Annotated in this window: 101 protein-coding genes (1 of these 101 running past the window's edge); 24 read left to right on the plus strand and 77 right to left on the minus strand. The window is 42.8% G+C overall.

The window, feature by feature from the left end:
- Positions 1–612 precede the first annotated feature (612 nt).
- Both P9989_RS16245 and P9989_RS16250 read left to right on the plus strand, forming a co-directional pair.
- Positions 613–975, plus strand: coding sequence for a DUF2642 domain-containing protein (locus P9989_RS16245; protein WP_283075912.1), 363 nt, complete (start codon positions 613–615; stop codon positions 973–975).
- A gap of 13 nt (positions 976–988) precedes the next feature.
- Positions 989–1201 carry a hypothetical protein gene (locus P9989_RS16250; RefSeq protein ID WP_163527002.1) on the plus strand — a complete coding sequence of 71 codons (213 nt, stop codon included), beginning with the start codon at positions 989–991 and terminating at the stop codon, positions 1199–1201.
- Positions 1202–1405: 204 nt separating this feature from the next.
- Here P9989_RS16250 and P9989_RS16255 read toward each other — a convergent pair whose 3' ends face one another.
- Positions 1406–2347, minus strand: coding sequence for a Gfo/Idh/MocA family protein (locus P9989_RS16255; protein ID WP_283075913.1), 942 nt, complete (start codon positions 2345–2347; stop codon positions 1406–1408).
- A gap of 146 nt (positions 2348–2493) precedes the next feature.
- On the opposite strand from P9989_RS16255, the gene P9989_RS16260 reads away from it, so the two are divergent.
- The 5 genes from P9989_RS16260 (at position 2494) to P9989_RS16280 (ending at position 7629) form a co-directional block, all read left to right on the plus strand.
- Positions 2494–3420 (plus strand): glycosyltransferase, encoded by a 927-nt coding sequence (locus P9989_RS16260; protein WP_283075914.1) that lies wholly within the window; start codon positions 2494–2496, stop codon positions 3418–3420.
- An 18-nt stretch (positions 3421–3438) separates the two neighbouring features.
- Complete coding sequence (locus tag P9989_RS16265) at positions 3439–4119, plus strand: N-acetyltransferase (RefSeq protein ID WP_283075915.1); 681 nt, start codon at positions 3439–3441, stop codon at positions 4117–4119.
- Between the two features lie 55 nt (positions 4120–4174).
- A complete protein-coding gene (locus P9989_RS16270; protein WP_283075916.1) occupies positions 4175–5197 on the plus strand; it encodes a D-glucuronyl C5-epimerase family protein in 1023 nt (340 codons plus the stop codon).
- A gap of 184 nt (positions 5198–5381) precedes the next feature.
- Positions 5382–6578 (plus strand): glycosyltransferase, encoded by a 1197-nt coding sequence (locus P9989_RS16275; RefSeq protein WP_283075917.1) that lies wholly within the window; start codon positions 5382–5384, stop codon positions 6576–6578.
- 304 nt (positions 6579–6882) lie between these two features.
- Positions 6883–7629, plus strand: a complete 747-nt coding sequence (locus tag P9989_RS16280) for a glycosyltransferase family 4 protein (RefSeq protein ID WP_283075918.1) — start codon at positions 6883–6885, stop codon at positions 7627–7629.
- Positions 7630–7691: 62 nt separating this feature from the next.
- Here the strand turns inward: P9989_RS16280 and wecB are convergent, their stop codons facing one another.
- The 3 genes from wecB to P9989_RS16295 form a co-directional block, all read right to left on the minus strand.
- On the minus strand, positions 7692–8765 hold the full coding sequence (wecB, locus tag P9989_RS16285; RefSeq protein WP_283075919.1) for a non-hydrolyzing UDP-N-acetylglucosamine 2-epimerase: 1074 nt from the start codon (positions 8763–8765) through the stop codon (positions 7692–7694).
- A gap of 123 nt (positions 8766–8888) precedes the next feature.
- Entirely contained in the window at positions 8889–9857 is a 969-nt protein-coding gene (locus P9989_RS16290) for a dTDP-glucose 4,6-dehydratase (RefSeq protein WP_283075920.1), read from the minus strand.
- Between the two features lie 46 nt (positions 9858–9903).
- Positions 9904–10659 carry an SDR family NAD(P)-dependent oxidoreductase gene (locus tag P9989_RS16295; protein WP_283075921.1) on the minus strand — a complete coding sequence of 252 codons (756 nt, stop codon included), beginning with the start codon at positions 10657–10659 and terminating at the stop codon, positions 9904–9906.
- 155 nt (positions 10660–10814) lie between these two features.
- On the opposite strand from P9989_RS16295, the gene P9989_RS16300 reads away from it, so the two are divergent.
- The 3 genes from P9989_RS16300 to P9989_RS16310 all read left to right on the plus strand — a co-directional run bounded on the left by P9989_RS16300 (position 10815) and on the right by P9989_RS16310 (position 14694).
- Positions 10815–12035: a glycosyltransferase gene (locus P9989_RS16300; protein ID WP_283075922.1), complete on the plus strand. Its 1221-nt coding sequence runs from the start codon at positions 10815–10817 to the stop codon at positions 12033–12035.
- Between the two features lie 206 nt (positions 12036–12241).
- The gene (locus P9989_RS16305; protein WP_283075923.1) at positions 12242–13543 is read left to right on the plus strand and encodes a nucleotide sugar dehydrogenase; all 1302 of its coding nucleotides are present in this window, start codon (positions 12242–12244) and stop codon (positions 13541–13543) included.
- Positions 13544–13599: 56 nt separating this feature from the next.
- Entirely contained in the window at positions 13600–14694 is a 1095-nt protein-coding gene (locus tag P9989_RS16310) for a DegT/DnrJ/EryC1/StrS family aminotransferase (protein ID WP_283078953.1), read from the plus strand.
- Between the two features lie 19 nt (positions 14695–14713).
- Here P9989_RS16310 and P9989_RS16315 read toward each other — a convergent pair whose 3' ends face one another.
- The 14 genes from P9989_RS16315 to P9989_RS16380 all read right to left on the minus strand — a co-directional run bounded on the left by P9989_RS16315 (position 14714) and on the right by P9989_RS16380 (position 30937).
- Positions 14714–15970, minus strand: coding sequence for a glycosyltransferase family 2 protein (locus P9989_RS16315; RefSeq protein ID WP_283075924.1), 1257 nt, complete (start codon positions 15968–15970; stop codon positions 14714–14716).
- Positions 15971–16414: 444 nt separating this feature from the next.
- Entirely contained in the window at positions 16415–16867 is a 453-nt protein-coding gene (locus tag P9989_RS16320) for a hypothetical protein (protein WP_283075925.1), read from the minus strand.
- 2 nt (positions 16868–16869) lie between these two features.
- Entirely contained in the window at positions 16870–17688 is an 819-nt protein-coding gene (locus P9989_RS16325) for a DUF3100 domain-containing protein (protein ID WP_283075926.1), read from the minus strand.
- Between the two features lie 69 nt (positions 17689–17757).
- Positions 17758–19056 (minus strand): M20 family metallo-hydrolase, encoded by a 1299-nt coding sequence (locus tag P9989_RS16330; RefSeq protein WP_283075927.1) that lies wholly within the window; start codon positions 19054–19056, stop codon positions 17758–17760.
- Positions 19049–20308 (minus strand): metal-dependent hydrolase family protein, encoded by a 1260-nt coding sequence (locus P9989_RS16335; RefSeq protein ID WP_283075928.1) that lies wholly within the window; start codon positions 20306–20308, stop codon positions 19049–19051. Before P9989_RS16335 ends, P9989_RS16330 begins: the two co-directional genes overlap by 8 nt.
- Positions 20309–20327: 19 nt before the next feature.
- Entirely contained in the window at positions 20328–21500 is a 1173-nt protein-coding gene (locus tag P9989_RS16340; RefSeq protein WP_283075929.1) for a hypothetical protein, read from the minus strand.
- 126 nt (positions 21501–21626) lie between these two features.
- The gene (locus P9989_RS16345; protein ID WP_283075930.1) at positions 21627–23408 is read right to left on the minus strand and encodes a helix-turn-helix domain-containing protein; all 1782 of its coding nucleotides are present in this window, start codon (positions 23406–23408) and stop codon (positions 21627–21629) included.
- Positions 23409–23582: 174 nt separating this feature from the next.
- A complete protein-coding gene (locus tag P9989_RS16350) occupies positions 23583–24224 on the minus strand; it encodes a YczE/YyaS/YitT family protein (protein ID WP_283075931.1) in 642 nt (213 codons plus the stop codon).
- 226 nt (positions 24225–24450) lie between these two features.
- Complete coding sequence (dsdA, locus tag P9989_RS16355) at positions 24451–25794, minus strand: D-serine ammonia-lyase (protein WP_283075932.1); 1344 nt, start codon at positions 25792–25794, stop codon at positions 24451–24453.
- A 185-nt stretch (positions 25795–25979) separates the two neighbouring features.
- A complete protein-coding gene (locus P9989_RS16360; RefSeq protein ID WP_283075933.1) occupies positions 25980–27338 on the minus strand; it encodes a GntP family permease in 1359 nt (452 codons plus the stop codon).
- A gap of 82 nt (positions 27339–27420) precedes the next feature.
- Entirely contained in the window at positions 27421–28569 is a 1149-nt protein-coding gene (gene dgoD / locus P9989_RS16365) for a galactonate dehydratase (RefSeq protein ID WP_283075934.1), read from the minus strand.
- A gap of 2 nt (positions 28570–28571) precedes the next feature.
- Positions 28572–29210, minus strand: a complete 639-nt coding sequence (locus tag P9989_RS16370; RefSeq protein WP_283075935.1) for a bifunctional 4-hydroxy-2-oxoglutarate aldolase/2-dehydro-3-deoxy-phosphogluconate aldolase — start codon at positions 29208–29210, stop codon at positions 28572–28574.
- Positions 29211–29224: 14 nt separating this feature from the next.
- Entirely contained in the window at positions 29225–30178 is a 954-nt protein-coding gene (locus P9989_RS16375) for a sugar kinase (RefSeq protein ID WP_283075936.1), read from the minus strand.
- A 15-nt stretch (positions 30179–30193) separates the two neighbouring features.
- Positions 30194–30937, minus strand: coding sequence for an IclR family transcriptional regulator (locus P9989_RS16380; RefSeq protein ID WP_283075937.1), 744 nt, complete (start codon positions 30935–30937; stop codon positions 30194–30196).
- Between the two features lie 525 nt (positions 30938–31462).
- Between P9989_RS16380 and P9989_RS16385 the strand changes: the two genes are divergently transcribed.
- On the plus strand, positions 31463–32476 hold the full coding sequence (locus tag P9989_RS16385) for a TAXI family TRAP transporter solute-binding subunit (protein WP_283075938.1): 1014 nt from the start codon (positions 31463–31465) through the stop codon (positions 32474–32476).
- 81 nt (positions 32477–32557) lie between these two features.
- Positions 32558–34516 (plus strand): TRAP transporter permease, encoded by a 1959-nt coding sequence (locus P9989_RS16390; protein WP_283075939.1) that lies wholly within the window; start codon positions 32558–32560, stop codon positions 34514–34516.
- A gap of 71 nt (positions 34517–34587) precedes the next feature.
- Here the strand turns inward: P9989_RS16390 and essA are convergent, their stop codons facing one another.
- The 7 genes from essA to P9989_RS16425 form a co-directional block, all read right to left on the minus strand.
- Positions 34588–35070: a type VII secretion protein EssA gene (gene essA / locus P9989_RS16395; protein WP_283075940.1), complete on the minus strand. Its 483-nt coding sequence runs from the start codon at positions 35068–35070 to the stop codon at positions 34588–34590.
- Positions 35051–37948: a type VII secretion protein EsaA gene (gene esaA / locus P9989_RS16400; protein ID WP_283075941.1), complete on the minus strand. Its 2898-nt coding sequence runs from the start codon at positions 37946–37948 to the stop codon at positions 35051–35053. The genes essA and esaA overlap by 20 nt, the downstream gene beginning before the upstream one ends.
- Positions 37945–42420, minus strand: a complete 4476-nt coding sequence (gene essC / locus P9989_RS16405) for a type VII secretion protein EssC (protein WP_283075942.1) — start codon at positions 42418–42420, stop codon at positions 37945–37947. Before essC ends, esaA begins: the two co-directional genes overlap by 4 nt.
- Before the next feature lie 21 nt (positions 42421–42441).
- Positions 42442–43674, minus strand: a complete 1233-nt coding sequence (gene essB, locus P9989_RS16410; protein ID WP_283075943.1) for a type VII secretion protein EssB — start codon at positions 43672–43674, stop codon at positions 42442–42444.
- 23 nt (positions 43675–43697) lie between these two features.
- Positions 43698–43937, minus strand: a complete 240-nt coding sequence (yukD, locus tag P9989_RS16415; protein ID WP_283075944.1) for an ESX secretion system protein YukD — start codon at positions 43935–43937, stop codon at positions 43698–43700.
- Positions 43938–44098: 161 nt separating this feature from the next.
- Entirely contained in the window at positions 44099–44371 is a 273-nt protein-coding gene (locus tag P9989_RS16420; protein ID WP_283075945.1) for a YwqI/YxiC family protein, read from the minus strand.
- Between the two features lie 150 nt (positions 44372–44521).
- On the minus strand, positions 44522–44815 hold the full coding sequence (locus P9989_RS16425) for a WXG100 family type VII secretion target (RefSeq protein ID WP_079527526.1): 294 nt from the start codon (positions 44813–44815) through the stop codon (positions 44522–44524).
- Positions 44816–45151: 336 nt separating this feature from the next.
- Between P9989_RS16425 and P9989_RS16430 the strand changes: the two genes are divergently transcribed.
- Positions 45152–45973: a hypothetical protein gene (locus tag P9989_RS16430; protein WP_283075946.1), complete on the plus strand. Its 822-nt coding sequence runs from the start codon at positions 45152–45154 to the stop codon at positions 45971–45973.
- 63 nt (positions 45974–46036) lie between these two features.
- On the opposite strand, the gene P9989_RS16435 is transcribed toward P9989_RS16430, so the two are convergent.
- The 6 genes from P9989_RS16435 to P9989_RS16460 form a co-directional block, all read right to left on the minus strand.
- Positions 46037–46345: a hypothetical protein gene (locus P9989_RS16435; RefSeq protein WP_283075947.1), complete on the minus strand. Its 309-nt coding sequence runs from the start codon at positions 46343–46345 to the stop codon at positions 46037–46039.
- Between the two features lie 145 nt (positions 46346–46490).
- On the minus strand, positions 46491–47240 hold the full coding sequence (locus tag P9989_RS16440) for a hypothetical protein (protein WP_283075948.1): 750 nt from the start codon (positions 47238–47240) through the stop codon (positions 46491–46493).
- 82 nt (positions 47241–47322) lie between these two features.
- On the minus strand, positions 47323–48006 hold the full coding sequence (locus tag P9989_RS16445; protein ID WP_283075949.1) for a hypothetical protein: 684 nt from the start codon (positions 48004–48006) through the stop codon (positions 47323–47325).
- Between the two features lie 24 nt (positions 48007–48030).
- Entirely contained in the window at positions 48031–49569 is a 1539-nt protein-coding gene (locus P9989_RS16450) for an LXG domain-containing protein (RefSeq protein ID WP_283075950.1), read from the minus strand.
- Complete coding sequence (locus P9989_RS16455; protein WP_283075951.1) at positions 49566–49850, minus strand: DUF5344 family protein; 285 nt, start codon at positions 49848–49850, stop codon at positions 49566–49568. Before P9989_RS16455 ends, P9989_RS16450 begins: the two co-directional genes overlap by 4 nt.
- 16 nt (positions 49851–49866) lie before the next feature.
- Positions 49867–50250 (minus strand): YwqH-like family protein, encoded by a 384-nt coding sequence (locus P9989_RS16460; protein ID WP_283075952.1) that lies wholly within the window; start codon positions 50248–50250, stop codon positions 49867–49869.
- Positions 50251–50623: 373 nt separating this feature from the next.
- Between P9989_RS16460 and pxpB the strand changes: the two genes are divergently transcribed.
- The 4 genes from pxpB to P9989_RS16480 are packed head-to-tail and all read left to right on the plus strand — an operon-like array spanning position 50624 to position 54317.
- Positions 50624–51340, plus strand: a complete 717-nt coding sequence (gene pxpB / locus P9989_RS16465) for a 5-oxoprolinase subunit PxpB (protein WP_283075953.1) — start codon at positions 50624–50626, stop codon at positions 51338–51340.
- Positions 51324–52334, plus strand: a complete 1011-nt coding sequence (locus P9989_RS16470; RefSeq protein WP_283075954.1) for a 5-oxoprolinase subunit C family protein — start codon at positions 51324–51326, stop codon at positions 52332–52334. The genes pxpB and P9989_RS16470 overlap by 17 nt, the downstream gene beginning before the upstream one ends.
- Positions 52335–53105: a LamB/YcsF family protein gene (locus P9989_RS16475; RefSeq protein WP_283075955.1), complete on the plus strand. Its 771-nt coding sequence runs from the start codon at positions 52335–52337 to the stop codon at positions 53103–53105.
- Positions 53106–53129: 24 nt separating this feature from the next.
- Positions 53130–54317 carry an NRAMP family divalent metal transporter gene (locus P9989_RS16480; RefSeq protein WP_283075956.1) on the plus strand — a complete coding sequence of 396 codons (1188 nt, stop codon included), beginning with the start codon at positions 53130–53132 and terminating at the stop codon, positions 54315–54317.
- 55 nt (positions 54318–54372) lie between these two features.
- Here the strand turns inward: P9989_RS16480 and P9989_RS16485 are convergent, their stop codons facing one another.
- Positions 54373–55131: a putative hydro-lyase gene (locus tag P9989_RS16485; protein WP_283075957.1), complete on the minus strand. Its 759-nt coding sequence runs from the start codon at positions 55129–55131 to the stop codon at positions 54373–54375.
- A gap of 252 nt (positions 55132–55383) precedes the next feature.
- On the opposite strand from P9989_RS16485, the gene P9989_RS16490 reads away from it, so the two are divergent.
- On the plus strand, positions 55384–56736 hold the full coding sequence (locus P9989_RS16490) for a glucoamylase family protein (RefSeq protein ID WP_283075958.1): 1353 nt from the start codon (positions 55384–55386) through the stop codon (positions 56734–56736).
- A gap of 89 nt (positions 56737–56825) precedes the next feature.
- On the opposite strand, the gene P9989_RS16495 is transcribed toward P9989_RS16490, so the two are convergent.
- From P9989_RS16495 to P9989_RS16510, 4 genes are all read right to left on the minus strand, one after another.
- Positions 56826–57833, minus strand: a complete 1008-nt coding sequence (locus P9989_RS16495; protein WP_283075959.1) for a LacI family DNA-binding transcriptional regulator — start codon at positions 57831–57833, stop codon at positions 56826–56828.
- Positions 57834–57898: 65 nt separating this feature from the next.
- Positions 57899–58675 carry a carbohydrate ABC transporter permease gene (locus tag P9989_RS16500; RefSeq protein ID WP_390305000.1) on the minus strand — a complete coding sequence of 259 codons (777 nt, stop codon included), beginning with the start codon at positions 58673–58675 and terminating at the stop codon, positions 57899–57901.
- Between the two features lie 72 nt (positions 58676–58747).
- Positions 58748–59638 carry a carbohydrate ABC transporter permease gene (locus P9989_RS16505; RefSeq protein WP_283075961.1) on the minus strand — a complete coding sequence of 297 codons (891 nt, stop codon included), beginning with the start codon at positions 59636–59638 and terminating at the stop codon, positions 58748–58750.
- A 99-nt stretch (positions 59639–59737) separates the two neighbouring features.
- The gene (locus P9989_RS16510; protein WP_283075962.1) at positions 59738–60976 is read right to left on the minus strand and encodes a sugar ABC transporter substrate-binding protein; all 1239 of its coding nucleotides are present in this window, start codon (positions 60974–60976) and stop codon (positions 59738–59740) included.
- Positions 60977–61193: 217 nt separating this feature from the next.
- Here P9989_RS16510 and bglX point away from each other — a divergent pair, with 217 nt between their 5' ends.
- Entirely contained in the window at positions 61194–63359 is a 2166-nt protein-coding gene (gene bglX, locus P9989_RS16515) for a beta-glucosidase BglX (RefSeq protein WP_283078954.1), read from the plus strand.
- Positions 63360–63467: 108 nt separating this feature from the next.
- On the opposite strand, the gene P9989_RS16520 is transcribed toward bglX, so the two are convergent.
- From P9989_RS16520 to P9989_RS16535, 4 genes are all read right to left on the minus strand, one after another.
- Positions 63468–63590 (minus strand): hypothetical protein, encoded by a 123-nt coding sequence (locus P9989_RS16520; protein ID WP_283075963.1) that lies wholly within the window; start codon positions 63588–63590, stop codon positions 63468–63470.
- Positions 63591–63648: 58 nt separating this feature from the next.
- Entirely contained in the window at positions 63649–66264 is a 2616-nt protein-coding gene (mngB, locus tag P9989_RS16525) for a mannosylglycerate hydrolase (protein WP_283075964.1), read from the minus strand.
- Between the two features lie 24 nt (positions 66265–66288).
- Positions 66289–68244, minus strand: a complete 1956-nt coding sequence (gene mngA, locus P9989_RS16530; protein WP_283075965.1) for a PTS 2-O-a-mannosyl-D-glycerate transporter subunit IIABC — start codon at positions 68242–68244, stop codon at positions 66289–66291.
- 131 nt (positions 68245–68375) lie between these two features.
- The gene (locus tag P9989_RS16535; protein ID WP_283075966.1) at positions 68376–69104 is read right to left on the minus strand and encodes a MurR/RpiR family transcriptional regulator; all 729 of its coding nucleotides are present in this window, start codon (positions 69102–69104) and stop codon (positions 68376–68378) included.
- A 177-nt stretch (positions 69105–69281) separates the two neighbouring features.
- Here P9989_RS16535 and manA point away from each other — a divergent pair, with 177 nt between their 5' ends.
- A complete protein-coding gene (gene manA / locus P9989_RS16540; RefSeq protein WP_283075967.1) occupies positions 69282–70238 on the plus strand; it encodes a mannose-6-phosphate isomerase, class I in 957 nt (318 codons plus the stop codon).
- A 51-nt stretch (positions 70239–70289) separates the two neighbouring features.
- Here manA and P9989_RS16545 read toward each other — a convergent pair whose 3' ends face one another.
- The 10 genes from P9989_RS16545 to P9989_RS16590 form a co-directional block, all read right to left on the minus strand.
- Positions 70290–71159, minus strand: a complete 870-nt coding sequence (locus P9989_RS16545; RefSeq protein WP_283075968.1) for an ROK family protein — start codon at positions 71157–71159, stop codon at positions 70290–70292.
- Positions 71160–71177: 18 nt separating this feature from the next.
- Positions 71178–72608 carry a sucrose-6-phosphate hydrolase gene (locus tag P9989_RS16550; protein ID WP_283075969.1) on the minus strand — a complete coding sequence of 477 codons (1431 nt, stop codon included), beginning with the start codon at positions 72606–72608 and terminating at the stop codon, positions 71178–71180.
- A gap of 70 nt (positions 72609–72678) precedes the next feature.
- A complete protein-coding gene (locus tag P9989_RS16555) occupies positions 72679–74082 on the minus strand; it encodes a sucrose-specific PTS transporter subunit IIBC (RefSeq protein WP_283075970.1) in 1404 nt (467 codons plus the stop codon).
- A 181-nt stretch (positions 74083–74263) separates the two neighbouring features.
- Positions 74264–75253: a LacI family DNA-binding transcriptional regulator gene (locus tag P9989_RS16560; RefSeq protein ID WP_283075971.1), complete on the minus strand. Its 990-nt coding sequence runs from the start codon at positions 75251–75253 to the stop codon at positions 74264–74266.
- A 113-nt stretch (positions 75254–75366) separates the two neighbouring features.
- On the minus strand, positions 75367–77292 hold the full coding sequence (locus P9989_RS16565; protein WP_283075972.1) for a BglG family transcription antiterminator: 1926 nt from the start codon (positions 77290–77292) through the stop codon (positions 75367–75369).
- A gap of 125 nt (positions 77293–77417) precedes the next feature.
- Positions 77418–78749 carry a 6-phospho-beta-glucosidase gene (locus P9989_RS16570; RefSeq protein WP_283075973.1) on the minus strand — a complete coding sequence of 444 codons (1332 nt, stop codon included), beginning with the start codon at positions 78747–78749 and terminating at the stop codon, positions 77418–77420.
- A gap of 29 nt (positions 78750–78778) precedes the next feature.
- Positions 78779–80167: a glycoside hydrolase family 1 protein gene (locus P9989_RS16575; protein WP_283075974.1), complete on the minus strand. Its 1389-nt coding sequence runs from the start codon at positions 80165–80167 to the stop codon at positions 78779–78781.
- A gap of 15 nt (positions 80168–80182) precedes the next feature.
- Complete coding sequence (locus P9989_RS16580) at positions 80183–80506, minus strand: PTS sugar transporter subunit IIA (protein ID WP_079527591.1); 324 nt, start codon at positions 80504–80506, stop codon at positions 80183–80185.
- 31 nt (positions 80507–80537) lie between these two features.
- On the minus strand, positions 80538–81845 hold the full coding sequence (celB, locus tag P9989_RS16585) for a PTS cellobiose transporter subunit IIC (protein ID WP_428841941.1): 1308 nt from the start codon (positions 81843–81845) through the stop codon (positions 80538–80540).
- Positions 81846–81857: 12 nt separating this feature from the next.
- On the minus strand, positions 81858–82166 hold the full coding sequence (locus tag P9989_RS16590) for a PTS sugar transporter subunit IIB (RefSeq protein ID WP_283075976.1): 309 nt from the start codon (positions 82164–82166) through the stop codon (positions 81858–81860).
- Positions 82167–82421: 255 nt separating this feature from the next.
- Between P9989_RS16590 and P9989_RS16595 the strand changes: the two genes are divergently transcribed.
- Positions 82422–82736, plus strand: a complete 315-nt coding sequence (locus P9989_RS16595) for a DUF3870 domain-containing protein (protein WP_283075977.1) — start codon at positions 82422–82424, stop codon at positions 82734–82736.
- 99 nt (positions 82737–82835) lie between these two features.
- On the opposite strand, the gene P9989_RS16600 is transcribed toward P9989_RS16595, so the two are convergent.
- The 15 genes from P9989_RS16600 to P9989_RS16670 form a co-directional block, all read right to left on the minus strand.
- Positions 82836–84176 (minus strand): MFS transporter, encoded by a 1341-nt coding sequence (locus tag P9989_RS16600; RefSeq protein ID WP_283075978.1) that lies wholly within the window; start codon positions 84174–84176, stop codon positions 82836–82838.
- Positions 84177–84398: 222 nt separating this feature from the next.
- The gene (locus tag P9989_RS16605) at positions 84399–84797 is read right to left on the minus strand and encodes a PaaI family thioesterase (RefSeq protein ID WP_283075979.1); all 399 of its coding nucleotides are present in this window, start codon (positions 84795–84797) and stop codon (positions 84399–84401) included.
- Positions 84798–84813: 16 nt separating this feature from the next.
- The gene (locus P9989_RS16610; protein ID WP_283075980.1) at positions 84814–85593 is read right to left on the minus strand and encodes an enoyl-CoA hydratase/isomerase family protein; all 780 of its coding nucleotides are present in this window, start codon (positions 85591–85593) and stop codon (positions 84814–84816) included.
- An 81-nt stretch (positions 85594–85674) separates the two neighbouring features.
- Positions 85675–86859: a thiolase family protein gene (locus P9989_RS16615; RefSeq protein WP_283075981.1), complete on the minus strand. Its 1185-nt coding sequence runs from the start codon at positions 86857–86859 to the stop codon at positions 85675–85677.
- Between the two features lie 12 nt (positions 86860–86871).
- Entirely contained in the window at positions 86872–88020 is a 1149-nt protein-coding gene (locus P9989_RS16620) for an acyl-CoA dehydrogenase family protein (protein ID WP_283075982.1), read from the minus strand.
- Positions 88021–88037: 17 nt separating this feature from the next.
- Positions 88038–88883 (minus strand): 3-hydroxyacyl-CoA dehydrogenase family protein, encoded by an 846-nt coding sequence (locus P9989_RS16625; RefSeq protein WP_283078955.1) that lies wholly within the window; start codon positions 88881–88883, stop codon positions 88038–88040.
- A 6-nt stretch (positions 88884–88889) separates the two neighbouring features.
- Positions 88890–89867 (minus strand): electron transfer flavoprotein subunit alpha/FixB family protein, encoded by a 978-nt coding sequence (locus P9989_RS16630; protein ID WP_283075983.1) that lies wholly within the window; start codon positions 89865–89867, stop codon positions 88890–88892.
- 18 nt (positions 89868–89885) lie between these two features.
- The gene (locus P9989_RS16635) at positions 89886–90659 is read right to left on the minus strand and encodes an electron transfer flavoprotein subunit beta/FixA family protein (protein ID WP_283075984.1); all 774 of its coding nucleotides are present in this window, start codon (positions 90657–90659) and stop codon (positions 89886–89888) included.
- A gap of 18 nt (positions 90660–90677) precedes the next feature.
- The gene (locus P9989_RS16640) at positions 90678–91535 is read right to left on the minus strand and encodes a 3-hydroxyacyl-CoA dehydrogenase family protein (RefSeq protein ID WP_283075985.1); all 858 of its coding nucleotides are present in this window, start codon (positions 91533–91535) and stop codon (positions 90678–90680) included.
- A complete protein-coding gene (locus tag P9989_RS16645) occupies positions 91528–93159 on the minus strand; it encodes a long-chain-fatty-acid--CoA ligase (protein WP_283075986.1) in 1632 nt (543 codons plus the stop codon). The genes P9989_RS16640 and P9989_RS16645 overlap by 8 nt, the downstream gene beginning before the upstream one ends.
- A 33-nt stretch (positions 93160–93192) precedes the next feature.
- Positions 93193–94458 (minus strand): MFS transporter, encoded by a 1266-nt coding sequence (locus P9989_RS16650; RefSeq protein ID WP_283075987.1) that lies wholly within the window; start codon positions 94456–94458, stop codon positions 93193–93195.
- Between the two features lie 37 nt (positions 94459–94495).
- Positions 94496–95644 carry an acyl-CoA dehydrogenase family protein gene (locus P9989_RS16655; RefSeq protein ID WP_283075988.1) on the minus strand — a complete coding sequence of 383 codons (1149 nt, stop codon included), beginning with the start codon at positions 95642–95644 and terminating at the stop codon, positions 94496–94498.
- Between the two features lie 296 nt (positions 95645–95940).
- Entirely contained in the window at positions 95941–96861 is a 921-nt protein-coding gene (locus tag P9989_RS16660) for a ketopantoate reductase family protein (protein ID WP_283075989.1), read from the minus strand.
- Entirely contained in the window at positions 96858–98552 is a 1695-nt protein-coding gene (locus P9989_RS16665; RefSeq protein ID WP_283075990.1) for a sigma-54 interaction domain-containing protein, read from the minus strand. Before P9989_RS16665 ends, P9989_RS16660 begins: the two co-directional genes overlap by 4 nt.
- Before the next feature lie 149 nt (positions 98553–98701).
- A complete protein-coding gene (locus tag P9989_RS16670; protein ID WP_283075991.1) occupies positions 98702–99910 on the minus strand; it encodes an acyl-CoA dehydrogenase family protein in 1209 nt (402 codons plus the stop codon).
- A gap of 409 nt (positions 99911–100319) precedes the next feature.
- On the opposite strand from P9989_RS16670, the gene rpoN reads away from it, so the two are divergent.
- Positions 100320–101633, plus strand: a complete 1314-nt coding sequence (gene rpoN, locus P9989_RS16675) for an RNA polymerase factor sigma-54 (protein ID WP_283075992.1) — start codon at positions 100320–100322, stop codon at positions 101631–101633.
- 778 nt (positions 101634–102411) lie between these two features.
- On the opposite strand, the gene P9989_RS16680 is transcribed toward rpoN, so the two are convergent.
- Positions 102412–103086 carry a LuxR C-terminal-related transcriptional regulator gene (locus tag P9989_RS16680; RefSeq protein WP_283075993.1) on the minus strand — a complete coding sequence of 225 codons (675 nt, stop codon included), beginning with the start codon at positions 103084–103086 and terminating at the stop codon, positions 102412–102414.
- A 122-nt stretch (positions 103087–103208) separates the two neighbouring features.
- On the opposite strand from P9989_RS16680, the gene P9989_RS16685 reads away from it, so the two are divergent.
- Both P9989_RS16685 and P9989_RS16690 read left to right on the plus strand, forming a co-directional pair.
- Positions 103209–104078, plus strand: a complete 870-nt coding sequence (locus tag P9989_RS16685; protein ID WP_283075994.1) for a R2-like ligand-binding oxidase — start codon at positions 103209–103211, stop codon at positions 104076–104078.
- A 34-nt stretch (positions 104079–104112) separates the two neighbouring features.
- A complete protein-coding gene (locus tag P9989_RS16690; RefSeq protein ID WP_283075995.1) occupies positions 104113–105315 on the plus strand; it encodes an iron-containing alcohol dehydrogenase in 1203 nt (400 codons plus the stop codon).
- A 74-nt stretch (positions 105316–105389) separates the two neighbouring features.
- Here P9989_RS16690 and P9989_RS16695 read toward each other — a convergent pair whose 3' ends face one another.
- The 11 genes from P9989_RS16695 to P9989_RS16745 all read right to left on the minus strand — a co-directional run.
- Positions 105390–106604, minus strand: a complete 1215-nt coding sequence (locus P9989_RS16695; RefSeq protein ID WP_283075996.1) for an ABC transporter substrate-binding protein — start codon at positions 106602–106604, stop codon at positions 105390–105392.
- Positions 106605–106696: 92 nt separating this feature from the next.
- The gene (locus tag P9989_RS16700) at positions 106697–107410 is read right to left on the minus strand and encodes an ABC transporter ATP-binding protein (protein ID WP_390304778.1); all 714 of its coding nucleotides are present in this window, start codon (positions 107408–107410) and stop codon (positions 106697–106699) included.
- Positions 107397–108161 carry an ABC transporter ATP-binding protein gene (locus tag P9989_RS16705; RefSeq protein ID WP_283075998.1) on the minus strand — a complete coding sequence of 255 codons (765 nt, stop codon included), beginning with the start codon at positions 108159–108161 and terminating at the stop codon, positions 107397–107399. Before P9989_RS16705 ends, P9989_RS16700 begins: the two co-directional genes overlap by 14 nt.
- A 2-nt stretch (positions 108162–108163) precedes the next feature.
- Complete coding sequence (locus P9989_RS16710; protein WP_283075999.1) at positions 108164–109201, minus strand: branched-chain amino acid ABC transporter permease; 1038 nt, start codon at positions 109199–109201, stop codon at positions 108164–108166.
- Positions 109201–110064, minus strand: coding sequence for a branched-chain amino acid ABC transporter permease (locus tag P9989_RS16715; RefSeq protein WP_283076000.1), 864 nt, complete (start codon positions 110062–110064; stop codon positions 109201–109203). The genes P9989_RS16710 and P9989_RS16715 overlap by 1 nt, the downstream gene beginning before the upstream one ends.
- Before the next feature lie 103 nt (positions 110065–110167).
- Positions 110168–111841 (minus strand): long-chain fatty acid--CoA ligase, encoded by a 1674-nt coding sequence (locus tag P9989_RS16720; RefSeq protein WP_283076001.1) that lies wholly within the window; start codon positions 111839–111841, stop codon positions 110168–110170.
- 100 nt (positions 111842–111941) lie between these two features.
- A complete protein-coding gene (locus tag P9989_RS16725; protein ID WP_283076002.1) occupies positions 111942–112730 on the minus strand; it encodes an SDR family NAD(P)-dependent oxidoreductase in 789 nt (262 codons plus the stop codon).
- A 31-nt stretch (positions 112731–112761) separates the two neighbouring features.
- The gene (locus tag P9989_RS16730) at positions 112762–113166 is read right to left on the minus strand and encodes an acyl-CoA thioesterase (RefSeq protein ID WP_283076003.1); all 405 of its coding nucleotides are present in this window, start codon (positions 113164–113166) and stop codon (positions 112762–112764) included.
- Positions 113167–113246: 80 nt separating this feature from the next.
- Positions 113247–113816, minus strand: a complete 570-nt coding sequence (locus P9989_RS16735; RefSeq protein ID WP_283076004.1) for a TetR/AcrR family transcriptional regulator — start codon at positions 113814–113816, stop codon at positions 113247–113249.
- A 90-nt stretch (positions 113817–113906) separates the two neighbouring features.
- Positions 113907–115076: a thiolase family protein gene (locus P9989_RS16740; protein ID WP_283076005.1), complete on the minus strand. Its 1170-nt coding sequence runs from the start codon at positions 115074–115076 to the stop codon at positions 113907–113909.
- 52 nt (positions 115077–115128) lie between these two features.
- Positions 115129–115343, minus strand: partial view of an SDR family oxidoreductase gene (locus P9989_RS16745; RefSeq protein WP_283076006.1) — the end only. It continues 559 nt past the right edge of the window; 215 of the gene's 774 nt are visible here — the last part of the coding sequence; the start codon falls outside the window, past its right edge; its stop codon occupies positions 115129–115131.

Consider the following 115343-nt stretch of genomic DNA (forward strand, 5'->3'; position numbering starts at 1 on the left):
ATAAACCTCCGGGTGGTAATGTCTCCAATACTATGGTAATTGGCAACTGTTTCATTCGAGACGATATCGGAACCAATTATTACGGATTGAAATCCTTTGGGCGCTGCCGTCACATTATAAGATCAAGGGACTAAATTAGACTACTTCCATATAGGTAACTGTATAATTTACCCAGGCGCACACCCATAAACTGTAATATCCATTCTTATTTGTAGTTACGGATGCAATTAAGTGATGACAACTAATGGTTAATGGGACTATCGCTGTCTAAATGGGCTTTCCATTTTAGAGAAAAGCCTGAGACTGATTATCACTCGGAAATGGCATGGTTCTCACTCCATTAGATTAAAGTATTCTGCATTATGTCTATTCATATTAATCAAATATGAATGGACCCCTGTCATCATAAGAATTAGTTTTTTCATCGCTTTTCTATAAAGGTCGAAATATCCATGGCGAAAGCAATTAAATCAAGCCTGCATAAGGAATAAGTATTCAATATATCCTTATAGGTTATGTGCGGAATTATCTACCAAGTTATGTGTACGCCCGTACGATTGAATATAAAAATCATATGGTAAATAGAAACTATCATAGAAAGGATGAATATAATTGGGAAATCTAACAGAAAGTCAGGCAAACCTATTGAGATTGGCGAACCAATTGTCACAAGGTATCATGACAAGTGGCGTGGATTCGAATGTTTCACTTGATTTACCAGGATTAGATGTCGATGTAGATGTTGATTTAGGAGGAGACACTCCTCCAGATACTCCTACACCTCCAGCAACACCTGACACACTAATTGAAGTATTGCTACGTTTACGGAACGAACAAGTGGAAATCACTACTCCATTTGGTACCGTTACCGGCACACTGTTGGTCGTAAGAAGCGACTATGTCGTAGTGGTGGAAGCTTCAGGAGCTCAAGTACTTGTCCGTATTGAAAAAATTGAACTAGTTAGTGAACTATAAAGGAGGGATATAGATGTTTGAAGCGACATTTACTGCCGAACTCGCCACACACGTTGGGGCAAGAGTTGAAGTAGCTACCGATAACAATTTAATTGAAGGTCTTCTCTCAACAGTTACTGAAGATTTGGTTTTAGTCATTGAGGTAGATAGCGGATATGGCGACAATAACAAACTTTATATTTCTGTTGATGCAATCAACTTCGTTCGTTTACTTGTAACGGTATAAAGGGTCACAACCCAACAGGAATGTAATGGAGTTAAGCACCCTGGTTTCAATTAACCAGGGTGTTTTTCATTTAAACTAAAAACAAAAAGTGCAGTCCCATTCCTCGTACATTAACAATTTCAATAAATAATAATCCTGCTCCCAGCATATATGTGAAATGAATGAACAAAAAAAGAGTACACCGTAACCGTGTACTCTTTAGATTTAAGATTTATCTCTGCTGATGGCATCACTAATTTGATTAGTGACCACCAAGGTTTTCATTCCATCTTCTCCTGAAACAGTCGGCTCTGTATCAGACTGAATACAGGTTATAAAATCCAATAATTCAACACTTAGTGGCTGAATCGTATCGTCGACCTGTATAAGTTCAGTAATGGTTACAGAACACTCACTCGTATTCTCTTTCATCATACGAGTGATTTTGATTTCCCTATTCAAAATGTCTGCTTCAATAAGTGCATCCTCGGTAAGAATTTGAATCGTTCTTGCTTTGCGTTTGGATTTAAAACTTGCTGTAAGCTGGGCTGTCACCCCTCGTGAAGACTTGGTGATCACCACAGCATGTTTTGGTGTGTCTTCCATGACTTTGCCTAAAGCATGGAATTCCACTACTTTATCGTCCAGAAACTCCCTTAGGATATACAGATCGTGAATCATTAAATCTTTTACAACATCCACATTTCTAACCCTTTGATTGTATGGACTCATTCTATGAAAATCGATCGCAATGATCTCCTGACTTTCTACTTCTTTTTTAAGAACTTGAATGAGTGGGTTAAACAGCTCAATATGCCCTACTTGAAGTTTAATCCCTGCTTCCCTGGCTTTCTTAACCAAATCTTTTGCCTGATGAACCGTACTCGTAATCGGTTTTTCCATGAGCATGTGCACCTTGTGCTGAATACAAGTTAATCCAATTCCATAATGAAATTTAGTCGGCACAGCAATGCTGACGGCATCTACTGAATTTAATAGGTCATTCATAGATTGAAATGGTGTGACCTGGTATTTTTCAGCCATTTGATGACAACGTTCATGATCGTTGTCGTATATACCGACAAGCTGGCAATGTTCATGCATCGACAAATACGTTCGCACATGATTCTCTCCCATATTCCCTGTTCCAATTACACCGACCTTCATAATAAATCTCCTCACTCTAATAAATACTAATGTATTCTATGTTCCAGCTATTGTGCGAAATAGACTGTCATAACGGTTAATCATAAATTTGGCGTTTGTCCATCTGGTCAACTGCTAGATTATTTAGAAGAGAGGAGATAACGTACGTGATAAATGTCTTGTTTATCGCAGAAGACACCTCACAAATGATACACAAGAACTTTTACTATTTAGAACAGGAACTTGCTAAGTCAGTAAACTTAACGGTGTGGAGAAAACCTGGCCATATCGACTACATTTTGAAACAGCTGCCTAATCAGCCGGATTTTATCTTGCTGTTAAATGATATCGACCGACAAATGGCCCCAACCATTAAAGGACTTTCTACTGTACGTATTCCAACAGGACTGTTTGTAAATGACGTTCACCGGCTTACAAATCTCAGGCGGAACTTTATAGCAAAACATAAGATTGATTATCTCTTTACGATCGTGCGAGACAAATGTGCGGAGACCTACCCAGAATTCAAAAATAAAATGGAATGGTTTCCTCATTTCGTTAATACAGAATTATGTAAGGACTATGGGTTAGAAAAAGAGATCGACCTATTAATGATGGGGGCAGTAAATGACGATTATTATCCCTTAAGGAGAAAAATAGTCGAGTCGTATGAAGGAAACGAGGAGTTCGTCTATCACAACCATCCAGGTTATCGACGTTTCGATGCAGGGGAGGAAAGCCGCCATTTTATTGACGAATTGTATGCACGGGAAATCAACCGGGCAAAAATTTTCTTCACAAGTCCCTCTATTCTTAATTATCCGGTCATAAAATATTTCGAGGTGCTGGCCTGTAGAACTTTGTTACTGGCACCGACCTTTAAAGAGTTAGAGGACCTTGGCTTTATTCCAGGGGTCCATTTTGTACCAATCAATGAAAACAACTTTAAGGAAAAGGCGGCCTATTATTTAAAGAATGAAACAGAACGGGAATCTATAGCTGACCAGGGATATGAATTTATCCGGCAAAGGCATTCCCTAACAGTACGTACTCAACAGCTCGTTACCCGGTTAGAAGAAATTCTTCATCACTAAGAAGGGGGTTTTATTAAGATGTCTAACATTCCTAACAGTGCGCAGCTTGGGAACAACGTAGTCATTGAAGAAGACGTCATAATCGGTGAACATGTAGTGATCGGTCATAATACTATTCTGCTTAAAGGTACCCAAATTGGAGACCATGTCACAGTCGGCAGTAATTGCGTGCTTGGCATACAGCCCAGCATCAATCAGAGAATGCGTAAAATTGCAAAAATGGATAAACAGCTTACGATCGAATCCGGTGCTCGGATCGGCCATGTGGTTTCCATCTATTCAGGTACCCAAATTGGAAGAAACGTGTTTATTGGGGATCATGCAAGTATCAGGGAAAATGTTTCGGTTGGTGAGGAATCAGTGGTGGGAAGAGCTGCGATTGTTGAATTAAACACTAGTATTGGAAAGTCCTGTACCATTCAAACACTGGCCTATGTTACAGGTGATACAACGCTTGAGGATCATGTGTTTATTGGTCCATGTGTATCAATGTCCAATGATAAATACATGGGGGCTCAAGATTATTCCCTGAAAGGTCCGCATATTAAAAAAGGAGCTAAGATTGGAAACAATGCCTCTCTCCTACCAGGGATTACAGTGGGCAGCAATACTATAATCGGTGCGGGAGCTGTGGTCACGAAGGATGCGGAAGATAACATCGTGGCTGCAGGGGTTCCGGCTAAAAAAATAAATTCCTAAAAGTTTTCCAACTACATCTGAAATACCTTTCAATAGTTAAAAGGGGTGGAATGTAATGGCATCAGAACCGATTGAGGATATTAAAGTGGTAAAACAGGATCAGTTAGAAGCCAGTGGTAAGAAAATAGGTAATGAATTTTATGTCCCTATGACATTTCTCGAGAAAGGATTCAGCCTAGAAAAAGTATGGGTGGAGAGGCAGAATATGTTGAAAGTCAATGTCACCAAAGCAAGATCTTTAGACATTAATCATTATGACTGGAATGGTAATTACCTCCACTATGATTTGAATAAGGTTGAGAATTGGAATGTATCGTTCGACCACGAAGGGATTCCTAAAACCATCTACTCTCATGGTACTTACTATAACCCTTCTACAATTGCCCAATATGGGTTGGAGCATTACAGTCTTTATTTAAAGAATAAGGAAGAATCAAGTAAAAACAAATTTTTCAAGACTGCTGAATGGTTTATGAAGACACAGGACCATCGAGGAGGCTGGGCCTATCAGTTTGATCATCATTATTATCCAGAAAGGTTTCCTCCCTTAAAAGCTCCATGGTATTCAGCCATTGGTTTAGGAATGGCTATGTCGGTGTTAGCACGCGCCTCCCATCTTTCAGGAAATAAAAAATATAAGAAAAGTGCCTTGAGTGCTACGGCCATTTTTAAAATTCCTTCCCGTCAAAACGGGGTTCTTGCTAAATTTGAAAGCAAGTATCTCTTTTATGAAGAAAGCCCGACCCATCCTCCTAGCTATATATTAAATGGTTTCATGTTTTCCTTAATCGGGTTGTACGATCTATGGAAGGCTACCAGCGATAAGGGGACTAGAAAGCTCTATGATGAAGGAATTGCTTCATTAAAACGTATGCTCCCTCTATACGATTTAGGAAATCGAACTGCCTATGACCTCACACATTATACTACAGATGGCGGCTACCCTAACGTTGCAACATGGGGATATCATGTCGGCCACATTCATTTACTGGATGCCCTGCATTCAATCGAAAAGGATCCGAAAATGAATGAAACATTATCAAGATGGAAGGGCTATTTAAAAGGTGTAACCAAATAATGTTATTAAAAAAGGGGCTAGGAAACAATGCCTTCTCTTACCGGAGCGCCCGTTGGCCGTCACAGTAATCTGTGCGAGAACAGTGATAACGAGCGGGTGTTCCGGCAAAGAAGATTAACGAAAAGACTTAACGTGATATGTAGCTGTTCAAGAAAGGGTGGGAATGGTGTCAAAAAGAGTCTGCATGGTTGTTGCCTATCATCCATTTCTAGATGCGAGAATTTTCAAGAAGGAAGCTAAAAGCTTACAGAAGAAGGGGTACCATGTCACAATGATTGTTCCGAGAAAGGGTGGACATCTATTCGACATCGATGGTACCCCTTTTACAAATCGGTTCAGGAATAAGGTATTTACCCATGATGGAATAAGAATAGTCACATACAACTGGGAAACTTGCAGAGATCAATTAAGCAAAGTATTAAGTGATGAAAGTGTTTGGGAGAGACAGGGGTTTACCAATCAATTAACACAGCTCGCTATTCAACAAAACGCAGATATTTATCATACACATGAGTATCTTTCGCTTTTTGCTGGTGTAGGTATAAAACGATTAATGAGGAAAAGGAAAGGCAAAGATGTAAAGTTAATTTATGATAGCCATGAATTGACTCCCGACCCATTGAGTCCGAGATATACAGAACAACATAGAAACGAGTTGAAACAGAAACTTCTTATCATGCTTGATGAGGTTGATTATGTGATTACTGTTTCAGATTCCATTAAATCTTGGTATCTGTCTCACAAACCCGGACTGCCAGTGGAAGTGATCTATAACTCACCTCCTCTCGCTAACAATTATCTGCCTAAAGAATATAACTCTACTGGATTAACGATGGGCTATGAAGGAAACATCGATGATAAAAAAGGCATGAAAGAAAAGATGATAGGGATCGTAGAGTTATGCTCGAAGAAGATAGACTTTCAATTTAAGATTATGGGAGGAAGCCGGTTTGATAATCCCTTTGATATCCCCAAGCATCTTCAAAAGAACCTCTCGTTAACCGGATGGGTGGATTACCTTGATATTCCTAAGTATATGAAAGATGTTGATATTGGCTGGGTTGATTTGGAGAATGTAGAAAACTCGCTTAATTTCAACTATGCCATGCCGAATAAGTTCTTTAGTTATTTAAACAATGGCATTCCAGTATTAGTGAATAAATGCCATGATATGGAGGCTTTTATAAAGAAACATCAATGTGGGTATGTCGTTGATAAAACGAATGTCACCCCACAAGATTATGCAAACGCAGTGCTGGAACTTAATAAAAACAAAAACGCTTTGAAGCAGATGAGCCAGAATGGGCGCAAGGTAATGGAAAACTTGTACTCATGGGAAAAGATGGAGGAACGGCTATGTAACATTTATCAGCAACTTTAAGCTAAGTATTTAATTCTCACCCTGTAAACAGAAAGGAAAGATAAAAGTGAGAGTTCTGCATATCTCTTATGGATCCCCCATGGTCGAATTGTGTAAGGCATTACAGTCAAAGGGTATTGAGGCTTCTTCGTGTCACTTCGATGAACATCCTTTTAAATTTCAGCCTGATATATGTTTACAACTGAATCAACATCCAAAACAGGAAAGAGAAACTAGAATAGAACAGTTTTTTCAAGACTCTATACCTAAGTATGACATCTTCCATTTCCATTTTGGAGAAACATTTTTCCTCGATAAAAGAGACATGGAAATTCTGCAGCGTGCAGGAAAGAAAATGGTCGTACACCACCACGGTTCAGATATCCGCTTGCTTACGGCAGCCCAAAAGAATAATCCTTACGTTCAAGTGAAGCCTGAATGGACAGAAGAAAAAATATATAATAATATAGCTTCCTTATCAAAATATATTGATCACGCGATAGTCCAGGACCCTGAACTAGAAGGATATATTTCAAACTTATATAGTCATACCCATGTGATCCCACATACCATCGACGTACATCAATTTAAGCCACAATATCCGAATGTCAATCAAACTTCTCCCCTTATCGTTCATGCTCCTACCTCACGACATATTAAAGGTACTGAATTCATAGTAAATGCAGTTCAGGAGCTGCAACGTTCAGGATTATCATTTCGATTTAAACTAATTGAAGGATTATCCAATGAGGAAGCTAAAAATCTGTTTGCTCAATCAGATATTGTGATCGACCAGTTGAGAATTGGTGCATATGGCTACGTTAGTTCTGAAGCAATGGCATTAGGGAAACCAGTTATATGCTATATAAGAGAAGATCTTATCGAGAAGTACCCCGCTGGTTTGCCCATTGTAAATGCAAATCCCGATACGATTACTTCTGTGTTAGGAAGCTTAATTAGAAACCCAAGGCAAAGAAGAAATACAGGGTATAAAGGAAGAATGTATGTCATAGAGAACCATATGGCGGAGAAAGTCGTTAGCAAATATATAGACATTTATAATAAACTATAGGGGTAATGCAAGATTTATTTGCTTTGGGGAGAACTAACTTTTGACACAGTCGCTGCTTCCCTTCAAAAATTCTTGGTCAAAATCTCGATGATTTTTTCTGAAGTTTTTCCATCACCAAAAAGAAGCGGGTGTTCTTTAGGGATTGGGAGAGTGTCTACGATTTCTACTATTTTCTTTGTGGAGGAACCAACTAAATGATTCCAGCCATGCTTCACCGTTTCTTCCCACTCTGTTTCATCCCTAAGGGTGATACAAGGTACTTGAAGCATATAAGCCTCTTTTTGCAGACCTCCAGAGTCGGTTAAAATCGCTCTCGCCTTGGAAGCAATGGCTAACATATCAAGATAATTTAATGGCTCGACTAGCTTAATAGAGGACGATGAGATTATACTGGTTAACTTAAATTGGCCAATTTTGCTTTTTGTTCTGGGATGCAGTGGAAGGACAACTTCCATTTCTAATTGTTGCAAGGCTTCAAATATAGATGTTAAACGAGCAGGATCATCTGTATTTTCAGCGCGGTGAATTGTGGCCAGATAATAGTTGTTTTCTGAAAGCGATAAGTCCTTTAGGATGGAAGATTGCTGCAACGCATAGGGTTTAAATTGTAAAACAGATTCATACATAATATCTCCTACTTGATAAACTCCCTTTTCAATTCCCTCTCGCCTCAGATTTTCAATAGCTATATTGGACGGACAAAACAAATATTCTGAGAGATGATCCGTGATCATTCTATTAATCTCTTCAGGCATTTTTTTGTTAAAACTGCGCAGCCCCGCCTCGATGTGGGCTACCGGAATGTGAAGCTTCGATGCCGCCAAGCTTCCAGCAAGAGTAGAATTGGTATCTCCATAGACGAGTACAACATCTGGGTGAACCGTAGTTATAACCTTTTCAAGTTCACTTAACATGGCGGCTGTTTGTTTCCCATGCGAACCAGAACCGACTCCTAAATAATAATCTGGTTTCGGGAGATTCAATTGCTGAAAAAAAATGGCCGACATATTATCATCATAATGTTGGCCGGTGTGTACCATAATTTCTTCTATGGCTGAATAAGATTGTAAGATTTTAGATACCATACTGGCCTTGATAAATTGAGGCCTTGCTCCCACTACAGTTAAAATCTTCATGACATACTCCTTCCAAATCCTTTACTCTAGTATGTTCGTAAGCCCTTATTTAAGGGGGAAGGCGTCTCGGCCTGGTAAATTCAGATTCAGTCCGGAACAAGATGTGAGAATTTATCAGCGTTTTTACGGATGACTGTTATTTGCTTTAGTCATTCGATCTTTCACCCAATTAACAGTCTTAGCAATACCCTCTTTAAACGGTGTTTTCGGATATTGACCCACCATGGTTTGTAATTTACTTGCGGATCCTCTATGACTATTAACATCAGCTTTTCGAGTAGATTTCCTTAAAACTTTCCCTTTAAATTTCATAGCATCACTTATCGTTTCTACTACCTGCTCAATCGATAGTTGTTGATCAGTGGTGATGTTTACACAGTCGCCAGGCGCAAGCTTCAAGAAGACTTCAGAAACAATATCGACCGTGTCTTCTACATAGATAAAATCTCTTGTTTGCTTTCCTGAACCATGTATTTCAGGAGACTGTCCCTCAATGATTTTCTTAATGGTGAGCGGGATTAATCCGGCAAGGGCTCCTTCGAAGTTTTGTCTGGGCCCGTAATTGTTAAAAGGTCTTACAATAAAGGCATCTAAATCAAACATTTTCACATACGATTGCAGCATTAAATCTGCTGAAGCCTTTCCTGCCGCATAAGTCGTTGTAGGAACAAGCGGATGCTTCTCATCCATAGGTTCGTATTGCGCAGAACCATACGCTTCTGATGAGGAAAAATGGCATAAGGTTTGGAAGACTTTCTTACGTTGGAGTTCTAATAAGTTTTTTAAGACTAGCACATTGGTCAAATATGCATTGGCGGGGTTCATAAACGAGTAATTCAAGGCTTTTGTAGCACAGTTAAATACGATATCAATATCATGAAACTCCATGATGTAATGGAGGGCATCTTGATTCTCAGCATCATCTATATGAAGTACTGCTCCCTTACTCAGGGCATCATCTAAGTTCTCCTTCTTCCCAACGAAGAGGCTGTCGACAATAACTACCTGCGCTGCTCCTTCTTCTAGCATCTGATCTGCCAAATGACTTCCGATAAAGCCAGCTCCCCCAACAATTAATATGTTACTATTCATAAGTGACGGTCGCTTCACTATCTGTCACTCCCCTTCTTTAGAATCATTAATAATTTAAGCGGGACTGCCCGCCATCTACTGAAATGGTGGTCCCTACAATCCATGAAGCTTTATCAGATGCCAGAAAGGCTGCAACATTGCCAATTTCCTCAGGCCTCCCAAGCCTTCCTGCCGGGATCTTTTCATCTCCATATTTTTTCAAAAAATCTGGGTCACGCTCTAACCTGCGCTTCCACTCTTTGTTGGGATGATAAATTGCCCCTGGAGCAATTCCTATAACACGAACATTATCTTTGATAGCTTCAGAACTGAAGGATTTTGTAAAACTAATAAGGGCAGCTTTAGATGCATTATAGGAAGGAACTCCACCTGCTTCTTTTCCATAAATAGAGGCCACGTTGATGATGACTCCCCGCCCATTGTGGAACATTTGCTTACTGGCTAACTGACTTAGATGAACAGCACAGATGAAATTTAACTTCATTGCTTTTCCAAATACTTCAAGAGGCGTGTTCGCTATTTTGTCTCCATGACTTGCCCCTGCATTATTAACTAAGATATCAATGGTGTTAAAATCAGCTATGAATTCTTGGATGAGCTGCTCTCGTTGTTGGTCACTCTCCAGATCCTTCTGGTACGTTTCTACACCTAATTCCTGCTTGACTTGAAGGAGTTCACTTTGATTTCTAGCTGTAACACCAACTTCCGCTCCCTCCTTTTTGAAGGCAGCAGCTATCGCTTTCCCAATCCCTCTTGATCCACCAGTTATCAACACTTTTTTTCCTTTTAAACTCAGCTCCATTTTTGTCTCTCCCAGCCTGTCATGGTTGCCGACGTCAGCATTCTTTCATTACATTGAAAACAACAGATCATTTTAATTGTATGAATAATCCATGTGGGGTGTTAATACGTTATTAAAAGGAATGACATGTGGTTTGTACTAAAGTGGAGGTTATCATGAATAAAAAAGTTTGCTTTTTAGTAACAGAACATCCCTTCTTGGATGCGCGTATTTATAAAAAGGAAGCTAGAAGCTTAGTGAAGCAAGGCTATGAGGTCACGATGATTGTTCCGAGAAAAAACGGCTATCTGTTTGACATTGATGGCCGTTCTTTTCGCGATAAATTTCAATCACAATCCTTTAATTATGATGGGATTCACATCATTACGTACGAACAAATGCATCCTGAAAAAAATATTAAAGGTCTCCTTTATAACCTCCGATCCGGGGGCTCCAAGCGATTTAACGACCCACTTACACAGTTAGGTATCGCACAACAAGCAGATATCTATCATGCTCATGAATTTTTCTCCCTTTATTGCGGAGTTGGAATTAGACGGGCTCTAACCGCAAAAGGGCACCGCTGCAAATTGATTTATGACAGCCATGAATTAGAACCCGATCCTTTGGTGGCTCAACCGAGGAATCTCTTGAAAAGCAAACAGCAAATGCTTGAGTTGATGCTAAAAGATGTAGATTTCGTTGTAACCGTATCGGAATCTATTAAATCCTGGTACCTCGACATCAACCCCCGCCTCCCTGTCGAGGTGATCTATAATTCCCCCCCACTGGCACCTTCCTTCGAATCTAATAAAGAGACAAGATCACATCTGATCATTGCCTATGAAGGCGTCATCAGTAAACAGAGAGGCAGCTTCAATAAGTTCCTAGATATCATAGAACTGTGCAATCAAAAGTTCGATTTAAGAGCAAAGATTATTGGCGGCTGGAAAGACTGTAGTCAGGAATTTTCCCTTCCGCAGTCCTTAAAGGATAAGGTGGAATTTACTGGTTGGATAAACTATGATTCAATCCCCTCATTGATGAGGGGAGTAGATGTAGGCTGGGTAGATTTAGACACTGAACATTCGCTTAATAACCGCTTTGCTATGCCAAATAAATTCTTTAGCTACTTAAATAATGGTGTTCCTGTTTTAACGAATCAGTGCAAAGATATGGAAAGCTTTATCCAAACCTACCAATGTGGATACAACGTTAAAAAGCGTCAGGCCACAGCTGAAGATTATGTTCAAGCCCTACTGTTCCTTTATTCTAATCGAGAGAAGCTGCTTCAAATGAGTCGCCAGGCCAGAGCTATAATGGAATCCCAGTTCAGCTGGGAGCACATGGAGAATAGACTTTTTACAGTTTATGATCACCTTTCTCAAGATCTTTAAAGCCTAATCCAGCCATTTAGGTTACTCCCTTCCATGAAGAAATCCCAATCGCCCTACGGATCCCTCTTATTACTGCAGCCCTATTAACCTTTCACAATCTTACTCATGAGAAACAGGATAATCCCGGGAAAAGTCCAAACATTTTGTTTTTCATCCTCATAAATTATGAAAGAACTTCTAAAAGAACACAGAAATGGGGTTGAAACATGATGATGGACCAGAACCAGTCATTGCCGAATGTAGCCGTAATAGGACTCGGAAAAATAGGTCTTACTTTAGCAGCTGTATTCGCCAATAATGGGTATAATGTCTTCGGTGCGGATATAAACAGTGACGTCGTTTCCTCTGTCAACAAGGGAATTTCTCACGTTAAAAATGAACCGGGATTAGACCAGTTAGTCTCAGACGCCCATAAAAGTAAAACTTTATCAGCCGCTTCATCTACAACAGAAGCAGTGGCTCAATCAGATATCACCGTTGTTATTGTCCCCGTACTGGTTGATAAAGAAAATAATGTGGACTATCAATTTATTGATGCAGCAGTCGAGGATATCGCGAAAGGAGTTAAGCAAGGCTCGTTAATCATTTTTGAAACAACACTGCCACCAGGGGATACGAGAAATCGATTCGGCAGAAAGATAGCCGAAATTTCAGGGTTACGTATGGGAGAAGACTTCTATCTTGCGTACAGTCCCGAGAGAGTCTACTCCAATCGAATCATTTCGGATCTGCAGCATTATCCAAAAGTCGTCGGAGGACTTAATACAAAGAGTCTAGAACTGGCCTCCAATTTTTATAAAAAGTCCTTGAATTGCGAATTGATTGAAGTCAGCTCACTGGAAACGGCAGAATTCTCTAAAGTTGCAGAGTGTGTGTACCGTGATGTAAATATTGCTCTGGCTAATGAACTCGCTCAATTTGCTGAAGAAAAAGGAGTCCATATGTCTGAAGTGATCGGGGCCAGTAATAGTCAGCCCTATTCCCATCTGCATTCCCCGGGCATTGGCGTCGGCGGGCATTGTATCCCGATCTATCCATACTTTTTCATCAATAAAGGATTAGAACAAGGGTTGACACCACTATCCAGGAAAATCAATGACAGTATGGCCGGGTACGCCATTTCCAAGATGGAGAAAGAGATCGATTCTTTAAAGGATAAAAATATTCTAATTTTAGGATTGTCGTATAGAGAAAATGTCAAAGAGCCGACGAAATCGACTACTTTACTGCTGATTGAACAACTACGACGCAAAAACGCCAATCTATTCGTTAACGATCCAATGTTTACAGATAAGGAAATTGAGAAGTATGGAGCAATACCATTATCGTTACAGGATCCACTTGTATCCGAAATGGATGGTGTTATTCTGCAAGCGTTTCATCAGGAATACAGCCATTTAGACTTTAAAAAATTTACAAATTGTAAGCTCGTGTTAGATGGCCGTAATCAGCTGAATAAAAACGAAATCATTGAGTCGGGGATTAAGTATGAAGGAATAGGCGGCTAAACAAGATAGAAAGGAGGTTGTATCAATTGACGAGTAACCATTTTGACCACATACCCATGGTTGATTTGAAAGAGGAATTGAGATTGATTAGAGAGCCAATTCTAGTGGAATTAACGGAAGTCATAGAAAGTGGAGATTATATATTAGGGAAGAAAAGCGAGGAACTAGAAAAGTTAGTAGCCCAGTATGTGGGAGCAGACTACGGGATTGGAGTAGCCAACGGGACAGATGCCTTACAATTATCACTCATGGCCCTAGATATTGGTCCTGGAGATGAAGTCATCACCACTCCATTCACCTTCTTTGCAACTGCAGAAGCCATTGAACAAGTAGGGGCTAAGCCTGTTTTTGTAGATATTGAAGAAGAAACTTACAATATCGATCCAGCTAAAATAGAAGCAGCGATCACTCCTCACACCAAAGCTTTAATCATCGTCCATTTGTATGGGCAAGTGGCTGACATGAAAGAAATTATGAAGATCGCCAAAACGCACCAGCTGAAAGTGATAGAAGATGCCTGCCAGGCTATTGGATCCGAATGTGATGGCAGAAGAGTTGGTGCACTAGGTGACATCGGCTGTTTTTCTTTTTTCCCTTCAAAAAACCTTGGAGCATTTGGGGATGCTGGTATCGTTGTAACAAACCAGAAAGAACTGTATGAAAAGGTCAGTAAACTTCGTAATCACGGGAGTGAAACCAAATATCAGCATTCCACAATAGGAATGAACAGCAGGCTCGATGAACTTCAGGCAGCTATTTTGCTCGTTAAGTTATATTATTTAGACATCTTCCTGCACAAACGGAAAGAAATTGCCAGGAGATACACGGAGCACCTTCACCATCTTTTCAAAACTCCATCCGTTCAGGAAAACCGCGAGCATACTTTTCATCAATACTGTATTGAACTGGACAATCGGGATGAACTTGCTGCAGAACTAAACAAGAAGGGGATTGCTTCAGCTATTTATTATCCGATCCCCTTACACTTGCAGGAAGCTTTTCAGCATCTTCACTATAAGGAGGGGGACTTTCCTGTTGCAGAGAAGTCAGCTAAAAGAATATTGGCCCTCCCTATGTTTCCTATGCTTTCTTTTCAAAAACAAGATTATATTATGTCAACAGTAAAAAGATTGATGAAGAACAATGGATAAGACAATGTCCATTGTTCTTTTAGTCTAGAGTTTTTAAGAAATCATTCCATTTGGATGAATGACTCTTTGTAATGCTTTCCGTGTGTTCCCGTATATTATAAACAGTAAAATCCTGATAACTAAATCGTGAGGTTTTAATTAAGCGATTTAACACACTAACATCCTCGTAAAGTCTCCCCTTTTCAAACTCAATCACCGGAAATCCCCCTTGCTGCTGTAAGATTGAAGTCCGGTAAATTCTTGGGCCAAGTGGAAAACGATAAGACAGCAGATCAGCTCTGCCTTTAATAGCGTGACCTTTCATAACCCTTTTATAAAGTACATCCCCCTCTGACTGCTTCCATTTTCTAAAATTACCGTACAATACAGAAACATCTTTAGGGAGACCTACTAATCGTTTTTTAATCGCAGAAACAGCGTCAGGATCAAGCCAATCATCAGCATCAAGTTCCAATATAAAATCGGATGTTACGTAGGGTAATAAATCATTTAAGGCCTTCGCTTTCCCCTCATTCTTTTTGTGAAAAACTCTTATCCGAGTTCCTTCCTCCCATTGTTGCAGCTGTGTATAAGAGCTGTCCGTTGATCCATCATCGATGATCAGTAACTGCTCGACTTGTTCACTTTGCAGCAGACAGGAAACAACAGCTGTTTCAACATACTCTCCCATATTGTAATTAGTAATAAGAACAGAAAGGGATGGATGATCCACTTCGACCTTATTCAACTGATACTTCTGGATAATTTTTTGCTTTTCCATGATATGTGAAGAGCTATTTTTCCTGGATTGCCTTACAAGGTTCTCTTTAAAGGATGTAAGAGATGGTTCGATAGTTGACAACCAGGAAGGAAAAAGAGCCTCCTCGAAGGGCAGCTGGTGAGAAGATAAAAAACGGTGCTTGTTAAGAAATTCCTTGCTAACTAGCAAAGGGCGTTGGATCTTGAGGTCTCGATTATAGTAAAAGGACCCTAATATGGTTTTCGGATGATGCAGTTGGAGAGCGTCCATATTGATTGTGGGAGAAAGGTAATCTGTTTCTTGAAGAAACAGCACGTATGAACTGGATATAGTTGGGATGATACGATTAAGTGTTTGTCCCAGGTCATTACTCTCGAGTACTTTAATCTGGTTCAATCCTTTATGAAAGGCCACGTTTGGTTTCCGCAAAACAATTGTGGATTCCAGCCGGGGGCTGATCGCTTCTAGAGAGTTCACAGCCTTATGCAGAGCGGCTTGATTGGAATAACTAATGAGGAGGGCTGTAATATCTTTCACTAGTGGGCCTCCCTTCTGTTTAATTGTGGTGTTTTTCTCACAATTTCTATAAGCTATTCATTTGTTCAATGTTTTATGAGATATGATAATTTAAAGATAATAAAGGCTGTATTCTAAAAGATTGTTGTTTTTAACACAAACTATAAACTGCATCATAACATATGGCTTCGGAAATACACTACGCTTTCCGCGGGCTTACGCTGAGGCTTCTCGCTCGCAAAGAACGCTCACTGTGGGGTCTCTTCGTGTATTTCCTTCGCTGGTATGGCTGTTGTGACGAAATTTATATCAGCGGCGAAAGGGGAAAGCGTAACAAAATTTACGAAAAGAGCCATAATAAAAGGGCCATTACCCATGTGGAATCATAAGTAACAGCCTTTTTATAGAAAGGAAAAACCAGCCTGAATCCTATGAATACTTCTCTCTCCTAATCACTTATCATGATTAAATAATTCCTTGCATCCTCAAGACTACTTCCGCTATTATGGCCGAACCCAAGAAAGTGCCAATCATAACGAACGATGCTACCACAATCGTTCTCCATCCGAGCTTAACAAAGTCGGTCCATGAACGGCCGATGGCAATTCCTGCATAGGCAAGAATCGGCGTAGTTAATGCCAATAGATTTATGCTGCTCGTCATGGCTACAATTTGTTCGGACCCGGGCATCCATGGCATCGAGATCAGGACACCTACAATAGCGACATAAGCTATGCTTGGGATATCGATTGGAATAAGCTTCTGCATAATCATACCAACTAAACTGACTAGAATCAGAATGACCATCCCTGGAATGGCCCCTACCGGAAATGTGCCATATCCAACCCAGTTTCCAAGTAGTGAAACAATACCAAAGATTACTAATAGCACTATCCACTCTTGCATACTTTTCATCATCGTTACGCACCTCTCCCCGTCTTAACGTGCGACTTTTTATCTCTACGTGCGGTTAGCACATTATATAATTTTTCGGTTAACGGAAGTCCGATAAAGATACTCATATATAAACCGGTAGATAGTGATAAAAGGTTACTCGCCCCTGCGAAAGCCAAAATCTCCGTTTCCATGCTTGGAAAAGCAGCAACTAGTGAGCCACTGGCCGCTGCCATCATACTGCCACTTCCAATCCCCGAAGCCATCGCAAAAGATAAGGGATGGAGAGGGCTGATGGTCGCCAAAAAACCAGATATGAGCCCCATAAATACGGCCCCGAACACTGTACCAAAGATATAGATCGCCATTACGCCGCGACCCTCTGGAGAATTAAAGCCATAGTTATTCATAATGAGACCAACATTCGGTTCACGGGCAACAGAGTGAGTCATGCCAATACTTTCTCTTTTTAACCCAAGAAAAACGGCAATGGGCAGGGCCAGGAATATCGTCCCCAGATTCCCAAATTCCTGGAGAAGTAAAGCAGGTCCCGCTTCAATAATTTGCGGAAGTGAGGGACCTATGATGACGCCAATTTTAGCTATGAGAAGCGTTACACCAAGGACGATTAGTGGTTCAGCATTCTTTGATTGTTTTTCTTTTACGACTGGAGTGAAAAATAGGGCAAGACCAATAATAATGGCATAAAGCATAGGCAGCAGCAAAATAACACCAGGACCCACCGAGAATTCGTGTGTTCCAATCCATTCTGTTACTAATACAATACCGAATACAAGGGCATGTAAACGCCAATCTTTCCATAGATTTTTGGATACCTCAGACATACACGTACCTCCTCCTAGTTAGTCATTCATCTTAATACAACGATTAGAGTTGGCCTGACTGCGAAAGTATTATTCTTTATCAATTGATTCTACGTATGACTTCAGCACATGAACACCTTGCACGCAGTCATTTAAAGATGACCATTCATCCGGATTATGGCTTACACCGTTCTTACTTTTCACAAATAACATCGCTGCTGGAAGGTGGCGCCCGATGATCAAGGCGTCGTGTCCTGCACCACTTGGAAGTTCTGCAGCTCTAATGTTGTGCTCGGCCATAGCTTGGCGTAAGTGCTGCTTTATGCCAGACTGAATTGGTACTGGGGTGACTTGTAATGTTTGTTTATGATTACAACGAACTCCAAATTTATCAGAGGCTTTCTCAGCTTCTGTTATGATGAGTTTAATCAATTCTGTGCGTGTTTCTTCATGAATATCGCGAATATCAACATGCAAAGCCACTTTCCCTGGAATGACATTGATTCCGTTCGGATAAACATGAAGCTTCCCTACCGTAGCGACCGCAGAATCACTTACACGACCTGGCAGTTCGTGAATGTTGCTAATAAATTCTCCAGCAGCAACTAACGCGTCTTGTCGTTCCGTCATTGGTGTGTTGCCGGCATGTCCTGCACTGCCGCGAAATTCGACTTCAAGCCAGCTTGGACCTGCGATGCCAGATACGATTCCGACCGGAAGATTTTGTTGTTCTAACTTTTTACCCTGTTCAATGTGAACCTCGACAAACGATTCTATTTCCTTTAAGTTCCGTACAGCACCAGCGAAGCTTTCTTCTGATAATCCAGTTTCATTCATCACTCGTTCAAAAGAGTGTCCGTTTGAGTCAACCAAACTACTCTGGAGTTCCATGTCTACGTCGCCGGTCATCGCCCTGCTTCCTGTCAGGCCACTGTTAAAGCGGGAACCTTCTTCATCGGAAAAAATCACCACTTCATATGGCCTGGTTGGCTGATACCCCGTTATCCTCCAGGACTCGACAAGCTCGAGCGAAGAAAGCACGCCTAGCGGACCGTCAAAATGACCGCCATTCGGTACGCTATCTAGATGTGATCCGCTGACGATGGCTGGCAAGGAAGTGTCTTTCCCTTCCAAACGGCCGAACACATTTCCGGCCCCATCCTCTCTGACAGAAAGCCCTAGTTCTTCCATCCATCCTTTAACTAATGTTTTGGCCTTTTTTTCTTCCTGGGAGAAGCCAACTCTAAGACTTCCCCCGTCTTCAGTTAGACCAATTTTGGAGATTTCATGCAATCTTTTAGCTATCCTGTCACCATCAATCCCGTCGAAAGACAGAGATGGATTATAGTCTTCTATTAATCTCCCATATAAATCCCAGTCTTTACACATGGGAACCCTTCCTTTGCAGAAGATTTTTATAGACCGTTCCGTTTTTCATTACCATCACGATATGATCGCTGTTTTCCAGGGAGCGAATATCACTAAGTGGATCCACATCCGTCAAAATGATGTCGGCAAGTTTTCCTGCTTCGATTGTTCCGACCTGGGCTTCCCAGCCAAGGCATTCTGCTGCCGTTTTTGTAGTAGCCACAAGTGCCTCCATGTGTGACATACCGATGTCACACATCAGCCCAAGCTCGCGGAGATTGGTACCGTGCGCCATCACTCCTGCATCGGTCCCCATTGCAATCTTGACCCCAGCTTGATATGCCTTTGCGATACTTTCCTTATGGGCCTCTACTACCTCTTTTGATTTTTCAACAGCATAAGGAGCCATCTTATTGTCTTTTTCACTAGACTCCAGAACGGAAATCGGAGCGAGTAATGTTGGAACTAAAAAGGTACCGTTTTTCAGCATCAATTCAATAGCTTCATCATCAATATAAATCCCATGTTCGATGGAATAAATGCCCGCTCGAATCGCATTCTTTATGCCTTCTGCCCCTTGAGCATGGGCCATCACTTTTATCCCTTTGCGAAAATGGGCCTCTTCCACCATAACTTCCAGCTCTTCTTGAGAGAATTGGGTAAACTCCGGGTGATCGGTAGGGCTTGAGACCCCTCCAGTAGCGTGCACCTTAATCACTTCCGCTCCCGCCCGCAGCATTTCCCGTACGGTTTTACGTACAGCTTCTTTCCCATCACAGATAGCGTTCGGCATGCCGGGATACGTCTGTAGTGTCGTATCTACTCCGGAACGGTTCCAACTATCCCCGTGCCCGCCGGTAATCGTTAACGGGTTAATACTGACTTGCATACGCGGACCTTCAATCAACCCGTCCTCTACAGCCTTTTTCATGCCCAAATCTGAAAATCCTGCATCACGAACAGAGGTGATCCCAACATTCAATGTTCGTTTTAAAAATTCAACACTTTCGTAAAATCGGTAAGAAAAAGGGGTAAGAATAGCATCCTGAACATTTCTCAATTCCATCGCCATGTGCACATGGGTATCAATCAACCCTGGTAAAATGTATTGGCCTTCCGCATCAATAACAGCAGCGGCATCTGGAGCCTGGATATCCCCTGATTTTCCTACTTTCTCAATATAGTTATCGTTGATTAATACGGATGCATTGGTAACCGGTTCATTTCCTTGTCCATCGATTAATGTTCCATTTGTTATTAAAGTATATGACATTATGAATCTCTCCTTTTAGTTAAAGTGTACCTATTAAAATACTTGCAATGACGATTGACCCTACCGTTACAGAAGTGAAACCTCCGATCAGCATCGGGGCAAGTAATTCATTCATAATCCTGTTCTGTTCGGCTTCATTACGTCCAATACTTCGACTCACTTCTTCTACGATCAAGTAATCCCCCGGGAATCCATAAAGCGCAGTCAACACAACAGGTACAGCCTTTGTTGGTTTCCACTTAAAGATTTTAGCTCCAATCATTCCACCGATGATTAGGCCGCTCGTCCCTATTACGATGACGCATAGTACAGGTATCAGGGAAGATACGACTTGATCCCATGTGATCCCAACGAGTGAATTGATAACAACTATGATCAAAGCCACCATGGCAAGTCCTGAGCTATTGGAGCGGTCCAGCGCCTTGTCAGGGTAAATTCGGAAAGCAAAACCTATTATCCCAATAGCGAGCGACCAGAGACTATAGTTGATGCCGGTTATTTCACCCAGCCAGGTAGCAAGGGCACCGCCAATGAATAATAGGAACAGAAGAAAGAAATTACTTTGCATAAAGCGTTCTGGAAGTAACAATTCCTTTTTCTTACTTCCTAGATCTCCTTTCATTTCGTCACCTTTTTGGCTGGAGAATTTTTCATTAGAAAAATCATCCCTTATGGTTACGGCGTACTTACTTAAAAGCGTGGAAGTAAGCGGCATGCCAACTAGATTTTGAAGGGTAAACACAACAACGGGAATAGCGGCAAGTGAGACGAAACCAGCTTCCGTCAGTCCTTCCTGTGTCACAATATAGGCAATAATCCCTCCAGTCAGTGGTCCCGCTCCGGCTACAGCCGTCTGATAACCGAAAACAAGCGATATGATGATGAGCATAGCTAAGACTGAAACGATCAGTCCTATTAGTGTGATCAGTACGGCTTTGTATTGCTTTTTGATAACAGATAAGGGGATCATTGTCCCAAGATGCACAATTAATACTGGAACCAGCACACCTCCGGCAGCCACGAAGGTTGATGCCTCAATATATGATTCCGGCAGCAGCCCGGTTTGCAGCAGCACAAAAGTAACGGCTACAACGACTAGTAATGTAGGAATCTTCGCCCTTGAAGACAGGGAAAGCACTTCCCCTAATGCAATAATAGAAACGAGAATTAAAACAATAAATATTGGCGCCATTCCTACACATCCTTTCTTGTTTGTTTAAAAAGGTTAATAGTCAAAATTATATGATAATTCAATCTAATAAAATATATGGATAACCGACAAAATATCACCTGATAATTTGTCGGTTATCCATAATTGTTAAACTTTCATATCTAAATATTCTAAGATACGGAGTCCTAGCTGCAATTCAAACGCTTCCCTGCCTGATAACTCCTCAACACGCAAGATTTTATAAATTGTTTTTAAACGGTACTTAACGGTGTTTACATGAACAAACAACTGCTTAGAACTCTTCTCCATATTCTGATTTGATTCTAGGTAAACCTGTAACGTTTTTAACAACTCCGTATCATGGTTGTGGTCATAGTTTATAATTACACCAAGAATAGCCTCGGCATATTCCTTCAACTCTTTTCGGTCGAATTTCAAAAAGAGACGATAAGGCCCGAGCTGTTTATACGTCAGCAAAGATTCTCCTTTATAAGCCGTTTGCAAATATTGAACACACCGTGTGGCATCTCTGTAAGAAAGGTGAACATCCTTTAATTTCTTCACTACTTGACCAGAACCTGCTAAATTGGCTAGTGATAATTTTTCCGAAGATGTCTTAATAATTTGGCTGAAAAGTTTTTCCAGGCGTTGGAATACTTGCTCTTCACCCAAAGAAGAAGAAACCGTGAACATCAACGTAATCTCCATGTTTTTATCATAAACGAGTGTTTTATATGGAAGATTTGAGACTTCCCGATATATGATCCGCATGAGCTGCTGCTTCTTACTACTAATTTTTTCAAAAGCCAGCAGCGGATTTTTAATAAAGAGCTGTACAATAACATAATTATGAGAGTTATGCTCAGGAAAATTAAGCTTTGCAAGATGATTAGAAGAGAGCTCATCATACGGGGCATGAATCAACTGTTCTAGGATGGATCCAGAATTATTGAAATCCTCTGCCAGCAGACGTTCCTGACGGTCAATTTCCATCGCGAAAATCGGGATGGCTTGTTCAATGGCAATCTTATCCAGTGGGTCCAATTCGGAAAAATCCTCTATGATAATTGTCAGCAGGCCAAGGGTCATTTTTTCCGTTTTAATAGGGAAAAAATAAATGAAATGCCCTTGTTGGAACAGGTTGATGCGATGTGAAGAAAACCCCGATTTAGTCAGGCTTTCTTCCAATAGTGAGCCATATTTATCTTTCAAGTCATGGGCTAACGGTTTAGCTTCTTGACTTGATACCGCCAATGACTCCATGAACTGATTGAACACCAATACGTGATTATCAATCAGACTCGCAAGCGATCGAGTAATATCACTTAGTCCCCCTTTTGACAGCGACACCTTCGATAGTTCTTCATGAATACGTTTGGTCCGTTCATTTTGGGAGAATAGTGTGGCATTCTCAATCGCTATAGCCGCTTGTCCAGCAAACGTCTCAAGTAGCTGCAGATCCGCTTCGTCAAATTGAATATCCTCTTCATAAATATCAACCGTCAACACGCCGATACATTCGTCGTTAGAGATTAGCGGGACACAGATCGCACTTTTAGGATATTCCATCTTGCCTAATGCTTTCGCATAATAGGTCTCCGTCTCCTCTGGAATATTAGACATCCCATATGCTGTATCTTCTCCTGAGTAAAAAATGTTTCCTTTTTTTAATAAGTATGTTCGCCCGCTCATTCCTTCCCCAGGGCGTAAACGAGCATGCTTCATAAACTCCATATCGAATCCAATAGCGCTTTTAGCATAGAGCATATCCGACTGTTTATCATATAAAAATAACACACTGGCATTGGCACCGCCGATGACATTGTGAACCTCCTTGATCAACTGATGAAGCACTTCTGAGAGGTCTCTTGTAGAGTTCAAAACACGAACGGAATGAATTAAGCTCATCAACCTTTTTTCACTTTCCATCGAGCCACCACCTTCTTTTTCTTCAAGGAATAAGGGGAGTACTTATAACAAAATATACGCTATCCGTATGATTTGGAAAAGAGGCTGTTTCCTATTAATGCTTCACCATGGATGGATATATGTAAGGCCACCCAATATTTGGATGACCTGAGGTGGTAATCATTTACATTTATATTACATGAATTGTTTTTGCAGTTCTTGTTCGCTGTTGGGGTTAAACTTGTAATACAGCGGGTAGAAACGTGTATAGCAAAGTTGAATCACTGCGCCAAGGAAAATCATTGGTGTCAGTGTTCCAATTCCTACTGGCCCGCCAATCATGAAGGCCAATGACGTCATTACCACGGCGACAATCGTTTGCCCTAATTGCAAGCTCAAATTAAAGCGATGGCTGACTGCAAGAAAGAGCTGATCCACTGGAGCACGCGGGAATTGCGGCAAGATATAGATAGCAACTCCCATTCCTACAATTGCAACCCCTGCAAGCAGTGTTACGACTTGTAGGACAAATGGTGCCGTCGATAAATCGACGTTTGCAAAAACAATTTCAAGCCAAAAGTCTAAGATAACACTTTCTAATAATACTGGGATAATCGCCCGAACTTCAGGCAGCTGTTTCATTAATTTTGCATTTATAAATATGATAATCAGCTGAAATACCCCATACCAAAACCCTACGGTAAACCCAAGATGATCTGAAACGCCAATAAAGAAAGATGTCCAGAACCCCGCACCGAGTGCGGCTTTAATAATGAGTGTGACTCCCAAGAAATTGAGAACCATCCCAAGAAGGTAAATCGTTGCCCTATATAGCATAACGACCCCCTCCCCTCTTATAAAATGTGTGAACTAAAGAGGTTTCTCTAAAATTCGTGACCACATTTTATTAGCGATTATTACACACGTCAATAGAAAAAACTTAGTAAATAACAGGTCGGAAAGGATAATAAAGGGATACAAGAAAAACCACCTCAGGTCATCCATTTTCTGGATGACCTGAGGTGGGATTATTTGGATTTATTAGATTTTTTCATCTTCTTGCTTACAGCAGTGATTTGCCTTTTTGATAAAATCTGTTCCTGTCTGCCTCAGGTACGAGGGAACCGCCAGTAGACCAGCTGATATGGGTAGCTTGGGGCAATTTTTTCACCAGGTTATGATCTCTAATATAGGCAAACTCTTTTAGTAAGAGCGGTCCAAGAAGCCCCGCGGCTGCCGAAGGTTCAATATCAATTGCTTCACTGTCTGACAGTAATGTCAATAATTTATAAAGTTCATCATCTTCAATTGTGTACAGTCCGCTAACCAGGTAACTGCTTATTTCCGTGGCAAAACGTGAAGGACGTCCAACTGCTAAGCCATCTGCTTCCGTGCGGTTATCTAAACCAAAGTCCTGGACACAGATTTTTTCATTCTTACCGGTCATCAACCCAAGTAAAACAGACGGCGAATGGGTAGGTTCCACGAAAAAGCAATGGACAGCATCCCCGAATACGTGCTTTAATCCAAACGTAATCCCGCCAGGTGAACCACCTACCCCACAGGGCAAATAGACAAATAACGGATGCTCTTCATCCACGGACACTCCTTTTTCAGCGAGCTGCTGCTTCAGCCTTAACGCAGCGACGCTGTAACCTAAGAACAGAGCTTTAGAATCTTCATCATCCACGAAATATCCTTTAGGGTTTTCGATAGTTCGGCTACGACCATTCGTGATCGCCTCACTAAAATCTCCTTCATATTCAAAAACATGCGCCCCTTTTTCGCGCAACAGCTCTTTCTTCCACTGCTTTGCATCTGCAGACATGTGCACGTGGACTGTAAACCCAAGCTTCGCACTGATCGTCCCAATGCTTAAAGCCAGGTTACCTGTTGAACCTACTCCTATTGTGTACTGACTAAAAAATTGCTTCATCTCCGGTTCGAGAAATGCCTCATAATTATCATCTTTCGAAATGAATTCATTTTCCAAGGCAAGCTCTTCTGCATAACTCAACACCTCGAAAACCCCTCCACGAGCCTTAATGGAGCCCGAGATCGGCAGCTCATGGTCACATTTTAAGTATAAATTCCCTTCGAAATGTTTTTTATACTCTTCTCCCATTGCTTTCCCCATGTTGTCTATGCCGCGAATGGGTGATTCTATGGTACCTTCATCAGCGTCTGTTTCACCGAATGCTTTCTTAAGAAAGGGGGCAAAGCGCCTCCACAGCTGTTCTGCCTCATATATATCTGCTTTGCTGATTGAAAATGGCGGAACCTGGTCCATCTTTTTGTAACCTGTATTACTCCATAACACCGGTTCTAATTCCATGATCTTACTTAGTAAGGGTAATTCATTCTTCCATTCTTGTAGTGATTTTCCTAGTATCGTCACTTGATCCAATCATAACGCCTCCTAACTAAACCTCAACTTCTACTACTGTTTTTCCCCTATGGTACTGATTTAACACATATACATGATTTTGGTTCCAAACATTACCACCTCAGGTCATCCAGTAATTGGATGGTTTTTCAGTAAAAAAAGCCTGAACACGTTGGGTGTTCAGGCCTTGCTTTTATCAATTGTGCTTAGATAAACATGCTAATGATCAATGACACTCCAAAACCAACAAAGGCAATGATCGTCTCCATAACTGTCCAGGATTTCAACGTATCTTTCTCGGACATTCCGAAGAATCGGTTCACCATCCAGAAGCCTGAGTCATTCACGTGAGAAGCAATTGTCGCTCCTGATGCAATGGTAATAACTAGAAGTGCAAGCATCGGACCGCCAATTCCAAGTGAATCGATCACTGGAGTGATTAAACTTGCTGCTGTTACCATCGCCACGGTCGCTGAACCTTGAGCAATTCGTACAGCTGAGGCAACAAGGAAGGCAAATACAATAATTGGCATGTTCAAGTCATTCATCGAATTTGCCAAAACATCACCAATTCCTGTTTCAACTAGCACTTGTCCGAAGACGCCACCCGCTCCGGTAATTAGAATGATAATACCAGCAGGCTCCAATGATTTCGTCGCAATTTCTTGAATTTCCTCTTTAGAATATCCACGGCGTGTTCCTAGTAGATAGAAAGTCAGTAATGCAGTGATGGTCAACGCCACACCAGGGTTACCGATGAACGTAAGCACGGTTAGTAATGTACTATCCTCTGCCAGCATTACCCCACCAAAAGTGTTTAATAGAATAAGAATTAAAGGTAATAGAATAAGAACAGCAATCATGCTGAAACTAGGAAGCTCTTTATCATATTGCTTTCCTTTTGCTTCCTCCGCCATATTTTGCAGCATCACTTTCGGTACTTCAACATGGATCTTTTTAGAAATATACGTCCCAAAAACAGGTCCGGCAAGAATAGCTGCTGGAATACCGGCCATCAAACCAAACAGAATGACCCAGCCAATATTCGCTCCTAATAGGGAAGCTACCGCGATCGGCCCAGGAGTAGGCGGCACGAAACTGTGTGTAACCGCTAAACCGGCGAGCAGCGGAATACCGTAATACAGCAATGACTTACCAGTTTTTTGTGCCAAACTGTATAAGATAGGTACTAAAATTACAAAGGCTACGTCTAGAAATACAGGAATCGAAATAATAAACCCAGTTAGTACTAAAGCCCAATTTACGCGTTTTTCGCCAAATTTGTTCATCAGCGTCAGTGCTAATCGTTCAGCACCACCTGAAACTTTCAATATTTCACCAAACATGGCACCGATACCGATAATGACCGCAATCTCACCGACGGTTCCTCCCATACCTGCAGCTACGGCTTCAAATACTTCAGTGGGGCTCATCCCAGCTAAAAGACCAATAATATAACTAACAACAATTAATGCAATAAATGCCTGTAACTTTACGCGGATAACTAGGAATAATAGCAATGCGACACCAAAAGCTGCCAGTAAAATCAACCCAGTTGTAGACATATAACTTCTCCTCCTTCATTGGTTTGTAACCTCATATTTTCATCTAATAGAATCCGATTGTTGAAGTCCGGATTCCTCCCATTTACCATTCTGCGAAAGTACCGTCCTTATGACGCCAGATCGGATTCTTCCATTGATGCCCCTCTTCGGATGCTTCTTTCACACGTTCTTCGTTAATTTCGATGCCAAGACCAGCGCCTTTTGGCATTTTGACTGCTCCGTCCTGATATTCAAATACCGTGGGATCAACCAGGTAGTCCAGCAGATCGCTTCCTTTATTGTAATGAATACCGAGACTCTGTTCCTGGATAATGCAGTTCGGTGTGCAAGCGTCGACCTGTAGAGAAGCGGCCAGATTAATCGGACCAAGCGGTGCGTGCGGGGCCACAGCCACATCGAATGTCTCCGCCATCGCTGCAATTTTTTTAGCTTCAAGAATCCCTCCGGTGTGAGATAAATCCGGCTGGATAATATCTACAACTCCATCCATCAGCATTTGTTTAAATCCCCAGCGCGTATAATTACGCTCGCCCGTGGCAATTGGAGTGGTCGTATGGCTGGCAATTTCTTTAAATGCCTCAAGGTTTTCAACGAGTACCGGCTCTTCAATAAACATCGGGCGGTATGGTTCAAGTTCTTTCACTAAAATTTTAGCCATAGCTTTGTGAACACGGCCATGAAAATCAATTCCAATCCCAAAGTCATTTCCAACAGCCTCTCGAATGGCAGCGACTCGGTTCACAGCTGCATCTACCTTCGAATAACTATCAATATAGTTCATTTCTTCAGTTCCATTCATCTTAATCGCCGCAAATCCGGCTTCAGCTTTTTCTTTCGCTGCCGCACCAACATCTTGCGGACGATCACCGCCGATCCAGGAGTAGACTTGAATGTCCTTCCTGACAGCACCTCCGAGCATTTCATGAACAGGCATATTGTAGAACTTACCTTTTATATCCCAGAGTGCTTGCTCAATACCCGAGATCGCACTCATCAGAATCGGCCCTCCACGGTAAAAGCCACCACGGTATAACACTTGAAAATGATCCTCAATGTTACGTGGATCCTGATCAATTAAGTAGTCCATCAGCTCTTCAACACAAGCTGCTACCGTATGGGCACGGCCTTCAACCACCGGCTCTCCCCAGCCACTAATTCCTTCATCTGTTTCGATTTTCAAAAACAGCCAGCGTGGCGGCACTTGATAGAGTTTATAATCAGTAATTTTCATGACTATTGCACATCCTTTATCGCTTTTACAAACTGTTGAGCCTTCTCAGTGATATCTTCTAAAGCATCTTTATTCATTGGCTGCTTCGTATTCACAAGGGAACCCCCAAGTCCTGCAGCTACAGCACCCTTCTCAAAGTACTCACGAATATTTGACAAATTAACGCCGCCTGTTGGCATCAATGGGATATGAGGAAACGGACCATGAACATCTTTTATGTAGCCCGGTCCCACCGTTCCAGCCGGAAACACTTTAATCAGGTCAGCACCGTGTTCATACGCTGTCAAAATTTCGGTCGGTGTCATCGCCCCAGGAATACTTACGACTCCGTAGCGCTTTGTCAACTGAATCGTGTCACGATTTACAGTTGGAGAAAAAATAAATCGAGCTCCTGCCATGATCGCCGCCCTTGCCGTTTCAGGATCTAGTACAGTACCTGCTCCTACGATCACTTCATCGCTAAATTCGTCGTTCACACTTCTAATCAATTCGCTTACCTGCGGTGTATCCGCTGTGATTTCCAAGATGTGAATGCCTCCGTCGTGAAGGGCTCTTGCAATGGGCAGGACTTCTTCGCCTTCTGCCCCGCGTATCACGGCAACAAGCTTGTGTTCCATCATTCGCTGTAATGTTTCAGCCATATTGGCCAGCCTCCTTACCTTTCAACATCCTCTTTATCCGTTTTGTTGATAAATCCTATTAGTCTATCTCTCTCAGGTAACCCTTCGACATCTCCGTCAGCCATCGTGACTATAGCACCAACCGCATTCCCGCGCCTGACGGCCTCCTTTACATTGATTCCTTCAATCAGCCCTGATAAACACCCAGCCGCGAAGCCGTCTCCAGCTCCAACTGGATCAACTACTTGCTCCACAGGAAATCCTTCGACAAAGCCTTCTTCCTCCTCTGAAAAAACATAGGCCCCTTTCTTACCGAGTTTCAGAATTACGGTAGCCGGTCCAAGATCGAAAAATGATTTAGCTAACGTTTCGGGGGTTGATTTTCCGAAAATAAATTCGGCCTCGTCTATTCCCGGCAGCACAATATCTGCCAGTGCCGACAATTCACGCAGAACCGATCTTGCCCGATCTTCACTCCACAGTTTTCGTCGTAAATTCGGGTCAAAAACGACCTTTACGTTATTCTTTTTCGCATATTCAACAGCTGTTAAAACGGTTTCATAGCAGTGCTCACTAAGTGCAGGAGTGATGCCTGTGACATGCAGGAACTGAGCACGAGAAATATAGTCTTCATCCAGATCAGAAGCTGACATCCGGCTTGCGGCTGAATCACGTCTATAATATTTCAGCCTTAACTCGCTGGCTGTTAATTTTTCCTTAAAATACAACCCTGTTGCCGCTGTATCGTCAAACGTAACCTGACTGACGTCAACACCTTCTCCTCTAATAAAGGACTGAATTCTTTCACCGAACTCATCACTTCCAAGCCTGCTAATCCAGCCAGTCTGATGGCCAAGTCTTGATAAACCGATGGCCACATTCGATTCAGCGCCGGCTATTTTTGAAGAAAAATCACCAGCATAGCGCATCAATCCTGAAGATTTAGCGGTAAATAATACCATTGTTTCCCCTAATGTAATAACGTCCATATTGACCCCTCCTTCCTAGAAGCCTGTCTGCTCAGAGATTGCCCTGGCCGTTGATAACAGCTCTTCCACAATATCTGTTTGACGTGGGTATACTCGATTTTTAGGACCTGCAACACTAATAGCTGCCACCATCTCTCCTGCTGCATTGAATACTGGAGCAGCCAAACAATACAGGCCACCTTCATTCTCTTCATCGTCAATAGCAAAACCCTGTTGACGAAATTCTGTCAGTTGTTTATTCAACTGGGCCCGGTCGGTAACGGTAGTTTTCGTGATCGCAGGCATATCCATTTCCGAAAGGAGGTTAGCTGTGACTGGAGCTGGCAGAAAAGCTAGAAAAGCTTTACCAAGACCGGTACAATACATCGGCTTCCTCATCCCAATCTGGGCACTCGTTCTCACAGAACGATAATTATCAACCTTAGCCACGTAGACAAGCTCCTGCTCCAACATAATTGCCATAAAAACAGTCTCTTCTACCTTTTCCATTAATTCCTGAAGGTAAGGCTGGGCTTCAGCATTGACGTCCAGAGTCTCAAGCGCTCTCGTGCCGATTTGGATTAATTTCGGCCCAAGTTTGTACATTTTTCGGTCTGTCAAAGATAAAAAACGCCTAGCTTCCATTGTTTGGAGCAAGTGGAATGTGCTGCTCTGAGGCAAAGAAAGCCTACCAGCGATTTCTTTAAGGGTTAACCCCGCTGGAAAATCCTTCAGTAAATCCAGAATATGAATAACACGATCTGCCGATTTAACCGTCATTTCTTTACACCTTCCAAAATTCATATATGTGAATTTGATTTCTATATGTGAATCTCAATTTATACTAGCACAATAAAACGCTTTCATCAATCAATCATTTTCTTTTTATGTCTTTTTGATGATTTATCTTGAAATTTGACTCTATTCATATATTAAATTATCAATCTTTAGTCCTTGCATATGGGGGATTTCTATCATGCCTCATATTCCCCCCCAGTTCAGGGTGGACTTTTTTCCTAATCACGTTATAATTTAACGTAAAGACTCGTATTATAGTAAAGCATGAATAGAGAACAAATTCTGCTTACTTCCCCAGCCATACAAATCCCTCCTTGCAGAACAGGTGAACAATTTTGAACTTTACTTCTATTCCGTTCGTACCTTGTAGTTTTCCTAGTTTAAAGGTAGAATACAAATAAAACGCTTTCTTTTTTGAAAGCATTGGTGCTTTTGTTTTAAACATATTGGTTGATGAGCAGCCAATATGATTTAAATATGAAAAAAATAAATTAAGGGGGAATTCTTTTGAAGAAAAGAACATTGTTTTCATTAGTATTATTCTTAGCTATCGGCATGATTTTGAGTGCCTGCGGCGAGAGTGGAAATGGCGGCGGCTCCGGCAGTACTGATAGCGGTGATGGCGGGGAAGCCATGACAAACCTGACCATGGGGACAGGTAGTGTTGGCGGCGTCTATTATCCATTAGGTGGAGAAATGGCAAACCTTTGGGCAGATAATATCGATGTTGAAGGGTTTGACGTGAGCTCTGTAGAATCAGGGGCATCTGTTGAAAATATTGCTAAGATTCAAGCAGGTGATTTCCAGCTTGGAATTGCCCAAAATACAACCATGATCAACGCAACAGAAGGTACTGGAGAATTTGAAGGAAAAGAAATGGATAATGTAGGTGTTATTGGGTCTCTTTATCCTGAAGCATTGCAAGTTGTTACACTGGATTCAACGGGAATCGAGTCAATTGAAGACTTAAAAGGCAAGCGTGTTGCCATTGGGCCTCCAGGCGGAGCAACTCGTGAAGCAGCAGAGCTGGTTCTTTCAGCATATGGAATTGAAGAAGGCGACTATACAGCTTACGAAGAAGGATTTGGCGACGCGAAAAGTAAACTGCAAAACGGTACAATTGATGCTTCCTTCGCGGTAGTCGGTGTCCCTTCTTCCACTACAGATGAGCTGGCTGCAGCAACAGGAGAAGTTAAATTCCTGAATATTGAAGGAGAAGCCCTAAAAACAGTAACAGAGAACAGTCAATACGAGGCTTATACAGTAGAACCAGGAACTTATGAGTGGCAAGAGGAGCCCGTCCAAACCGTTACAGCTATGGCTTTACTACTAGCCTCTAAAGACCAGGTTAGTGAAGATTTGGCTTACAAGTTAACAAAGACACTTTATGAAAAAGCCGGTGAAATGACGATCGCCCAAGCTAAATTAATAACTAAAGACAGCGCATTAACAGGTGCTAAAGATCTTCCGCTTCACCCAGGTGCTGAGAAGTACTTTAAAGAGGCAGGAATTATCGAATAATAGTAGTTGGCGCAAGAACCGGACACGATGTCCGGTTCTTTCACCTCACTACTATTTTTTACAGTGAAATGGAGGTTGAACATGGCTGCACACGATAACAAAGAAATTGACAAACATGAATTGATGGCCAAATATGATAAAGAAAGTGCATTTCGTACGAATTTAGGAGCATGGGGATGGATTACGCTAATTCTCGGCGGAGCTCTTACAATATTCCAACTTTACACAGCGTTTAGAGGCGCTTATGTATCTATGATTCAGGGTGCAATTCACTTGGGGGCTGCCCTATGTCTGGTCTATCTCTTATATCCCATCAAGTCTTCTATGACCAAAAACCGCGGTGTTCCCTGGTATGATGCACTCTTAGCAATCGCCGCGTTATTTACTAACTACTATATTATTTATAACTATGAACGATTGATTAATGAAGCAATCATTTTTGGTTTTACCTATCTCGATCAAATTGTCGCTACAGCAGGTATCATTCTATTGTTAGAAGCAACCCGTCGAGTAGTCGGGCTCCCGATCGTCATCATTGCGATCGTTGCCTTGCTGTACGGATTGTTAGGTCAATATATTCCTGTCATCGGACATGCCGGTTATGATTGGCCAACACTGGCCACTGAGATGTTTTACAGCTCAAGTTCTATTTTTGGTATTCCGATCCAAATTTCATCGACCTATATTTATTTATTCCTCTTCTTTGGTGTCATTTTGGTTAAAACAAATATCGGACAATTCTTTAACGATATCGCTTTACGATTAACGGGACGCTATACGGGAGGAACAGCGAAAGCGGCTGTAGCAGCCAGTGGCTTGCAAGGTATGGTTAGCGGTAGTTCTGTAGCCAATACGGTTGGCTCTGGCTCCTTTACGATTCCAATGATGAAAAATGCAGGGTTTAAACCGCATTTTGCGGCGGCATCTGAGGCCTCTGCTTCCACCGGCGGGCAAATCATGCCTCCGATCATGGGCGCTGCTGCATTTATCATGGCCTCCTATACAGGGATTCCTTATAATGAAATTATTGTGATCGCCATTATTCCTGCCGTGCTTTATTTTGCCGGCGTCTTCTTAGGCACACATTTCGAAGCTCGTAAACAAGGCATTATGGGTCTTAAAAAAGAGGAACTTCCGAAAACCAAAAATTTGGCCAAGCGAATTGACCTATTTTTACCGCTGGTTATCATTATAGGTTTTCTTCTTGTTGGATACACTCCAACCTATGCAGCGTTATTTGCAATAGGTACTGCGTTTGTCATTAGCTTTTTCCGTAAAGAAACACGGATGTCCTTAAAAGGTACTATTAAATTGCTAGAAGAAGGTGCTCGAACTGCACTACCTGTAATCGCTGCCTGTGCGACTGCAGGGATCATTGCAGGAACCGTAACTACGACGGGTCTAGGACCTAAAATTGCAGGTGGAATTATCGATCTTGCTCAAGGACAATTCTTCTTAGTTATGTTCTTTACGATGATTGCGTGTATCATTTTGGGTATGGGTCTTCCTACAACAGCAAACTATGTTGTTACAGCTACAATGGCGGCACCTGCTTTATTAGCCTTTGATGTCCCAGTTATTGCTGTTCATATGTTTGTATTCTACTTTGGGATTGTGGCGGATATCACTCCACCAGTTTGCTTAGCCGCGTACGCAGGCGCAGGTATCGCAGGGGCGAACCCGATGAAGGCAGGGGTCACAGCCGTCAAGCTGGCTATTGCCGCTTTCATTATCCCATATGTTTTTGTTTCCCAGCCGATCCTCCTCTTACAGGGAGATGCAAACGTCTTAAACGTGTCGATTGCCGTCGTCACTGCATTACTCGGTATGGCCAGTATCAGTGCAGCGATGATTGGCCATTTTGTCAGCAAAGTCAACTGGCTTGAGAGACTTCTCTTATTTGCAGGCGGATTGCTGCTCGTCTATCCTGCCTATTTGATCTCACTAGTCGGTCTAGCTATCTTCGGTGTAGTGGCAGTTATACAATTTGCCCGCAACAAGAAGGACGGACCTGGACCACAGGAAGCGACTACCTCATAATGTGTATCATTTCATAGACAGTAAAAAACAGGGACTGTTCCGAATTTATGGAACAGTCCCTGTTTTTTACTTCAATTCGTTTGCTCCTTCATGCGCGGAAGCAGTAGAAAAAATAAGGCAAAAACAAGCAGTAGAACAATCAGACCAAGTAAAATGGAAAGGCCAAGTTGATTTCCTTGTGCTGTATCGGCTTCGACTTTTCCTGATAAACTGCTGCTCTCGTCTTCTTCGGCTGCTGTAAATAAATCAAGCCGACTAGCTTTCCCTTTAATCGAATCATCCTCTGTATTACTGCTGGAAAAGAGAATGTTTTTTATTTCTTGATAAGTAGCTTTGCCCCCACTATCAAAGGTAAGATTCATAATCTCCTCGGGCAAAGATTCAATTCGTTGAGATTGATCGTCCGAATGACGATCAATCTCTAAAATAATTCTCTTTTCTTCATAATAATGAGGCTCAATATTTAATTCCCCTTCGTCTGCATTCACAACCGGCGGCAGGAAGAATACTGCAGCCACCATTAGCAAAAATAGATTAAGCTTCTTGAATGTCATCGGTCTCTTCCTTTTTACTATGAAGGTATTTCACGATATAAGGAATAGCTCCAGCCAATACAGTAATCAAAGCCAGCACAATGACTGCCGGATAAAAACTTGATTGGTCTCCATATTGAATCGACATATATACCTCAGCAACAGGATGGCTAATACTAAAGTTAGGCAAAATCACATTTAATAACGGTGTGACGAAAAAGACCACTAACAATATGCCGGTAAACCAACCAAGGAATGGTCCTACAGAAAAGGCCAATCTAACTAAGCTGGAACACATAAACAACACTAATACTGTGAATACTGTCCACTTGATAGATTCGGTCTCTCCTAAGGAATAAATATTTAACCCGTAGATACTGATAATTAACCCTACAGCAATGTTTAGCAGCAGGAATAGAGACAAGTTAACCAATGCAGGGACACCGGAATAATAATTGACGAAAAATCCAATGATTAACCCACTGATCAATACAATAATCAACATCACTACAGGAGAAACCGGTGTTTCCTCCGCTTCATCTGTTGCAGATCCTACTACATTCACAGGAGTGGACAAGTAATTGTACACATAACTGTTAACTTGGCCGTCCACCATCGTATTATCCAAAATATCATTCACATCTTCTTCAACCATTTGCGTAGCATTCACGTTTGTAGCCCATTTCGAGTTCAGCGTATCCGCACGCTCTTGCACCGACCCAATCTGTTCTTGCAGGTTCCCAGTATATTCAATAACAGTAGACTGTCTTTCTGACAGAGAATTTACGAGTTCAGCAATTTGATCAACAGAACCTACTGTAGACTGTCGCGTTTCAAGAACGATTTCCCCTCTCAATTGCTCAATCGGCGGAGGGTCTTGTTCGATTTGGACAATGTCCTCTTGAATCGAAGCGGTGATTTCCTGACCGGTTTCTTGGATGTTAGCAAGGGCAGCTCTCATTTGTTCTTGCTGTTCTTTTATAGCTGCATCGTACTCTTTCATTTGAGATAAAATTTTATCTGCATTTTCTTCTGAGCTTGATAATCCATCTTCGACTGTTGTTAAGCCTTGTTCTACGCTGCTTAAGTTTTCGTCGATAATGTTTTCTTTCGGGGCAATTACCTCAGGGTTCTCAGGTTTTTCTTCCTCAGGTAAAGATTCAAGTTGATCAGCAATGACTTTCATACTAGAAGCATAATCAAGGTGTTCAGAATACCTTGTCAGCGAGCCATAGTATGAAGCAAGAGCTACCGGACTATGGTTACCACTTACTCCCGCGATTTCTAAAGATGGATCCTTAGCCAAGACCTCTTCTACCGTGACATTAACCAGTTTGTTCATTTCCACTAGTGTCCCTGAATCGTCCGGCATCTCAGCTAACTGATTCACTAAAGATGTATATTGATTGAATAGCTTCTCGTAATTCTCTTTAAGTTTCGCGGAATTACTATTACCTACACTTTGATCAACCTTGGCAAGTTTAGTATTTAAAGTTTCAATATTAGTTAGAATACCGCTCCAGACATCATGATCCTCCGGAGGCTGCTCTTTTCCTGGTGCAAAGTAACCCAAGTTTTGTTCAAGAGTGGTCAGGATACCCTGCATCTGTTTAATCTGTTGCAGGGCTTGATCCCCGCCTTCAGGTAAACTGTCTGGAGGAGTTGGAGTAAAATCGCCAGGGGGTTCCGGTTTCTCTGAATCAGAACCGGAACTATCCAGAACATTTGAGTAAGTATTTATAACCTCTTGCCTAAGTTCATTCCTTTTAACCTCGAGATTACTAACCGCATTATTAACTTCCTTATTAACATTTGTAAGAATCTCCTGCTGCTTCGTAATGAGTTCTTCTTTCTTTATTAAGAGCTCTTCCTGTGCTTTGATATACTTCTGCATTTGGTCCACATTACTTTGAACAGTACCAAAACTATTTTGCAAGGTCTGGTTCCTTTGTAATAGCGAACCTAGATTAGAAGATACAGAAGAAACATTAGCCTGCAATCCCGTCTCCTTCGTAGTCAGCCGTTCACTAAGAATCTCTTGCCCTACAGTTTGAACTCCCTCCTGCAAACTTGCGTTAAGGGTATCTCCTTTGTTCTGAACCAGTTGAATATTTTTATTGTTCGTTTCTAAGAATAACTGTTTTTGCTGCTCTTGATATTCTTGATAACGTTCCACGTTATTTAAGAATGATTTCACCCGATCTTCCGTCGCTTGTAAAGATTCTAGTGAACTGGAAGAAGTGCTCTCTGCCGTTTCTACGGTAGAAAATAAATCCTTGAGCATATTTCGCTGTCTTTCAATTTCTTGGGCGATATCTTGCGAATTCGGTGAATAAAAGTTGTACATGGTTTCCTGGAAAGCTATTTCGCGTTCCACAATAGTATCGAACTTCTCACGGAGATCGGCAATTTCCTGTGAAACACTACTCCAGTATAAAGAAGAAATTTCTGCGTTGATAGTTTTTCCGGCAGATTCTAACGCATTCTTTACCTCTTCCTGATTCTTCACTTCTAAATTCGGCTGAATCCGGTAATCGACTGAAGCCCTTGTCGGCTGCTGTTCTTTGTAGGACATCACATGTTCAGAGAAATTAGATTTCACATGGAAAATAGCGTCATATTCTCCATCTGCAAGCCCTTCCTGAGCTGTGTTACGACTTACCGTTTCCCACTGATAATCTGACTGACCCGCCACTAACGCTGTTAGATCCTGGCCAAAGGTTACAGGTTCACCTGCAACCTCTGTTCCATTATCTTCATTGACAAAGGCAATTTTCCCCGTGGCTTTTTCACTTTCTTGCAAAGGATTTTCACCAATGTAGTTAAAATACAACGTCGGTAAAACAAGAATTGCCACCATGACGATAACTAGTTTTATTGTACTCCCTTTATTTTTCATACGTTCACTCCTACTGACTCACATGAAGGAATTTGGATTTTTCGTTCTTTTCCATTTGAAATATAGTAGCCATATCCTGGTTGTACTTCGGCTTCTTTTCGTGAAAATGGTAATGTAAATAAACTTTGCTCTGATTTCTTCATGAGCAGAATGGCCTGACGAATTTGTTTCAATTCATTGGATAAAGGGTCAAAGCCTTTCGTAAATTCATTGATATTACCTGCAGCGATCACCCTGAAACCTAAATGACTGTATTGCTTCATCAAGGAGGCCAGTTTGCCTTGAATCGTGCTGTCGATCGACTGATGGAACCTTGACATGCTGTCCACAAGCAAATAAATCGGTCCATGATGTTGATCATCATGCTCTGAATGATCATGAATCTTATTCAAGAATGCTTGTTCTTTTTGTAAAAGAAGCTGTTCCACATGTGCCAGCCAGTTCTGAATGTTTTCTTTTGTTTCAAGATAAGACACATTCTCTTCCTTATTGAAGGCAGATAGACCACGGTCTGTTCCGTCAAAAATAGCCATCGAATCTACTGACTGGTATAGCAGCTGCCGGATGATAATGCGGAGAACATTCGTCTTCCCATTACGTGATTGCCCCGTCACAATACAATGTGAGGTCAGATCAATCGCAACCGGTTTGACGGATTCCTCATCCAGCCCTACCGCTACTTGATCCCGTGCAGGTAACGTCACATAGGACTCAATAAAGGTATCGTATTCCAGACGAGTCGGAAGCATTGGAATAGGCTCCGGCCCCTTGCTGTCTTGGTAGCTTTGTTTGATGTCCTGAACTTGCTCTTTTACATGGTTTAGAACGGCAAGGTCATCTTCACCATGAGCTGGAAGGAATATTTGGGTTAAATACGATTTTTCTTTATTAATAATGGCCCTTCCTGGTACAGCTTCCACCTCATATGGCGTACGCCCTACTAATGAATACTTCTCTGAAGCATCCATCAAATAATGGATCACTTTTGTTTTTAAATTATTCATCAGCGGCTGACGAACTGAATTGATTCGGGTCGCTGTAAAGACCATAAAGATTCCAAGTGTCTGCCCATCTCTGGCAAATTGAATGAACTGATTTTCCAAGTCCTGCAATTCTTCCTTAACGAGATCAAAATTATCAATTGTAATAAAAATAGTTGGCAGCTTTTCTTCAGCCAGCTGATTATACAGTCGAATGGAACTGACTTCTGCTTCGAGAAATAGCTGTTTACGCCGTTCGATTTCTGACTTCATTAAGTTCATAAACTTCTCAATTTTTCTATGACTATCATAACGGAAATAATCTGCCGTGTGCGGCAGTTGCCGCAGTGGTAACAGTGCACCATTCCCGAAATCAAAAATGTAGTAATGAAGTTGTTCTGGACTGTACGTTTTGGCAAAATCAAGTAACAACGTCATCGCTGTCGTAGATTTCCCGAAGCCTGGAGACCCGAAAATACCGAGGTTTCCGTCATCCATGAACTCATAAATATAAGGATTCTGGCTTTGTTTCTCCGGCTCATCTTTATAGGCGATGGCAAATTGCCCCTCGGCAAGCTCGGTTTCTTTTTCCCTGAATAATCTAGCAGGAAGCGGAGGCAGCCATGGACTTGCTAATTTTCTAATGCCCATTACTTCTTGGGTGTTTGAAATTTGTTCCACCGTCGCTTCGATTTCAGTTAGCTTACGAGCTGGTTTCTGATCAGTTGGCGCTTCAACATTTGAAACACGAATGAGACCTAAATCGGTGACAATCGATACCTCGTCTTCTCCTTCATATGTATCTAGTTGATATGGTGCACCGCTCCATGCTGATTGAAACAGCTCATAAATCTCATTATTTCCTACCTGTAAATAGCCGCGCCCTGTTACTTTCAAGTCAGCTGCGTCGGTATTTTTCAGGATTTCCTTACTATCATTAGCGTCCTGAACCTGCAGAGCGATTCTAAACCTGGAGTTACTCCAAATTTGATCATCGATAATTCCCCCAGGTTTTTGGGTAGCTAAAATTAAGTGAACTCCCAAACTACGCCCGATTCTCGCTGTACTCACGAGCTCGCGGATAAACTCCGGCTCTTCATTCTTCAATTCAGCAAATTCATCAGAAATTAAGAATAAATGAGGCAATGGATCGGCAGCTTTACCCTCTTTATAAAGGTTCGTGTAATCGTTAATGTGATTAACTTTATATTTATCAAACAGCGTCTGGCGTCGCTTAAGCTCACTGTTGATCGAGGCTAAGGCACGCGTACTAAAGTTTTTGCTTTCATTTATATTTGTAATCGTTCCCAGCAGATGAGGTATGTTCTCGAAAGGCTGAGCCATGCCGCCACCTTTATAATCGATCAGCAGAAAAGCTACTTCATGTGGGTGGTAGTGCACAGCGAGCGAAAGGATGTACGTTTGCAGTAATTCACTTTTACCAGAACCCGTTGTACCTGCAAGCAGGCCATGTGGTCCGTGGGCTTTCTCATGTAAATTTAATTCGACGATATCTTCCTTCCCCTTTAATCCAATTGGAACGGCTAAGGATTTAGAAGACTGATTGGTTATCCAATTTTGCTGAATGGGCAATTGGTCCGCTTCCTTTGCACGCAGCAGATCTAAGAAGGAAACGACTTCTGGAATGGAATTATTGATTCCGGTCTGATGGTCCAGTGAGTGCAGCATTCTTGCATAAGATTCATTTCCTTCATGGCGATGCGAATCTAAACTAAATGGCTTATGAGCGGCTTTGCCTTCTTCGATTAATATTTCTCCTTCCCGATCATTCACATAGCGCACTAGCGTGTGAATGTGGTTGGATAAGCTTTCCTTTGTTTCGGTCGCGAAAATGATTGAAATCCCAAGGTTTTCAGCTTCACTTTCTAAGTACTCCATAATCACGTGTTCTGAGATCAACTGTTGGTTCGTCACAATGAAAATTAAATGTGGTGAGAATATCTTTTTACTTTTGTCTTCATCCAGATCGCGATCCCTAACCATGGCATAAATCGAAGAAAGCAGCTGATCCCGTGTTTTTTCGTTATAAATCATCCCTTTAGCGAAGGATTGAGGAAGTTGAATATGGGGAAGCCACTTCACCCATTCCCATTCTTCATACTCGTCTTCTTCAAAAATAGTGATGAACCTGACATCATGATAACTATGGAAAAAAGCCAACTGACCAATGAGCTGATGGATCTCTTTTCGAACAATACTTTTCTTACCCACCATGCCTAAAGGACCTTCAGCAAGCCTGATGGACAGAGGAACATTAGATAAATAACTATAAGCTTGAACCATTTGCTGGGACTTCTCAAGAAGGTCATCGATTTCACGATTAGCAAAGTCCCCTGATCCTACCGATACTTCATAACTGGAAGGCACGGTGGCTTTACCAATTCTTAATTCTAAAAAGTCTTCACTTTCCAGCGTCCGCTCCCAAATTCGATCACTAACGTAAGAGGTCAAATACTTCATTCGTTCAAATGAAGGAAAATGGTAAAAGAGAACTTCTTTTTGCTTTTCCCGTAATGATTGCAACTCTTCTCTTTTTTGTTCTAAATAATTGTTATAAACCCGGTGACGTTTCTCTTCTCTTTCTTTTGTTCTGCGACGTTCTTTAAAATATTGAACGGTCGATGTGATTAACGTCGTCGTAAACATCATGATCGAAATGATAATAAAAATACCTCGCGGAATCACCAGGGCAACAATCCCCATGACAATCAACATGACAAGCGGCGGTAAAATAATCAGCCATAACGAGCGTTGATTGTCGTCCCCTTCTTGCCCTGGAAACGAGAACGTTACCCTATCATCAGGAAGATCAAAAATCATCCGAGGTGTTCTACGGTATTGTGGATATTGTTTTTTCATTTCCGATATAGGCAATTTTGAAGCAGGCAAGTTGCTTTGATGCTCCTCTTCACTAACAACCTGCAACATATCGTCATCCGTAAACGTTAGCGTCATGTAAGGGAAAAATACTACATCCCCTACAGTAATGTTCGTTTTCCCTTTTACTTGATGGCCGTTCAAAAATACACGTTCAGTAGTCGCGGCTTCTAATAACCAGCCACGTTTTCTCCGAAGAAAGCTGAATCCAACAGGGCTTTCTTCTTGAGCACGATCCTTTTTGATCATGGAAGTATCAAGAGACCCGACCGTCACCTCGTCTTGCTGGCCAACATAATAAGTATCAGCAGAGGTACTGCTTGATGTATGAACAATCGTTAATGAATCAGCACCTGCAGGAACCGTCATATGTTCTCTAACTGCTAGCTTTCCTAGCAGTTTCTCGCCCTGGGTAATGGTTAAATAACCATCCTGCATGCCTTTTTGTACAGTAATCGCACCTTCATTCAACTCCAAGTCCCGTAAAGTGACCTCACACTGGTCACTTTCCCCTATACTCATATGAAACTCCTGGTCGTCATGGAGGGGATGACATTGATATTGATTTTGATGAAAAATATATAATTGACTCATTACATTCTCTCCCTGAACGAGTTATTCCTCATTTTTCTGCTGCTCTTCACTGTTAGAAGAATTCTGGTCAGATTGTTGGTTTTGTTCCTCCTGTTGCTGTTGTTCTTGTTCCTTCACATACTCATCCAGCTCAGTTTGGATACTGTCCAGTTTCTGTTGTTTCTCTTCTCCCGAAAGGCTGTCATTATCCTTAACATCCTCTCGCAGGTTCAACAACGCAAACATAATGAGATCACGATCCTCAAGCGACCTGGCCAGATCAACCGCTTTTTCGTTCATACCGCGTCCAACATGAATCCAATATAGAAAATATCGATTATCCGATTGAAGTGTGATCGTGTTCTGAATGTTCTTCTTTTGCTCAGCGGTAAGCGACTCATTTACAATATAGGAAGTAGCCAGCTGAAACTGTGTAACATACGGCATACCTTCAGCATCATAACCATCCAATGTCTCAACCACTTCGCTATAATTACTATTTAAAAAGAATTCACTAGTCTCTATGTACGCTTCTTGTTTAGGCTGAATAAAAAAGATCGAATAAATCGTAAATACTAGAATAGGAACAAGCAACACTATGCTTCCGATTAACATATACTTACGAATTTTCCACTTTTTCTTTGGTTCCTTAACCAGCTCTTTTTCTTTGTTTTCAAGACTGCGAATGTGACGTCCGATCAATTCGCGTAAAGTACGGGTATCCTCAGCAAACAAGATTTCTTTTACCGCATCGGACAGCTTCAATGTATCCCGATATTTCAAGTACCTTTCAAAGCTTTCCGACCCATCAACAGCCGCAGCTACAGCAGCTTTAAGTTCTTCAAACACCCGCTCTTCCTCCTTCTCATAAGGAGGAAGACTCTCCGTCACACCGTAATGCAGAAAATAGGGTGTCATACTTGAATCAACAACGATATTTTCAGGACACACCAACAAATTTAACCTTTTCACACGATGGTCTTCCACTTTTTTGGCCAATTGATCAGCAAACAGCCATTTAGCATATTCCTGCTTTTTATGTATGTGCTTAAAACTGATAAACGACGAAGGAATATGTACTGTTATGTTTAACTCATCTTCATCCATTTGGATTTCTTTAGCTAACTCATGATCAGCATCACGAATTAATTCAATTTCAAGCTGTTCTTGCAGTCTAAGCCGAGCTCTTTGAAATGTAATAAGATAAGAACCATCCTGTTTCTCCAGAACGGCTTCCGTTTTTTCATGAAAATAGGATTGTTTTACATCTGACATCGCACGCTGCTCCTTTTGAATGCTTACAAAATTTCTAATTTATCTCCAGAAGTGATGCCACTCTCTTCCAAAGTGACATTTCCAGCACAAACCATCTGCTTATTCACCACACGTACCCAATCCCCGTCGCGAGGGGGCGTATCTAGTTGAGATACTTGCCAAACAATATCGATTAATCTTTTCACCGTGGAACGGCTGGATAATCGTAAATCTAGTTCTTTTTTATGATAGTTTTGTAAATCGATAGATACTTGGATGTACACAAGCCTCTCCCCTTTATACCGTTACAGCTATTTAACACATTATGTAATTAAAAAAAGCCTCACTTAAATGATACATCAATCCATCCTAAAATTCTCCATATTTCATCAATTAAATTATGACCTATTTTGGAGAATTTCACGGGCGGTTTGAAGCACTTCTTTCACTTCATGGTGTTTGATAGTAACTCATCCATTTCGAACAACGTTTCCACAGATTGCTGGGTGGCTGCTTCATTTTTCAAAAGCAATCCTTTATAATTTTCGATTAACCGAGCAAGACCTGTATTCAACTCATTTAATTGATGAACAATCTCCAGCTGGTTTTCAACAGCCATATCATTTTCGAGCGAAGCCTCCAATGCTTGTGTGGCTGTTTGTAAACCAGACAATCCCTGCTCTACATCATTCATCTTTAACTTGATTTCATGACTCACAACCACCCCACACTCCTTCAACCTCAATTAGGTTATTTCTACTCTCCGCTCTAGAACTCACCTGTATTCCCTTTTTGTACCTGCTAAGTAATACAAAAAGGGAATACAAGGAAAAAGCACCACAATAGGGTGCTTTTTCCTGTAAAATCATTAGCCGCGAATTTGTCCAGCAATTTGTTGATCTGTATCTTCTAATGTAGTAGCTGTGCTGTTCAGCTGTTGAGAAACCTCAGCTAGCAATGTGCTCATTCTTTCAAATGAAGGACGCAGCTCCTGATACTGAGAAGCAAACGCTTCACTAGAAGCACCTTCCCAGATTTCTTGTAACTGGCCGCTCATGCCATCCAAGCGTGAGATCAATTCTTGTACATTAGAACTCTCGGTATTATACTGTCTAGCAAACTCTCTAAGTTCATCTGGTGTCAAACGGATATTATTCGACATAAAAGTCACTCCTTTTCCAGTTTGTTTTTATGTTACCCTTGATAATTTTACCAGTCAATTGATTATATGCAATCAGTAATATTTACCTAGTCAGTTTATCCAGTGACACATAATTATAGCTATTTTGTTACCATTTAATTACAGAAAAGAAAAAGTTCTAAGTGATAAGTGTAACAACTATCCAATGGGTATATGTATTATTCTTAACACTCAATTATCAGTGTTTTTTCCATTTCTAGGTATGCTACTATAGGTAGAGACAAATATACATAAAGAATAATACTTGAATCATTGGTTAATAACAAATGAGATTTAAATTAAGGGAGTAATGGATATATGGAAAACAAAGAATCTTTATATTTAACACATAATGAAATATATGTATTGCTAGGATTGATAAAAGCCCCAATTGCTTTTGGCATAGATGCCCCTTTTCTTGCTTTATCAAATGAAGAGGTGAAGAAAGAATGGGAGGGAGTCATTATAAGCCTAAGGGATAGAAACCTCTTAGGAAAGGACGAAGACGGCGAATTCTGGATCGATGAAGATATGATCACCTCATTGTCCGTTATGGCCTATTCCAATGTGGTTATACAGGTGGACTCTCTTTATAAAATGACATCTCACTCTACCTTCTATGTCGCGGAAGAATTTGTGATAGAATGTGAGAAACTAAATAATAAACTATTTAGATTGCAACAACTTGATGAACCAAATGTTGCTATAAAAAACGTGATCCTTCCAAGAGTAGGCCTTGATCATAAGAATGCATCTAAATCAGGAATTCTCACGTTACCTGGAACTTTTATAAACGAATGCATCGACAACAAAAGCTATCTCAATATAGACGATGAAAATGTTAGAAACCTCAATGATAGTAATCAGAGTCTAAGTTTATGGAAAGATCTAAAAAAATCCTTAAACCGAAGTGAGCGAATTAGCCGCATGGTGATGTATTATTTTACCGATAATAATTGGAAAGTTGAAGGCGTTTTTGCGGTGTTTTCCCCTTCAAACAATTGGACACTTAGAATGATCGAAAAAGACGGTAAGGAGTATCTGCAAGCTAAACAGGTTGATTTACTTGGCCTTACAAAGGAATATGGGGCAGTGTTGGAACGTACACTAAAGGATAAAGATTACATAATATCAAAATAAACGAGCATGAAACTTTTCAGGCAATTCAGTACCTATAGGGTATTGAATTGCCCTTTTTACTTTTTATTCTGAAAGGCTCTCATCCACTATTTCTGAATTCTCAACAAGATACTCTATGATTTCCTTTGTATTATCAGCATGAAATACTGTGTGTTCAAAGTTAAGAAAATAATCTTGAGTAGCACATTGTAATTTATCTAGAGGTAGCATCCCAAGAAAATTCCGTATTGGATGTCTTTTCTTAAATTCTTTCTTCATTCTAATTACCTCTTCATTTTCACCTCTAGTAATTAGAAAATAAGGATATTGATTAGGGATTATTTTTTCTTTAATAACCTGATCTTGTTCCGCAGTAATATATTCCCTTTTCATAACAAGTAGGTCAAGATCGTCTACTTCAGAATAATATCCAATTTCATAAACTACATCTTCAATTTTCTCATCAGATAAGTCATCGTTAAGGTCAAGAATAACTACTGCACACTCCGTTTACTCTATTTCAATTATTTTAGTATCACTAGCTTCCTTGTGCTTTTTGTTTATGTCTTTTTGACTTCTTCCCATTGAATATTCTATCTTTTTTTGACTTTCCTAAGCCTGAATATCTAGCGCTTAACTCTTTTTTATGTTTTTTGAGGAAAAAGTACTGATGAACTAATTTTACAGCTAATACTGGATAAATCATTACTAAAGTAAGACCGCCAACAAAAATTAATGCTTTGACATCCTCGCTATTAATTGCCGAAAACACCAATTGAGCAAACAAAAAGCTAAAACCCGGAATAATGGCTACCCATTTGGGCCATGCCCCTGGCCCCTCTGGTATTTTAATTTTGTCATATAAGGATAAATGCTGTATCACTAAAACACTGATAATACTAAAGAGATAAAATGTTAACCCAAGGTAAAAAAATAGAAGTGATTCAAACTGAACAATATTATATAAAAACTTTTGGATGACCAAAAAGTGTAGAAAAGATGTTAACAATCCCCATATCCCATAAAAAAGCACAAAAGATAGTTCAAATCGATAAGGAGCTACAACGTATAAAATAGACCAAAGGTTTAAAATTATGACTGGAATTAACCCTATATTAAATATAAAGCCTAATTCTGAATGGCCAAATAACATATATAACCCCATAAAATCAGTAAATAATAAGACATGAAAAATAGCCATGGATCTAATTTCTGATGTAGAATAGTTTATTGTTAAATATTTTGAAAGTTCCCTTTTGTTTATCCATCTCACTCCTCCATTAATCATTAAAACTCTAAAGTGCTTTCCTGCTTAAATTACCAGAAGTTTACGACTAGCTTAAATAATTGAATGTAATTGATTCTACTTATTAGCCCAATTTCCTGTTTTTTTTAGGTAAATTCAAATTAGGATATTTCTCATTCAAAGACTGCTTGTTTTTTATTAAAAAGTAATATTGGTGTATAAATTTAATACAAAAAATAGGATAAAGAATAAGTAGAGATTCACATGCTACAAAGATTAATGCTTTAATATCTTCGCTTACTATCATTGAATAAACAAGCTGGCCTATTACGTAACTTAGAGCAGGGGTGATAGCCACCAAAGGAGTCCAGTTTCGCCTTGGGCCTTTTGGAGGGGTCAACCTTTCATATAAAAATAATAAATGAAGTACTTGTACGCCAATAATACAGAGAATATATAGAGTTAAAGAAATATAGAAAAATTGAAGTGAATGATACTGAAAAATGTTGTAAAGAAACTTTTGAATAACTAAAAACATTATAAATGAAGTAAATAATCCCCAAGTTCCGAAGAATAAGAAAAATGAACTTTCAAACCTGTAAGGAGCAATCAAATATAACAAAGCCCAAACGTTCAAAATAATTCCAAGAACTGTTGCGATCGGTAATGCAAATGTTAATTCTGAAGGACCAAGTAAAGTAAAAAGTCCCATCAAGTCAGTTAAAATTAAAACATGCAGAATACCTCTTGACCTAACTTCACCATGTTCTTCTAGTTTTAAATAATTGTTGTAAATACTTTTCTTCATGGTACTATAATCACGTCTTCCTCTTTAAAATACATGCCCAAAAAAGTCCTTAACACCTTCGATTGCGTTAGTGGTACCTATTTGGATAATATCCCCTATTGAATCAGACACCCCATCACCATCTATGTCTAATGGTTTAACCTCACTTAAAACATAAGATACACCCAAACCAACAATGAAGCCTGCTGCCACTCCAACAGGACCTGCCCAAGCTCCTGCATATGCACCAATTTGCCCCCCCAAGTACGCTGAGGAGGCTATTGAAACAACGCCAACTGATATACTACTAACCACATTACCAGCAATTTTACTCCCCGACTGATTTTGATTTATACCATAGGTAACATCAGAAATTGCAGAAAGTCCTATTCCTAGATAACCAATTTTTCCAGCAGTCCCCTTAAAGCTATTTTTCAAACCAACTTTGCCGTCAACTAAACCACGAACATTCGCTACTTTGCCATGGTTAGTGTTGTATCCTGTATAGGTATTCTTCTTAACTCCGAACAATTCAGGTTTTGTTATTTTAAGTCTAAACCTTTCCTTACCTTGAGCAGTAAAGTATTTCTCTTTTCTAACACTAGCACCCATAGCCTTTAATTTCGCATGTTTAGCTGCTTGAGAAGCACCATAAATATTTTGCATTAACGTACTACCAGATTTGATCGGCCTCCCAGCAACCAGCCCTAAAGTTTCTAATCCATTACTAAACGTCTGTTCAGTACTATTTCTATATTCTTCTGGTACGCATGCTTGAGGATTAGATACCGATAAATTGTTTGTTACTCTTTGCATAGTAGCAAGAGTTTCGAATTTAGCTGAATCTACTCCTGAACTATCTATGCGATGTTTACCACCTATTGTCGAATTAATTGGTGTTGATAATATTACCGCTTCTTCAATCATATCCCTTATGGTATCCGTTTTCAGGTAATAGTCTGTCACTTCATTAATTTCTTTGCTATTTAAGAAAACACCGCTTTTGGACCACCCTTGAATCCTACTGACCAGCTGCTGAACACCTTGTAAACTACTTGAAGCTTCACGGAGTTTCAAGGTGCTCTGTTCATCTACTGTCCTCAGGCCGTCCATGGTCTGTTGATTGTGGTTTCTCGCACTATCAATCTGTGAATCAAATAGGGATGTAGATACTAATGAACCACCGATCAAGTCACTTACTTCCATAAATCGATCATTGATAGTATCGATTGATTCTTGAGTCATTTGAACAGCCTTGTTGAGGCCATTTTTTACTTCTGTCGTAATAAAATCCTCTCGTACCATTCCATCTTCTGTCTCGTAATTTCTAACATTCATTTGTATGTCTTTTAAGCTTTGAATATATTGATCTAAGAATTGGTTGAGAAGCAGCAGGACTGGGATATGTAAAACTTTGAAGTATTCTTTGATGGCGGTCCCGCCTTCCCCTTTTAATGCATCTTCTAAGTCTATCACCTTATGCATCGCCTCGCGAAGAGAAAGGAGTTGTTCTTGTTCCTTTTCCTTCTTAGTAATCGATTGCTCAATACCTGTTAGAGCTTCCGATACTTTTAAAACCTTCATCGTCCTGACCCCTTACTAATGTCGCTGCCTATGGATTCTTCTACTTGAATGAATGATTCAATACTCGACCATGAATCATTTTCTGCTTTTACTAGCGTGTCTTTATATTTTAGGATCGTTTGATAGTATGTATTTTCAATTTCTTCTATTTTTTGAATAAAATCTAGAGTGGATTGGTTGAGTTCCAAGCTTGGTTTTGTTGTATCCACATCATTAATTTTTGATTTCAAATCGATGAAGGCTGGTTCGGCTATGCTTTGATCAACCTTTATTTCTGCCATATTATCTCTCCCTCCGTTATGTAGTTTTTAATTGAGTTATATGGTCACTTTTGGAGTTTATGCTACCTGAAATCCCATGGTTGGCAGACTCTAATCGTGCGATTTCCCCTTCAATCTCTTCTAGGATCGCCTCGACTTGTTGTGTAGTCATGTTTATGTAGGATTGCTCTATATTTTCACGTATATTTAAAAATTCACTCGCATGTTTCCCCGCCCAAAGGGATGGTGATAAATCGGGTTCAGATAAAAGCCTTCCTTGTGCTGAAAGTATCCCCTGTTCATTTGCTATCTCTGTTTTTGCTAAACGCAAACGCTGTATTTTTTCTTGGTTATTGTTCAATTGATTACGAAGTGCGGAAATATCATTATACAAGTTCGACACTATTATTTCATTATCCATTCACTTGTTCACCTCTTCTTCTTAACAACTCGTGACTTTGAAGAATTTTACCATGGTATTGATGGCTATTACTTCAAGGTACAGTTTTTTACCACAAAGTGAAAATATACTTTTATCTCACCCTACATATTCCGATCGTGAGTAAATTGACCCTATAATCCTTCAAACGCTTTCTTAAGCATCAACTTTTTTCCATATTATTAACATTTAGTATATAAAAGATTGACGAATAAAGAAATGCACTGGTGTGCTTTTCTAATAAAAACACTTATTTTGACTCACTTTGAACTACCAGTTTGTCACATTTTGTCCGATATTCTATAATTGAAATATATTTCTGAATAATTACACATTCATAAATGGAGGTGAAACAATGAATTATTCTTTATCTCCCCTTGGCGATCAGGCCGTTGTCATTTCGTTAGGTGATGAGATTAATGAAGATACCCAACATAAAGTGCGCATCCTCTCGCACTTATTAGATCAGGAAAACCCTGAGTGGATGATTGAATACATACCTGCTTTCACCACTGTTACCTTGTTTTATAGCGCTGTCCACTTTAGCCATGCTGATGAATTACCATATGAAGTGGTCAGCAGGAAAGTTGATGCTCTGATGTCTACCGTAAGCACAGGTGAAACAGAAGAGGCTAGAACGATTGAAATCCCTGTTTGTTATGGCGGAGAGTTCGGTCCTGATTTAGACTTTGTGGCTGAGCACAATAATCTCACCCGCGAAGAAGTAATTCAAATCCATAGTGGCGGAGAATACACCGTCTACATGATTGGCTTTGCCCCTGGATTTCCTTTTATAGGGGGAATGTCAGAAAAAATTGCCGCGCCAAGAAGGGACTCCCCCCGTTTAAAGATTCCTGAACGCACGGTGGGAATTGCCGGGATGCAGACTGGAGTATATCCCATTGAAACGCCCGGCGGCTGGCAATTAATCGGCCGAACGCCCATGAAACTATTTACGCCTGAGCAAGACATTCCGAGTCTGCTGCGTGCTGGGGATAGGATTCATTTTAAGGAAATAAGTGAGGATGAGTATTACAGCTGGGAGGACGCTAGCCATGCTGAAGATTATTAAAGAAGGAATGCTGACAAGTGTGCAAGATCTGGGCCGGACAAGCTATCAAAAATATGGGGTTATTGTAAGCGGGAGTATGGACTCTTATGCTCACCGGATCGCGAATCTTCTAGTCGGAAACGAGGAAAATGCAGCTACTCTGGAAGCTACTCTATTAGGTCCTGAGATCGAATTCAAACAAGATTCCATGATTGCAATTTGCGGAGGAGACCTTTCCCCAGCCATTAATGGTCAGAAAGTAAATACTTGGCGGTCCATTTTTGTTAAGGAAGGGTCAGTGCTTAAGTTTGGAAAAAGCCGCACGGGATGCAGAGCCTATATCGCTGTAGCTGGTGGATTAGATGTCCCAGAAGTTATGGACAGCCAATCGACATACCTTCGAGCGGAGTTAGGCGGCTATCAGGGGCGGGCCCTTAAATCCGGAGATCAACTTCCCATGTGTGAGCCAAATGATAATCAGAAAAAAATAATGGAGGCTATGCGCCAGCAAATGGACGGTGACCATTTCTATGAAACAGATTGGATGCCCGCTGCTGACATGACCCCTCCTTATTCCTCTCAACCAGTCATCCAAATGTTGAAAGGACCACAATATGCGTTATTCAATGAGCAGAGCCAGCGGAACATTTTTGAAGAATCCTATTCTGTATCATCACAATCCGATCGAATGGGGTATCGATTGGAAGGTTCCCCTCTCTCACTAACGGAACCAAAGGAGCTCATTTCTGAAGCCGTTGCCTTTGGATCAATCCAGGTCCCGTCTGATGGCAACCCAATCATACTCATGGCGGATCGCCAGACGACCGGCGGCTATCCAAAAATCGGACAAATTGCTTCGGTTGACTTGTCGCTCGTCAGTCAGTTGAAGCCAGGGGACAAGATGAGCTTCAAAGAAATTACACTCGAAGAAGCACAGAAGGCACTCATCAAACAAGAGCAGTCCATCCAAATTTTGAAGCGGTCCATTATTTTAAAAAGCAAGGAGGAATTATAAATGAGTTATGTAGTAGATATCAATTGTGATATGGGGGAAAGTTTTGGCGCCTATACGGTTGGCCGTGATGAAGAGATTCTAGATTATGTGACCTCAGCCAATATAGCCTGCGGGTTTCATGCGGGGGATCCTTCCACGATGAGAAAGACGGTTAAGCTTGCCCTCGATAAAAATGTCGGACTCGGAGCGCATCCTGGTCTCCAGGATTTAGCTGGCTTCGGTCGCCGGAATATGAATATTTCCGCAAAAGAGGCTTATGATCTGGTCGTTTACCAAATTGGCGCGCTTTCTGGTTTTATCAAAGCAGAAGGAGGTACGATGCAACACGTGAAGCCACACGGCGCATTATTTAATATGGCGGCCAAAGACGCAGTGCTCGCTGAAGCGATTGCCGAAGGTGTTTATGACGTCGACCCTGAATTGATATTATTCGGATTATCGGGAAGCGAACTCGTCAAAGCAGGAAGGAACGCAGGATTGAAAACAGCGAGTGAAGTATTCTCTGACCGAACCTATCAAGAAGATGGATCACTCACTTCAAGAACTGAGCCTAATGCGCTCATTACAGACCCTGATGAGGCTATCAAACAAGTGATCCGCATGGTCAAAGAACAGCAAGTATGCTGTGTGCAAGGATCGGATATTGCGATTGAAGCCGATACGATCTGTATTCATGGAGATGGAGTTACAGCCTTAGAATTTGCTCAGAACATTTCTGCCACCCTGAAAGAAGCCGATATCCAAATTAAACCTATTAAAGACACACTATAACGTTATAGATAGGAGTCGTATCTGATGAAAAACACCAACCGCAGTATTTTGATTGGTGCCGCCTTCCTGATGGCTACTTCTGCCATCGGACCAGGTTTTCTAACGCAAACGACGGTCTTCACGGAAGCTCTTGCGGCAAGCTTTGGCTTTGTTATTCTTATTTCTATTATTATCGATATTGGCGCTCAGATGAACATTTGGCGGATCATCGCCGTTAGTGAAAAACGTGCGCAGGATATTGCCAATGATGTGCTCCCGGGACTTGGGTATTTTTTAGCAGCCTTAGTTGTAGCCGGCGGACTTGCTTTTAACATTGGAAATATCGCGGGTGCCGGATTAGGGACGAACGTACTGCTCGGCATTTCTCCTAAATTGGGGGCAATCCTCAGTGGGGTGCTTGCGATTGGTATTTTTACAGTAAAAGAAGCCGGTCGAGTCATGGACCGCTTCACTCAGATACTCGGTTTTGTCATGATCGGGCTTACGGTATATGTAATGTTCACGGCTCAGCCGCCTGTTGGAGAAGCTGTCGTAAAAACATTCGTTCCCGATACTATAGACTTTCTAGCCATTGTCACGTTGGTAGGCGGAACGGTCGGCGGCTACATTACTTTCGCCGGGGGGCATCGACTGATCGATGCGGGCCTTAAGGGAAGAGAAGCGATTCCAGAGGTTACCCGAAGCTCCGTATACGCGATTGGTGTTGCATCAATTATGAGGATTTTCCTCTTCCTGGCAGTACTCGGAGTCGTATCTCAGGGCTTAGTTTTAGATGAAAGCAACCCGCCTGCATCTGTGTTTCAGCATGCAGCCGGGACAATAGGGTATAAGATTTTCGGTGTCGTCATGTGGTCAGCTGCCGTTACCTCGGTTGTAGGAGCTGCTTATACTTCGGTCTCATTCTTACGCTCATTCAGTCCGGCATTAGAGAAAAACCACAGATGGCTGACGATCAGTTTTATTACAATCTCCACCCTTGTGTTCGTATTTGTCGGGCAGCCTGTTAGTATCTTAGTCTTAGTTGGATCCGTCAACGGGTTGATCTTACCGATTGCCTTAGGTGTCATGCTGCTTGCGGCACATAAGAAAAAGATTGTCGGTGACTATAAACACCCAGTCTGGATGACAATCTTTGGAATCATCATCGTCATTGCTATGACGTATATGGGGGTTCGAACGCTCTTGACTGGGATTCCACAATTATTTAGTTAATTTACCAAAAGAAATCGGCAGCGAGAACAATCGCTGCCGACTTCTTTTATAAGAATTACTTTTCTTCCAGTTGATCTGTAATAAGCATATGTCCCGGAGCATGCGCGATCATGATCGCTGGCTTTACATTCAACCCCACATTTTGCGGTGTAACACCACATGCCCAAAATACAGGGGTCCTTTCATTTTCGTCAAAAGAAACACTTTCTCCATAATCGGGATGATTAATATCAGAGATGCCAATTTCCGCTGGGTTACCGATATGAACCGGACCACCGTGAGAAGTTTCAAATTTCTCCGTAATTGCCACAGCTTTATCAATCTCCTCTGGCTTCAAAGCCCGCATGCTCACCACCATATTTCCTTCAAAGCGGCCAGCTTTTTCACAAGGAATGTTTGTCTTGTACATCGGCACCACCCGTTGCTGCTCCTGATGAAGAAGCCCGATCCCTTCTTCTCGCAGCGCTTTTTCAAACGTAAAACTGCACCCTATAAGAAATGTTACAAAATCCTCTCTCCATTCCCCTTTGATATCCGAAACTTCTTTATCAAGTTTACCGTTACGATAGATTCGATACTTGGGCAGATCCGTTCGAATGTCTGCCTCAGCGATCCGTGGGTGTGTTACGCCTGCTTCGAGCACATCCACAATCGGACAAGATCGTGGATTACGCTGACAGAACAGCAGAAATTCAAACGCATATTCTTTCGGCAACATGATCATATTCGCCTGTAAGTAGTTATCGCACATGCCGGATGTTGTACCCGTGTACTTATTGATGCGGAATGTTTCGCGCTGCTGCTTTGGATTCATCGTTAATCTTCCCCTCCTATCATTATTAAAAATGTTGAACTTGGACTTTACTTCATTATAATAGAACCGTTACATAATTCACATCATTATGAAACCGGAAAAAAACAATTTATGGGTCAAATTCCACACTACTTCCTAACTGTTTTTAATATTCAGACAAATTATCCTGGTTATATCGTTTACTCCGCTCGTTTTCCTTTGTATACTGTATTCGAAACGTTTCACTAAATGTATGAAAGGATGGTTAATACTTTGAAGAAACTATGTTTATTAGTGTTCGGATTCGTTTTAATGGCACATGTAACTCTTCCTTCTTCCGTTGTTGCGATATCTTCTCCTCCTGGAAAGGAAATAGCTTTATCTAAACAACTGGAAGCCATATCGAAACAAACCTACCGTTATTTTGAAGACTTTACTGATGAAGATACTGGGCTGACTTATGATGCAGTAAGACTTAACAATGGTGAAGTTACCGCTCAAAAACACACCTCCCCTACTAACATTGGAATGTATTTAATGAGTACGATTTCAGCGGAAGAAATGGGTTTTATTTCTAAAGAAGAAGCTATTGATAAAATAACCACCACTCTTCATACCTTGGAGGAAATGAAAACTTGGAATGGACTGTACTATAACTGGTACTACACAGATGATGGATCTTTGATGACAGATTGGGGACAGTTTATTTCGACTGTAGACAATGGATGGCTTTCAGCGGGACTAATTGTTACCGGGCAAGCATACCCAGAGCTATATCCTCAGGTAAATAAGATCGTAAAGGCAATGGATTATTCTACACTGTATGACCCGGAAGTAGGTCAAATGCGGGGCGGATATGATGTTGAAACCGAGAGTTACACAGCTCACCATTACGGCGCTTTCTATACGGAACCTAGGTTGGCAAGCTATATCGCTATCGGCAAAGGAGACGTCCCCAAAGAACACTGGTGGAAAATGTATCGAACCATGCCTGAGAGCTGGGACTGGCAGTCACAAACACCCGAAGGCTATACCGAAACCTATGATGGGGTAGAAGTATTCGAAGGACATTACACCTATAAAGGTAAAGAATTTGTGCCGAGTTGGGGAGGAAGCATGTTCGAAGCTTTGATGCCATCACTAGTTCTTAAAGAAAAGGAATTAGGAAAAGATGCCCTTGGTCTAAATAATCAGCGTCATACTGACATTCAAATTGAATATGCCGAAGATCAAGGCTATGCAGCTTGGGGTATGTCACCAGCAGCCACGCCGGAAGGGTATTCTGAATTTGGTGCAACACCATTGGGAATAGAAGGATACAAATCCGATGGAACCGTCACTCCTCACGCTACGTTTTTAGCATTAGAATACGCGCCCATGGAAGCCTTTGAAAACATTCAAACATTGAAACGTTTTGATGCCTATGGGAAATACGGATTTCTTGATTCAGTTAATGTAGAAACAGGCAAAGTCACCAACGCATATCTGGCCTTAGACCAGGGCATGACAATGGTGTCAATCGTAAACTATTTACTAGACGGGGTTATAAGAGACTACTTTCACCAGGACAAAATCGGCAAAAACCCTGAAGAGTTGTTGATTAAGGAAGAGTTTTCAATTAAGTAATCCCTAGATATTGAATATTCCACTTAACACCTCATGCAAAAGGCGCCCTTTCAACAAGCAGAAAGGGCGCCTTCATAATAACTAGTTATTTAATCCTTATCCAACCTTTCATGTCCTGTAACCGACTGTCGTTCGACCAAATCAGTTGGCAGATTAAATGATTTTTCAACTTCCTCACCTGCAAGCATTTGGAAAATCATATGCACAGACAAGGCCCCAGCTTCATATTTAGGCTGCCTTACCGTAGATAACGGCGGTGTCACATACTCAGCCAGCAGAATGTCATCAAAACCAATAATGGAAATATCATCAGGGACTTTTATGTTCTTTTCCGAAAAAGCTTTGAGTCCACCTATGGCCATTTCATCATTTGCGTAAAAAATGGCAGCAGGTAAATTCTGCTGTGCGATCAGCATTTTCGTTGAGCGATAGCCCCCTTCACGTGTGAAATCTCCGTTTATTTTCAAACGTGATTGACTGGGTATCTTATGGTCCTTGAGAGCCTGCTGATACCCTTGAAATCTTTCCTCATTATCGTGGGAGTTCAACGGTCCGCTGACATACGCTATGGAACGATGACCTTTTTCTATTAGATATTCTGTTGCATCATAACCACCCTGGCGATTGTTCACTTCTACGTGGATCACAAATGGATTGTCGACTTTCCTGTCCAGGACTACAATAGGAAAGTCTTTTCTGGCGGAAGATCTGATCACCTCAGTGCTTATGTTCTGCGCAAGGATGATCGCACCGTCAACTCTTTTTTCCTTTAAAAACTTTGAGGCAGTTGATTTTTCTCCGCCTACTGAACTGCAGGCAATGAGGTCAAATCCATTAGAGGCTGTTACTTCTTGAACCCCTTTGATTAACTCGGAGAAATATGGCCCTGATAGATCACTTAATAGTAACGCAATCGTATTGGTTTTCGTTCGTTTTAAATCTGAAGCAAATCCATTCTTTTGATAATTTAACTCTTCTGCCGCTCGCAGTACTTTGTCAATTGTCGCGGCACTTACTTTTTCAATTCCGTTAAGAGCGTAGGAGGCAGTGGATACAGCTACTCCTGCTCTTTTCGCAACATCCTTAATCGTCGCCATCGTACTCCCCCATATTAACCAATTCGTTACATCTATTGTAACTTATAGACAAATAGATTATAGAGTTATTTGATTCCTGACATCGTAAAGCCTTCCACAATATACTTTTGAAAAAAAGAAAAGATGATAATAATTGGCACAACCATAAATGCTGCCCCAGCCATCTGCAGAGCGAAATTGTTGGCATACTGACCCTGTAATAAGGAAAGGCCAACAGATAATGTGTAAAGACTCTCATCGTTTGCGATGATCAAAGGCCATAAGAAGCTGTTCCAGCCAGCTATGAAGGTTAATATCCCTTGCACAGCAAAAATCGGTTTGGCTATTGGTATAACCAATCTGAAAAAGATATAAAACTCTCCCGCCCCATCTAATCTGGCTGCTTCTAGCAAATCATTAGGGATGGTCGTCATAAACTGCCGGAATAAAAAGATACTGAACGCGACCGCAAGACCTGGCAGTACAATTCCCGTCATGGTATTCGTCAGCCCCATCTCATTTAATAGCAGGTAAACGGGAATCATCGTCACTTGACCTGGAATCATCATCGTCGCTAACACTAAATAAAAGATCTTCTCGCGCCCTTTAAATTGATATTTAGCAAAACCATACCCAGCCATAGCATTAAACAGTAACCCGATAAATGAGCATAGAACAACAATGATCGTATTTTTCAAGTAAACTGCGAAATTCATCGTTGTAAATAGTTTAATATAGTTGTCGAGGGTCGGATTCTCTGGAAATAACGTAGGTGGAATGGCAAGTACTTCACTCTCCGGTTTGAAGGAACTTGAGATCATCCAAATGAAAGGGATGGACACTAGGACCCCGCCTATCACCATAAGGATGATAATGAGAGATCTTTCAATCTTTCCCTTTTTTGTAGCTGTCGCCATAGCTTTAACTCCCCTCTCCTAATACTCTGTTTCTGATTTTCTAAACTTGAATTGAATTAATGTCACGATAATAATCATGATGAACAATACAAATGATCCTGCCGCCGCATAGCCGAACTCACTAAACTGGAAACCTTCCTTATAAATGAACAGGGCAATCGAAAGCGTTCCATTCAATGGACCGCCATCGGTCATAACAAACGGCTCTTCGAAAAATTGCATCCAGCCAATTAATGTCGTAATCGTGACAAAGAACGTAGCATATCTCAACAGCGGAAGCGTCACATGAAAAAGCACTTGCAATCGATTGGCCCCGTCCATTCTCGCTGCCTCATAATAGGATTTCGGAATCCCTTGTAAAGCAGCTAAGAAAATAATCATATTGATGCCAATCCCTTTCCAGACAGCCAAAATGATCAGCGACAGTTTAGCAAGCGTCGGCTCCTGAAGCCATGGAATATTTTCTACACTTAGTAATGAAAGTAAGTAATTAAATAATCCGTATTCGGTGTTATAAAGATATCCCCAGATTACAGCAACAGCGATGATATTTGTAATCGACGGCATATAGAAGACGGCTCGAAAGGTACTAAACAGCCAGTTACTCCCATAATTCAACATTAACGCTATCGATAAAGAAGATATAATAACCAATGGTACCCCGATGACTACATAAAACGCCGTATTATAAACCGATTTTAGAAACGTCTCATCCGAGAGAAGCTCTTTATAATTCTCCAATCCAATAAATGTGATCGTTGACCAATCAGCCAGCCCCTTCAAATTCAGGTCAGTGAAGCTGATCACAAAGGCGATGAGGATAGGAATAATGCTGAATACTGTCAGCAGTATAACGGCTGGTGCTATGAACATATAGGGGTGTCTGTTTTTAAACTGATTTTTGTTCATGGAAACCCACCTATCTATAATCATTCTGTTTTTGATAAAAAATGATGATGGAATGAAAGAAGACCTCCTTTCCACCCCATCATCCATACAGAACGTGCATTATTCTTCGAGTAAATTTTGCGCGGTCTTGTTAAATTTCTTAAGTTCTTCCTCTAAATCAGCACCGCCAACTACGATTCGTTCGATCGTACTTAACAGCTCCTGAGCAATACGTTCAAACTGTGGTGTTGGCAAACCAGGCTTCGTATGTTCGAGTTGTTTGCCGAAAGTCGCATACATTGGATCTTCTTTCATAATAGGTTTTTCCCAGGCTTCCGTTCTGGAAGGAAGCGTATTCGAAGCTTTCAACCATTCAATCTGAGTATCTACCTGTGTCATAAAAGAGATGAATTTCAGTGCCCCATCTACATTATCGGAATTATGAAAGACAGATAGATTAGCCCCGCCCATGCTGGAAGTGTTCGTCACTTTCTTTGGCATAACGGCTGTGGCCCATTTTCCTTCAAGATCCGGAGCCTGGTCATTAATGATATTAATCATCCATGGACCACTGAAAAACATTGGCTTTGTCCCTTTTTTAAACGCCTGGACAATATCGAGACCTTGTTGAGCTTGAGCAATTCCTTCTTCAAAGTAACTGGTATAGTATTTAATCGCTTCTTTAAATTCTGGGGAGTCAAAGTTAAGGTCATTTTCCTCTAAATTAGCTTTATACCCATTTTGCCAGGCAAAAATAAAAGGAGTGATCTGATCATTACGGTCAATATCTAATCCATAATACTCTTCTCCACGATCTGCCAGCTTACTTGCTGCATCTTTTAATTCTTTCCACGTTTTAGGAGGTTCTTCATAGCCTGCTTCTTTCAGCAGATCCGTGCGATAGTATAGAACACGAGTATCTACGTACCACGGGATCCCGACAATTTGATCATCGTATTTCATCGTGGAAACAGATCCATTAAAGTAGTTTTCTTTTGCAAATGAAGGGTAATCCTCCACATATTCTGATAAGTCCATTAATGCACCGGCTTCCGCAAATTCAGCCACCCAGGTTGTACCTAGCTGCACAACATCGGGTCCGTTACCTGAAGCTACAGCCGTAAGCAGCTTATCGTGTGCTCTATCCCACGGAATAGCTTGCACATCAACTTTCAAATCAGGATTTTCTTCTTCAAACTTTTTACTAAACTTTTTAAGCTTTTTGCCTTTCTCACCCATGGCCCATACGGAGATTGTATTTTCATCACCATCTGACGACCCGCTCTCTTCAGAGCAAGCAACTAATACACTGGATAAAACAATAATAGCCATTAACCCGAACAGCTTCTTTTTCACCACAATATCCACCCCTTTACTTGATTGTTGAAACGTTTCGATAAATATATTCTACTCAATATTGAATCCGCTTTCAACAACTTTTTTGAAATTTTTGTTTTTACTAAATAAGTCTTTAATAATAGTATTTAACTTATTGACTTACCCTAATTATCCACTTATACTTCTTACTATAAAACTATTCGAAACGTTTCAATTACACTACCAGGAGGAATCTATGATGAATGATAGCCAGCTTACTTCTCTATTGAACAAAATGACACTACATGAAAAGGTAGGACAGCTCGTGCAGTTAGCTACTCCTTTTTTTAAAGGAGCTTCTGATCAAGGACAAATTACCGGGCCTATGCAAGACATGGGGATCGGTCATGATGACATTGAAAACACAGGTTCTGTGTTAGGCGCTTCCGGTGCCAAAGAAACTATAAACATTCAAAAAAAGCATATGGAAGACCACCGTTTAGGACTCCCCTTACTATTTATGTCAGACATTGTGCACGGCTTTAGAACGATCTTTCCTGTACCACTCGCGATCGGGTGTTCATGGGATTTAGAGCTGGCAGAAAAAAGTGCTTCCCTGGCAGCAAAAGAAGCTGCCGTATCAGGTGTTCACGTTACCTTTGCCCCGATGGTCGATTTATCAAGAGAACCACGATGGGGGCGGGTAATGGAAGCAACTGGTGAAGATACATGCTTAAACAGTGCATTTGCCCGCTCTTTCGTCAGAGGTTTTCAAGGCGACTTACAACAGGATGCCTACAAAGTCGCTTCCTGTGTGAAACATTTTGCAGCCTATGGTGCTCCTGAAGGGGGGCGTGACTACAATACCGTCGATATGTCTGAGTGGATGCTGCGAGAATCCTATTTACCCGCTTACAAGGCTGCCCTCGATGAAGGCTGCGAGATGGTTATGACGGCTTTTAACATCTTAAACGGGATCCCTTCAACAGGGAATAAAAAATTAATGAGGGACCTGTTAAGAGACGAGTGGAATTTTGACGGAGTATTAATTTCGGACTGGGGCGCCGTTAAAGAGTTAATCCCCCACGGAGTAGCGGAAAATGAAAAAGAATCCGCTCAAAAAGCGCTTGAAGCTGGTGTTGACATTGAGATGATGACGTCTTGCTACTTCAAACATGTTGGCTCACTAGTAGAGGAAGCGCGATTAGAGGAAAGTATGATTGATGAAGCCGTCCTGAGAATCCTTCGTTTAAAAAACAAGCTCGGATTATTTGAGAACCCTTTCCGCGAAGCCAACGAAGCAGATGAAGAAACATTTATCCTTGCTCCTGAACATCGGAAAGCGGCTCGTGAACTTGCAGCCAAGTCTGTCGTTATGCTTAAGAATGAGGAAGCGCTGCCGTTGCAAAAAAATAAAAAAGCAGCCCTCATTGGCCCATTCGCAGCTAATACAGATATCCTTGGACCGTGGTCCTGGGGAGGCTCCGCTGAAGATACGGTCACCTTATATACCGGGATGAAACAGCATCTGAATGCAGACGATTTACTCGTCGCTAAAGGATCTGGGATTGAGACCGGTACTGAACAGCAGCTGCGGGAGGCGTTGCAAACCGCTTCAGAAGCGGAAGTCATCGTAGTAGGGCTTGGTGAGCACTCGGATATGAGCGGGGAAGCTGGTTCACGTGCTGACATCCGCTTGCCTGAGATTCAATTAGAATTGCTGAAACAACTGAAGTCACTCGGAAAACCAGTTATAGCCGTTTTATTTAATGGGCGTCCACTAGATGTCCGAGATATAGTACATCATGCTGATGCCGTGTTAGAAGCCTGGTATCCGGGTACAGAAGGCGGGAACGCGATTGCTGATATTTTATTTGGAGACGTTAATCCATCAGGGAAGCTCTCCATGTCTTTTCCCTTTTCTGTAGGACAAGTACCAATCTACTACAACCAATTTAATACTGGGCGTCCTAAAGATGCCCCTGACGCTCAAATTCGTTTCGTTTCTCAATACTTGGATATTCCAAATGAAGCATTGTTTCCGTTTGGTTATGGTCTAAGTTACAACACCTATCATTATAGTAATATTTCCCTTTCAACTGAACAAATCACACCAGCCGAGAAGTTAACAGTTCATGTGGATGTCAAGAATACCGGCTCAATGGCTGGAGAAGAAATCGTTCAGCTTTATATTCGTGATTTAGTGGGAGAAGTTGTCAGACCGCTTAAAGAATTAAAGGATTTTACAAAAATAACCCTTCAACCTGGTGAAGCAAAAACCGTAGAGTTTACAATCACCGAAAGTCAATTACGATATTATCATCCGGACCTTGACTATAAGAGTGATCCTGGCGAGTTTGAGGTGTTTGTCGGCCCCAATAGCAGGGATGTCCAAGCAAGAAAATTCAAGCTAGTAAATGCTTAGCTCCATGAACTTATTAGGCGTCCGGTATGTTCCGGGCGCCTAGTTTTCATGTAATGTTCATCGCGTTGACCTGATGAGATGGACGAGTTGCTGCTTAGCCTGTTGTAATTACACTTCTCCATTTTCGACTCGCAGGCTTTCAATCCAATTCTCCATGCAATCATCTTGTTTCAGAAGCCTGGACGGCAGTAATGCTGCTTTTAAAAGGATCAGGCGCAACGGTAAATCCATTTTTCCCCTCCTATATAAAGAGAGTAAAAGCCAGAGATCGGATCTCTGGCTTTTACTTCTACCTTTTTATTGAAATCGTTTGTGATTGATTAACCTTTAGGGGAACAGTTATCATACCTTGATCTGTGGCTAATCCTTCTTGCTGGTCTTCATTTAAGTTTGTTCGATAAGCTTGCTTCACACTGCCTTCTATACAGTAGCTGACTTCAGTCGTTTGATCTGAAGGGTTGAATACCCTTAAAATCAATGAATCATTCTGTTCAGACTTCTTCAAGGCACTTAACACAACGCCCCCACTCTCTTCCTTCAAAAGTTGATAAGTAAGAGGTGTCTGAAGGCCCGAATCATTTAATTTCATAGCATTGTAAGGAATTTTGTTGTACGTATGAACAGGTGTCATATACTCCTTAGCCATTTTTGCAATATTAGCTTTCAGTGTGCTCCCTTTGTGAGGAAGGATAGCGAACTCAAGCTTAAGCTTCCCAATCATCTGGGAATCTGGTGTCGGCAGCTTAATTCCTGAAGGCCGGCCAGGGCGGCGCAGCATGTTTGCTTTTCCTAAATGACCAATACTTCTGAACAGTGTGAGCGCAATCGTGTCATAATGCTCTCCGACGATTTCATACTCTCTCGTACTGTTTGTCAGAACACTCATCCCGCGTTCCTCATTCGATATCCCGACATAGTTTAACATCGGATAAATGGCATCTGGACGCTCACTCCAATTTTCCTTTTCCCAAATATCCATGGCTGAATCATACACATCTCTTTTAATGTGACCAAATTGGTTGTCAGCAATAGAAAATGATGAAACCAGCCCTGCAGGAATATACGCACGCAGCCTATGATCTTTTGCATGATTATCTAATTCACATGTGACTTCAATTAGCGATTTATGATTGGGAATATGAAGGGCGAACTGAACGTCTACCAAACTTGTCCTCTCCCCGGTCATTCTCTCCTGAATATCTTCCGGTACGTTCAAGGAATAACTGATTTGAATCGTTGCAGCATAATCGTTCTGCTCTACAGCAACCTCTGCTTTCACATCATCGCTGAAAATCAGCTCTTCATTTTCTAATGGAGAATAATCGTACTCGTCTCCATCGTCGCCGCCATTTTCCAGCAACAATACCTGGTCATAAAATTTCTCCAGTTGCTTGTCCCAAAAATTTAACGTTCCATTGCGATTCACTGAGATCGTGTAATAATCCGTTTCAATGGTTTGTTTTGTTTGAATGTTGCTCGCTCGAGATTCTGAATCCTCTATTACGAAAAGAGTTCGATACCCCATTGCCGGCAGAGTTAACTTAAGTTGGATTTTATATTTTATAAACGGTTCATAATTGCCGTAATGAACGATTTGACGATCAATCAGGCCGGGATCAATTTCTTCTGCATGCAGCACTTCATAATCCGTCTCTTCCCCTTCTTCATTCTGCAGGGAAAAAGCGTTGAACTTCGTAATGACTTCTGTTGTTACTACCTCTTCCCGCTCATAAGGAAGAAAATTGAACAATGTTAGTCGATCCATCTTATGGCTGGTATCCATCGAATCCACAATCTTGCGCTTATAAAACTCAATCAGCTGGTCGGTTTTCTCCTCCGCTAAAAAGAGTCGATTCGCTATTTCTCGGTGGACTTTATCGGAACAACAGCAGCCAATGCTGTCATGGGCATGATTTTTCATGATTTCTTTCCAGATCAACTCGATCAGTCCGTGGTGATATTCGAATCCTAAATCATAAGCCATGGCGGCCAGTGGTTCCAACACATTTGTAATCTTGTTTTCGACACGGGTGTTGGCTGCCTTAATGTCCATCCTTGTGGAATAAATACTGCGATGGACACGCATATACTTTCCATCCAGAAATTCTCCGGATATTGTCGCCAGGTTGGCTTGTTTTTCTATTTCAGCAAAAATATTCTCATATTTACTTAAGAAAAACTCCCGATCTGGATAGAGCTGTTTCAATTTCTCGATGACCTCATAGATATCCTTTTGAATTGGCATCTGGTCGTGTCCATTAGGGAGGAGCTGATGCTCTGTAGTTGCTCCACGATCAAGGACTGGGAAGTATTTTTCCATTCGCTGCTGCAGAGCGGATTCCTCTTGCGGTAAATACTTTCCAATTGCATAGCCAAGCGGGAGCAGCTGGACAAGAACTTTCGAGCCATCCTTCGTTTCCCAGTAAAATTCCGTTTTATCCGTTCCATGACGTTCCGACGTGCCGCGCCAGAAGATCGTATAGTTAATATCAAACCCGTTTAAAATATGGGGCATTTGCGCTGATTGACCGAAAGAATCAGGCAGGTAGCCGATCCTCATCGGACTGCCAAATTCCTTGCTGTCCTTAATCCCATACAATAAATTTCGAACAATTGATTCTCCGCCGACCACCATTTCATCAGTTTGTGTGTACCACGGACCAATGATCAGCTTGCCTGCTTGTACTAGTTTTTTCACGCGATCCTTCGCTTCAGGTTTTACAGCAAAGTAATCCTCTAAAATGGATGTCTGTCCATCTAATACGTAGTAAGGATAATCAGGATCATGTTCTAGACGATCCATAATTTCTTCCATATTGTTGACGAGTAATATTCGTGATTCCTCTGTTGAAAAGTACCATTCACGATCCCAATGCATATGGGGTACGATGTGCACCTGCTTCATTCGTAATCCCTCCCCTTGTCTCTTTTAATTAGCGGCTGGTTCCATCTCGATGTTTTCTTCAGCCTCTAGTGTTCTGGATTGTTTTTTCAATTTATTCTTACGAGTGATGATGAGTAAAATCATGGAAATAAATGCGCCAAGTATGGCAGCTCCGAACCAGATACTAGCGGCTGTTAATAATGGCGGACCTTCAAGCAGGGCGAGTGAAAAGATTCCTGCTCCCGGTACGTTTAAGCCTATTCCGAAGTAAGCTACAATTCCGCCTGTGACAGCTGAACCTGCTACCAGTGAAGGTATGACTCGGAGTGGATCATTAATCATAAATGGGATCGCACCTTCTGTAATCCCGGCCAGGCCAAGCAGCCATGTTTGTTTTCCAACTTCCTGTTCAGGTTTCGTAAAGTATTTTCTGCCTATGATCGTCGCCCCGGTTACAGCAAAGGCTGAGACCATTTTGACAGAAGCAAAAGCAGCATATGGCATAATATTACCGCTTGCCATTGCACCAATACAGAACGTATAGGCAGCTTTATTAACCGGACCACCGAGATCGAAGGAAACCATAGCTCCTAAAATAATCCCAAGCAGGATGGCATTTCCACCGGACAACCCTTCCAGCCAGTTAATTAAACCGGTGTTTATGGCTGCCAAAGGCTCTCCAATAACAAATAGCATAATCGCACCAACGGAAAGCGTCCCTACAACCGGATATAGCCAAAAACTGACGAAACCAGCAAATGTCCCTGATGTTTGCACATTTTTCTTAAGAAACTTAATGATATAACCGGCAAGGAAACCACCGAGCATACCACCTAAAAAGCCACTGCCAATCAAGTTCGCCGCAATCCCGGCAGCAAAACCTGGGCCGAGTGCAGGCTTATCAGCAATAGAGTAAGCCATGTATGCTGATAAGACTGGAACCATGAGTGTTCCAAGCATTGTGCCGCCTAGTTGACGCAGCAACCACAGCCAGGACCCTTCTTCTGCATAAACCTCCTGTAATCCAAACGCCTGTGAGACAAGTACAGCAAAAGCCAGTGTCATTCCACCAGCGACAATAATCGGAATTATATAGGAAATACCAGTCATAATAGAATCTTTAATCTCTGTTTTAAATGGTTTACTTTCAGGCTCTTCTTCTTCGTCTATTTCCTGAAAGTTATCGTGTGATGTCGGGGCCTGATCCGATTTCGCAATTGCCTCTTCAAGGATCCCTTTCGCATTCTTTAAAGGCGCGGCAACGGTTGTTTTCACCTTAGGTAATTTGGAAAACCTCTCAGGATCTTTAACAGCAACATCCGCTGCAAAGATAACCGCATCAGCCTGGATAACATGGCGCTTTGAGTGCCGATCCTCGATGCCATTTGCCCCTTGCTTTTCAACGGCAACTTTAACATTCAATTCTTTCCCTGCTCTCACGAGAGCCTCTGCTGCCATATAGGTGTGAGCAATCCCTGCTGGACAAGCTGTCACCGCAAGAATGGTTCTACTTACTTCCTGCTCGCTTGATTCTTTTTCCTCTTCTTCATGGTCAAGAGCTGCAAAGAATTGGTCACTAGTTTTCGCCTGCATCAGTCTTTCTTTATAGGTTGGATCTGCCAGTCTTGTCATGAGTTCTGCGAGCAAATTCAAGTGGGTTGACCCTGCCTCCTCTTTGGGAATAGCCAGAAGCATGACGAGTTCCACTCGATTCTCTTCCTCAATACTCTCCCAATCCTCTAGAGGCGTTTCAAGCGTGGCAACTGCGAAAGCTGCCTCCTTAACCGCTTTAGATTTGCCGTGAGGAATCGCTAATCCTCCTTCAAATCCTGTTGGAGATAAGGCTTCTCGTTCTATAACAGCCTGGTAAAAATCCTCTTTGGAGTGAAGCTTGCCGTTGTTATTCAGCTGATCGACTAAATAACGAATCGCTTCATCTTTTGTGGAAAAGGATTGATACGTACTGATTAAGTCAGATGAGGTCAAACTTTGTAATCTCATCACTATTGCCTCCTCACATGCATAATTTTAACTTGACCTTAGCTTAGCACAGGCGAGGTAAGCGCTTGCTTATTTGAAAAAAAGTACACGAAAAAACAAAAAGAAACCGTTTACATGTGTATTTATACACATCATACAGTTTCCCAAAAGATATTAGATAATACTTGCAAGGCGAGCATCACCGGGGCTTTATCAGAAGTATTGTAGTTCTCAAGCATCCGTTTAGGAGAGTAAAAGAAAAAGCTATAGTCAGCGTTAGCCTGCAGCGTGTTGCGGGTGAAATGTGTCAGGGAGATAATGGTGACATCTCGTGATTTAGCCAAGTCCACCATTTCTAATATTTGCTGCGTTTCTCCGGACATGCTGATCAACAAGAGGACATCATGTTTATTGGCGTGATTGATGGCATACACAGCATCATGACGATGCAAGAAGAACTCTGCTGCTTTTCCACCGATTTTAAGGTGAGTGGAGAGAATTTCGCAAAAGGGGACCGTATCGCCAACCCCAAATACGTAGACTTGCTCCGAATGATGAATTTTCTTAGCAATTTGGATTAGCCTTTCTTGATCCAGCAGCTCAAGCGTTCGCTTCATATTATACTGGATGCTGTTATCCTGCTCTGCTTCCTCTCCCTGAACTTCCTCCTTCAGATTATTTTTTAACTGGGAGAACCCATCGTACCCAAGCTTTTTGGACAAACGTGTAATGGTGTTCGGTACGGTGTACAGCGTCTCGGCCAAAGCTTGAATCGACGTGCTGATTACTGTTGTTTTATGGTCAAGAATATAGTTGACAATCTGATCGTCTGTATCATTTAGCTTGTACTCATACTTATGGGCACGATCCTGCAAATTCATTCGTTCGTCACCTCTAATCCATCTTGTTAAAAGTAGTCTAATTGTAACACGAGACTGCACTCCCAGCTGTTAAAACTTCATCAGGTTAAAAATCATCTCGGCAACATCATATCCGCATTCAGGATTATGGTACAATACCTGTAATGACATCAACTATTCAAAGAGGTGTAAGCTGCAATGTATAACGAACCCATTTTTCTACAACCAGAGTTTAAAGAACGAATCTGGGGTGGCACGAAACTGAACGAGATCTTCAATTATGATATTCCCTCTGAAACTACCGGAGAATGCTGGGGGATTTCCGGGCATGCCAATGGAGCCAATCGAATTAAGAACGGCCCGCTGCAAGGGAAAACGTTAGCCGAAGCCTGGAGCCATCACCGTGAACTTTTCGACAATGAAGAGGGCGAAGAATTTCCACTGCTCGTGAAAATTCTCGATTCAAAGAAAGACCTGTCTGTTCAAGTGCACCCGAATGATGAGTATGCTAGGGATGTTGAACAGCAGAACTACGGCAAAACGGAATGCTGGTATGTGATAGATTGTGAAGAAGGTGCCGAAATTATTTTTGGTCATCATGCGAAAAGCCAGGAACAATTGGCAGCCATGGTGGAACAGAGCCAATGGAATGACCTGCTGCACCGCATCCCCGTCAAACCTGGCGATTTCTATTATGTGCCAAGCGGGACGATTCATGCGATTGGGGAAGGCATTCAAATTTTAGAAACGCAGCAAAGCTCCGATATTACGTATCGTGTGTATGACTACGATCGTACAGATAAAAATGGCGAGAAGCGCGAACTGCATTTAGACCGCTCGCTCGATGTCACGAATGTGCCGCATGTGAATCCAGTGCTTGAACGTACGCAATGGTCCGAGGATGGCATAGATAAGGAAAAGCTTGTCGAGGAAACCTATTTCACGGTTCATCACTGGACCTTACAGGATAAAAGCCATCGTATTACGTCTGAGAACTATCAACTGTTCAGCGTGTTAGACGGTGAAGGAACGCTAACGACGGATAAAGGAATCTTTTCGTTTGTAAAAGGAGATCACTTCATCATCCCTGCGACCGTTGAATCCTATATGCTTGAAGGCACAGCCTCCTTCATTACATCTGTTTCAAATAAATAAAACGAGAAGCCAGCTTCCAAGGCGACCCTGGAAACTGGCTTCTTTTTACCTTTATGAGTTTGCCGCTAGTAAAAGTGCTCCCTTAATCCCAGCTTCGTCCGTCAAGCCCGGCGGAACAATATAATCATCAATATGCTCCGGGGACAACAATGGTGAGCTGACATAGCCCGCCAGCATGTCCACTACTTGGTTACGAACCAGGCCAAAGAGATGCTCCTGCTGCATGACACCTCCACCCATAATAATCCGCTCTGGGGATAGAATGTAAATGTAATTCACGAGAGCCTGAGCTAAATAATACGCTTCGATTTCCCACACTTTTTCATCATTAGCCAATTCTTTACCTGCTTTTCCCCAGCGTTTCTCAAGTGCAGGTCCGGCTGCCATCCCTTCTAAGCAATCACCGTGATAAGGGCATGTACCATCAAATGAATCTTCCTCATGGCGCTTGATTGCAATATGGCCCATTTCTGGATGTGAAAGTCCCTTTAACGTAGCTCCGTTCACCATTGCGCCAGCCCCGATACCTGTCCCAACTGTAATATAAAGACACGAATCCACATCTGTGGCATTTCCCCATGCCGCCTCTGATAATGCGGCCACATTTACGTCTGTATCGACCTTCACTGGGACAGCTAATTCCTCGGTCAGACGTTGGACGAGCGGGAAATCCACCCAATCGGTCTTCGGTGTCTCCTGGATGGTCCCATAACTGTCGCTCTGTTCATTTACATCTATCGGCCCGAAACTGCCGATTCCCATTCGTTCAATTCCTTTGCCTTTGAAAAACTGGCACACCGCCGGCATCGTAATGTCAGGGTATTGAGTCGGAATGACTGTCTTTTCAAAAACTTGCCCTTCTTCATTGCCGATGGCGCACACAAACTTCGTACCGCCTGCTTCAATCGCTCCTATTTTCATGGCTTCAGTTCCTTTCCCTTAAAAATGAATCACATCGTCTCTCAAACTCCAAACCTTCACATTCGCAGTAGTAGATACTTCTATTTTCACTTCAACTGTTCGTGCTTCTGTGTCAGCAAACATGCGTGACGTAAACACTTCTTCTCCGTCATTTACGAAAATTTCAACAGAGGACCGATCGATGTATAGCTGCAACTGGTTCACTCCTTGCGGCAGTCTACAGCTGCGCGATTCAACCGTCCCATTGAGGGCAGGGCGCAAGAGTGTCAGCAGCCCACTATCTCGTTCGTAAACCAACCGTGCGTAGTTCAACAGGTTGACCTCTTCAATAGGCCCGTCTATTTGCATTTCAGACACCCTGTCCAGTTCAAAAATACCTTTTTCCGCAACCTGCTCATCATACCGTTGCACGGTTCGCAAATCTGTTAGTTCTGTCACTGGACGCTGGATCAATTTGTCGTTTTCAAGACTTAACTCTCTCGGAATCGTCATACAGTGAACCCAATGGTAGCGGTGTGTCGGCTGCGCCTTTTCTTCCTGATCCGGACACCCCATCCAGCCAACTAACAGGCGTCTGCCTTTGTCGTCACACGTTGTCTGCGGAGCATAAAATTCAAAGCCACGGTCAAGTTCTTCAAACCGGTTATGCTGAAATTGCGCTTGCTGGTAATCTAGTTTTCCTACAACATAGCCTGTCTGATAAAGATTATTATAATTGATACCATCAGCTTCGACGCCTTGTGGGGAAAAGAGAAGCACATCTTGCCCGTTCAAAGTAAACAGGTCGGGACATTCCCACATGTAACCGAGATATCCGAATTCTTTTCCCGCTGAATGTGACAATTCTCCTCTGAACCCCCATTCCTTCGCATCCTCTGATTCAAACAGAACAACACATCCATAGAGATCCTCGGTCTGTGCACCAATCACCATGTACCAATGGTCGCCATGCTTCCACACTTTTGGATCACGGAAATGCGGCGTGTACCCTTGCGGCAATTCAATCTCAACACCATTTTTAACAAACTCGATGCCATTGACCGATTCAGCCGAGCATTGATAGGTTTCCCGTTGACCGTTTTCATCTTTCACATTTCCAGTATAATAGATTTTCATTTTCCCGTCATAATCAATCGCACTGCCTGAGTAGCAGCCGCTTTGATCAAACCAGTCACTCGGCGTCAGGGCGGTCGGTTCCAGTTTCCATTCCACTAGATTGTCGGAACTGAAATGGCCCCAGAACTTGGCACCGTGCCCTGTGTGAAACGGCATCCATTGAAAGTATAGATGATACGTACCCTTCCACTGGATCCAGCCGTTCGGGTCATTGAGCAGTCCGACTGGTGGAGACATGTGAAACGCCTGCCTGTAAGGATCCTGCTTCACGATTTCCTGATGTGTTTCGATAGCTGTATCTGCTTGTTCTCTTAACCTTCGATCATTGCTCATACAATTCCTCCACCTTCATGAAAAAGAAGACCCAGTAGACGCTACCAGGTCCTTTTTCAATATAATTACACTACTTCTCGTTTATATTATGATCCTTATCACTAAACCCGAACATGTATGTTAAGACAAAGGCCACGCCAATGGCTACAATATTAACAAGCAAGTAATAGAAAATTTGCTCATTCAAGTAAAGCAGTGTTCCCGGGATAACTGTAATGGCCATCCCTGTTGCTTTAAGTTCTAGAATAGCAGCCAGGAAACCGCTGATACCTCCCCCGATCAGCCCCATTATGAACGGTTTGCCATAACGTAAGTTGACACCAAAGATCGCTGGCTCCGTAATACCGAGAAAGGCAGAGATGGATGAGGGAAAGGCGAGCGCTTTTAACTTTTTAGACTGTGTTTTCACACCAACAGCTAAGGCTGCGCCACCTTGGGCCGCGATAGCACCTGTAACAATAGGATTAAATGGGTTGTAGCCTAAGTTTTCAAGCAATTGGATTTCTAAAAAGTTGAATATATGGTGGACACCTGTGATGACAATGATTTGATTAAAAAACCCGATAATGAGTCCACTTAATCCAAATGGAAGACCTAGCAGTGCAAGTGTTCCTGAGAAAATCCAATTTTCTACTAAGTGTAAGATCGGGCCAAGAACCATAAGAGACAGCACAATCATCACAAGCAGCACTAGAAATGGTGTTACGATCAGATCCAGTGCTTCTGGTACACGCTTCCGGCACCATCTTTCAAATTTAGCCCCTACAATTCCGGCAAAAAACGCTGGTAAAACTGATCCCTGATAACCAATGACGGGAATAAAGCCTAGAAAATAAATCGGTTCTGCTGTTCCACCTGCTACTGCCCAGGCATTGGGTAATGACGGGGAAACAAGCATAAGCCCGAGTACCAGTCCAATAATCGGTGTCCCGCCGAACACTCTGAATGTGGACCAAGCCACGAGAGCTGGCAAGAACACAAAGGCTGTATCTGTTAACACTTGTGTAAACAGGAGGAAGTTTTCTGAAATATCATCAGGCACTAAACCAAACCACGCTAGTACAGTTTCTTGCGTGAGGAGGCCTCGAAGACCCATGAATAAACCCGTGGCGACCAGCACGGGAATGATCGGAACAAACACATCACCAAACGTACGAATCGCTCGTTGAAAAGCGTTTCCCTGCTTAGCTGTTTCCTCTTTCATCTCCGACTTTGATGTACCAGTGACTCCTTGATTAGTTACTTCTTCATAAATCCGATTCACTGTCCCTGTGCCAAAAATAATCTGATACTGACCAGAGTTGTAAAAGGCACCTTTCACTTTATCGATTTGCTCAACGGCTTCCACGTTAACTTGTTCACGGTCATGCACCATAATCCGCAGTCGTGTAGCACAGTGGGCAATCGATTGGATGTTGTCCTCTCCACCAACTGACTCAATAACCTGCTTAGCAATTTCAGAATTACTAGCCATGATAGATCCTCCTTTTTGTTAATTGTGTGATCGATTACATATTGAATAAAATAAAAAATTCCTTTATGAGTTCACCTTAATAGGGAATCGATTACACATTAGTCAAAAAATAAACTGAAGCGTTTACATCAGATTTTAAAAAATATGTGTGTAATCGATTACACACAAACTTCACCTAGTACTATACACTATCTCTCCGAATCAGTCTATAGTTCTGCACAATTTTATTTTCTATTTGTTGATTTTTCATTTGCGCCAGCAGGATCCCCGCAGCTTTCCTTCCCGCCTCCTTATTATGATATTCAATCGTGGTAAGCGATGGTGTAACATACTTGGATAAAGCTGAAGCGCCAATACCAGCAACAGCGATGTCTTCCGGGATACGGTACCCCTGCTCCTTTAAGTATTCCATCGCCCCAATTGCCATCCGATCCGTTACGACAAATACAGCATCAGGCACATCTTTCCCGCACTGCTTGAGGATTGCCTTCATTCCTTCATAACCTGATTCAATACTAAAATCACCAACCGCCATCAAACGCTCCTCCATAGATAATCCGTTCTTCTCAAGCGTCTCGATATAAGCCTGCTTCCTCAACCCGCCAACAGCCGGATCATCTTCGCCGACTCCGATAAAGGCAATACGCTGGTATCTATTTTGAACTAGCATATTTGTCATATCTACGGCAGCATTGTAATCATCGTAAACAACGGAAGGAAAACCGGGGAGCTCTTGCCCAAGTGAAATAAACGGCAAGTTGGTTTCACTAATAGCTCGAATCAATCGATCATTCACATTCGTAGAAAGCAAAATAATGCCGTCTACCTGCCTGCTTTTTAGCAAGCGTACATATTCAATTTCTTTTTCCCTATCCAGTTCTGTATCCGTCAGTAAAATTTGAAAATTTTCCCTGGATAACACTTCATTAATTCCACCTACCACGCGACTTGACGTTTCTGTGCTGATTTTAGGAAGAATCACACCGATGACCCCGGACTTTTTCGTCCGCAACGACTTCGCTGAAACGATTGGCATATATCCTGTTTCTTCCACAATTCTAAGAATTCTTTTTCTCACTTCTTCGCTGGCGTATCCACTGTTGTTCAGAACCCGGGAAACCGTCGTGCGTGATACGTTAGCCATTTTTGCGATGTCATTAATTGTCGTCATACTTGATCCTCCATCATTTTCATATCTATGACTATTTTATGGGAAAAGGGTAAGGATGTCTAACCGGCGCTGGCTATTTTAGATGGGTTTAAAAGAGCTGATTGGTCACCCCATCATGATTTCGATAGCAATAATTGGGTAAAATCATAACGGGATTTGCTTTTGATTAACTCTTGTACTAGCGATATATCATCGATAATCCCCCCCAGCATTTCGTACATAGATTGGAGATCTTCTGTACTCCCCTTTTTCACAGACAGCAAGCAAATGAATTGAACACGTTTTTCTCCCCACTGAATAGGTTTTTTAAGTGTACAAAATGTCAGAAAGGTCTGATCGGACTGGGGCGTGATTGGGTGTGGGACGGCAACTAGATTCCCAAATGCTGTTGGTGCAACAGCTTCTCTCTCTTCTACAGACTCCTGAAAACGGTCATCTACCAATCCTTTATCTTCCAACTCTTTGCACATAAAGGTGAGCACTTCTTTTTTGGTTGAAAAAGGCTGGTCAAGAAACACTAGGTTTTCCTTCACGTAATCAAACATCCTCACTGTGTTCTTAAACACCATCGTTTCGATCTTCTCAAGATCTTTTTCCGCTAGAATAGTGTTCACTTCAATGACTGGAATTGGCAGGAGGTCTGGAATAGGAATAGAACTTACGATAAAATCAATGTCTTCAAGGGGGCATTGCTGAAGTTTATAGTATTCCGTTGTTGCAGCTACTTCTAATTTGGAGTCGAATTCGGACTGTAATTTGTATTTTAGTAATTGTGCACTACCAAAACCCGATGCACAAACAATCAAACAGCGTTTTGGCCCTTGTTTTATTTTGCCCCGCTCGATAGCCGCACCGATATGAAGGGCAAGGTAGCCGATTTCATTCTCATCTATCGCTACCCCCATCTCTTCTTCAAGGACCATCCCCGCTGCAATTCCTGCTTCAAATACCAAAGGGTAATTAGACTTGATATCATCAATCATAGGGTTACGGATATTCATCCCATACTTAAACCTGTTAATAGCTGGCTTTAAATGCAGAGCCAACCCTACAATAAGTTCACGGTCATGACGGATATTGAGATCGAACTTTTCTTCAATTCTATTTAAAACCGCTAACGTGACCTGATAAATGTCTTTATCAAGTACCTTCCCAATTTCCTCCTCCTTCATATTAGTCTGTGAAATCATCTTCGTCCCCATTAGGTGAATCGCAATATATGCTACTTCTTCATGAGGAAAAGTGAGCTGAAGGCATTCCTCAACCTTAGCAACGATTCGGTCAGCCACGGCATACTCTTTTTGATTGCGAATTTCATCTAAGTTGATTTTATATATAGAAACATGGTGCCCTGATTTAATTCGCTTGCAGGCGATCGCGATATGGATAAATAAGTTATTCATCGCTATATCCGATGGAGTAATTTCGTTTGCTTTGATCTCTTCGATAATAATCGTCCATATCTTTGATAGTTGAGCTTCTGTTAAGGAATCAAGCTGATCCGTTAAAATTTGGTTGGGGGGTTCCGCTTTTTTATCCCGTTCAAATACGTATTCTGACATACAAAAACGCAGTTTAAATTCACTACCTTTTACTTTCAGTCCATAGTTTGGACGCTTGTCCAGTACAATCTCGTACTTTTTTAAGATTTGTTTGACGTGCTTTAGGTCATTTTGAATGGTTGATTTACTAATGTGCATATCCTCTGATAAATCTTCTAACTTCACATAGCTGTCTTCTAACAAAAGCCGTTTCATTAAATAACGAACTCTTTCCTCAGGAGAGTTAGGGATAACGGGGTCATCTAACGGTTTCTCTTGATATGCATTTTTTAAGTAGCTACGAAACTGCTGATTATCGTGGATTGTAAGCTGGTACCCCTTTGCCTTGATTGACTCTATATGGGCTCCCTCGAGCAATTCATCTAATTGCTTTATATCCTCTCTGGCTGTTCGGGATGATACATCTGTAACACAGGCCAAATATCGGCTCGTTAAAGCTGTATCAGCAGCCATGAGTTCACGTAATAAAATGGTCATCCGGGAGTTTAGCATGCTGCATCCTCTCACTTCCAAATTCAGTCGTGTTTATTTAGTGTCAAAAAGGCTCTGAACCAAGCATCAGAACCTTCTTGTACATCTTCTTCTTCAGACAATTTAATCGGTTATCCTTTTCTAACTGATGCTGGATGATCGAATTGAGGTAAATAGTCTTGATGAGCTTCTAACATGTCATCTATTAGTTGTTTAGCTATTGAATCAGATGGGACGAGTGGATTGATGGTCATCGCCAGCAGAGCCTTGTTGTAATTTCCTGTAACAGCCGCCTCACCAGCGACTCGTTCAAACGATTTAATTTGCTGCACAAGTCCTCTAACTGCGACAGGCAGTTCTCCGACTTGAATTGGTTTAGGACCGTTTTTCGTAATGACGCAGTTAACCTCTACTGCGGAATCATCTGGTAAACCTTTAATAGTCCCATTGTTCCTCGTATTTACAGGCTGAATATCACCTTTATCATTATAGATGGAACTAATTAAACTACAGGCAGCATCACTATAATAAGCCCCGCCACGCTCCTCCAATTGTGGAGGTTTAGTTGCTAAATCAGGGTCTTTGTATAGTTCAAGTAATTCACGCTCTAATTGCTTCACAGCCTCCGCGCGCGTACCGGTATCATTCATTTCCGCAAGTTCCGCCTCGAGCATTTTACTCGTTTGATAGTAGTAACGATGATAGGGACACGGCAAGATTCCGAGAGCCCGGATGAATTCGGGTTCCCAGCCTAAATCAACAATGTTTTTCATCGTTAACCCAATACCGTTGCTAAGTTTATCTATGACCTGATCGGTTATACGTACTCCGTCTAAATAAACATCGGTTCCGTACACCATATGATTTAACCCGGCAAAATCGATGAAAATGCGCTCCGCATCAACTCCGATCATCTCTGCGACACCCATCTTCATACCGATCGGGACATTACATAAACCAACTGTTTTCGTGATAGGGCTGTATCGCAAAACCGCTTCTGTAACCATGCCTGCAGGGTTAGAGAAATTGATTAGCCACGCGTTTGGACATAATCGTTCCATATCCCGACAAATATCCAGGATAACTGGTATCGTTCGCAGTCCTTTAAATAAACCCCCCGGCCCGTTTGTCTCTTGTCCGATGACATTATAGTTTAATGGAATACATTCATCTAACGCCCTGGCTTCCAGCAGTCCGACGCGAATTTGGGTGGTCACAAAATCCGCCTGCTCCAGGGCTTCTTCGCGGTTATAAGACAAATGAATTTCGATGGATACACCAGCCTTTTCAACCATTCGCCTAGCTAATGCCCCCACCGTTTCCAATTTTTCTTTTCCTTCAGGGATATCTACCAGCCAAAGCTCGCGGATTGGCAACTCTTCATACCTATTAATAAACCCTTCGACTAATTCAGGTGTATAGCTGGAGCCTCCACCAATTGTAACAACCTTGATTCCTTCCATCTTTTCACCCCGCATTTAACAAATTGATTTTAAAAACCGTTCTGTTCAGCAACACGTTTCATAAAGTAAGCACTTTTCTTCGGTTTACGCTCTTTTGTCTCAATATCCACGGAGAAGAAACCGTACCGATTTTTGTAGGCATTCATCCATGACCAGTTGTCCATAAACGACCATAAATGATAGCCTTTTGCATTACACCCTTCTTCAATGGCCTGATGAAGCCATTTTAAATGCCCCGCTATAAAGTCAATTCGATAATCATCTTCAATTCTTCCATCTTTTATGAAACGCTCTTCATCTTGAACACCCATGCCGTTTTCAGATACAAACGATTCGATGTTCCCATAATTCTCTTTAAGATTCATCATGATGTCGTATATTCCTTTTTCATAAATCTCCCAGCCACGGTATTTGTTCATTTTTCTACCAGGCATCTCATAGTTATCAAAAAACCAATCGGGCATAAATGGACTGTAGGGGTTTGGTAAGTGATCTTTTGCTTTCACTCTCCGCGGCTGGTAATAGTTCACGCCCAGCAAATCAACTGTATTGGCGGCAATTAAGGCGGTATCACCTTCCTCCGTTTGCGGAAGCTGTCCATGTTCTTCTAACAGTTGTATGAACTCTTGTGGATATTTGCCTAGGACTGCCGGATCCAGGAAACTTCTATTAAAAAATAAATCGGCTATTTGCGACGCTTTTAGATCAGCCGGATTTTGACTTCTTGGATAAGAAGGGGTCAGATTCAAGATGATCCCAATCTGGCTGTCTTTAAAATGGTGGGACCTAAATGCCTTAATAGATTTAGCATTGGCAATCATAGTATGGTAACCGACTTGGATGGCTCGCTTTGCATCCACAATGTTCGGATAATGAAAGTCATAAAGGTATCCGCCTTCGACTGGAACGACCGGCTCATTGAAAGTAAACCATTTTTTCACCCGGTCGCCAAATAGCTCGAAGCACGAATTGGCGTAATCAACAAATAAATCGACAACCTGTCTATTTTCCCATCCGCCCATTTCCTGCATTTCAAGTGGCATATCAAAATGAAACAGATTGACAAATGGTTCGATTTCATGAGCTATTAATTCGTTAATGACATGATTATAAAAAAGGACTGCTTCTTGGTTGAGCTCCCCCTTCCCACCTGGAATCAATCTTGACCAGGAAATCGAGAGCCGGAACGTATTGTGCCCGATTTCTTTCATTCTCTTAATATCTTCTTGATACGTGTGATAGAAATCGGAAGTCGTTTCCGGTCCTACCCCTTCAAAAAAGCGATTAGGCTCTTTGGAATACCAATAGTCCCATATATTCCGGCCCTTTCCTCCTTCATTAGCAGCTCCTTCGATTTGCGTAGCCGACGTTGCGCTTCCCCACCAGAAATCTTTAGGAAATTTGTATTCTACAGACATAAGCGAATTCCTCCCTTACTTGTTCTTATAGATTTCAATTATTTCTACAGCCAGGTCACGAACGGTCATCGAGGTCATCAAGTGGTCCTGAGAGTGAACCAATAACACATTTATCGGGTTCTCCTCTCCACTTGCCTCTTTTTGCAATAACTTTGTTTGGTACTGATGTGACTTGACCAGCTCTTCTCCAGCCTCTTCGATTAAACGGTCCGCTTCCTCAAAATTTCCTGCTTTCGCTTGTTGAATGGCTTCCATAGCATTTGCTTTACCATTTCCTGCATAGAGAATAATTTGAAAGGAAATTTCTGTGATATCTTTGTTTTCTGTTTTATTTTCCATTAACCTGCTCACTCCCGAAGTTTAGTATTAGTTAGGCACTCTGATTCGTTGATTCTTCATCATCTCTTTCAGATTCATAGTACTGGTTATCCAAGATCTTCAAGAACGGCCACCAAATAAAGAATACAACAACGATATTGAAAGCTTGCAGTACGCCACCCTGCCAAGAATTAGTGGCGATCGCTCCGTTTAGGATCGTTGGAGTGGTCCATGGTACGATAACCCCCGTAGGCGGTGGAACTAAACCTGAAGCCATGGCCATATACGTAATGACCGTTACCACGACCGGGGCCACTAACCAGGGAAGAAGAACAATTGGATTCATAATAATAGGCAACCCAAAAATAATCGGTTCATTCACATTGAAAATTCCAGCTGGAGCTCCGATCTTACCAATTTCTTTCATTTGCCTGCTTTTTCCGATTAAAAAGATTCCCAGGATGACGGCTAGCGTCATTCCTGATCCACCCATGCCGACAATGAAAGAATCAATAAACTGTTTGCTTACGATGTGAGGGACCTCTTCCCCTGCCTGAAACGCTGCCAGGTTTTCTGTCGCAAGTGAATACCAAATCGGATCCATGACAGAGTTAACGATAATCTGCCCATGGAGCCCAAAGAACCAAAAGATTTGAATAAGTAAAACGGCAGCGATAGTAGCCGGGAGGCCACTTCCAAGCGCCGTTAGAGGGGCCTGAACAACTGTATAAATAAAGTTTTGTACATCACCAAACGGTGTGTAGCTAAAAATAATACGTATCATTAAAAAGATAGATAGTGTAAAAGTTATCGGTATTAATGCACTAAACGAACGTGACACAGCACCCGGGACACCATCTGGCATTTTAATCGTCCAGTCTTTCTCCGTGAAGAAACGATATAATTCAGCAGCTGTAAAAGCTGTAAAGATACCTAAGAACATTCCTTTTGCTCCTAAGTTTTCCGCAGCTATGACGCCAGTCACATCGCCCAAAACTTGAGGAGTTAAGATGAGAAAGGCGGCCAGAGCAGTCACTCCACCATAAATAGCTTCTCCCTCATAAAACTCTGTCAATTTGTAACCGATCCCGACAATCACAAAAGTAGCCATGATCGAAAGCGTACCGGCTGAAGCAGGGGCTAATGCTGCTTGATATTCGGCATAAGCTTCTTCTCCAATTAACAGGTCGAGAAAAGGCAGATTTGCAATAACCACAAAAATGGAACCAAAAATAATTAATGGCAATGCGATCATAAAACCGTCTCTCAATGATGTTAAGTACCGGTTATTATTTAATTTATCCGCTACAGGCATTAAAATATTTTCTAAAACATCCATGAATTTGTTCACTGTACCCATCCCCCTTACAAATTATGATTCTAGTAATCCAAGAGCCTTTTCCAGCACTGCTTTGCCATCTACTCTTCCGTAAGACATCGGGTCAATGACATCCACCGGTATGCCGACCTCGGCCGCTGTCTTTTCAAATTTCTTCTTCATAAATTTCATTTGCGGGCCAATTAACAAAACATCCGCCTCTTTCATATCCTTTGGAGCTTTATCCTGGGCCACCGCCCAGATTTCGCACTCAATTCCTTTTCCTTCAGCAGCCTCTTTCATTTTTGTAACGAGTAGACTAGTTGACATGCCTGCAGAACAAGCGAGTAATATTTTCTTCATTGTTTGTTCCTCCTTAAAGTATCTTTGCTAATAAGCTAAGTTTATTTTAAAAGCGCTTACATTTACACCTATATTTTTTCCGTTGCAAAGCGGAAATGATTGATTACAAAAAACTTATGTAACTAGGAATGAGTCTTACATCGTCAAACTGGGACCCCGATTCATTGTTCAGGAGTAAAAAATGATCATTCCTGGAAGCCAACTCTCTGGTATGATAGAAGTAAATCATATTTTATAGGTGGGGGGATTTAGCACATGAACACCATATTTGTAGCAGGACACTCAAAATTGCCCACGGGTATCGCGGCGAACCATATTTCAGAATCGTTAACGTTGACACTTGAAGTAGATCAGAACTACGGGGTGATTATCGACGCCTCTTGTACGTTAGCAACGGATCACGGACGCGATTTCATTAAAACTTTGTTAAAGGGCTACAGTTTAAAGGATGGAATAGAAGAGCCGCTTACACGCCTTCATGAAGGTTATTTAGGGAAGGCCGGCAATGCTCTTGAGGCTGCTTTAAAGGATTCCTATAAACAATATCAGTTACATACGGAAAAGTCTTAAGGCAGAAAATGAGGCCAAGCAGCACTCCTTACTTAGATTGAACATGATAGTTATTAAAAAATAACACTCTATCTTTTCGTTAAAGATGGAGTGTTATTTTTATTTCCTCAAGCGAGGATGGCGGACAGCCAGAACCAATACGAACAAACAAAAGATCAGACAAATACCAGCAATGCTATGTAAATGCTGAATGTCCATGTGGCCGGTAAAGACAATCCCGAGCAGACAGGTTGATAGAATTGAGCCATAATACCGGCTTGTTTGGAAAAGTCCTGATGCTGATCCCGTTTCCTCCGGCTTTACATGATCGTAAAGAGCTGTTTGCATGGAAATTTTATTAAAGCCATTACTCACTCCTAGTACAGCCATAATGATGAGCAGCCCCCAGAGCGGGGACGTTTCGTGCAAGGTTAACAAAAGTGCTGTACCTATGAACAAGGTCACGGCCCCCGATAATAACGGAGGTTTAGAGCCGTTTTGATCAATCCAGCGTCCAGCGACCGGAGAAATCATAACTCCGACTCCCGCCATAGCCAGCATAATCAACCCCGTCTCTTTTCCACTGTAATGGCGAACTTGCTGCAAAAAAGTCGGCAACCCAAAAAAGTAACAATAATAGATAAGGTTGATCGTCATAAATTGAATATAAATCCATGTTACCGGGACGTTACTTTTGAGCGATACGAGATCTATGAACGGCTCCTTCTGCCTTTTTTCATAAGAATAAAAAACTGTTAAAGCTGCGAGCGCAGCGGGGAGGGCCCACCACTTTATTTCATTTGTCAGGGAGAGAAAAAATAGAATCAAGCATACTGTCCCTGTCGTAAATAACCCCATTCCAATAAAATCAATCCTGCTTAACTCCGCCTTCCCTTGTCCTTTTTTAGGTAAAACAAAAATCGCCAAAACAAAGGAAAGGATGATAAATGGTAAATTAATTAGAAAAATAGCCGGCCAGTCCCACCAGTCTATTAAAAAGCCGGCAATCGATGGACCGGATGCAGCGGATGTCGAGGCGAACACAGCGATAGTTCCTAAGGCTTTCCCTTGCCCCTTCGTAATGCTTGTTCGAATCATCGTCATTCCGCTGGGAAATAAGGTTGAACTGCCAATGGCCTGTAATGCACGATAAACCAATAGCCATTGGAATCTGGGTGAAAAAGGTGCGAGCAAGGATGTGGCCGCGACCAGAACTAATCCAGTTAAAAATAGGCGTTTGGGGCCGAACATATCACTTAGTTTCCCCATAACAGGCTGAGCAGCGGCACTTGCTATATAAAAAATGGATATTAACCAGGAGGCGTCGGCAAAAGTCAAATCGAACTCATGCTGCAGGCGCGTGACGGCTACAGAAATCATCGATGAATTTAACGGGTTAAGTAAGGTTCCGAGACCGATTGTCACGACGAGCAGCCATGGTTTGCTTGAAAATCTAGTCATTTCTATCACCTGAATACTCTATTAATAGTCTAATCATATGATAAACAAGCTGTTCTAAAAAGAAACTAGCTCAGCGGGGAGTTCTCACTCTGCTTTTATCGGCGCTCACTAAAAAGGACGCGTCCGGCGCGTCCTTTTTAGTGAAGCTAATCAGAAATATACTTTATCTTACATCCTCTGCCTTGATTCGGTGCCTTTACACTTCCCGGAGAAGTCAGGTGCCTACCGAATTAATTTGAACGTGCCGATCCCTTTTGCCAGCATAGTTCCTTCTTGATCATACATTTCCCCTTCTGCGGTTACCGTCCGATACCCTTGCTGCAAAATCCTTCCTCGTGCCACCACATTACCGGTTGAACTCGGTGCTAAGTAATTGATGTTAAGGTTGATGGTCGAGCAGCGGGTTTTCGTAATGGATCGGATAGCCATTCCTAGTATCAAATCCAGCATCGTTGCATGCACCCCGCCGTGCAGCGTGCCATTCACGTTCATCAATTTTTCTGTGATAGGAAGCTTAAGTAGTACGTTGCCTGCTTCAAAGTCAATAATTTCAAAGCCTATGTGTGAGAAAAAGGGACTGGCTTCAAAGCTTTCACGCACTTCGTCAATGGTTATCGTCAATCCAACCTCCTCCTTGTTATTTCCCTAGAAATTCAGCTTTCCGCTTCTCAAGAAAAGCCCGCGTACCTTCATTTTTATCTTCAGAGTTAAATAGAATCGCCTGCGACAGCTTTTCGAGCATTAACCCTGTCTTCATATCGGTTTCTGTTCCCATGTGCACGGAGAGTTTCGCTAGTTTCACAGCTAAAGGCCCCTTCGCTAAAATCTTCCCGGCAACTTCTTCTACTTTAGCCGGTAGCTCATCAGGTTCTACTGCCTCTGCCACTAAGCCAAACTGAACCGCCTCCCGCGCATCTATAAGCTTTCCTGTCAAAATCATTTCAAGGGCTTTCCCTTTGCCTACAAGTCTGGCAAGCCGCTGCGTACCACCTGCTCCTGGTATAATCGATAGATTCAGTTCAGGCAGCCCTAATTTTGCCTGGGTAGAGGCGACCCGAATATCGCAAGCCATTGCTAATTCACATCCTCCGCCCAGGGCATAACCGTTAATCATCGCAATTGTTGGCTTATCATAGCTTTCGATCATATCATACACGTATTGCATCCCTTTAGAAGCCAGAGCGTCCGCCGCTGTTTTTTCCGTCAATTGGCTGATATCTGCCCCTGCTGCGAAGGATTTTTCTCCTTTTCCAGTAAAAATAACTGCTCCGACTTCCGGGTCTTCGGAGAGCGACTCCAATGCTTCAACCATTTCATCTAAAGTTTCTTTGTTCAAAGCGTTACGCACATCTGGACGATTAATGGTAATGTAGGCAAGCTGATTTTTTGTTGTTAATTCAATCTGTTGAAATGTCATGTTTTCATTCCTTTCTTTGAGGGGTAAAGACATAATCCGGCGGTCAGTGTCCGTATAACGGCAGTTAAGTCTCCCATACGATTAAACCAGTTCAACCATCATCGCCATACCTTGACCTCCGCCCGCACATAAAGTGGCGATCCCAAGTGATTCCTCTCTCCTTTTCATCTCATGTAAAAGGGTCGTAAGAATTCTCGCCCCACTTGCGCCAACGGGATGACCGAGCGCGATCGCCCCTCCATTTACGTTAACCTTGTCTGGATCTAAGGCGAGTTCCCTGATGACGGCCAGTGATTGAGAGGCAAACGCTTCATTCAACTCAACGATCCCAATTTCCTCGACTTGCTTAGCTGTTTTTTCCAAGAGCTTCTTCACGGCAGGAACAGGGCCGACTCCCATAATTTCCGGTGACACACCAGCCGTCGCCCAGTCGACCACCCTTGCCAGCGGACTCAATCCCAATGCTTTGGCTTTCGATTCCTTCATAATGACTAACGCAGTGGCTCCGTCGTTTCTGCCGCACGCATTCCCGGCTGTTACCGTTCCGTTTTCTTTAAAAGCTGGTCGCAACCCTGACAATTTTTCCAGAGTAGTTTGCGGACGTGGATGCTCATCTGTATCGACTAAAAAGGATTTCTTTTTTTCCTGTACCTCTACGGGGACAATCTCCTCTTTAAACCTACCTTCAGCTATCGCTTGTGAAGCACGCTGCTGACTTTCGATGGCAAATGCGTCCTGATCCTCTCTTGAAACCTCATATTTCTCCGCAACATTTTCAGCGGTCATGCCCATTCCCAGATTCTTGCCGTAGATTTCCTGCGGCTGCTGTCCTGCTTCCAGATTTGAATCAACTAGCTTCGTCTGATCTCCGCCAAATCGTGAGTTTCTTAGATAGATAGGCGAGCGGCTCATGCTTTCCACGCCGCCGGCAACTACAATATCCGCCAGATCAAAAGTGATTTGCTGAACACCCGAAGCTACAGCTTGCATGCCTGATGCACACAATCGGTTGATTGTATAGGCGGTGGCGGATTCCGGTATACCGGCACGTAATGCGGCTACTCGTGCCACGTTAGAGGACTCCGTCGTCTGCCGTACCTCACCCATGATCGCTTCATCAACTTGTTCAGGAGAGATACCTGCTCGCTTAATAGATTCTTCTATGGCAATAGCGGCTAAGTGGCCGGAAGATAACGTTTTTAGTGAACCACCATAGCGGCCAATCGGTGTTCGGGCTGCACTGACAATCACAATATCGTCTCTCATATGAATCCCTCCTTAGCTATATTCCTTTTTCAACTGGCCAGAGATGATATTCTTTTGAATTTCCGATGTTCCTTCATAGATTCTTGTAATCCGGGCATCGCGGAAAAAACGTTCGATTGGAAAATCGGAAATGTAGCCGATTCCTCCGTGGACTTGCACGGCTTTATCGGCTACACGGTTATAAACTTCTGATCCATATAGTTTCAGCATCGCCGCTTCTTTAATGACTTTCTTTCCTTCATCCACCATCCAAGCGGTCCGATACGTAAATGACCGGAGCGCTTCGATCTCAACAGCCATCTCGGATACCATGTGGGCCACTGCCTGATGCTCGATAATCGGGACGCCAAACTGTTCGCGTTCCTGTACATATTCCATCGATAAATCCAGCAGCTTTTGACATGATCCCAAATTCCTTGCGGCCAGTCCGGCACGGCCATTGGCCAAAATTTTAAGTGCGTTCACGTAACCTTGCCCTTCTTCGCCTAGTACGTTTTCAACAGGGACCTCGCAATCTTCTAAAATGATTTCAGCTGAATGGGAGCCATGCAGCCCCATCTTCGGCTCGACTGCGCCAACTTGAAAGCCAGGGAAATCTTTTTCGACGATAAAAGAGGTGATCCCCTTCGCTCCTTTACTGGCGTCTGTTACTGCCATAACCGTGAACACATCAGCTTCTGTGGCGTTGGTAATATAATGCTTTGTCCCGTTTAGAATATAGTGATCTCCCTGTTTAACCGCGGTCGTTTTTAAGTTCGTTGCATTCGAGCCAGCACTTGGCTCAGTAAGGGCAAATGCACCAATCGATTCACCGCTCGCTAATTTGGGCAAGTATTTTTGCTTTTGTTCTTCATTGCCAAGTTCGACAATCCCAACGGTTCCGATGCCCGTATGCGCACCGATCAAAGTCGTGTAGCCATTATGGGTGGCGCCGATTTCCTCATAAAGCGCACATTTTCCGACCATTCCAATCCCTAATCCGCCGTACTCTTCCGGGATGCTGAGGCCAAACAAGCCCATTTCCTTAGACATTTCGATAATTCGATCAGGAATGTGGTTCTCTTTTTCAATCTCCATTGCTACAGCTTCCACTTCTGTTTGGACGAAATCTCGGACATTCTTCTTTAAAAACTCAATCTCTTCTCCTAAGTTAAAGTCCAATGTTCTCCCTCCTGCCTTCAATCATAAGTATAAAAACCCTTGCCTGTTTTTTTGCCTAAACGCCCTGCCTTTACATATTTCGTTAAAATCGGACACGGCCGGTATTTTCCCCCTAAAGTTTGATGCAAGTACTCCATATTCCGGAGTCTTGTATCTAATCCAACTAAATCAGCCAGCTCCAGCGGTCCCATCGGATGGTTGAGACCCAATTTCATCGCTTTATCGATATCTTCAGCTGAGCCGACACCTTCCATTACCATGTTCATCGCTTCATTCCCAATCAGGCAATTCATGCGACTGACAGCGAATCCCGGGAACTCGTTAATCCGCACGCATTCCTTGCCAATTTGTGCACCAAACTGAAAGGACTTCGCAATCGTATCTTCCGCAGTTTCCAGCCCGCAGATCACTTCGATTAACTTCATTTTAGGGACCGGGTTAAAAAAATGGAGCGCAATACATTGTTCGGGACGGCTAGTTTGCGCTGCGATTTCCGTAGGGCTCATCGTCGATGTATTCGTTGCCAAAATCGCGTGTCCCGGTGCATATTGGTCCAGCTGTTTAAAAATCTCAACCTTGAGATCGATAACTTCAAGGACAGCTTCGATCACTAAGTCGGCATGTGTCGCGGCCTCTTCAACGCTGAGGGTATACTTAATTTCATGTTTTCGCTGCGCCGCCTGTTCCTCTGTAAGCTTTCCTTTTTGGACACTTTTAGCGAATTGCTGGTCGATGTATTGTTTACAATTTTCAAGACCCTGTTCTTCGATATCCTGAACGACAACAGCGAGATTGGCCGCGGCACAGGCAAAGGCGATGCCCCTGCCCATCGTTCCCAATCCAATCACACTCACATTCCGAATCACGGCTTACACACCGACTTTCAATGCTTTTAACTCTTCCGTCAACAGTGGAACCACATCAAACAAGTCACCGACGATTCCATAATCCGCTACGTTAAAGATATTGGCTTCAGGGTCTTTGTTAATCGCTACAATCGTCTTCGAATTCGACATCCCTGCTAAGTGTTGAATCGCACCCGAAATCCCGCAGGCAACGTAAAGATCCGGTGTGACCACCTTCCCGGTTTGACCAATTTGCAAGGCGTAGTCACAATAGCCGGCATCACAAGCGCCTCGGGAAGCCCCGACAGCTCCGCCTAATACGTCGGCAAGCTCGTGAAGCTGGGCAAAGCCTTCTTCACTTTTCACGCCGCGGCCGCCTGCAATAATCACTTTGGCTTCAGATAAATCTACTCCATCTGTTGTATTGCGGATCAGTTCTTTAATCGTCGTTCGCAAGTCTGCAATCTCCACATCGATCGAGGCCACTTCGCCCGACCTTGTTTCATCCTTTTCAAGCGGATCAATGTTATTTGGCCGAATCGTGGCAAAGGTCACTCCATCTGTAATGACTTTCTTTTCAAAAGCTTTCCCGGAATAGATCGGTCTTGTAAAAACAACGTCATCGCCTTGTTGGTCAATTTCTGTCACATCAGACACAAGTCCTGTATCCAGCTTGCTCGCCAGTCTTGGCGCAAGATCTTTTCCTAAAGCCGTATGGGCAAAAACAAGCCCTTCTGGCTGCTCTGTATCGATGACAGGGGTTAAGGCCTGTGTATAGCCGTCAGAAGTATAGTTTTCAAGGTTCTCATGCTCGACAGTCACCACGCGATCTGCTCCATAATGGATCATTTCCTTCGCGAGAGACTCCACCGCTTCCCCGACTAATACCGCTACAATTTCACCATCTCCGGCAATCGTTTTAGCTGCAGCAATTGTTTCGAACGATACATTCCGCAGGCTTCCATCACTAATTTCTCCTAGTACCAGCACTTTTTTACTCATCTTAGTACGCCCCCTCTGTTAAATGACTTTTGCTTCCTTTTGTAGTAAAGACACCAATTCATTGACTTGTGCACCAAGTTCACCTTCTAATACTCTTCCAACTTGTTTTTCAGGAGGAAGGAAAACGTCTACCGTCTTCGTTTTAGCTTCTACTTCTTCTTCCTCAAGATCTAGGTCATCAAGCTCGAGCTCATCAAGCGGCTTCTTTTTCGCCTTCATAATCCCTGGAAGTGATGGATAACGAGGTTCATTGAGTCCTTGCTGAGCGGTCACGAGCACTGGAAGAGCAGCCTCTACTTTTTCAATATCTCCCTCCACATCCCGCTCAATTAACGCTTGCGTACCATCGATTTCAAGATTGGTAATCGTCGTAATAGCCGGAATGTCGAGAAATGCAGCCAGCCTTGGTCCAACTTGACCGGAACCTTCATCTATCGCGACGTTTCCAGCTAAAATCAAATCTACTTCTTTATCCTTGAAAAATTCCGCCAAAATCTTGGCTGTCGTATAGGCGTCCCCATCGTCCAAATCTTCCTCGGTATTCATTAAAACGGCTTTATCCGCTCCCATCGCTAAGGCCGTGCGCAGCTCCTTCTCGGCCTCTTCGTCACCTATCGTTACGACTGTAACTTCGCCCCCATGCTGCTCTTTTAATTGAACGGCTTCCTCAACGGCATATTCATCATAAGGATTAATGATAAATTCCGCACTTTCATCGGCAACTCTACCCTTTTCAATGACGATCTTTTCTTCGGTATCAAACGTACGCTTCATAATCACAAATAGATTCATGGTCATTCCTCCCCTAAGTCAGCTATATTGATAGAATCCTTTTCCTGTTTTCCGTCCCAGCTCACCTTTTTCCACTTTTTCCTGAATGAGCTTGGCAGGCTGGTCTGCTTCGTCACCTGACTCCTGATAACGCTGCATCCTTACAAAATAGTTCACGTCAATTCCTGTTAGATCCATAAGCGCAAACGGACCGATCGGATGGTTCAACGCTTTCGTACACACCGTATCGATCTCTTCATGTGTGGCGTAGCCGTTTTCTAACAAAAAGACCGCTTCGTCCATTAATTTCCCAAGAATCCGATTGGCGATAAATCCGGAAATCTCCTTCTTGAGCAGCACAGGAACTTTACCTATTTGCTCGACAAAAGCATAAGCCGTCTGGGCTGTTTCCTCAGACGTGTGTGGTCCCTGAACCACTTCGACCAGCTCCATCACTAGTGGCGGATTGAAAAAGTGGACATTGCAGACTTTATCCGGCTTAGTAGTGGCATCGGCGATTTTCGAACTAACAATCGTCGAGCTGTTCGTTGCCAGAATCGTGTGATCTGAAGTAATGTCGTCAAGGGTTGAGAACAACTCTCTTTTAATATCAAGTTTCTCGACCACTGCTTCGATCACGAGGTCCACGTCCTTTACAGATGCCAGATTCACCTCAAAGGTTAAGCGGCCAAACGCTTCTTCAACCTGCTGATCGGTCAGCTTTCCTTTCTGAATCCGACGGTTCATATGCCCCTGCAGCGATTCCTTAGCTTTGGCCAGGCTGTCCTCGGAAATATCGTTTAGAATGACACTGTATCCGTGAAGCGCACAAACCATAGCGATTTGCGATCCCATTGCCCCGGCACCAATTACAGCAACTTCTTTGATATCATGCATGGTTAGATTCCTCCTCTGCCAATTTCCGCTTTTCTTCTTGAACGAGCGTGCGTTTCAGAAGCTTTCCGACTGTATTTCTCGGCAACTCCTCCATCACTTCAAATTGCTTTGGAACTTTGTAGCGCGTTAAGTTGCGATAACAATGCCCTTTTATTTCCTCGAGATCAATCGTGTGGCCATCTTTAGCGACGAGATAGGCTTTAACGATTTCACCTTTTTCCCGATCCGGAATCCCGACGACAGCTGATTCCTTCACATCCGGGTGTTCGTATAAAACGCTTTCAATTTCTTGCGGGTAAATATTAAAGCCACCGTTAATAATCATTTCTTTTTTTCGGCCGACGATATAGAAATATCCATCTTCATCCATCATGGCGAGGTCCCCTGTAAACAGCCATCCGTCTTGCAAGGCATGACGTGTTTCGGCTGGATTATTCCAGTATCCTTTCATGATTTGCGGACCTTTCACGAGCAGTTCCCCGACTGAATTCGTGCCGAGCACTTGATGATCCTCGTCAACAATACAGCAATCGGTTTCGGGCACAGGGATGCCAATACTGCCGACCTTGATGTCCCCACTAAGCTGCGTTCGATGAGTGGTGGGGGAGGTTTCCGACATGCCAAATCCTTCTAAAATCTTCACACCAGAAACCGATTCAAATCTTTTCAGTACTTCAACCGGCAATGGGGCTGAGCCTGACGAACACACTTTAAAACAATCGAGTCCATATGCTTCGGCTTCTGGGTAATTCACAAACGAGATATACATTTTCGGGACGCCCGGAAAAAACGTTGGCTGATATTTTTTAATGAGATCCATCACTTGATCGACATCAAATTTCGGAATTAATAAAATGTTCGCGCCCATATAGATTCCTAGATTCATAGCGCTTGTCATCGCGTAGACATGGTACAGCGGAGTAGCTGCTAGAATGACTTCCTTGCCCGGCTCAGCTCGTTGTTTGTACATAAGATAACTCTGATACACATTTGTCGTTAAATTATACTGTGTCAGCATCGCGCCTTTCACTTTACCCGTCGTTCCACCAGTATACTGAATCACCGCAACCTCCTCTTTCAGATCGATCGGGACGGAAGAGTCCAGCTTAGTACCAGACTGGATGATATCCGCAAGTTTCAGAAAGCCATCAGGTGGAACACTATCGATTTCCGACACCATCATCGCTTTAAAAGAAAAAATCTTGTCAATTTCCTTAATTTTATCCACCGATCGAGCATCCGCTACAATATAGGAAACATCTGCATCCGTTAAAATTTGCATCAATTCTCTTGGAGTATAGGAAGGATTCAGCTGAACGACGATTAACCCTAACGCATGGGCAGCATAGTAGGAAACGATGTAATCAGGGTGGTTCCCGACCATTAACCCAATCCGTTCACCTTTTTCAAAATTCATGTTGTGCCAGCTGCCGGCAAGCTTATCCGTTCGCTGCTTCAATTCACGGTATGTGATTTTCCGCTCATTCCAGGTAACGGCCGTCTGATCACCATATTTCTTGGCAGACTCCGTTAACATCTCGTAAAGAGAGACTTGCGGAAACTGTGATTGATCTGGTTGTCCTGCATGATACTTTTTCCAGGGACGACTTGTAATTCCTTGCATGGTTTATTCCTCCTAACGTTAGATAATGGTCGGTTACAGGCTTTCTGCCGACTGAGATTCTACCGATTCATCACTTTGCTGGCGGACCGTCGGTTTCACTAAGGTAATAAATAGCACGGCAAAAACGAAAACAAGGACGGCCATAAATAACACAGAAAGGTTATAGCCGAGGATTTCATTCGAGCCTGATAAGTTAATAATAAGCCCGGTAACCATCGGAGCCAGAATACCGGCAATATTACCTGAGGAGGTTAAAATACTGGTCATTAACCCGCCTCTCTCAGGCAGTTCGTTAATCATAATCGTTGGACCAATCGGTAAGATGGCGTATGTTAACCCTTTAGCCACACACATAGCCACGACGGCCCACACCGGGTTCGGAAAAATAATAATCGACGCCAGACATAAGGCACCAACGATCATAGACGCCCCTACGATATAGACTCGCGACACACGCCAGTTTTGATTTTTCTTAAATAGCCGGTCAGATAACGAGGAAACACTCATATAAATGGCTACCGAGGCGATACCGATAATCATAACGCCTATCCCCATTTCCCCCTGTGACATCCCTACGACTTCAATGAGATACACCGGGAGCCAGACGGCAATCCATACGACCAGAATGTATGTTGAGAAGTAAGCTAAAGTCGTAAATAAGGCGGCCTTTGAAACGAGTAATTTGCCAAAATCTTTAAGTCTGATTTTCTCAAGTTTCTTTTTCTTTTTAGCCTTCTCATAAGCTTTCACGGGGGTTTCTTTCGTTAAAAATTGAAAAGCGATCGCCCAGACAACACTTGCCGCACCCAGGCAGGCGAAGGCTACCTTCCACCCCAGCATCGTAATCATCGCAACGAGGAGAGGGGCGATAATCATGGCCCCCACCGTCCCTCCGGAAACGATTACGGAGTTAGCGAAGCCACGGAGTTTAGGCGGAAACCACTTATCCGCATGGCTATAGGCAATCGGGCTGTATGGCCCTTCAAATGCCCCTAGCAGAATGCGATATACCACAAGTAACGGTAAAGCGGCAACAGCTAAAACTCCAAACTGTAACACGGCCCAGACTAGCATGATCACTCCGAGTACTTTCTTGGCGCCAATTTTGTCAGCGTAGGCGGCACCAATAATTCCGGTAACCGGATACAGCCAATAATAGGCGCTTCCGACCAGACCCCATTCGGCATAGGAAAGATCCAAGTCTTCCATAATGGGTACAGCGGCTAGACCGATGATCGATTTATCCGCGAAGTTTATGATCGCTCCAAAAAATAAGATAACGAGAACAACCCAACGCATGTGAATCCCTCTTTTCTACATGGATTTTAAATGGTGATTAATTTTCATCAAGAATACGTCTGGCAATGATTAATCGTTGAATCTCGTTCGTTCCTTCATAGATTTTGGTGATTCGTGCATCACGGTAAAAACGCTCAACAGGATATTCGCCTATGTAACCAATTCCGCCGTGTATCTGCACGGCTTTATCCGCCACTTTGTTGAAAACTTCTGAAGCGAATAGTTTTGCCATGGAGGCTTCTTTAATTACTTTTTTACCATCATCGACTTTCTCGGCCGCCATCATCGTCAAGGTCCGCGCCGCTTCTGTCTCGGTAGCCATGTCCGCCAGCATCCATTGAATCGCTTGGTTATCGGCAATTGGCTTGCCAAACTGCACGCGTTCCTTCGCATAGCTTGCCGAAAGTTCAATCAACTTGTCACACGATCCCACTGCCCTGGCCGCTAACCCAATCCGGCCTTCACCGAGGATTCGAAGCGAATTCTTGTAGCCCATGCCTACTTCGCCAATCACGTTTTCCTCTGGGACGATACAGTTATCAAAAATTACCTGAGCCGTATAGGAACCGCGTAATCCCATTTTCTTATCCTTTTTACCGACGATCAGACCTGGAAAGTCCTTTTCAATTAAAAAGGCTGTAATCCCGCCTTTTGCACCCTTTTCCTTATCTGTTAAAGCAAATACCGTAAATACATCAGCGACAGGTGCGTTGGTAATAAAGTGCTTCGTCCCATTCAGCACCCATTGATCGCCTGTTTTCTCGGCTTGGGTAGATAAATTGGTGGCATCTGAACCTGCCCCTGGTTCTGACAGCGCAAAGGCTGCGATTTTCTTACCGGCCGCCATATCGGGAAGATATTTTTGTTTCAAAGATTCAGAAGCAAGTTTGACTAATCCAGTGCTTCCAATTCCGGTGTGAGCACTGATTAACGAAACAAATCCATTATGAGTTCGGCCGAGCTGCTCCAATACCACCGCTTTGCCGACAGCATTTAGGCCGATACCGCCATATTCTTCAGGAATACTCATGCCAAACAAGCCGAGTTCTTTAGCTTGGTCTACTAAATGCTGAGGAATCTCATCTTCATCTTCAATGGTTTGAGCATAGGGCTCGACTTCATTTTCCACAAAGTTTTTCACCATCGTTTTCATGGCTTGCAATTCATCCGTTACAGCAACTGTCATGTCACAACATCCTTCCTTTTTTATGTTCATGAATAAAGGATGCAACAATCGTGCCAATGATTGATTTTGGATATAAAAAAAGACTGCTTACCGCAGCCTTTCCCCTGTATAACAGTTTCTTCACAGATTGTTATCGTCAAAAAAAGAGTTCCCTTTCGCAAAGTGTAAAGGTGAAAATCATTCAATAACAAATCACTCACCCTCGTTTACAGGAGCCAAAGAACCTTTGACAGTTGACATGGACTTTAATTCAAGAATGAATCATGGGATTCACAATTGAATTAAAGTCCAGCCACTTAGCTCGTTCCTATTTGTTGATTCATAAATGTGAGCGTACTGTAAATCGACTGGAGGGCAGGAACCTCAAGACCTAGCTCATCAGCTCTTCGTACGATAAATCCGCACATGGACTCTACCTCCATCCGTTTGCCTTCCAGACGATCTTGCAGCATCGAAGTCTGATGGGCGCGCGCGTACTCCGCATTGGAAAAAATCTTCTCAACCGTCGGCTCAGGATCCACTGCAATCCCTGCTGCTATCGCGACATCTATGGCTTCAGAACTGATAGTTACAGCCGTTTTCCTCAATCGGGGATCGTCGAGAATCTGGCCTATGCGGGCTCCAGATGCCGCCGATAGTGGATTGAAGGTCACATTCCATAACAGTTTATCCCATTTCCTTTTTAAAATTTGCCCAGAATGCACCGCATCAATTCCTGCTGTCTGAAAGGTTTCAATCACCCTCTCACATGCACTAGATATAGTGGAATCCAGTTCTCCGATCAGCAATTTCACTCTTCCCCGCTGGTGAACTTTACCCGGTGCTTCGACGAAGGCTTGTATATACGTTGCTGCTGATAAGACGCGCTTCTTACCAAAAGTGGCTTCAAGGGTTTCTTCATTGTCCACACCGTTTTGCATGGTCAAAATCAGGGCATCGTCCTGTAATATAGGCAGAAGTTGCTCCGCCATCCGGGCTGTATCATTTGATTTCACACAAAACAAAACGACCTCGGACGCCGCAAGGTCTTCGATATCAGCGGTAAATACTTTCTTGCTATGAACGTTAGCAGTGTCCCCGGCAATGATTAATCCGTGCTTTTGCATCGCTGTCAGGTGCGCCCCTCTGGCTAAAAAAGTAACAGGATGGCCTGCCTTTTCAAGCATACTGCCAAAATAAGACCCTACCGCGCCTGCCCCTGCAACACCAATCTTCATGACGATTCCACTCCTTTTTTACAGTTAAGATTGTACTTCTTCAGTTTTCTCACGATGGTAGGCTGACTCGTCTCTAATGCTTCCGCCAAATCATAGGTGTTATCATATTTCTCCACCGCCAGTGCCAGCACTTGTGCTTCTGTGGTCTCCACCGCTTCCTTTAGCGAAACAATCGCCGCTTGACTGATCGCGGTCTGACTGGATTCCTTATACTCAGGCGGCAGATGCTCCACCTTGATCTCATCCTCTGGGGTCGTGACTACTAACCGTTCGATCAAGTTGGAAAGCTCCCGTAAGTTACCGGGCCATTCATGATTATAAAAGAAATCCTTTAACTTGGAATCGATCACCTTGTTCATCTGATATTTCTCATTCGCCTGATTCAGGAAGAACTGCTGCAGCGGAATAATATCATCACGGCGCTCTTTCAACGGCGGAATCGCCATCGGTAACACATTCAGGCGATAGTATAAATCTTCGCGAAACTCTCCTGTCGCTACCATCTCTTTTACATTACGGTTCGTAGCGGCAATGATCCTGACATCTATCGTTCGCGGCTTCGTGCCGCCGATTCGTTGAATTTCATTTTCTTGCAGAACGCGCAGTAATTTCACCTGCAGCATGAGTGGCAATTCCGCTATTTCATCAAGGAAAAGCACACCCCGATCGGCCATTTCAAACATGCCCGGTTTCCCTTTCCGATTCGCACCGGTAAATGCACCGCTTTCGTAGCCAAATAGTTCGGACTCCAGCAGATCCGGCGGAATCGCCCCACAATTGATTTTAATAAAATCGCCTTGTTTCGAGCGCAGGCTGTGACTATAGATATGCTGAGCCAGAATGTCTTTCCCCACACCTGTTTCCCCAAGGATAAAGACCGTTGCATCAATATTAGCGATTCGATCAGCCGTGTCGTAAATCCGCCTCATGGATTCACTATGAATGACGATGCCATCCAGACGCTCGGGTTTATTTTTAAGCAAGTCCAATTCTCTTTTGTACTTATCATTCAGCTCATTCACCTTGCTTAACTCGGTTTGCAGTTCATTCAAATCGGATAAGTCGCGAATATTCGTGACAACCTTTTCCACTTCTCCTTCTTCATTCAAAACAGGAGCGCCGGTAATTAAGGTTTCTTTGCCAGCATAATTGTCCTGCACGACGGAGACAGTGCGCCGCTGCTGCACTACTTTTTCAGTAACAGAACTTTTCAAGATGCCTCTTTTCATCAAAGCATCCACATGTTTCCCGACATAGTATTCTTTCGGAATTCCGGTAATCCGTTCGATCGCTGAATTCGTTTTCCATGTCACCCCGGTGTGATCCGTAATGTAAATGCCGTCATAGGAATTTTCGATAATGGCATCGAGTTCGCGCGTTAATTTTTTCAGCTGTTTATTCTCATTTTTCAGGGCAGACAACTCTGCGGTTTCGGTTCCAATTAACAGCGTATTTTCTGTATCAGGCCATGAGCCTTGCATAAATACAAACCGTTTCCCATTCTCCCCCACTGCTGTCCTCATTTTCGAATCAAGATCCGTTTCCCATCGTGAAAAAACTTCATTTATGTCGCTGCCTTTAGTCAGTAACCCTGCTGCCTCGACCTGCTGATTATAGGCCAGCACGGCCCCATCTTTATTCAGGATGACAGCCGGAAGAGGGATTTGTTCGACGATCTCAGTAGGAATCATAGTTTCACCTCCTCTTTGAATAAGAAAAACGAAGACTTCCGCTAATCCTTAACGGAAGCTTCGTTTTGCTATAAGAAATAAATTTTACTCTATTCACTTCATTCGCTTCTCTCAGTAAACTCCTGCTTTTTCAGAAGGTGTTCTCGCGGTTACACTTCTTCCTTCGACTGCTCAAATGGCCATACAGGTAAGTTGTTGGATAATGGTTTATCCGAGCGGTATCCGAGCATATACTCCGCTTGCACGATCGTATGAATTTCTCTCGTGCCTTCATAAATGACCGGAGCTTTAGAGTTACGCAGGAACCTCTCCACCGGGTACTCATTAGAGTAGCCATAAGCACCATGAATTTGCACGGCATCATTCGCCGCTTCGTTGGCAAAATCGCAAGCCTGCCATTTCGCTAGCGACGTTTCACGCGTATTTCGTTTCCCTTGATTTTTTAAAGAACCGGCACGGAAAACGAGCAGGCGCGACATCTGATACCCGGCTTCCATTTTCGCAAGCATCTGCTGGACGAGCTGATGTTTGCCGATTTCTTTTCCAAACGTTTTACGTTCATGACAATACTTCACACTTTCTTCGATACAGGCAAGGATCTGGCCACAGGCCCCGGCCGCTACCGTAAACCTTCCATTATCTAAAGCCGCCATTGCGATTTTAAAGCCTTCTCCTTCTCCACCAACCAGGTTTTCTTTCGGTACCTTCACATTGTCAAAAAAGATTTCACCGGTATTCCCTGCTCTGATCCCGAGCTTACCTTTAAATCCCCGGGAAGCGAAGCCTGGCATCGTCCGTTCCACAATAAAGGCGGAGATGCCCTTATGCTTTTTACTTTTATCTGTATAGGCAAAAACGAGAAAGTGGTCCGCGTGGTCACACAGCGAGATCCACGTTTTCTGTCCATTGAGAATATAATGGTCCCCTTCTTTGACGGCCGTGGTCTTTAGGGATGCAACATCAGATCCGGCATTTGGCTCGGTTAATCCAAAGGCCCCGACTTTATCGCCTTTCGCCTGTGCCGTAAGATATTTCTTCTTTTGTGCTTCATTGCCCCACTGTAATAATGTCATACTGTTTAACCCGGTGTGGACGGAGACAGCAGTTCTGAAAGCGGTATCACCACGCTCCAGCTCTTCGCAAACGATCGCCAGTGTATTATAGTCCATGCCGCTCCCGCCGTATTCTTCGGGAATACAAACACCCATTAAGTCAAGATCAGCCAGCCGCTTCATGATGGAAGATTCAAAGTGGCCTTGATCATCCCACTCCTGGATATATGGGTTAATTTCCTTGTCAACAAATTGACGCACCATTTTTCTAACCATTTCCTGTTCTTCTGTTAATTCAAAATCCATCACCATTCATCCCTCCTGAATTTTTTCATGCCATAAAAAAACCAGCCATATCAAATAAACCTTGATACACTGGCTAAGACCCATGTTAAACTCCTTACGCTAATAAGGCCTTCATGGATTCGCAGTTATTCATTGATTCGAGTTCCTCGTGGTTCACTGGTCATGAAAGAGGCGATCTTTCTAGAAGTGAACTTTCTACCCTAATTATATAGTTATTCTAATTTTCTGTCTACATTGAATATTGGAAATGAAATTTCAGCTTGAAACATATATAATGTAGTATAGGAGTATGAGCAGCTTTTAGAACACAGGAAGGTCCGAGAACTTTTTTTCGAATCCTGGTATCGCTTACGCTATGACGGGGCAGGAACGTCGACAAACATGAAAGCGTATTCAAAGGGGTGAAAAAGTGAAGTTAGAGCTTTTACAAAAACAAAAAATGGTCATGACACCTCATTTAAATCAGGCCATTACCATGCTTCAATATAACACAGTGGAAATGGAACAGTTCATTCAGGAAGAATCACTGGAAAATCCGATGATCGAACTGGAAGAGCCTAAACAGGATGTTTCTTTTTCCGAAGATATACCAATGTCCACTTATCAGGCAAAACCGTCTTCTTATATGGAAGAAGACCAACTGGACACGTTAAGCGGGGAAGAAAAATGCTTAACAGACCATTTAAACGATCAGGTATGCTTACTTAATCTGCAGGAAAAAGAGCGAGTTATCCTAAATTATCTGATTCTCAGCCTCGATGAAAACGGATATTTAACGATCTGCTCTGATGAGGCGGCGCGTTTATTGCGAGTATCAGAAGCAGACGTAGAAAACGGGATCAGCTTACTGCAGCAGCTCGAACCAGCCGGTGTGGGTGCGAGAAGTTTACAGGAATGCCTGCTCTTACAATTAGGAGCTTATCATCCCCATGACCAGGCAGCCGAACAAGTCATCTCAGAGCATCTGAACGAGTTAGCCCAACATAATTGGAAGCAACTCGCCAGCCTGCTTGCGATCTCATTGGAACAAGTGAAATCCATAGCACAGCTCATTCAGAGTCTTGATCCAAAGCCTGGTGCTGCTATCTCGCCCCCATCAACCAAGTATCTTGTACCCGATATTATCCTTGAAAAAGTGGCGGGTACGTATACGATCTCGCTTAATGATCGATTTATCCCTGGGATTAGGTTGAATAAACAGTACTCTAATTACTTAGGGCAGAATAACGATGCTTCCGCTTATCTTTCGAAGCATTACCAGCGATACATGTGGCTCTTAAAGAGCATAGAACAACGACGCACCACCATTGTCAACGTGACGAAAGTGATCATTGAGAAACAAATGGATTTTCTGGAAACGGGAAATATGGGAGCGCTTCAACCGATGACGATGAAGGATGTGGCAGAGGAAATCGATGTTCATGAATCGACCGTGAGCCGAGCCACGAAAAATAAAGTGATACAAACACCTAAAGGAACCTATGAGCTTCGCCTGTTCTTTACTTCTAAACTGGGGGAAAATGAAGATGGCACATCGTCGGCCAAGGTGAAAACTTTGTTAAAACAACTCATTACTAGTGAAAATAAAAAAAGACCGCTTTCGGACCAGAAAATATCAGACCACTTTAAAAATGAGGAAGACGTGAAAGTATCCAGAAGGACCATTGCTAAGTATCGGGAAGAATTAAGGATTTTGCCGTCCTCAAGGCGCAAAGAAATCTAATGGGAATTAATTGTCCTGGTCAAGATTATCTGACCAGGACTTTTCATTTCCATCTATTTGAATCAATTTCATAATTGCTCTTTTTAATACGCCAAAGACTGGTAGAATATAAGGCTCTTTTCCGTAAAGGTTCAAAATGGATTCTTATCCAGCAGATTTTAATTTCGGTTTATAAAGAAGTTCGATCACTTTGTATCAGCGTTGCTTCACAATCGCCTCCTTATCCTGAAGACTCAACTTCGAAACATTTGGGTCCGTTACGTTATAGTGAACCTGGAGTGTTTCCGTTCTTCTAACAAACATAAGGAGGTCCGGGAAATTGCGAGACTCCTGTGGGATGAACATGACAGGTGAGATCCTGGAGGACAGAGTCCGAGGAGGCTCAGCATTTAGAGGATGTTCGGCTAAAAACGAAACGTCCTGTGGGGCCACGGAAAGCAATTGATTTCCCGAATCTCCTTCTCCATCCACGGCAACGGAAACATCCCCACAAGTATTTCAAAATCGAGTATTCCGCAAAATCCTGCCCTTAACGTAATAAAATTATTTCATCCTGCTTGACTAGACTCGGGGAGGTACTTCCTTTTTACGTTTTAAATCTCTTGGGGCACAGGGGGCTTAAATTATGAAATTGATTCATTTATTAATTCTTTTTCTTTAAGTGGCAAAGGGTCTGTTACTTAAGAACAAAGGCACCTCCCCCTCCTTTGTATGATGGCAGGTCATCTTAGCAGGTGACATACCACGAATCCTGCGGGTTTGTTCAAGTGACCGCCTCTTAATGAATCAAACCTAACCGAATCGCCTCGGCGATCCCCTGTCCTCGATGTTTTACTTTCAATTTCTTCAAAGCTGAACCTACGTAGTCCCTTACCGTAAAGGGACTGATGCCAAGCAGCACGGCAATTTCTTTGATCGAATAGCCGTAGGCTATTTGTTGCAACGCCTCTGTCTCTCGTTTGCTGAGGGCGACTGTCTGATCATAGGGTTCATACAGAAGCTGCCCCAAACATTTTCCATAATGCTCAAGGGGTGACAGTAAACTTTTAGTCAATGAACCAGTTCCTGTGTATCTGTCCAGAAAAATAGTGCCAACGACGGTAGAACACTGCATAACGGGAACGATGATTAAGGATGACAGGTTAAAACGATTTACATATTTGTCTGGAAAACCTGCATGGCTGACGAGTGCTGCCCGTTTGGTGTGGACGACTGAGTGAACAGCCGGGATCTCACGGACATCTTCCCGAATATCACCCAAAGTATAGGTTCCTGAAGCATCGATCCTAATCATGCTTTCACCTATGAAAGTCAGAGGCGAGTAAGCAAACAATGACACACGTAAAAAGGGAAACAACTCAATAAACCCTCGAACAGCTTCCTGCACCTTTTTATCGTGTGATTCTCGAGGATTGATTTCCTTAATATAATTGGTAATCAATTCAGCATTCATCCATTCTCCCCCTACATTTTCAGGAATGTAAACGAGCTGAGGCTTGTACTATGATGGTTGTAAGTGCTTACATTTTACCAGTAATGGTCAGTAAATTCAAAATTATGTAAAGGGGCTGGGTGATGAGGAAACAAATGCTGACGACAAGTCCACGCGGAATTCAGGAGGATTCTTTCCCGTTTCGGTTGTATCAAAAGGCCAAACGACTAGGAGTATGGGATCCCCGCGATATTGATTTTAGCCAGGATAAAGAAGATTGGCAGACATTAACAAAACCACAACAGCAATCTGTTTTAAGATTGATCTCTCAATTCCAGGCAGGTGAAGAAGCCGTTACGCTGGATCTGCTGCCCGAGATGATGCTTATCGCTAAACAGGGCCGCATTGAAGAAGAAATGTTTTTAACAACTTTTCTATTTGAGGAGGCCAAGCATACCGAGTTTTTCCGTATCGTATTGAACGTAATCGATGAGCGGGAAGACCTTTCCCACTTTCATACGGAAACATACAGGCAGATTTTTTATGAGATTTTACCCGAAGCTATGAATCGGCTTCGTACGGACGAGTCACCTGAAGCACTCGCTGAGGCTGCCGTTGTGTATAACATGTTTGTCGAAGGTGTCCTGGCGGAGACGGGGTACTGGTCCTTCTATCGAATGCTGGATTCATTTGGGAAAATGCCTGGCCTCATGAAAGGCATCGAATATTTAAAGCGGGATGAATCGAGACATATTGCCTATGGAACCTTTTTGCTGCAGCGTCTTGTGTGTGAGCATCCCCACTTATACGATCATATCACACGGAAATTGAACGAACTTGCGCCGTTGTCCTTACAATTAAACCAAGAAGGAGCAGAGCATTCCGCTTATGATACTCCACTCGAAGAAACCGTTCAGTTTTCCCAGAATCAGTTATCCCTTCGTCTTGAAAAGATTGCCCGCGCACGAGGGAAAACCATAGAGGAACTCTATAAACCAAAAGAAATTGTGTAAAAGGATGAGCTAAACTAAAAAAGAGGGTGATGAAATGGTAACGTCGAATTTTGAGTTCTCTGTCCGAACCGTCGTGCATAACGGAGCTGGTTCCCGTTCAAAGCTTTCTGACTTGATTAAAGGGCTTGGCGGGAAAAAAGTTATCTTATTTACCGATCAAGGGTTGACTAAAGCGGGAGTAACTGGAAAAGTTACAAGGTTGATTGAACAGGTGCCAGGTAATATCGAGCTCGCAGGAGTTTTTGATGAAATTGTCCAGGATGCTAAATCAACTGTGATAAACAAAGGTGCCCAGTTTTTCAAAGAAAAAGATGCTGACGTTCTAGTAGCCCTTGGAGGAGGCAGTGTACTGGACACCGTCAAGGCAGTGAAGTGGATGCTTCATAACCAATTCTCAGACATCCATGACGCCCTTGCTGGAAATACATTCGAAGCCTGGCCTCAGGCTCAGCCGATCCCTATCCCCCATGTGGCCATTCCAACTACAGCGGGTACTGGGGCTGAGGTCTCACCGATTTCGGTCGTCTTTAACGAAAAGACGGATTTGAAAGTGAGCATCATCAATCCGTTTATAAATGCAGATTTAGCTCTCCTAGACCCGGAACTAACCGTTGGATTACCAGCTGACATAACTGCATTCACCGGATTTGATGCCTTGACGCACGCTATTGAAGCATATTTCTCTCCACAAGCCAACGCGATGACTGATGCTTATGCTCTACAATCGACAAAAATGATTAAAGACAATATTGCTGACGCTGTGCATGAAGGAGAGAATATAGAAGCCAGAGGCAACATGCTGACGGCCAGCTGCATGGCCATCTCAGCCTTCAGCCTCTCCCTGAACGCAATACCTGTTCACAATATTGCCCATGCCCTGGGAGCAAGATATGGGATTCCTCATGGTCTTGCAAATGCTGTCCTGCTTCCAAGTGTTATGGAAAATCTAGCTCCTATGTATCTGCCAAGAGTCAAAGGTTTTGCAGAGGCTCTACAAATTGAAAATATCTCGGAATCCCCTAAGCAATGCCTGGAACAAGTCACTACGTATATTCGCAGCCTTAGAAGCCATATCGGGCTTGCCAGCACGTTTAAAGGGATAAACATAGACGTGAAGGATATCGAGGCGATCGTTACGGCTGTCCACTCTGATCCTTCTGGAATCGCTTTCCGCATCCCAGAGGATAGTATTAGGGAGGTTGTGAAAGAAGTAGCGGGATCTGGGGTAAAGTCGTAGCTGCTGTTTCTGACATAGTATAAAGAAAAGGCTCAAATCCTCAAGCCAGAGGATCTGAGCCTTTTTCTTACTCTCTATTGCTCCATTTCAATCGGTACAATTTCTCCTTCTTCCACAGCGGCGACTCTTGAATCTGTTATAAATCCGCCATCTTCGCCAATTCCCTTAATCGTGTACACTTGTTTCTCTTTTGGTATTTGTTTAATCCCCTCGTCCATATGCGCACGAATGGCTTTTGGATCATCTACGGTGCCCGCTGCTTTCATCGCTTCCATAAAAATATAAGTTGCGATGTAATGGAAGCCTGCCTCTGACCCAGGGGTTTCACCGAATTTTTCTTTATACTTCTCGACGAATTCAGGGGTACCTGGGTAATCAGCGTTAACGAGCGGCATAACCCCAATCGCTCCTTCAAACGTTTCGTACGTTCCAGTAATACTCTTCATTTCATCAAGCTTCGCCTGGTCCATAATGATAAAACCGCCATCAAAGCCCAGTTTTCTGGCTTGTTCAGCTAGTTTTGCTGTTGGTTCAGACGGACCGCCGATGAATAAGACATCTGGATTCTTTTTTAAAGCATTGGTCACCATCGTAAAGAAATCCGTATCCTTGGAAAAATCAACAGAAGAATTGTACACCACTTGTCCGCCTTGCTCTTTCCAATAAGGCAGTAACGTTTCGGTCCAGTCCTTGCCGTACTGTGAGGCTGTCGGCAAGGCAGCTAGCTTCTTGCCAAACCGTTCCATCGAATAAGTCGTGAATGGTTCCATATAACCATCATAGCGAGGAGGAATCCTAACAGTCAGGGAGTTCCCCGCCTCAGTAATAGCCGGTTCACTCGTATAGGCCGCAATGATAAATTCCTCTCTTTCATTGAACACCTGCATCGCCTTCACGCCACCACTGTGCGGGGTAAAGATGATGGGTGTCTGGCTTTCCTGAATTAAGCGTTTCGCGTTGGCAGCCGTCTCGTTCGGCAAATATTTGTCATCAAGGGCTACCACGTTCATTTTATATGTCTGACCATCAATCTCGAAGCCGCCGTTCTGATTAATTTCCTCGACAGCCATTTTCATCCCGTTTAACGTCCGTTCACCGTAGTAAGCAGCCGGGCCGCTTAATGGACCACTATACCCAATGTTGACAACTTTTTCTCCCTCTTTCGTTGAAGGTTCTGTTGTATCCTCTTCACTACTCGCCGCATCGTTCGAAGGATTTTCGATACACCCGGCTAAAACAAACACAATCGCTAACAACATTAGAAACGCTAACAGTCTCAGTTTTCGCACATTGATTTCCCCCTTAATAAGTGGTGTATAGGCCAATCAGTTCCACACAGCCATTCCAAGATCTGCTCCTCCTTTTGACAAACAATCTATCGTCAGGCACCGATATATGCCTTTCGAACTTCATCATTTGTTAGTAGCTCTTGTGATGTACCCTGAACGACGATGGATCCACTTTCGAACACATAACCTCGATCGGCAATTCGTAAAGCAGCGTTGGCATTTTGTTCAGCTAACAGCACGGTCGTGCCCTCCTGATTAATCTTTTCAATCACATCAAACATTTGCTCCACAATCAGGGGAGCCAGTCCAATCGAAGGCTCATCTAACAAAATTAGTTTCGGCATCGACATTAATGATCTGCCGATCGCAAGCATTTGCTGCTGCCCTCCACTTAACGAGCCGGCAGCGTTTTCTTTCTTTTCATGCAGTATCGGAAATAATTCGTACACATGCTGTAAGGACTGTTTGACTGCTTGTTTCTTTTTCCGATGCACATACGCCCCCATAATTAAATTCTCGTACACAGTCATTCTCGGGAAAAGCTTTCGATCTTCGGCACATTGGACGATGCCAGCCTGCACGATTCGTTCAGGAGATTTCCCCCCTATAGCAGTCCCCTCAAATTCAATGCTTCCTGCGCTAGGCTTCTCAAGGCCGCTAATCGCTTTAAACGTCGTACTTTTTCCGGCACCATTTGACCCTAGTAAAACAACCAGTTCACCATTCCCTACTTCTATATCTACCTCCTGGATCGCTGCGTAACTGCCATACTTGACAGATAACCCTGAGAGTTTAAGCACTCGCATCCCCTCCTAAATACGCTTCGATCACAGCCTGATTACTCATAATCTCCTCAGCCGTACCTTCTGCGATCTTTTCCCCGTAATTCAAAACCATAATATGATCAGCCAGTTTCATAATCATTTTCATCTTGTGCTCGATCAAACAAACCGTGATGCCCCGAGCTGCCATCTTATTCATGAGTTCGGCAAGCCCCTCTGTTTCTTCCGGATTAATCCCGGCTGCCGGTTCGTCAAGAAATACCACTTCCGGGTCGGTAGCAAGTGCGAGGGCAAAGGCCACCCGCTTTTTTTCCTCTTGAGTAATGCTTCCAGCCAGTTGATCTGCTACCTGCGTTAACCCGACGAACTCTAGAACTTCCATCGCCTTGTCGCGGCACCTTTGTTCTTCTCGTTTATACCGTTTCGTCCGTAAAATCGCATCGAACAATGTTGAGTTTGTTCGTAAACGATGGCCGACAATCACGTTATCGATCACCGTTGACTGTTCAAATAAATTTGTCGTTTGAAAAGTTCGTGCCACCCCAAGCTCGGCAATTTTATTGGGGGGAAGTTTCGTAATGTCTTTATCGTTATAAAGCACTTGCCCCGAGCTTGGCGAATGTGTACCACTAATCAAATTAAAAAATGTTGACTTCCCCGCCCCATTCGGACCAATGATTGCATTGATTTTCCCTTTTTCAATTGAAAAATCAACCTGATTTACAGCAACTAACCCACCAAATTGCTTCGTTAACTGTTTCGTTTCCAAGAACAAAACTATCCCTCCTTCACCTTTTTCTCAGACGTCTGCTCATGAACATAAGCATCTTTCCCCTTCTTCTGCTTTCTTGAAGGCGTTTGTTTCTTTTTACTCGCCAGTTTCGTCATCCAGTCATGAAGAGCTCCCGCGATTCCTCTCGGATAAAAAATGATCAGGAGCGTTAAGAGCGGTCCGAAGATCAGCATCCGATAATCCTGCAGAAATTGCAGGGACTGGGATACGGTAACAACTAAGAAGGTGCCGACAATTGGACCGGCCAGGGTACCGATTCCTCCCACAAGCAAGTAGGTCAGCAAATCAAAAACAATCGTAATGTAGGCAATATCTGGGCCGAGAAATCGGATGAATGAAGCATACAAGGCGCCGGCAAGCCCTGCAAAAAAAGTAGACAGTACAAAGGCCAGCAGCTTGGCTTTCATCGTTGAAATCCCGATCGTCTGGGCTAGTTCTTCACTATTTCGAATGGCGATGAAGGCGCGTCCAGACAGTGAATGAATAATTCGGTACATCACAAAGATGGTTAGTAAAAGAAAAAATAGGATGAGATAGTATTGTGAGAGTGGATTCTGGAAGGAAATTGGACCAATGCTTGCAGGTGCGGGAATACCAATCAAGCCGCGTACCCCTCCTGTTAAGCCATCCCATTTGTCAATAACGAGATAAATAATGTAACCGACACATAGTGTATAAATGGCAAAGAAGTGTTCTTTCGTCCTTAAAGCAACAAGGCCGACTAAAAAGCCGATTGCGCTCGTAATCACACAAGCTAGGACGAAGGCGAGCCAGTAATTAAGTCCAGCTTTAACCGTTAACAACCCTAACGAGTAAGCGCCGATGGCAAAAAATCCTGCCTGGGCTAATGATAAATACCCTGTATACCCTGCTAGTAAATTTAGTCCGTAAACAGCAATCATCCAAATAAACGCCAAGGTCAGGATGTGAAGCATATAAAGATTCGAGGTGATAAATGGAAACACACACGCCGCGGCAATTAACCCGACGATCGTAATTCTTTTTCCTAGAAGTGATGTCATTAGAATCCCTCCCTGGAAAATAATCCTTTAGGCTTGATGGATAAAATCACAACTAACAAAACAAATGCAATGATGTCACTATATTCACCCGAAATATACGTAGCCCCAAGGCTTTCGCTGAACCCGATAATGTAACCGCCGATAATCGCTCCAGGGATACTGCCCATCCCGCCAAGGATAATGATGACAAATGCTTTTAAAATAACGAGGTGTCCCATCCCAGGAAAAACGAGATTAATAGGTGCAGACAGGGAAGCGGCGATCGCGGCCAAACCTCCGGAGATCATAAACGTTAACATGGCGACTTTGTTTGTATTAATGCCTACAAGGTGAGCGCCTTCGCGATTTTGCGCCATGGCAATAATCGTTGAGCCGATGAAGGTCTTTTTCAAAAACAAGTACAGAAATATCATGACAGAGATGGCTCCAACGTTAATCAGAATTCGCTGCATCGTAAACGTGACGCCGAATACATTGATCACCTGGCCATAAGGGGTGTCCATGGAGCGATAATCGGCTCCCCAAATGATCTGAGCCAATGCTTCGAGAAATAGCAGTATCCCGATGGCTGCAATTTTGTCATGGATTGGAGGAGCATCGCGTAACGGATGAAATACTAATCGATCCATTAAAACACCCAGTATTCCAACGACGAGTACGGAAATGGCGATCGCGAGCCAATAGTGAAATCCCCATAACAGCATCGTGGTTAAGGTGACATAGGCTCCGAGCATATACAACGCGCCATGAGCAAAGTTAGGAATATGAAGAATTCCATATACGAGGGTTAATCCTAATGCAACAAGACTGTAGACACTTCCAATGGTTAACCCATTAAACAATTGCTGGATTAAAATATCCATACAGCTTTCCCCCTTTCTAAATATGCAAGGTCAGATTCACTGCAGCACCTTTTATCGGAGGAAGATCCTCTGACCTTATGCAAACTGTGTCAGGCAAGCGGTCTTATTTATTCAGCTTTTCTACCTTGTCCTGCTCCTGTTCCTGGAGCTTACGCCAAAGAATTTTGCCACTATTTGTCGTTGGAAACTCCTTTTTAAACTCAACAAGCCGAGGATATTTGTATGCCGCCATATGCTGCTTGGCCCATTCAATAATGTCCTGCTCTGATATTTGTCCCGCAAACTGATCGTGCAAAATGACAAAAGCTTTGATGTTCTCGCCCTTGCGCGGATCCGGAACGCCCACTACACATGCCTGCTTAATCGCTTCATGGTCATACAAATGTGATTCCACCTCGGTTGGCCAGACGTTATAACCTGAAGCGTTGATCATTCGTTTGACCCGGTCGACCATAAAGTAATACCCTTCCTCATCAACACGTCCAATATCGCCCGTTCGGAAAAACGATTTGCCCTCGATTTCAATAAACGCACTCTCATTTTCGTCTTCACGATTGTAGTAGCCGACCATGATTTGCGGACCATGAACGACAATTTCCCCGATTTCACCGGTGGCCACTTCTTCCTGTGTAGCCGGATCAATGATGCGGGAATCAACATCAAAAGAAGGGATGCCTAAACATTGCATTTTCGGGCGATCAGGTGGATTAAAGTGCGTTTGTGCAATTGTCTCCGATAGACCGTACCCTTCTGCAAATTCCAACCCAGTTAAGTGGTAAAGCTTTTCTCCAATGGCTTTCGGGACAGCTGCTCCTCCTCCAGAAATACCCTGCAAGGAAGTTAAATCCTCAGACTTTACGTCAGGATTAGCGAGAAAATCGATAAGCATCGTACTGATCGTTACCCAGTGAGTGCATTGCTGTTCCTTGATCAGTTTTCGGGCCGTTTCACGATCCCAACGTGTCATCAGCACCATCGTACTGCCCGCAAAAATCGGCATATGCATGCTGTGTACCATGCCCGTTACATGGAACAGGGGAAGTGTGGCCAGGCTCTTAGAGCGGGTCGTTGAACGTGACCAATAGAACGCACCAACAGTGTTGGCCTGAACGGTTCGGCTTGTATGCATGCAGCCTTTTGGAAGCCCGGTAGTCCCCGACGTATAAGGCAGCACAGCCAGGTCATCCGCTCCAGACGTAAACTCCTCTGGCTGAATCCCTTGCTGTATAACCTCCTTCCATAAGTGGTATTCATGCTCGAACGTTTTCCTTTTTGCAGCGACTTCGGCTGGCAGCTCCCCGTCAAACCGATCCCCTATATAATCCGAATAGGCAGCCAGTACTACATGTTTTAGTGCGGTCGTTTCAAGTAAAGGATGAACCTCTTCGATCAGCTCCTGACCGATCAGGCCAGTGGTAATACCACAGTCCTTTACATAGAATTCCAGTTCATTCGCCTTCAGCATAGGATTGATCGGCACTACAACAGCCCCGGCGCGCAGAATCGCATAATAGCTGATAACGAACTGAGGTGAATTTTGCATAAAAAGCAAAATCTTCTCACCCTCGGAAACTTGCAAATCCTGCTGCAAATACCCAGCTAATGCATCTACTTCCTCTAGCAATTGATGATAGGTTAAGGTATAGCCGTAGTAATAAATCGCCTCATGGTCAGGATAGCGAACCGCTGAAACACTGAGATTATCATAGAGCGAAGTCTCAGGTACCGTGATTGACTTCGTTAACTTTGGCCAGAATTCAAAGTGGCTAGTCTGCATGAGATCTCTCCTTTGTTGATAGAATCACAATATTGTAAACGCTATCATTTTTGAATATAATTAATATTCAGTTAATTTGAATGGATAGCTTTACTCTTTCTTACTTAATCAGCCAGCCTCCGTCTACTAACAGATCTGATCCTGTCATGTAAGACGCTTCCTGTGAAGCCGCAAACGTAATAACGCGGGCGATTTCTTCCGGCTTTCCCACCCGACTTAGAGCTGTATTTCGCTGAATCGCTTCTTCAAATCGTTTGTTTTTCAATCCCTCAGCAGTTAAAGGCGTTTCTGCAAACCCCGGTGAAACTGAATTGACGCGGATCCCGTGTGGTGCAAACTCTAAGGCAAGCGCTTTTGTAAAATTAATCACAGCCGCTTTAGACGAGCTGTAATGAGGGATTTTCGCTCCTGCCTTATGGCCGGACAACGAAGCTACATTCACAATAGCGCGGTTGGCTGCAGGATCCGTCTGCCCTGCGTTTTCACTAGCTTCAATCATCACTGGCCCCAGCACTTTCGAGACAAGAAATACACTTTTCACATTGGTTTCCTGGATGCGGTCCCATTCATCAGCATCCATGTCTAAGATGGAAGATTTCCCTGAAGAACCGGCGTTATTTACGACCACATGAAGATCCCCATATTCCTGCTTGATCAACTTCCCAAGCTGTTCCATCTCTTCTTCTTTTGTAACATCTGCTTGAAAGACCGTGGCCGCAGGTTCCGCTGCCGAACTGTTTATGGCATCCACAACCCTTTCCAGTTTCGAGCGAGTTCGTCCGACGAGAATGACCTTTGCCCCTTCATTTGCCAGTTGAATCGCTGTTTGTTCTCCAATGCCGCTTCCCGCACCGGTAACAACAGCAATGGCGTTCTTAAATCTACCCATTGATTCTCCTCCCTTCCTTACACCATTCGGCCTAATTGGTAACGAGGCGTCCCGTTAATATCTCCCTGAGGTCTTCGGATATCGGTTCACTTTTTTGCTCCTTGTAATTGAAACAAACGATCGCTGCTTCTGCCTTAGCGATGACAACTCCACTATCCGCTGCCTTAATCTCGTGATGGAATCGAAAACTTTTCGTCCCTACATAGGATATCCATGTCGACACCTTCAGTATTTGTCCAAAATACGCCTGGCTCAGGAAATCACACTTCGTTGAAGCGATAATGAACCGGCCTAACGTTTCTGAATGATCCGGTAAAACGTCTTCAAAGAACTTCCCCCGCGCTTCCTCTAAATAGATGAAGTAGCTCGTATTGTTAACGTGGCCGGCCGTATCGGTTTCACAAAATCTCACTCTAACCTCGCATTCATGGTTCACTGCCTTTCCCTCCTTCCACAAGCTGACCAACCGGTTGGTATCCTAATGGGACAAGAACTCCCTGGGGACGTTACTTTTGGCTAATCAGCTTGATTGATTCCGTTTAAAATCATTTCCAGGTAAATCGTCGTTAATTCTTCTTCCGACACGTCACCTTCAGGGTTGAACCAATAATAACTCCAGTTCGCTACTCCAAGAATACCGCGGGTAATCATATCAGGGTTCAAATCATGTTTAAACACGCCCTTGCTGATCCCCTCCTCTACCACGGCTTGTAAGTTTTTGCGAAACTGATCGCGCTTTGTCATCGTCTGTTCGAGGTACTCAGGGCCGAGGTTTCGCATCTCGCGAAAGAATATCCTGGCACTGCCTCTGCGCCCCCTAATGCTGTGAATCAACATATACACGATGTCCCGCAGCTTCGCATGGCTGTCTTTTGATGCATCGTGAATAATCTCCTCCTGCTGACTCAGCAAATATTCGATAAAATTAAGATGAATATCTCTTAGCAGCTCTTGTTTACTTTTGAAATAGTAATAGTACGTTCCCTTCGTGACGCTGAGATCATCGACAATATCTTGAATAGATGTTTCCGTGAAGCCCTTTTTATCAAATAAATGAATGCATGTATCGATAATTTTCTGTTTCATATCCGCTGTCCTCCCCACTTAGGAATGATATCAAATTATATCATACCTCAAGGACACTTAGCTCCATCCTTCTCGCCTGCAATTGGCCATTTATCCCCGTTCAATTACCATAGCGATTCCTTGTCCGCCGCCGATACAAGCGGTGATTAATGCATACCTGCCACTGGAACGCTTCAGTTCATAAACCGCTTTAGTCGTCAGAATCGCACCTGTTGCGCCGAGCGGATGTCCATGAGCGATCGCCCCGCCGTTTACGTTTACCTTATCCATTTTCATGTCAAGTTCCCGGTTACAGGCAAGCACCTGTCCAGCAAAAGCTTCATTAATTTCGATAACATCCATATCATCCAGCGTGAGGCCCGCTTTTTGCAAAACCTTCCTCGTCGCAGGCACGGGGCCAATTCCCATGATGTTCGGGTCAACCCCGGAAACGGTACATTCCCTGACTGTTGCTAAAGGAGTGACACCAAGCGCATCAGCTTTTTCTCTCGAAAGTAAGGCAAGAGCAGATGCGGCATCATTTAAGCCTGAACTATTGCCTGCCGTCACCGTACCGGCTTCGACAAAAGCCGGTCGAAGCATCGCTAGTCCATCCAACGTTGTTTGCGGCCGAGGGTGTTCATCCATCCTGAAATCAATGGGAGAACTTTTTCGCACGGGTACACTTATCGGAACGATCTGTTCCTCAAACCTGCCCTCTTTCATGGCATTCGCCATGCGCTGTTGGCTTTGCAGCGCAAATTCATCCTGTTCCTCGCGTCCCACTAAGTATTTTTCTGCTAAATTTTCCGCTGTAATTCCCATCGGTGGATCTCCTACTTCCTGAGGGGAAAGCTGCGACTTTCGAATCTTCGGAGGCACCGGACTATACGCGCGCTCCGGACGGTCCATTAAATAAGGAGCACGGCTCATGCTCTCGGTGCCGCCTGCTACATACACATCGCCTTCTCCCGCCTTGATAGCCTGGGCAGCTAGATGGATGGCGTTTAACCCTGACCCACACTGACGGTCAACCGTCAAACCTGGCAAGTTGATCGAAAGGCCCGTTTGCAGTGCTGATAACCTGGCAATATTGCCCCCGCCGCTTAACACGTTCCCAAAAATCACATCCTCGATCATTTCAGGAGCCAGACGGGCACGACTGACGGCTTCCTTGATTACCTCTGCCCCTAACACATGGGCCGGAATCGAAGCTAACGTTCCTCCCTGTCTGCCGATCGCTGTTCGAACAGCAGAGACGATAACAGCATCACGTTCCATTTATCTTCCACTCCTTTTTCGTAAAAAATGGGTTCGTAATACGTATTACGTATTACATCGCATGTGAGCCGCCATCAATAATCACGACATCACCGGTAATATGATTAGAGGCCGCTGAACTTAGAAAAACGGCTGCACCTTTTATATCATCTTCCCCGCCAAATTTTCTTAATGGCGTCGCTTCAAGAAAGGCGTCCCCACCTTGTTCAATCAACACTTTCGACATTTTCGTAGGGAAAAATCCGGGAGCAATTGCGTTGACATGGA

The sequence above is a fragment of the Halobacillus naozhouensis genome (assembly GCF_029714185.1).
In the GTDB taxonomy this organism is placed as follows: Bacteria; Bacillota; Bacilli; order Bacillales; family Halobacillaceae; genus Halobacillus_A; species Halobacillus_A naozhouensis.

Bases quoted from the DNA above. Each gene is read 5' to 3' on its own strand.
- P9989_RS16250 (WP_163527002.1), top strand. From the start codon at position 989: ATGTTTGAAGCGACATTTACTGCCGAACTCGCCACACACGTTGGGGCA.
- P9989_RS16255 (WP_283075913.1), bottom strand. From the start codon at position 2,347: ATGAAGGTCGGTGTAATTGGAACAGGGAATATGGGAGAGAATCATGTG.
- P9989_RS16265 (WP_283075915.1), top strand. From the start codon at position 3,439: ATGTCTAACATTCCTAACAGTGCGCAGCTTGGGAACAACGTAGTCATT.
- P9989_RS16270 (WP_283075916.1), top strand. From the start codon at position 4,175: ATGGCATCAGAACCGATTGAGGATATTAAAGTGGTAAAACAGGATCAG.
- P9989_RS16275 (WP_283075917.1), top strand. From the start codon at position 5,382: ATGGTTGTTGCCTATCATCCATTTCTAGATGCGAGAATTTTCAAGAAG.
- P9989_RS16280 (WP_283075918.1), top strand. From the start codon at position 6,883: ATGGAAATTCTGCAGCGTGCAGGAAAGAAAATGGTCGTACACCACCAC.
- wecB (WP_283075919.1), bottom strand. From the start codon at position 8,765: ATGAAGATTTTAACTGTAGTGGGAGCAAGGCCTCAATTTATCAAGGCC.
- P9989_RS16290 (WP_283075920.1), bottom strand. From the start codon at position 9,857: ATGAATAGTAACATATTAATTGTTGGGGGAGCTGGCTTTATCGGAAGT.
- P9989_RS16295 (WP_283075921.1), bottom strand. From the start codon at position 10,659: ATGGAGCTGAGTTTAAAAGGAAAAAAAGTGTTGATAACTGGTGGATCA.
- P9989_RS16300 (WP_283075922.1), top strand. From the start codon at position 10,815: ATGAATAAAAAAGTTTGCTTTTTAGTAACAGAACATCCCTTCTTGGAT.
- P9989_RS16305 (WP_283075923.1), top strand. From the start codon at position 12,242: ATGATGATGGACCAGAACCAGTCATTGCCGAATGTAGCCGTAATAGGA.
- P9989_RS16310 (WP_283078953.1), top strand. From the start codon at position 13,600: ATGGTTGATTTGAAAGAGGAATTGAGATTGATTAGAGAGCCAATTCTA.
- P9989_RS16320 (WP_283075925.1), bottom strand. From the start codon at position 16,867: ATGATGAAAAGTATGCAAGAGTGGATAGTGCTATTAGTAATCTTTGGT.
- P9989_RS16325 (WP_283075926.1), bottom strand. From the start codon at position 17,688: ATGTCTGAGGTATCCAAAAATCTATGGAAAGATTGGCGTTTACATGCC.
- P9989_RS16330 (WP_283075927.1), bottom strand. From the start codon at position 19,056: ATGTGTAAAGACTGGGATTTATATGGGAGATTAATAGAAGACTATAAT.
- P9989_RS16335 (WP_283075928.1), bottom strand. From the start codon at position 20,308: ATGTCATATACTTTAATAACAAATGGAACATTAATCGATGGACAAGGA.
- P9989_RS16340 (WP_283075929.1), bottom strand. From the start codon at position 21,500: ATGGCGCCAATATTTATTGTTTTAATTCTCGTTTCTATTATTGCATTA.
- P9989_RS16345 (WP_283075930.1), bottom strand. From the start codon at position 23,408: ATGGAAAGTGAAAAAAGGTTGATGAGCTTAATTCATTCCGTTCGTGTT.
- P9989_RS16350 (WP_283075931.1), bottom strand. From the start codon at position 24,224: ATGCTATATAGGGCAACGATTTACCTTCTTGGGATGGTTCTCAATTTC.
- P9989_RS16360 (WP_283075933.1), bottom strand. From the start codon at position 27,338: ATGTCTACAACTGGGTTGATTTTACTGGCAGCTTTTGGTGTCGCATTG.
- dgoD (WP_283075934.1), bottom strand. From the start codon at position 28,569: ATGAAAATTACTGATTATAAACTCTATCAAGTGCCGCCACGCTGGCTG.
- P9989_RS16370 (WP_283075935.1), bottom strand. From the start codon at position 29,210: ATGGCTGAAACATTACAGCGAATGATGGAACACAAGCTTGTTGCCGTG.
- P9989_RS16375 (WP_283075936.1), bottom strand. From the start codon at position 30,178: ATGGACGTTATTACATTAGGGGAAACAATGGTATTATTTACCGCTAAA.
- P9989_RS16380 (WP_283075937.1), bottom strand. From the start codon at position 30,937: ATGACGGTTAAATCGGCAGATCGTGTTATTCATATTCTGGATTTACTG.
- P9989_RS16390 (WP_283075939.1), top strand. From the start codon at position 32,558: ATGGCTGCACACGATAACAAAGAAATTGACAAACATGAATTGATGGCC.
- essA (WP_283075940.1), bottom strand. From the start codon at position 35,070: ATGACATTCAAGAAGCTTAATCTATTTTTGCTAATGGTGGCTGCAGTA.
- esaA (WP_283075941.1), bottom strand. From the start codon at position 37,948: ATGAAAAATAAAGGGAGTACAATAAAACTAGTTATCGTCATGGTGGCA.
- essC (WP_283075942.1), bottom strand. From the start codon at position 42,420: ATGAGTCAATTATATATTTTTCATCAAAATCAATATCAATGTCATCCC.
- essB (WP_283075943.1), bottom strand. From the start codon at position 43,674: ATGTCAGATGTAAAACAATCCTATTTTCATGAAAAAACGGAAGCCGTT.
- P9989_RS16425 (WP_079527526.1), bottom strand. From the start codon at position 44,815: ATGTCGAATAATATCCGTTTGACACCAGATGAACTTAGAGAGTTTGCT.
- P9989_RS16430 (WP_283075946.1), top strand. From the start codon at position 45,152: ATGGAAAACAAAGAATCTTTATATTTAACACATAATGAAATATATGTA.
- P9989_RS16435 (WP_283075947.1), bottom strand. From the start codon at position 46,345: ATGAAAAGGGAATATATTACTGCGGAACAAGATCAGGTTATTAAAGAA.
- P9989_RS16440 (WP_283075948.1), bottom strand. From the start codon at position 47,240: ATGATTAATGGAGGAGTGAGATGGATAAACAAAAGGGAACTTTCAAAA.
- P9989_RS16445 (WP_283075949.1), bottom strand. From the start codon at position 48,006: ATGAAGAAAAGTATTTACAACAATTATTTAAAACTAGAAGAACATGGT.
- P9989_RS16450 (WP_283075950.1), bottom strand. From the start codon at position 49,569: ATGAAGGTTTTAAAAGTATCGGAAGCTCTAACAGGTATTGAGCAATCG.
- P9989_RS16455 (WP_283075951.1), bottom strand. From the start codon at position 49,850: ATGGCAGAAATAAAGGTTGATCAAAGCATAGCCGAACCAGCCTTCATC.
- P9989_RS16460 (WP_283075952.1), bottom strand. From the start codon at position 50,250: ATGGATAATGAAATAATAGTGTCGAACTTGTATAATGATATTTCCGCA.
- pxpB (WP_283075953.1), top strand. From the start codon at position 50,624: ATGAATTATTCTTTATCTCCCCTTGGCGATCAGGCCGTTGTCATTTCG.
- P9989_RS16470 (WP_283075954.1), top strand. From the start codon at position 51,324: ATGCTGAAGATTATTAAAGAAGGAATGCTGACAAGTGTGCAAGATCTG.
- P9989_RS16475 (WP_283075955.1), top strand. From the start codon at position 52,335: ATGAGTTATGTAGTAGATATCAATTGTGATATGGGGGAAAGTTTTGGC.
- P9989_RS16480 (WP_283075956.1), top strand. From the start codon at position 53,130: ATGAAAAACACCAACCGCAGTATTTTGATTGGTGCCGCCTTCCTGATG.
- P9989_RS16485 (WP_283075957.1), bottom strand. From the start codon at position 55,131: ATGAATCCAAAGCAGCAGCGCGAAACATTCCGCATCAATAAGTACACG.
- P9989_RS16495 (WP_283075959.1), bottom strand. From the start codon at position 57,833: ATGGCGACGATTAAGGATGTTGCGAAAAGAGCAGGAGTAGCTGTATCC.
- P9989_RS16500 (WP_390305000.1), bottom strand. From the start codon at position 58,675: ATGGTGATAGGCGGGGTCCTAGTGTCCATCCCTTTCATTTGGATGATC.
- P9989_RS16505 (WP_283075961.1), bottom strand. From the start codon at position 59,638: ATGAACAAAAATCAGTTTAAAAACAGACACCCCTATATGTTCATAGCA.
- bglX (WP_283078954.1), top strand. From the start codon at position 61,194: ATGAATGATAGCCAGCTTACTTCTCTATTGAACAAAATGACACTACAT.
- P9989_RS16520 (WP_283075963.1), bottom strand. From the start codon at position 63,590: ATGGATTTACCGTTGCGCCTGATCCTTTTAAAAGCAGCATTACTGCCG.
- mngB (WP_283075964.1), bottom strand. From the start codon at position 66,264: ATGAAGCAGGTGCACATCGTACCCCATATGCATTGGGATCGTGAATGG.
- mngA (WP_283075965.1), bottom strand. From the start codon at position 68,244: ATGAGATTACAAAGTTTGACCTCATCTGACTTAATCAGTACGTATCAA.
- P9989_RS16535 (WP_283075966.1), bottom strand. From the start codon at position 69,104: ATGAATTTGCAGGATCGTGCCCATAAGTATGAGTACAAGCTAAATGAT.
- manA (WP_283075967.1), top strand. From the start codon at position 69,282: ATGTATAACGAACCCATTTTTCTACAACCAGAGTTTAAAGAACGAATC.
- P9989_RS16545 (WP_283075968.1), bottom strand. From the start codon at position 71,159: ATGAAAATAGGAGCGATTGAAGCAGGCGGTACGAAGTTTGTGTGCGCC.
- P9989_RS16550 (WP_283075969.1), bottom strand. From the start codon at position 72,608: ATGAGCAATGATCGAAGGTTAAGAGAACAAGCAGATACAGCTATCGAA.
- P9989_RS16555 (WP_283075970.1), bottom strand. From the start codon at position 74,082: ATGGCTAGTAATTCTGAAATTGCTAAGCAGGTTATTGAGTCAGTTGGT.
- P9989_RS16560 (WP_283075971.1), bottom strand. From the start codon at position 75,253: ATGACGACAATTAATGACATCGCAAAAATGGCTAACGTATCACGCACG.
- P9989_RS16565 (WP_283075972.1), bottom strand. From the start codon at position 77,292: ATGACCATTTTATTACGTGAACTCATGGCTGCTGATACAGCTTTAACG.
- P9989_RS16570 (WP_283075973.1), bottom strand. From the start codon at position 78,749: ATGGAAGGAATCAAGGTTGTTACAATTGGTGGAGGCTCCAGCTATACA.
- P9989_RS16575 (WP_283075974.1), bottom strand. From the start codon at position 80,167: ATGTCTGTAGAATACAAATTTCCTAAAGATTTCTGGTGGGGAAGCGCA.
- P9989_RS16580 (WP_079527591.1), bottom strand. From the start codon at position 80,506: ATGGAAAATAAAACAGAAAACAAAGATATCACAGAAATTTCCTTTCAA.
- celB (WP_428841941.1), bottom strand. From the start codon at position 81,845: ATGGGTACAGTGAACAAATTCATGGATGTTTTAGAAAATATTTTAATG.
- P9989_RS16590 (WP_283075976.1), bottom strand. From the start codon at position 82,166: ATGAAGAAAATATTACTCGCTTGTTCTGCAGGCATGTCAACTAGTCTA.
- P9989_RS16595 (WP_283075977.1), top strand. From the start codon at position 82,422: ATGAACACCATATTTGTAGCAGGACACTCAAAATTGCCCACGGGTATC.
- P9989_RS16600 (WP_283075978.1), bottom strand. From the start codon at position 84,176: ATGACTAGATTTTCAAGCAAACCATGGCTGCTCGTCGTGACAATCGGT.
- P9989_RS16610 (WP_283075980.1), bottom strand. From the start codon at position 85,593: ATGACATTTCAACAGATTGAATTAACAACAAAAAATCAGCTTGCCTAC.
- P9989_RS16615 (WP_283075981.1), bottom strand. From the start codon at position 86,859: ATGAGAGACGATATTGTGATTGTCAGTGCAGCCCGAACACCGATTGGC.
- P9989_RS16630 (WP_283075983.1), bottom strand. From the start codon at position 89,867: ATGAGTAAAAAAGTGCTGGTACTAGGAGAAATTAGTGATGGAAGCCTG.
- P9989_RS16635 (WP_283075984.1), bottom strand. From the start codon at position 90,659: ATGAATCTATTTGTGATTATGAAGCGTACGTTTGATACCGAAGAAAAG.
- P9989_RS16640 (WP_283075985.1), bottom strand. From the start codon at position 91,535: ATGCATGATATCAAAGAAGTTGCTGTAATTGGTGCCGGGGCAATGGGA.
- P9989_RS16645 (WP_283075986.1), bottom strand. From the start codon at position 93,159: ATGCAAGGAATTACAAGTCGTCCCTGGAAAAAGTATCATGCAGGACAA.
- P9989_RS16650 (WP_283075987.1), bottom strand. From the start codon at position 94,458: ATGCGTTGGGTTGTTCTCGTTATCTTATTTTTTGGAGCGATCATAAAC.
- P9989_RS16655 (WP_283075988.1), bottom strand. From the start codon at position 95,644: ATGACAGTTGCTGTAACGGATGAATTGCAAGCCATGAAAACGATGGTG.
- P9989_RS16660 (WP_283075989.1), bottom strand. From the start codon at position 96,861: ATGAAGATTGGTGTTGCAGGGGCAGGCGCGGTAGGGTCTTATTTTGGC.
- P9989_RS16665 (WP_283075990.1), bottom strand. From the start codon at position 98,552: ATGATTCCTACTGAGATCGTCGAACAAATCCCTCTTCCGGCTGTCATC.
- P9989_RS16670 (WP_283075991.1), bottom strand. From the start codon at position 99,910: ATGGATTTTGAATTAACAGAAGAACAGGAAATGGTTAGAAAAATGGTG.
- P9989_RS16680 (WP_283075993.1), bottom strand. From the start codon at position 103,086: ATGAATGCTGAATTGATTACCAATTATATTAAGGAAATCAATCCTCGA.
- P9989_RS16685 (WP_283075994.1), top strand. From the start codon at position 103,209: ATGAGGAAACAAATGCTGACGACAAGTCCACGCGGAATTCAGGAGGAT.
- P9989_RS16690 (WP_283075995.1), top strand. From the start codon at position 104,113: ATGGTAACGTCGAATTTTGAGTTCTCTGTCCGAACCGTCGTGCATAAC.
- P9989_RS16700 (WP_390304778.1), bottom strand. From the start codon at position 107,410: ATGCGAGTGCTTAAACTCTCAGGGTTATCTGTCAAGTATGGCAGTTAC.
- P9989_RS16710 (WP_283075999.1), bottom strand. From the start codon at position 109,201: ATGACATCACTTCTAGGAAAAAGAATTACGATCGTCGGGTTAATTGCC.
- P9989_RS16715 (WP_283076000.1), bottom strand. From the start codon at position 110,064: ATGGATATTTTAATCCAGCAATTGTTTAATGGGTTAACCATTGGAAGT.
- P9989_RS16720 (WP_283076001.1), bottom strand. From the start codon at position 111,841: ATGCAGACTAGCCACTTTGAATTCTGGCCAAAGTTAACGAAGTCAATC.
- P9989_RS16725 (WP_283076002.1), bottom strand. From the start codon at position 112,730: ATGGGTAGATTTAAGAACGCCATTGCTGTTGTTACCGGTGCGGGAAGC.
- P9989_RS16735 (WP_283076004.1), bottom strand. From the start codon at position 113,816: ATGAAACAGAAAATTATCGATACATGCATTCATTTATTTGATAAAAAG.
- P9989_RS16740 (WP_283076005.1), bottom strand. From the start codon at position 115,076: ATGGAACGTGATGCTGTTATCGTCTCTGCTGTTCGAACAGCGATCGGC.